At 74.1% G+C, this 112,223-nt stretch carries 114 protein-coding genes and 1 pseudogene (1 of these 115 running past the window's edge); 45 read left to right on the top strand and 70 right to left on the bottom strand.

Annotated features, from left to right (window positions below):
- From PGN05_RS12885 to PGN05_RS12875, 3 genes are all read right to left on the bottom strand, one after another.
- Positions 1 to 6: the 5' portion of an SCO6880 family protein gene (locus tag PGN05_RS12885; protein ID WP_419752945.1), read on the bottom strand. 1,518 nt of this gene lie to the left of the window's left edge; 6 of the gene's 1,524 nt are visible here — the first part of the coding sequence; it begins with the start codon at positions 4 to 6; its stop codon lies off the left edge, out of view.
- Positions 3 to 1,991, bottom strand: a complete 1,989-nt coding sequence (locus tag PGN05_RS12880) for a hypothetical protein (protein ID WP_419752944.1) — start codon at positions 1,989 to 1,991, stop codon at positions 3 to 5. Before PGN05_RS12880 ends, PGN05_RS12885 begins: the two co-directional genes overlap by 4 nt.
- Before the next feature lie 96 nt (positions 1,992 to 2,087).
- On the bottom strand, positions 2,088 to 2,357 hold the full coding sequence (locus PGN05_RS12875; RefSeq protein ID WP_419752943.1) for a hypothetical protein: 270 nt from the start codon (positions 2,355 to 2,357) through the stop codon (positions 2,088 to 2,090).
- 164 nt (positions 2,358 to 2,521) lie between these two features.
- Here PGN05_RS12875 and PGN05_RS12870 point away from each other — a divergent pair, with 164 nt between their 5' ends.
- The 4 genes from PGN05_RS12870 to PGN05_RS12855 all read left to right on the top strand — a co-directional run bounded on the left by PGN05_RS12870 (position 2,522) and on the right by PGN05_RS12855 (position 7,207).
- Entirely contained in the window at positions 2,522 to 3,238 is a 717-nt protein-coding gene (locus tag PGN05_RS12870; protein WP_419752942.1) for a hypothetical protein, read from the top strand.
- On the top strand, positions 3,235 to 4,272 hold the full coding sequence (locus tag PGN05_RS12865) for a M23 family metallopeptidase (protein ID WP_419752941.1): 1,038 nt from the start codon (positions 3,235 to 3,237) through the stop codon (positions 4,270 to 4,272). The genes PGN05_RS12870 and PGN05_RS12865 overlap by 4 nt, the downstream gene beginning before the upstream one ends.
- A 64-nt stretch (positions 4,273 to 4,336) precedes the next feature.
- Positions 4,337 to 5,434, top strand: coding sequence for a spore photoproduct lyase family protein (locus PGN05_RS12860; RefSeq protein ID WP_419752940.1), 1,098 nt, complete (start codon positions 4,337 to 4,339; stop codon positions 5,432 to 5,434).
- A 75-nt stretch (positions 5,435 to 5,509) separates the two neighbouring features.
- Positions 5,510 to 7,207, top strand: a complete 1,698-nt coding sequence (locus PGN05_RS12855; protein WP_419752939.1) for a SpoIIE family protein phosphatase — start codon at positions 5,510 to 5,512, stop codon at positions 7,205 to 7,207.
- A gap of 30 nt (positions 7,208 to 7,237) precedes the next feature.
- Here PGN05_RS12855 and PGN05_RS12850 read toward each other — a convergent pair whose 3' ends face one another.
- On the bottom strand, positions 7,238 to 7,348 hold the full coding sequence (locus tag PGN05_RS12850) for a DUF6766 family protein (protein WP_419752938.1): 111 nt from the start codon (positions 7,346 to 7,348) through the stop codon (positions 7,238 to 7,240).
- A 47-nt stretch (positions 7,349 to 7,395) separates the two neighbouring features.
- On the opposite strand from PGN05_RS12850, the gene PGN05_RS12845 reads away from it, so the two are divergent.
- Positions 7,396 to 8,898, top strand: coding sequence for a phytoene desaturase family protein (locus PGN05_RS12845; RefSeq protein WP_419752937.1), 1,503 nt, complete (start codon positions 7,396 to 7,398; stop codon positions 8,896 to 8,898).
- Position 8,899: 1 nt separating this feature from the next.
- Here the strand turns inward: PGN05_RS12845 and PGN05_RS12840 are convergent, their stop codons facing one another.
- The 7 genes from PGN05_RS12840 to PGN05_RS12810 all read right to left on the bottom strand — a co-directional run bounded on the left by PGN05_RS12840 (position 8,900) and on the right by PGN05_RS12810 (position 16,510).
- Positions 8,900 to 9,982 (bottom strand): MBL fold metallo-hydrolase, encoded by a 1,083-nt coding sequence (locus tag PGN05_RS12840; RefSeq protein WP_419752936.1) that lies wholly within the window; start codon positions 9,980 to 9,982, stop codon positions 8,900 to 8,902.
- A 93-nt stretch (positions 9,983 to 10,075) separates the two neighbouring features.
- A complete protein-coding gene (locus PGN05_RS12835; RefSeq protein ID WP_419752935.1) occupies positions 10,076 to 11,533 on the bottom strand; it encodes a hypothetical protein in 1,458 nt (485 codons plus the stop codon).
- The gene (locus PGN05_RS12830) at positions 11,533 to 12,948 is read right to left on the bottom strand and encodes a leucyl aminopeptidase family protein (RefSeq protein ID WP_419752934.1); all 1,416 of its coding nucleotides are present in this window, start codon (positions 12,946 to 12,948) and stop codon (positions 11,533 to 11,535) included. Before PGN05_RS12830 ends, PGN05_RS12835 begins: the two co-directional genes overlap by 1 nt.
- Before the next feature lie 135 nt (positions 12,949 to 13,083).
- Positions 13,084 to 13,251: a DUF3117 domain-containing protein gene (locus tag PGN05_RS12825; RefSeq protein WP_012947303.1), complete on the bottom strand. Its 168-nt coding sequence runs from the start codon at positions 13,249 to 13,251 to the stop codon at positions 13,084 to 13,086.
- Positions 13,252 to 13,437: 186 nt separating this feature from the next.
- Positions 13,438 to 14,001, bottom strand: coding sequence for a DNA-3-methyladenine glycosylase I (locus PGN05_RS12820; protein ID WP_419752933.1), 564 nt, complete (start codon positions 13,999 to 14,001; stop codon positions 13,438 to 13,440).
- A 54-nt stretch (positions 14,002 to 14,055) separates the two neighbouring features.
- On the bottom strand, positions 14,056 to 15,588 hold the full coding sequence (locus PGN05_RS12815) for a carboxylesterase/lipase family protein (RefSeq protein ID WP_419752932.1): 1,533 nt from the start codon (positions 15,586 to 15,588) through the stop codon (positions 14,056 to 14,058).
- A 16-nt stretch (positions 15,589 to 15,604) separates the two neighbouring features.
- On the bottom strand, positions 15,605 to 16,510 hold the full coding sequence (locus PGN05_RS12810) for a DMT family transporter (RefSeq protein WP_419752931.1): 906 nt from the start codon (positions 16,508 to 16,510) through the stop codon (positions 15,605 to 15,607).
- A gap of 76 nt (positions 16,511 to 16,586) precedes the next feature.
- Here PGN05_RS12810 and PGN05_RS12805 point away from each other — a divergent pair, with 76 nt between their 5' ends.
- From PGN05_RS12805 to PGN05_RS12795, 3 genes are read left to right on the top strand one after another with little or no spacing between them, the layout of a single operon-like run.
- The gene (locus tag PGN05_RS12805) at positions 16,587 to 17,207 is read left to right on the top strand and encodes a LysE family translocator (protein ID WP_419752930.1); all 621 of its coding nucleotides are present in this window, start codon (positions 16,587 to 16,589) and stop codon (positions 17,205 to 17,207) included.
- Between the two features lie 38 nt (positions 17,208 to 17,245).
- Positions 17,246 to 17,698 (top strand): DUF2243 domain-containing protein, encoded by a 453-nt coding sequence (locus PGN05_RS12800; protein WP_419752929.1) that lies wholly within the window; start codon positions 17,246 to 17,248, stop codon positions 17,696 to 17,698.
- Complete coding sequence (locus tag PGN05_RS12795) at positions 17,695 to 18,471, top strand: cytochrome c oxidase assembly protein (protein WP_419752928.1); 777 nt, start codon at positions 17,695 to 17,697, stop codon at positions 18,469 to 18,471. Before PGN05_RS12800 ends, PGN05_RS12795 begins: the two co-directional genes overlap by 4 nt.
- Here the strand turns inward: PGN05_RS12795 and PGN05_RS12790 are convergent.
- From PGN05_RS12790 to dapE, 7 genes are read right to left on the bottom strand one after another with little or no spacing between them, the layout of a single operon-like run.
- Positions 18,405 to 19,232 (bottom strand): MerR family transcriptional regulator, encoded by an 828-nt coding sequence (locus PGN05_RS12790; RefSeq protein ID WP_419752927.1) that lies wholly within the window; start codon positions 19,230 to 19,232, stop codon positions 18,405 to 18,407. The genes PGN05_RS12795 and PGN05_RS12790 overlap by 67 nt on opposite strands.
- Positions 19,233 to 19,265: 33 nt before the next feature.
- Positions 19,266 to 19,985, bottom strand: coding sequence for a DNA alkylation repair protein (locus PGN05_RS12785; RefSeq protein ID WP_419752926.1), 720 nt, complete (start codon positions 19,983 to 19,985; stop codon positions 19,266 to 19,268).
- Positions 19,982 to 20,149: a hypothetical protein gene (locus PGN05_RS12780; RefSeq protein ID WP_419752925.1), complete on the bottom strand. Its 168-nt coding sequence runs from the start codon at positions 20,147 to 20,149 to the stop codon at positions 19,982 to 19,984. The genes PGN05_RS12785 and PGN05_RS12780 overlap by 4 nt, the downstream gene beginning before the upstream one ends.
- Positions 20,150 to 20,193: 44 nt before the next feature.
- Positions 20,194 to 20,652, bottom strand: coding sequence for an SRPBCC family protein (locus PGN05_RS12775; protein WP_419752924.1), 459 nt, complete (start codon positions 20,650 to 20,652; stop codon positions 20,194 to 20,196).
- A complete protein-coding gene (locus tag PGN05_RS12770) occupies positions 20,645 to 21,001 on the bottom strand; it encodes a DivIVA domain-containing protein (RefSeq protein WP_419752923.1) in 357 nt (118 codons plus the stop codon). Before PGN05_RS12770 ends, PGN05_RS12775 begins: the two co-directional genes overlap by 8 nt.
- Position 21,002: 1 nt before the next feature.
- A complete protein-coding gene (locus PGN05_RS12765) occupies positions 21,003 to 21,839 on the bottom strand; it encodes a TIGR00730 family Rossman fold protein (protein WP_419752922.1) in 837 nt (278 codons plus the stop codon).
- Entirely contained in the window at positions 21,836 to 22,948 is a 1,113-nt protein-coding gene (gene dapE, locus PGN05_RS12760; protein WP_419752921.1) for a succinyl-diaminopimelate desuccinylase, read from the bottom strand. Before dapE ends, PGN05_RS12765 begins: the two co-directional genes overlap by 4 nt.
- A 128-nt stretch (positions 22,949 to 23,076) precedes the next feature.
- On the opposite strand from dapE, the gene dapD reads away from it, so the two are divergent.
- Together dapD and PGN05_RS12750 are read left to right on the top strand one after the other, a co-directional pair.
- The gene (dapD, locus tag PGN05_RS12755) at positions 23,077 to 24,051 is read left to right on the top strand and encodes a 2,3,4,5-tetrahydropyridine-2,6-dicarboxylate N-succinyltransferase (protein WP_419752920.1); all 975 of its coding nucleotides are present in this window, start codon (positions 23,077 to 23,079) and stop codon (positions 24,049 to 24,051) included.
- 125 nt (positions 24,052 to 24,176) lie between these two features.
- Positions 24,177 to 25,550: a TrpB-like pyridoxal phosphate-dependent enzyme gene (locus PGN05_RS12750; protein WP_419752919.1), complete on the top strand. Its 1,374-nt coding sequence runs from the start codon at positions 24,177 to 24,179 to the stop codon at positions 25,548 to 25,550.
- A gap of 77 nt (positions 25,551 to 25,627) precedes the next feature.
- On the opposite strand, the gene PGN05_RS12745 is transcribed toward PGN05_RS12750, so the two are convergent.
- Positions 25,628 to 26,761 carry an alpha/beta fold hydrolase gene (locus PGN05_RS12745; RefSeq protein WP_419752918.1) on the bottom strand — a complete coding sequence of 378 codons (1,134 nt, stop codon included), beginning with the start codon at positions 26,759 to 26,761 and terminating at the stop codon, positions 25,628 to 25,630.
- A 96-nt stretch (positions 26,762 to 26,857) separates the two neighbouring features.
- Here PGN05_RS12745 and PGN05_RS12740 point away from each other — a divergent pair, with 96 nt between their 5' ends.
- Positions 26,858 to 27,523, top strand: coding sequence for a hypothetical protein (locus PGN05_RS12740; protein WP_419752917.1), 666 nt, complete (start codon positions 26,858 to 26,860; stop codon positions 27,521 to 27,523).
- Positions 27,524 to 27,604: 81 nt separating this feature from the next.
- On the opposite strand, the gene dapC is transcribed toward PGN05_RS12740, so the two are convergent.
- Both dapC and fdxA read right to left on the bottom strand, forming a co-directional pair.
- Positions 27,605 to 28,693, bottom strand: a complete 1,089-nt coding sequence (gene dapC, locus PGN05_RS12735) for a succinyldiaminopimelate transaminase (RefSeq protein ID WP_419752916.1) — start codon at positions 28,691 to 28,693, stop codon at positions 27,605 to 27,607.
- A 29-nt stretch (positions 28,694 to 28,722) separates the two neighbouring features.
- A complete protein-coding gene (gene fdxA, locus PGN05_RS12730; RefSeq protein ID WP_419752915.1) occupies positions 28,723 to 29,049 on the bottom strand; it encodes a ferredoxin in 327 nt (108 codons plus the stop codon).
- 176 nt (positions 29,050 to 29,225) lie between these two features.
- Here fdxA and PGN05_RS12725 point away from each other — a divergent pair, with 176 nt between their 5' ends.
- Positions 29,226 to 29,981: a GNAT family N-acetyltransferase gene (locus tag PGN05_RS12725; protein ID WP_419752914.1), complete on the top strand. Its 756-nt coding sequence runs from the start codon at positions 29,226 to 29,228 to the stop codon at positions 29,979 to 29,981.
- Here PGN05_RS12725 and PGN05_RS12720 read toward each other — a convergent pair.
- The 7 genes from PGN05_RS12720 to PGN05_RS12690 form a co-directional block, all read right to left on the bottom strand.
- Positions 29,938 to 30,354, bottom strand: a complete 417-nt coding sequence (locus PGN05_RS12720; protein ID WP_419752913.1) for a hypothetical protein — start codon at positions 30,352 to 30,354, stop codon at positions 29,938 to 29,940. The two genes, PGN05_RS12725 and PGN05_RS12720, sit on opposite strands and share 44 nt — an antisense overlap.
- The gene (gene mshB, locus PGN05_RS12715; RefSeq protein WP_419752912.1) at positions 30,351 to 31,247 is read right to left on the bottom strand and encodes an N-acetyl-1-D-myo-inositol-2-amino-2-deoxy-alpha-D-glucopyranoside deacetylase; all 897 of its coding nucleotides are present in this window, start codon (positions 31,245 to 31,247) and stop codon (positions 30,351 to 30,353) included. Before mshB ends, PGN05_RS12720 begins: the two co-directional genes overlap by 4 nt.
- Before the next feature lie 92 nt (positions 31,248 to 31,339).
- On the bottom strand, positions 31,340 to 32,338 hold the full coding sequence (locus tag PGN05_RS12710) for an ABC transporter ATP-binding protein (RefSeq protein ID WP_419752952.1): 999 nt from the start codon (positions 32,336 to 32,338) through the stop codon (positions 31,340 to 31,342).
- A gap of 130 nt (positions 32,339 to 32,468) precedes the next feature.
- The gene (locus tag PGN05_RS12705; protein ID WP_419752911.1) at positions 32,469 to 33,521 is read right to left on the bottom strand and encodes an ABC transporter ATP-binding protein; all 1,053 of its coding nucleotides are present in this window, start codon (positions 33,519 to 33,521) and stop codon (positions 32,469 to 32,471) included.
- Complete coding sequence (locus PGN05_RS12700) at positions 33,518 to 34,468, bottom strand: ABC transporter permease (RefSeq protein ID WP_419752910.1); 951 nt, start codon at positions 34,466 to 34,468, stop codon at positions 33,518 to 33,520. Before PGN05_RS12700 ends, PGN05_RS12705 begins: the two co-directional genes overlap by 4 nt.
- Positions 34,461 to 35,384, bottom strand: coding sequence for an ABC transporter permease (locus tag PGN05_RS12695; RefSeq protein WP_419752909.1), 924 nt, complete (start codon positions 35,382 to 35,384; stop codon positions 34,461 to 34,463). The genes PGN05_RS12700 and PGN05_RS12695 overlap by 8 nt, the downstream gene beginning before the upstream one ends.
- Before the next feature lie 139 nt (positions 35,385 to 35,523).
- Positions 35,524 to 37,164 (bottom strand): peptide ABC transporter substrate-binding protein, encoded by a 1,641-nt coding sequence (locus PGN05_RS12690; RefSeq protein ID WP_419752908.1) that lies wholly within the window; start codon positions 37,162 to 37,164, stop codon positions 35,524 to 35,526.
- 342 nt (positions 37,165 to 37,506) lie between these two features.
- Between PGN05_RS12690 and PGN05_RS12685 the strand changes: the two genes are divergently transcribed.
- Entirely contained in the window at positions 37,507 to 37,677 is a 171-nt protein-coding gene (locus PGN05_RS12685) for a CsbD family protein (protein WP_419752907.1), read from the top strand.
- Between the two features lie 93 nt (positions 37,678 to 37,770).
- Here the strand turns inward: PGN05_RS12685 and PGN05_RS12680 are convergent, their stop codons facing one another.
- Complete coding sequence (locus PGN05_RS12680) at positions 37,771 to 38,655, bottom strand: endonuclease domain-containing protein (protein ID WP_419752906.1); 885 nt, start codon at positions 38,653 to 38,655, stop codon at positions 37,771 to 37,773.
- A 214-nt stretch (positions 38,656 to 38,869) separates the two neighbouring features.
- On the bottom strand, positions 38,870 to 39,631 hold the full coding sequence (locus PGN05_RS12675) for a (deoxy)nucleoside triphosphate pyrophosphohydrolase (protein ID WP_419752905.1): 762 nt from the start codon (positions 39,629 to 39,631) through the stop codon (positions 38,870 to 38,872).
- Positions 39,632 to 39,677: 46 nt separating this feature from the next.
- On the opposite strand from PGN05_RS12675, the gene PGN05_RS12670 reads away from it, so the two are divergent.
- The 6 genes from PGN05_RS12670 to PGN05_RS12645 all read left to right on the top strand — a co-directional run bounded on the left by PGN05_RS12670 (position 39,678) and on the right by PGN05_RS12645 (position 43,951).
- Positions 39,678 to 40,160 (top strand): RrF2 family transcriptional regulator, encoded by a 483-nt coding sequence (locus PGN05_RS12670; protein ID WP_419752904.1) that lies wholly within the window; start codon positions 39,678 to 39,680, stop codon positions 40,158 to 40,160.
- Between the two features lie 31 nt (positions 40,161 to 40,191).
- Positions 40,192 to 40,743, top strand: coding sequence for an adenylyl-sulfate kinase (gene cysC, locus PGN05_RS12665; protein ID WP_419752903.1), 552 nt, complete (start codon positions 40,192 to 40,194; stop codon positions 40,741 to 40,743).
- A gap of 65 nt (positions 40,744 to 40,808) precedes the next feature.
- The gene (locus PGN05_RS12660; protein WP_419752951.1) at positions 40,809 to 40,895 is read left to right on the top strand and encodes a putative leader peptide; all 87 of its coding nucleotides are present in this window, start codon (positions 40,809 to 40,811) and stop codon (positions 40,893 to 40,895) included.
- Positions 40,896 to 40,995: 100 nt separating this feature from the next.
- Entirely contained in the window at positions 40,996 to 42,669 is a 1,674-nt protein-coding gene (locus PGN05_RS12655) for a nitrite/sulfite reductase (RefSeq protein WP_419752902.1), read from the top strand.
- A 168-nt stretch (positions 42,670 to 42,837) separates the two neighbouring features.
- Positions 42,838 to 43,548, top strand: coding sequence for a phosphoadenylyl-sulfate reductase (locus PGN05_RS12650; RefSeq protein ID WP_419752901.1), 711 nt, complete (start codon positions 42,838 to 42,840; stop codon positions 43,546 to 43,548).
- Positions 43,549 to 43,657: 109 nt separating this feature from the next.
- Positions 43,658 to 43,951 carry a 4a-hydroxytetrahydrobiopterin dehydratase gene (locus PGN05_RS12645; RefSeq protein ID WP_419752900.1) on the top strand — a complete coding sequence of 98 codons (294 nt, stop codon included), beginning with the start codon at positions 43,658 to 43,660 and terminating at the stop codon, positions 43,949 to 43,951.
- Positions 43,952 to 43,966: 15 nt separating this feature from the next.
- Here PGN05_RS12645 and PGN05_RS12640 read toward each other — a convergent pair whose 3' ends face one another.
- Entirely contained in the window at positions 43,967 to 44,359 is a 393-nt protein-coding gene (locus PGN05_RS12640) for a DUF3037 domain-containing protein (protein WP_419752899.1), read from the bottom strand.
- Positions 44,356 to 45,207, bottom strand: a complete 852-nt coding sequence (locus PGN05_RS12635) for a HipA family kinase (RefSeq protein WP_419752898.1) — start codon at positions 45,205 to 45,207, stop codon at positions 44,356 to 44,358. Before PGN05_RS12635 ends, PGN05_RS12640 begins: the two co-directional genes overlap by 4 nt.
- A gap of 45 nt (positions 45,208 to 45,252) precedes the next feature.
- Here PGN05_RS12635 and PGN05_RS12630 point away from each other — a divergent pair, with 45 nt between their 5' ends.
- Positions 45,253 to 45,798: a DUF1990 family protein gene (locus tag PGN05_RS12630; RefSeq protein WP_419752897.1), complete on the top strand. Its 546-nt coding sequence runs from the start codon at positions 45,253 to 45,255 to the stop codon at positions 45,796 to 45,798.
- Here PGN05_RS12630 and PGN05_RS12625 read toward each other — a convergent pair.
- Genes PGN05_RS12625 through PGN05_RS12615 form a run of 3 tightly spaced genes read right to left on the bottom strand, consistent with a single transcriptional unit; the run spans position 45,795 to position 48,307 of the window.
- On the bottom strand, positions 45,795 to 46,544 hold the full coding sequence (locus PGN05_RS12625; protein ID WP_419752896.1) for a hypothetical protein: 750 nt from the start codon (positions 46,542 to 46,544) through the stop codon (positions 45,795 to 45,797). The two genes, PGN05_RS12630 and PGN05_RS12625, sit on opposite strands and share 4 nt — an antisense overlap.
- Positions 46,541 to 47,443 carry an ABC transporter ATP-binding protein gene (locus tag PGN05_RS12620; protein WP_419752895.1) on the bottom strand — a complete coding sequence of 301 codons (903 nt, stop codon included), beginning with the start codon at positions 47,441 to 47,443 and terminating at the stop codon, positions 46,541 to 46,543. Before PGN05_RS12620 ends, PGN05_RS12625 begins: the two co-directional genes overlap by 4 nt.
- Before the next feature lie 51 nt (positions 47,444 to 47,494).
- Positions 47,495 to 48,307, bottom strand: coding sequence for a formate/nitrite transporter family protein (locus PGN05_RS12615; RefSeq protein ID WP_419752894.1), 813 nt, complete (start codon positions 48,305 to 48,307; stop codon positions 47,495 to 47,497).
- 95 nt (positions 48,308 to 48,402) lie between these two features.
- Here PGN05_RS12615 and PGN05_RS12610 point away from each other — a divergent pair, with 95 nt between their 5' ends.
- Positions 48,403 to 49,101, top strand: coding sequence for a monooxygenase (locus PGN05_RS12610; protein WP_419752893.1), 699 nt, complete (start codon positions 48,403 to 48,405; stop codon positions 49,099 to 49,101).
- 3 nt (positions 49,102 to 49,104) lie between these two features.
- Here the strand turns inward: PGN05_RS12610 and PGN05_RS12605 are convergent, their stop codons facing one another.
- On the bottom strand, positions 49,105 to 49,620 hold the full coding sequence (locus tag PGN05_RS12605) for an N-acetyltransferase family protein (RefSeq protein WP_419752892.1): 516 nt from the start codon (positions 49,618 to 49,620) through the stop codon (positions 49,105 to 49,107).
- Between the two features lie 233 nt (positions 49,621 to 49,853).
- Here PGN05_RS12605 and PGN05_RS12600 point away from each other — a divergent pair, with 233 nt between their 5' ends.
- Entirely contained in the window at positions 49,854 to 51,308 is a 1,455-nt protein-coding gene (locus PGN05_RS12600; RefSeq protein ID WP_419752891.1) for a M1 family metallopeptidase, read from the top strand.
- Between the two features lie 235 nt (positions 51,309 to 51,543).
- On the top strand, positions 51,544 to 52,830 hold the full coding sequence (locus tag PGN05_RS12595) for a DUF4872 domain-containing protein (RefSeq protein WP_419752890.1): 1,287 nt from the start codon (positions 51,544 to 51,546) through the stop codon (positions 52,828 to 52,830).
- A 69-nt stretch (positions 52,831 to 52,899) separates the two neighbouring features.
- Here the strand turns inward: PGN05_RS12595 and PGN05_RS12590 are convergent, their stop codons facing one another.
- Together PGN05_RS12590 and PGN05_RS12585 are read right to left on the bottom strand one after the other, a co-directional pair.
- Positions 52,900 to 53,559 carry an FAD-binding oxidoreductase gene (locus tag PGN05_RS12590; protein ID WP_419752889.1) on the bottom strand — a complete coding sequence of 220 codons (660 nt, stop codon included), beginning with the start codon at positions 53,557 to 53,559 and terminating at the stop codon, positions 52,900 to 52,902.
- A gap of 106 nt (positions 53,560 to 53,665) precedes the next feature.
- Positions 53,666 to 54,274 (bottom strand): sulfite oxidase-like oxidoreductase, encoded by a 609-nt coding sequence (locus PGN05_RS12585; RefSeq protein ID WP_419752888.1) that lies wholly within the window; start codon positions 54,272 to 54,274, stop codon positions 53,666 to 53,668.
- A 144-nt stretch (positions 54,275 to 54,418) separates the two neighbouring features.
- Between PGN05_RS12585 and PGN05_RS12580 the strand changes: the two genes are divergently transcribed.
- The 4 genes from PGN05_RS12580 (at position 54,419) to PGN05_RS12565 (ending at position 58,607) form a co-directional block, all read left to right on the top strand.
- Positions 54,419 to 55,123 (top strand): succinate dehydrogenase cytochrome b subunit, encoded by a 705-nt coding sequence (locus PGN05_RS12580; RefSeq protein ID WP_419752887.1) that lies wholly within the window; start codon positions 54,419 to 54,421, stop codon positions 55,121 to 55,123.
- Positions 55,124 to 55,135: 12 nt separating this feature from the next.
- Positions 55,136 to 57,082 (top strand): fumarate reductase/succinate dehydrogenase flavoprotein subunit, encoded by a 1,947-nt coding sequence (locus PGN05_RS12575; protein WP_419752886.1) that lies wholly within the window; start codon positions 55,136 to 55,138, stop codon positions 57,080 to 57,082.
- A gap of 65 nt (positions 57,083 to 57,147) precedes the next feature.
- A complete protein-coding gene (locus PGN05_RS12570) occupies positions 57,148 to 57,915 on the top strand; it encodes a succinate dehydrogenase/fumarate reductase iron-sulfur subunit (protein WP_419752950.1) in 768 nt (255 codons plus the stop codon).
- A gap of 152 nt (positions 57,916 to 58,067) precedes the next feature.
- Positions 58,068 to 58,607, top strand: a complete 540-nt coding sequence (locus PGN05_RS12565; RefSeq protein ID WP_419752885.1) for a PaaI family thioesterase — start codon at positions 58,068 to 58,070, stop codon at positions 58,605 to 58,607.
- Between the two features lie 18 nt (positions 58,608 to 58,625).
- On the opposite strand, the gene PGN05_RS12560 is transcribed toward PGN05_RS12565, so the two are convergent.
- Entirely contained in the window at positions 58,626 to 60,923 is a 2,298-nt protein-coding gene (locus PGN05_RS12560) for a putative bifunctional diguanylate cyclase/phosphodiesterase (protein WP_419752884.1), read from the bottom strand.
- Between the two features lie 188 nt (positions 60,924 to 61,111).
- Between PGN05_RS12560 and PGN05_RS12555 the strand changes: the two genes are divergently transcribed.
- Together PGN05_RS12555 and PGN05_RS12550 are read left to right on the top strand one after the other, a co-directional pair.
- Positions 61,112 to 63,409 carry a putative bifunctional diguanylate cyclase/phosphodiesterase gene (locus tag PGN05_RS12555; protein WP_419752883.1) on the top strand — a complete coding sequence of 766 codons (2,298 nt, stop codon included), beginning with the start codon at positions 61,112 to 61,114 and terminating at the stop codon, positions 63,407 to 63,409.
- Positions 63,410 to 63,471: 62 nt separating this feature from the next.
- Complete coding sequence (locus tag PGN05_RS12550) at positions 63,472 to 64,362, top strand: acetoacetate decarboxylase family protein (protein ID WP_419752882.1); 891 nt, start codon at positions 63,472 to 63,474, stop codon at positions 64,360 to 64,362.
- A 6-nt stretch (positions 64,363 to 64,368) separates the two neighbouring features.
- Here the strand turns inward: PGN05_RS12550 and PGN05_RS12545 are convergent, their stop codons facing one another.
- The 3 genes from PGN05_RS12545 to PGN05_RS12535 all read right to left on the bottom strand — a co-directional run bounded on the left by PGN05_RS12545 (position 64,369) and on the right by PGN05_RS12535 (position 67,723).
- Entirely contained in the window at positions 64,369 to 65,811 is a 1,443-nt protein-coding gene (locus PGN05_RS12545) for a M1 family aminopeptidase (RefSeq protein WP_419752881.1), read from the bottom strand.
- Between the two features lie 143 nt (positions 65,812 to 65,954).
- Positions 65,955 to 66,965 (bottom strand): ABC transporter substrate-binding protein, encoded by a 1,011-nt coding sequence (locus tag PGN05_RS12540; protein WP_419752880.1) that lies wholly within the window; start codon positions 66,963 to 66,965, stop codon positions 65,955 to 65,957.
- Between the two features lie 128 nt (positions 66,966 to 67,093).
- Positions 67,094 to 67,723: a hypothetical protein gene (locus PGN05_RS12535; RefSeq protein WP_419752949.1), complete on the bottom strand. Its 630-nt coding sequence runs from the start codon at positions 67,721 to 67,723 to the stop codon at positions 67,094 to 67,096.
- A gap of 179 nt (positions 67,724 to 67,902) precedes the next feature.
- Here PGN05_RS12535 and PGN05_RS12530 point away from each other — a divergent pair, with 179 nt between their 5' ends.
- Positions 67,903 to 69,168 (top strand): multidrug effflux MFS transporter, encoded by a 1,266-nt coding sequence (locus PGN05_RS12530; RefSeq protein ID WP_419752879.1) that lies wholly within the window; start codon positions 67,903 to 67,905, stop codon positions 69,166 to 69,168.
- A gap of 20 nt (positions 69,169 to 69,188) precedes the next feature.
- Here PGN05_RS12530 and PGN05_RS12525 read toward each other — a convergent pair whose 3' ends face one another.
- The 7 genes from PGN05_RS12525 to PGN05_RS12495 form a co-directional block, all read right to left on the bottom strand.
- Positions 69,189 to 69,980, bottom strand: a complete 792-nt coding sequence (locus PGN05_RS12525; protein WP_419752878.1) for a DivIVA domain-containing protein — start codon at positions 69,978 to 69,980, stop codon at positions 69,189 to 69,191.
- The gene (locus PGN05_RS12520; RefSeq protein WP_419752877.1) at positions 69,977 to 71,116 is read right to left on the bottom strand and encodes a globin domain-containing protein; all 1,140 of its coding nucleotides are present in this window, start codon (positions 71,114 to 71,116) and stop codon (positions 69,977 to 69,979) included. The genes PGN05_RS12525 and PGN05_RS12520 overlap by 4 nt, the downstream gene beginning before the upstream one ends.
- 119 nt (positions 71,117 to 71,235) lie before the next feature.
- The gene (locus PGN05_RS12515; protein WP_419752876.1) at positions 71,236 to 72,096 is read right to left on the bottom strand and encodes an alpha/beta hydrolase; all 861 of its coding nucleotides are present in this window, start codon (positions 72,094 to 72,096) and stop codon (positions 71,236 to 71,238) included.
- Positions 72,097 to 72,172: 76 nt separating this feature from the next.
- Positions 72,173 to 73,180, bottom strand: a complete 1,008-nt coding sequence (locus tag PGN05_RS12510; protein WP_419752875.1) for an ABC transporter substrate-binding protein — start codon at positions 73,178 to 73,180, stop codon at positions 72,173 to 72,175.
- A 117-nt stretch (positions 73,181 to 73,297) separates the two neighbouring features.
- A complete protein-coding gene (locus PGN05_RS12505) occupies positions 73,298 to 74,476 on the bottom strand; it encodes an acyl-CoA dehydrogenase family protein (protein WP_419752874.1) in 1,179 nt (392 codons plus the stop codon).
- A gap of 182 nt (positions 74,477 to 74,658) precedes the next feature.
- On the bottom strand, positions 74,659 to 75,552 hold the full coding sequence (locus PGN05_RS12500) for a LysR substrate-binding domain-containing protein (RefSeq protein ID WP_419752873.1): 894 nt from the start codon (positions 75,550 to 75,552) through the stop codon (positions 74,659 to 74,661).
- 42 nt (positions 75,553 to 75,594) lie between these two features.
- Positions 75,595 to 76,005, bottom strand: coding sequence for a nuclear transport factor 2 family protein (locus PGN05_RS12495; protein ID WP_419752872.1), 411 nt, complete (start codon positions 76,003 to 76,005; stop codon positions 75,595 to 75,597).
- A gap of 185 nt (positions 76,006 to 76,190) precedes the next feature.
- On the opposite strand from PGN05_RS12495, the gene PGN05_RS12490 reads away from it, so the two are divergent.
- On the top strand, positions 76,191 to 77,543 hold the full coding sequence (locus PGN05_RS12490; RefSeq protein ID WP_419752871.1) for a GmrSD restriction endonuclease domain-containing protein: 1,353 nt from the start codon (positions 76,191 to 76,193) through the stop codon (positions 77,541 to 77,543).
- Between the two features lie 3 nt (positions 77,544 to 77,546).
- Here PGN05_RS12490 and PGN05_RS12485 read toward each other — a convergent pair whose 3' ends face one another.
- Positions 77,547 to 78,176: a maleylpyruvate isomerase family mycothiol-dependent enzyme gene (locus PGN05_RS12485; protein ID WP_419752870.1), complete on the bottom strand. Its 630-nt coding sequence runs from the start codon at positions 78,174 to 78,176 to the stop codon at positions 77,547 to 77,549.
- A 277-nt stretch (positions 78,177 to 78,453) separates the two neighbouring features.
- Between PGN05_RS12485 and PGN05_RS12480 the strand changes: the two genes are divergently transcribed.
- Positions 78,454 to 78,684, top strand: coding sequence for a hypothetical protein (locus tag PGN05_RS12480; RefSeq protein ID WP_419752869.1), 231 nt, complete (start codon positions 78,454 to 78,456; stop codon positions 78,682 to 78,684).
- A gap of 354 nt (positions 78,685 to 79,038) precedes the next feature.
- Here PGN05_RS12480 and PGN05_RS12475 read toward each other — a convergent pair whose 3' ends face one another.
- Entirely contained in the window at positions 79,039 to 80,439 is a 1,401-nt protein-coding gene (locus PGN05_RS12475; protein ID WP_419752868.1) for a TonB-dependent receptor, read from the bottom strand.
- Positions 80,440 to 80,554: 115 nt separating this feature from the next.
- Between PGN05_RS12475 and PGN05_RS12470 the strand changes: the two genes are divergently transcribed.
- Positions 80,555 to 80,992 (top strand): DUF1761 domain-containing protein, encoded by a 438-nt coding sequence (locus PGN05_RS12470; RefSeq protein ID WP_419752867.1) that lies wholly within the window; start codon positions 80,555 to 80,557, stop codon positions 80,990 to 80,992.
- Here the strand turns inward: PGN05_RS12470 and ppk2 are convergent.
- The 5 genes from ppk2 to PGN05_RS12445 all read right to left on the bottom strand — a co-directional run bounded on the left by ppk2 (position 80,938) and on the right by PGN05_RS12445 (position 84,832).
- Positions 80,938 to 81,774: a polyphosphate kinase 2 gene (ppk2, locus tag PGN05_RS12465; RefSeq protein ID WP_419752866.1), complete on the bottom strand. Its 837-nt coding sequence runs from the start codon at positions 81,772 to 81,774 to the stop codon at positions 80,938 to 80,940. The two genes, PGN05_RS12470 and ppk2, sit on opposite strands and share 55 nt — an antisense overlap.
- Before the next feature lie 71 nt (positions 81,775 to 81,845).
- Positions 81,846 to 82,139 (bottom strand): hypothetical protein, encoded by a 294-nt coding sequence (locus PGN05_RS12460; RefSeq protein WP_419752865.1) that lies wholly within the window; start codon positions 82,137 to 82,139, stop codon positions 81,846 to 81,848.
- Positions 82,140 to 82,186: 47 nt separating this feature from the next.
- A complete protein-coding gene (locus PGN05_RS12455; RefSeq protein ID WP_419752864.1) occupies positions 82,187 to 82,519 on the bottom strand; it encodes a hypothetical protein in 333 nt (110 codons plus the stop codon).
- Between the two features lie 413 nt (positions 82,520 to 82,932).
- Positions 82,933 to 83,952 (bottom strand): lysophospholipid acyltransferase family protein, encoded by a 1,020-nt coding sequence (locus PGN05_RS12450; RefSeq protein ID WP_419752863.1) that lies wholly within the window; start codon positions 83,950 to 83,952, stop codon positions 82,933 to 82,935.
- A 1-nt stretch (position 83,953) separates the two neighbouring features.
- Positions 83,954 to 84,832 (bottom strand): patatin-like phospholipase family protein, encoded by an 879-nt coding sequence (locus PGN05_RS12445; protein ID WP_419752862.1) that lies wholly within the window; start codon positions 84,830 to 84,832, stop codon positions 83,954 to 83,956.
- Between the two features lie 178 nt (positions 84,833 to 85,010).
- On the opposite strand from PGN05_RS12445, the gene PGN05_RS12440 reads away from it, so the two are divergent.
- Positions 85,011 to 86,189 carry an NAD(P)/FAD-dependent oxidoreductase gene (locus PGN05_RS12440; protein ID WP_419752861.1) on the top strand — a complete coding sequence of 393 codons (1,179 nt, stop codon included), beginning with the start codon at positions 85,011 to 85,013 and terminating at the stop codon, positions 86,187 to 86,189.
- 162 nt (positions 86,190 to 86,351) lie between these two features.
- On the opposite strand, the gene PGN05_RS12435 is transcribed toward PGN05_RS12440, so the two are convergent.
- Together PGN05_RS12435 and PGN05_RS12430 are read right to left on the bottom strand one after the other, a co-directional pair.
- Positions 86,352 to 86,918: a dihydrofolate reductase family protein gene (locus tag PGN05_RS12435; RefSeq protein ID WP_419752860.1), complete on the bottom strand. Its 567-nt coding sequence runs from the start codon at positions 86,916 to 86,918 to the stop codon at positions 86,352 to 86,354.
- Between the two features lie 172 nt (positions 86,919 to 87,090).
- Positions 87,091 to 87,447, bottom strand: coding sequence for an iron chaperone (locus tag PGN05_RS12430; RefSeq protein WP_419752859.1), 357 nt, complete (start codon positions 87,445 to 87,447; stop codon positions 87,091 to 87,093).
- Between the two features lie 332 nt (positions 87,448 to 87,779).
- On the opposite strand from PGN05_RS12430, the gene PGN05_RS12425 reads away from it, so the two are divergent.
- Positions 87,780 to 90,050: an AAA family ATPase gene (locus tag PGN05_RS12425; protein ID WP_419752858.1), complete on the top strand. Its 2,271-nt coding sequence runs from the start codon at positions 87,780 to 87,782 to the stop codon at positions 90,048 to 90,050.
- Positions 90,031 to 91,250: pseudogene (locus tag PGN05_RS12420) on the top strand (McrC family protein). Before PGN05_RS12425 ends, PGN05_RS12420 begins: the two are co-directional and overlap by 20 nt.
- A 310-nt stretch (positions 91,251 to 91,560) precedes the next feature.
- Here PGN05_RS12420 and PGN05_RS12415 read toward each other — a convergent pair.
- On the bottom strand, positions 91,561 to 93,516 hold the full coding sequence (locus PGN05_RS12415; RefSeq protein ID WP_419752857.1) for a hypothetical protein: 1,956 nt from the start codon (positions 93,514 to 93,516) through the stop codon (positions 91,561 to 91,563).
- A gap of 270 nt (positions 93,517 to 93,786) precedes the next feature.
- The gene (locus PGN05_RS12410; protein ID WP_419752856.1) at positions 93,787 to 94,644 is read right to left on the bottom strand and encodes a hypothetical protein; all 858 of its coding nucleotides are present in this window, start codon (positions 94,642 to 94,644) and stop codon (positions 93,787 to 93,789) included.
- Positions 94,645 to 95,424: 780 nt separating this feature from the next.
- On the opposite strand from PGN05_RS12410, the gene PGN05_RS12405 reads away from it, so the two are divergent.
- From PGN05_RS12405 to PGN05_RS12395, 3 genes are all read left to right on the top strand, one after another.
- On the top strand, positions 95,425 to 95,607 hold the full coding sequence (locus PGN05_RS12405) for a hypothetical protein (protein WP_419752855.1): 183 nt from the start codon (positions 95,425 to 95,427) through the stop codon (positions 95,605 to 95,607).
- Between the two features lie 205 nt (positions 95,608 to 95,812).
- Positions 95,813 to 96,022 carry a helix-turn-helix transcriptional regulator gene (locus PGN05_RS12400; RefSeq protein ID WP_419752854.1) on the top strand — a complete coding sequence of 70 codons (210 nt, stop codon included), beginning with the start codon at positions 95,813 to 95,815 and terminating at the stop codon, positions 96,020 to 96,022.
- A gap of 736 nt (positions 96,023 to 96,758) precedes the next feature.
- Positions 96,759 to 97,574: a tyrosine-type recombinase/integrase gene (locus tag PGN05_RS12395; protein ID WP_419752853.1), complete on the top strand. Its 816-nt coding sequence runs from the start codon at positions 96,759 to 96,761 to the stop codon at positions 97,572 to 97,574.
- Between the two features lie 51 nt (positions 97,575 to 97,625).
- Here the strand turns inward: PGN05_RS12395 and PGN05_RS12390 are convergent, their stop codons facing one another.
- From PGN05_RS12390 to PGN05_RS12345, 10 genes are all read right to left on the bottom strand, one after another.
- Entirely contained in the window at positions 97,626 to 98,567 is a 942-nt protein-coding gene (locus PGN05_RS12390; RefSeq protein WP_419752852.1) for a hypothetical protein, read from the bottom strand.
- A gap of 82 nt (positions 98,568 to 98,649) precedes the next feature.
- Positions 98,650 to 99,432: a hypothetical protein gene (locus PGN05_RS12385; RefSeq protein WP_419752851.1), complete on the bottom strand. Its 783-nt coding sequence runs from the start codon at positions 99,430 to 99,432 to the stop codon at positions 98,650 to 98,652.
- 365 nt (positions 99,433 to 99,797) lie between these two features.
- On the bottom strand, positions 99,798 to 100,871 hold the full coding sequence (ychF, locus tag PGN05_RS12380) for a redox-regulated ATPase YchF (RefSeq protein ID WP_419752850.1): 1,074 nt from the start codon (positions 100,869 to 100,871) through the stop codon (positions 99,798 to 99,800).
- A gap of 28 nt (positions 100,872 to 100,899) precedes the next feature.
- The gene (locus tag PGN05_RS12375) at positions 100,900 to 101,388 is read right to left on the bottom strand and encodes a GNAT family N-acetyltransferase (protein WP_419752849.1); all 489 of its coding nucleotides are present in this window, start codon (positions 101,386 to 101,388) and stop codon (positions 100,900 to 100,902) included.
- A 44-nt stretch (positions 101,389 to 101,432) separates the two neighbouring features.
- Positions 101,433 to 102,065 carry a response regulator gene (locus PGN05_RS12370; RefSeq protein WP_419752848.1) on the bottom strand — a complete coding sequence of 211 codons (633 nt, stop codon included), beginning with the start codon at positions 102,063 to 102,065 and terminating at the stop codon, positions 101,433 to 101,435.
- Between the two features lie 82 nt (positions 102,066 to 102,147).
- Positions 102,148 to 103,383, bottom strand: coding sequence for a sensor histidine kinase (locus PGN05_RS12365; RefSeq protein ID WP_419752847.1), 1,236 nt, complete (start codon positions 103,381 to 103,383; stop codon positions 102,148 to 102,150).
- Entirely contained in the window at positions 103,380 to 104,213 is an 834-nt protein-coding gene (locus tag PGN05_RS12360; RefSeq protein ID WP_419752846.1) for an ABC transporter permease, read from the bottom strand. Before PGN05_RS12360 ends, PGN05_RS12365 begins: the two co-directional genes overlap by 4 nt.
- Positions 104,210 to 105,127 (bottom strand): ABC transporter ATP-binding protein, encoded by a 918-nt coding sequence (locus tag PGN05_RS12355; protein ID WP_419752845.1) that lies wholly within the window; start codon positions 105,125 to 105,127, stop codon positions 104,210 to 104,212. Before PGN05_RS12355 ends, PGN05_RS12360 begins: the two co-directional genes overlap by 4 nt.
- 122 nt (positions 105,128 to 105,249) lie before the next feature.
- Positions 105,250 to 106,071 carry an ABC transporter permease gene (locus PGN05_RS12350; protein WP_419752844.1) on the bottom strand — a complete coding sequence of 274 codons (822 nt, stop codon included), beginning with the start codon at positions 106,069 to 106,071 and terminating at the stop codon, positions 105,250 to 105,252.
- Positions 106,068 to 107,021: an ABC transporter ATP-binding protein gene (locus PGN05_RS12345; RefSeq protein ID WP_419752843.1), complete on the bottom strand. Its 954-nt coding sequence runs from the start codon at positions 107,019 to 107,021 to the stop codon at positions 106,068 to 106,070. The genes PGN05_RS12350 and PGN05_RS12345 overlap by 4 nt, the downstream gene beginning before the upstream one ends.
- Before the next feature lie 94 nt (positions 107,022 to 107,115).
- Between PGN05_RS12345 and PGN05_RS12340 the strand changes: the two genes are divergently transcribed.
- From PGN05_RS12340 to PGN05_RS12315, 6 genes are all read left to right on the top strand, one after another.
- Complete coding sequence (locus tag PGN05_RS12340) at positions 107,116 to 107,907, top strand: TetR/AcrR family transcriptional regulator (protein ID WP_419752842.1); 792 nt, start codon at positions 107,116 to 107,118, stop codon at positions 107,905 to 107,907.
- Between the two features lie 10 nt (positions 107,908 to 107,917).
- A complete protein-coding gene (locus PGN05_RS12335; RefSeq protein WP_419752841.1) occupies positions 107,918 to 108,220 on the top strand; it encodes a hypothetical protein in 303 nt (100 codons plus the stop codon).
- A gap of 61 nt (positions 108,221 to 108,281) precedes the next feature.
- Positions 108,282 to 109,775, top strand: a complete 1,494-nt coding sequence (locus PGN05_RS12330; RefSeq protein ID WP_419752840.1) for an AlkA N-terminal domain-containing protein — start codon at positions 108,282 to 108,284, stop codon at positions 109,773 to 109,775.
- Positions 109,772 to 110,320, top strand: coding sequence for a methylated-DNA--[protein]-cysteine S-methyltransferase (locus tag PGN05_RS12325; RefSeq protein WP_419752839.1), 549 nt, complete (start codon positions 109,772 to 109,774; stop codon positions 110,318 to 110,320). Before PGN05_RS12330 ends, PGN05_RS12325 begins: the two co-directional genes overlap by 4 nt.
- Positions 110,321 to 110,428: 108 nt before the next feature.
- Positions 110,429 to 111,511 (top strand): DNA recombination protein RmuC, encoded by a 1,083-nt coding sequence (locus PGN05_RS12320; protein WP_419752838.1) that lies wholly within the window; start codon positions 110,429 to 110,431, stop codon positions 111,509 to 111,511.
- A gap of 208 nt (positions 111,512 to 111,719) precedes the next feature.
- A complete protein-coding gene (locus tag PGN05_RS12315) occupies positions 111,720 to 112,202 on the top strand; it encodes a hypothetical protein (RefSeq protein WP_419752837.1) in 483 nt (160 codons plus the stop codon).
- Positions 112,203 to 112,223: the final 21 nt, after the last annotated feature.

The following is a 112,223-nucleotide window of genomic DNA, read 5'->3' as shown; positions in this document are numbered from 1 at the left end:
GGTCACGCGAGGGGGTCCTCTCCGTCGGGACGCGGGCCGGGGATGGCGGCGGTCTCGGTCGCCGGCCCGGCGGCGGCGCGGGCGCGGATGGCCTCGCGCTCGGGCCGGCGGCCCAGGCCGGGGAAGGCGTCGACGACCGGGCCGGCCACGCCCAGCCGGGCGGCACCGGTGCGCGGGTCGCGCGGCAGCGTGCCGGCCGCGTGGCGGGGAGCGGCGCCGCGGGCCGAGGGCACCCGCACCGAGGAGGACCCGCCGCTGGGGCCGGCGGCGACGGTGACCGGGGCGACCGGCCGGGCGCCGGTCGGCAGGCCGGCCGAGGCGGTGGCGCGCACCCGGCTGGTGGCGGCGACGGTCCGCACCATCGGCTTCAGCACCCGGAGCATCACCGGCAGGGCCGCGATGGCCAGCAGGAGGAACGTCGTGCCGGTGAGCGCCGCCACCAGCGGCGACTCCTCGGGCAGCGGGGTGAGGAACGCGGCGGCGTAGACCAGCGCCGCGGCCGGCTGGTAGAGCGAGAAGGCGACGGTCCAGGTCAGGGTCCGGACGAAGACGGCCCGGCCGGTGTCGGTGTTGGTCGCCGAGGCGGTCAACGGCAGCACCCCGGCGAGGACGACGAGCACCACGCCCCGCGCCACCAGGAGCACGACCTGCACCACGGCGGCCAGCAGGGTGGCCGTGCCGACCAGCACGGTGAGGACGACGGACAGCTCATCGGTGCTCTGGAGGGCCAGCAGGTCGGTCAGCCCGGCCTCGACGTCCCCGGTGGCCTGTTCGAGGATCCAGCCGGAGAACGCGTCGGAGGCGCTCACCAGGAGGATCACGCCGGTCAGTCCGGCGCCGGAGACCAGCACCAGCGTGCCCAGCCCGCGGATCAGCTCGGCCAGCGGAGCGGTGCGGCGCTGCCACACCATGCGCCCGGCCGCGATCAGCACCGCCAGGACGGCGATGGCGCCGGTGTACCAGGCCAGCGACCCGGTCAGCAGCCCCGTCGCCTCGGACGGCGTCGCGATGCCGTCGGAGCCGATGACGCCCAGTCCAGGGGACGGCGGGTCCGCCCACAGCCGCGCCACGGCAGCCAGCGCGTCGCCGGCCGCCTCGACGATCTCCCGCGCCAAGTCGCCCAACGGGTCACTCCCTCCGCTCTGGTCCGCCACACCGACGCCCGCGGCCGGGATGGCCGGGTCGAGGAACGCCTCGCCGATGTCGGTGGCGGTGGGGTCGGTACTGCTGATGTCGGCGCTCCCGGAGAGGGAGTCGCCGAGGTCGAGGGCCCCGAGGCCCGAGTCGTCGAGATCCGAGCCGTCGAGACCCGAGCCGTCGAGAGCCGAGCCGTCGAGGCCCGAGCCGTCCGGGCCGGGTCCGTCGAGACCTCCGCCGTCGGGTCCGCCGCCGAACGAGCCGCCGCCCGAGCGGCCGTCGTCCGGACCGGGCGCCGGGGGCACCACGGCGGCGGGGATGCGGTCCACCTCGACCGCGGTCTCCTGCGGCGTCGGCGCCGCGTCCACGACCGCGGCGGGGATCCGGTCCACCTCCACCGCCGTCTCCTGCGGCGTCGGCGGAGCAGGCGGGTCCGGCGTCGTCGGGTCCGTGGTGGGGTCCGGCGTCGTCGTCGGGTCCGTGGTCGGGTCCGGCGTCGTCGTCGGGTCCGTGGTCGGGTCCGGCGTCGTCGTGGGATCCGTGGTGGGGTCCGGCGTCGTCGTGGGATCCGTGGTGGGGTCCGGCGTCGTCGTGGGATCCGTGGTGGGGTCCGGCGTCGTCGTCGGGTCCGTGGTCGGGTCCGGCGTCGTCGTCGGGTCCGTGGTCGGCTCCGGCGTCGTCGTCGGGTCCGTGGTCGGCTCCGGCGTCGTGGTCGGTTCCGGCGTCGGCGTGGGCTCCGGAGTGGGCACGGGTGCCGGGTCCGGCGTCGGCTCGGGCTCCGGCGCGACGCTCGGCGTCGTCGGCTCGGGAGCCGCCGGAACCGTCGGCTGGGCGGCGGTCGTGGTCGCCGGCACGGCCGGTGTCGTCGGCGCAGCCTCGGAGGTGGCCGTAGCCGTCGCCTCCGTGGTCGTCGTCTCCACCGCCATGCCGGCCCCCGCCCCCGCGCGCCGTCAGACCAGGGCCGCGATCAGGCCGGACGCCGAGCCGACCAGCACCGCACCACCCAGGACGTAGGCCAGGCTCACCGCGTGCTCGGCGCCCTCGCCGCGCCGGTGGGCCAGCGCCATGCGGCCGCCGACCATCAGGACGCCGACGACGCAGACGGCCAGCACGATCCAGGCGACCCACTGGACGATCGTGACGATGCCCTCGGAGCCGGGCGGGGCGATGCCCTGGCCGGGGTCGACCACGGCCTGCGCGAGAGGTGCCAGCGTGCTCATCGGTTCCGTCCTGGTCGGTCGGGTGTGACCAGTACACGGTGCGTTCTGCCCGGGACCTGCGGCAATGCCCGACATTGGGGGTCCCGTCAAGTCCCCTGACCGGCTGTACTCCTTGTGCACCGGTGTGGCGGGGGTCCCGCCGGGCGAAGGGGAGGGTCACGGGCATGTCCAGCTCGCGACGGCGCTTCGCAGGAGCTGCCGCGCTGGCCGCGGCGCTCCTGTTGAGCAGCTGCGGCGGCGCGCCGGACCGTGCCGCCTCCCGCCCCGAGCCGACGGCCGCCGCGGTGGCGGCGGAGGAGGAGCCGGGGGACGCCGACGCCCACCTGCCGGCCGCACCCCCCTCCCCCACCGACGACGCCGACTCCCAGCAGGCTGCCTTGGACACGGCCGAGGCGGCGATGACCGCCTTCGCGCAGCCCCACCTCGCGGCCGCGGACTGGTGGGCCGGGCTGTCGCCCCTGCTCAGCCCGACCGCGACGACCGCCTACGAGGCCACCGACCCCGCGCTGGTGCCGGCGTCCACGGTGACCGGTGCTCCCCTGCCGACCCCGGCGGTCAGCTCCTACCTGTCCACCGTGCTCGTCCCCACCGACGCGGGTGAGTACGCCGTGCTGCTCGTGCGCGAGGGGGCCGGCGCGCCCTGGCTGGTCGAGCGGATCACGCCGGTCGAGTCCGCGACCCCCTCGGCTCCCGGTGCGGAGCCGCTCGACGAGGCGCCCGCACCGAGCGATGCGGAGCCGCTGGACGACGTCCCCGCGCCGGGCGATGCCGGGCCGCTGGACGACGCGCCCGCGCCGGGCGATGCCGGGCCGCTGGACGAGGTGCCCGCGGCGGACGATGCCGGGCCGCTGGACGAGGTCCCCGCGGAGCCGGCGCCGTGAGGCGGCTGCTGCTCGTGGCCGCCGCGCTGGCGCCGGTCGTCGTCGCCGGCGGGCTGGTCACCGCGGCCCTGGTCACCGCCGAGGACGACCCGCAGGCCGGGGCGTGCTCGCCCGTCGGGACGTCGGTCAGCGTGGCCGGCATGCCCGACGGCCCGGTCGCCGGCTGGTCGGGCGAGCACCTGGTGAACGCGGCGCTGATCATGGAGGCCGGCGAGGACCTGGGCATCAGCGCGCGCGGCCAGGTCATCGGCGTCATGACCGCGATGGGCGAGTCCTCCCTGACCGTCGTCGACCACGGCGACGCCGTCGGCCCCGACAGCCGCGGGCTGTTCCAGCAGCGCGCCAACGGGGCGTGGGGCAGCTACGAGGACCGCATGGACCCGACCACCTCGGCGACCAACTTCTACCGGGCGCTGCTCGACGTCGAGGGCTGGGAGTCCCTGCCGCCGACGCTGGCCGCCCACCGCACGCAGCGCAACGCCGACCCCTACCACTACGCCCGCTGGTGGGACGACGCCCTCGAGGTGACCGCGGCGCTCTCCGGAGCCACCGTCACCGGCCTCGCACCGGGCACCGGCTCGACGGCCTGCACCGGCGCCAGCCCGGTCCTGCGCGCCGTGACCGGCGACTGGACCACCCCCACCGACGGCCCCCTGACCAGCGGGTTCGGCCCCCGGAACAGCCCGACCGGCGGCGGGGTGCGGCTGCACGCCGGGCTGGACCTCGCGCCCGGGTGCGACGCCCCGATCCTCGCCGCGTCGTCCGGGGTCGTCGTCCGCGCCGGTGCGTCGTCGGGCTACGGCAACCTCGTGGTCGTCGATCACGGCGGCGGCCTGGTCACCCGGTACGCGCACATGGAGGACGACGACCTGCTCGTCGTCGTCGGCCAGCCGGTGGTCCCCGGCCAGCAGATCGCCCGCGTCGGGACGAAGGGCGACTCGACCGGCTGCCACCTGCACTTCGAGGTGTACCAGGACGGCGCCCCCGTCGACCCGCTGCCCTTCCTCACCGACCGGGGCCTGGACGTGCGCTGACGGGTGTGGCGCGCGGCGCAGGGACCAGCGGAATCCCGGCTCGCGGCGGGCTGCTGTACCCCGTGTGGAGGCCGTCCCCTCGCCGTCCCCCGTCCACCCCGACCTCTCCCGGCTGCTGCAGGTCCGCGAGATCCACGCCGAACCGGCCGCCCTCGCCTCCCCGCGGGGCCGCCAGGTCCTGGCCCGCTTCCCCGACGCCGAGGTGGTCGAGGTCGACTCGCACTGGCGCATCCCCGAGCTGCACGGCAACGCCGGCAACGTCGAGCGCTGGGTCCGGGTCAAGACCGAGACCCTGGTGCTCGGCGTGAAGAAGTCGCTGTCGGCCCGGCCCAACGGCCGCTCGGCCGACTGGATCGCCCCGTCGACGGCGAACGGCTGCGCGATGGCCTGCGCCTACTGCTACGTCCCGAGGCAGAAGGGCTACGCCAACCCGATCACCGTCTTCACCAACATCGAGCAGATCACCGGCTACCTGCGCCGGCACGTCGCCCGCCAGGGCCCCAAGACCGAGCCCGACCAGTGCGACCCGGTCAGCTGGGTGTACGACATCGGCGAGAACAGCGACTGCTCGGTCGACGCGCTGGTCAGCGACAACGTCGCCGACCTCGTCGCCACGTTCCGCGAGCTGCCGACCGCCAAGGCCTCCTTCGCGACCAAGTACGTCAACCGGCAGCTGCTCGACCTCGATCCGCGCGGGCGCACGCGGATCCGGTTCTCGCTCATGCCGGAGGCCGACGCGCGCGTGCTGGACGTGCGCACCAGCCGCGTGCCCGAGCGGATCGCGGCGGTCGACGACTTCGTGGCGGCCGGGTACGAGGTGCACCTCAACCTCTCCCCCGTCGTGCTGCGCGAGGGGTGGGAGGCCGACTGGGCGCAGCTGCTGCGCCGGCTGGACGACGAGCTCTCCCCCCCGGCCAAGGCGCAGGCCGCCGCGGAGGTCATCCTGCTGACCCACAACCGGGACCTGCACGAGGTGAACCTCGGCTGGCACCCGAGGGCCGAGGAGCTGCTCTGGCGCCCGGACCTCCAGCAGCCCAAGCGCAGCCAGAACGGCCAGTGGAACGTGCGCTACCGCAACGACGTCAAGCGGGCCGGCGTCACGCGGCTGCAGGAGCTGATCGCGGCGCACGCGCCGTGGCTGCGGGTGCGCTACGCCTTCTAGGTCGTTGTGTCGACATGGCCACATGTCGACGGTGCGTGCCCGGGAGCTGACCGTAGGTGTGCGACCCTGGACGTCGTGAGCACTGCGGAGAGGATGGCGTCCGAGTTCGACTCGGCCCTGGCTGCCCCGCTGCTGCTCGCGGCTCTCCCGGACACGGTGGTCGTCGCCGACGCCGACGGGCGCATCGCCTACGTCAGCCCGGCGGTTCGGGAGCTGCTCGGGCACGATCCCGCTGGCCTGCTCGGCCGGCCGTTGACCGTTCTCATGCCGGAGCGGCTCCGCCACGCCCACGGCGAGGGCTTCGCCCGGTTCCGCCGGACCGGCCAGGGGAAGCTGGTCGGCGCGACCACCCAGGTGCCGGCCCTCCACACGGCCGGGCACGAGGTCGCGGTCGACCTCACCCTCTCCCGGCTCGCTGCGGAGCCCGACGCCGCCGCGGACGGCGCGCTCGTCGTGGCCGTTCTCCGCGACGCGAGCACGACGATCCTCCTGGAGCGGCAGTTCCAGGTGAGCCGCTACCTGGCCGCGACGCTGCGGGTCACCGCGGCGCTCACCGAGGCGGCCGACGCCGACGTCGCCTTCCGCGACCTGCTGCCCACCCTGTGCACCGAGCTGGACTGGGACGCCGCGACGCTGTGGGAGCCCGACGCCGCGAGCCGCCGCCTGCACCACGTCGGCACCTGGACCACCCCGGGATCGGAGTCGCCGGCGCTGCACGAGGCGTCCCACGCGCACCGGTTGGGGCGCGGGGAGCCGTTGCCGGGGTTGGCGTGGTCGCGCCGGGCACCGGTCGTGATCGAGGATCTCTGGGCCGAGCCGCGCCTCGCCCGGCTCTCCGCCGCGCGCACCGACGGGCTGCGGACCGGCATCGCCTTCCCCGTCCTGCGCGGCGACGACGTGCTGGCCGTCTGCGAGCTGTTCTCCCGCGAGCAGCGGCCCGTTCCGCCCGAGCTGCAGGACGTGCTCGCCCACGCCGGCCGGCAGATCGGGCAGTTCCTCGGCCGGCTGCGCGCCGAGTCCGAGGTCCGGCAGCTCGCCGACACCCTCCAGCGCAGCCTGCTGCCCTCCCACCTGCCGGTCATCCCGGGCGTGGAGCTGGCCGCGCGCTACCGGCCCGGCGGCGGCAGCGCGCTGGTCGGAGGCGACACCTACGACGTCATGCCGCTGCCCGACGGCCGGTGGATGGTGCTCATCGCCGACGTGTGCGGCACCGGCGCCGAGGCCGCCGCGGTCACGGCGCTGGCCCGGCACACCGCCCGGGCGGCGGCGAGCTCGACGGCCGGCGGGCCCTGCGACCCCGCCGAGGTCCTCCGCGCGGTCAACGCCGCGCTGCTGCACGAGCAGGGCGACGGGCCGCTGCGGTTCGTCACCGCCTGCTGCCTCGTCCTCTCCCCGTGCCCGGACGGCGTGCAGGCCGCCGCGGCCGTGGCCGGCCACCCGCTGCCCCTGCTGCGGACGGCGGGCGCGGTGCGGGAGGTCGGCGCGGTGGGCCGCCCGCTCGGCATCACCGAGGACCTCGAGCTCCCGGTCGTCACGGTGGAGCTCCCGCCGGGCGCGACGCTGGTGCTGTACACCGACGGCGTCACCGAGGCACGGGACGACGCGAACGGGCAGTTCGGCGAGGAGGGGCTGGCCCGGGTGCTCGCGGCCGCGCCCTGCCGGGCGGAGGACACCGTCGCCGCCGTCACCGCCGCGGTCGAGGAGCAGCTGCGGAACTCGCGGTACGACGCCGACGACCTCGCCGTCCTCGCGCTGACCGTCCCCGCCGGCTGACCGACCCCCTGCCACCCGGTAGGGGGAGCATCACCCGGTCTGACCGGTGTTCGCGTGCGAGGCGCCGACGGGCTCGGACTCCGGCGAGCCGCGCTGCCGCAGGTGGACGGCGACGATCGCCATCGACCCGACCGCCAGCATCTCCGACTGCCCGGACTCGCCCCGCGCGCCGGGATACCGTGGCCGACGTGGCGCGGGTGGCGGTGATCGGCGCCGGGTTGGGCGGGCTCGCCGCGGCCGCCCGCCTGGCCGCCCTGGGCCACGAGGTCACCGTGCTGGAACAGGCACCCCAGATCGGCGGCAAGCTCGGCTGGTACTCCCGCGACGGGCACGGCTTCGACACCGGCCCGAGCCTGGTGACCCTGCCGCAGGTCCACCGGGACCTGTTCGCCGCGACCGGCGGACCGCTGGAGGACGCCGTCGACCTGGTGCGACTGGACCCCGCGGTGGCCTACCGGTTCGCCGACGGCACCCCCCTGGTCCTGCCCGGGAGCCGCGCCGCGGTGCCCGCGGCCGTGGACGCCGCGCTGGGCCCGGGCACCGGCGCGCAGTGGGCCGCCCTGCTCGAGCGCGCCGAGGCCATGTGGCGGGTCACCGAGCAGCCGTTCCTGCGTTCGCCCCTGGCCGGGGTGGCCACCCTGGCACGGCTGGCCCGCAACGCCTCGGACGTCGCCACGGTCGCCCCCTGGCGGACCCTGCGCGGGCTGGGCGCCGACACCCTGCGGCATCCCGCGCTGCGCACCCTGCTGGACCGCTACGCCACCTACTCCGGCTCCGACCCGCGGCGGGCGCCGGCCGTGCTGGCCACGGTGCCCTACGTGGAGCAGGAGTTCGGCTCCTGGTACGTGCGCGGCGGGCTGCGGCAGCTGGCGACCGCGGTCGCCGAGCGGGCGGTCGAGCGCGGGGCGGTCGTGCGCACCGGGTCCGCGGTCGAACGGGTGCTCGTGGACGGCGGACGGACGACGGGGGTCCGGCTGGCCGGTGGCGAGGTGTTGCGGGCCGACGTCGTCGTCTCGGGTGCCGACGCGGCCGCGCTGTACGCCGACCTGCTGCCGCCCTCGCGGCCGACCCGCCGGGTGCGGCGGGACCTCGCCCGCAGCACGCCGTCGCTGTCGGGGTTCGTGCTGCTGCTCGCCCTGCGCGGCCGGACGCCGGGGCTGGCCCACCACACCGTGCTCTTCCCCGCCGACTACGACGCCGAGTTCGACGCGGTCTTCGGCACCGGCCGGCACCGGGGGGCGCCGCAGCCGGTCGCCGACCCCACCGTCTACGTCAGCGCCCCCGACGACCCGGCGACCCGCCCCGACGACGACAGCGAGTCCTGGTTCGTGCTGGTCAACGCGCCGCGCCACGACCCCGCCCGTGGGGTGGACTGGACCGCGCCCGGGCTGGCCGACCGCTACGCGGCCCGGGTGCTCGAGGTGCTGGCGCAGCGGGGGCTCGACGTCCGCGACCGGCTGCGCTGGTGCGTCGTCCGGACGCCGGCCGACCTGGAGCGCGACACCCGCAGCGTCGGGGGCGCCATCTACGGCACGTCCAGCAACGGCGCCCGCGCGGCCTTCCTCCGGCCCGGCAACGCCGCTCCGGTGCGGGGGTTGTTCCTCGTCGGCGGCTCCGCGCACCCCGGCGGCGGCCTGCCGCTGGTGGCGCTGTCGGCGGAGATCGTGGCCGGTCTCGTGGGCCCCGCCTGAGTCACGCCCCGACCGCGAACACCTGGCCGTCGGCGGCCACGGTCACCGGGCCGCCGAAGACAGCGCGGGTCGGGGCCGCGTCCGCGTCGTCCTGGATGCCGCCGAGGTGGCTGAGCACGAGGTGGCCCACGCCTGCATCCCGGGCCACCCGCCCCACGGCCTGCAGATCGGTGTGGCTCTCGAGGATGTGCTCCAGCTGCGCCGCCGGCAGGTTCTGCGCCCGGTAGAAGGCCGGGTCGATCGCCTCGTGGACGAGGACGTCGGCGCCGGTGGCCAGCCGGACGACGTTGGGGTGCTCGGTCGTGTCCCCGGAGACGACGACCGAGCCGCCCGCCGACTCGAACCGGAAGGCGAACGCCGGGAACACCGGCGGGTGGTTGACCAGCGTCGCGAGCACGCGGACGGACTCGTCCGCGTACACCTCGAACGGCTCCATCTCCGGGCAGGGGTTGCGGTCCGGATCCGCGCCGACCTCCTGCGGGAGCCGGATGTCCTCCGGCCGCACGAGGTCGTCCAGGGGTGCCCGGCCCTCGTCGTAAACCCGGATGTTGATGTCGTAGGCGTAGGCCTGCAGCAGGTCGCGGACGAACCGCTCGGTGCCGGCCTCGGGCGGCGGGACGTGGACCTCGGCGCCCGAGGGCAGCCGCGCCGGCCCGGGCCCCACGATGCGGACCGGATCGACGATGCCGTTCACACCCGGGCCCCAGTTGTAGAGCAGCAGGCCGGGCAGCTCGCTGGTGTGGTCGGAGTGCAGGTGGGTGAGGAACAGGGCGCGCAGGCGGTCCATGGTCAGGCCCGCAGCGGCCGCCTGACGCACCATGCCGAGGCCGCAGTCGACGAGGTACAGGTGGCCGTCGACCACGATCGCGGTCGAGATGCCGATCCGCGGACCGCGGATGGCGGGGCCGGCGGCCGTGCCGAGCGTGACCAGGTGCGTTCCGGTGCTGGGCACCGGCGTCGACTCGCCGGTGGTCCGGGCGGCGGCGGTGGCTCCGACCCCCAGGAGACCCGAGGCCAGGACGGCACCACCGGAGAGGGTGAAGAGCCGCCGCCGGGACAGTCCGTCGTGGGACGGAGGGGTCATGAGCGTTCCCCTTGGTGCAGCGGGCCGCCGTCGGCCTCGGCCTCCACACGGGCTCGGTGGGTGACCCCGGTCACACTACCGGCCGCGACGCGGTCAGCCGCGGGCGGCGCCGTAGCCCAGCAGCGCGGCCAGCCCGAGCGCGCTGCGCGGCGCGTAGGGGCCGCGCCACAGCCCGCCGTGCGCGGCGGCGTGCGCCTCGTCCTGCCAGGGGTGCTCGTGCGCCGGGCCGCCGCCGGTGTGCAGGTCGTGCACGAGCAGCGCGGCCATCAGCACGTTGGACGTCGCCGGCTCGAAGACCTCGACACCGAAGCGGTGCGCGCCCGCGTAGGCCGCCGCCAGCGCCCGGTTGCGCACCACCGAGCGGGTGCGGGTCGGCGGCGCGACGTTCATCGAGACCGTGGTGCCGGCGGCCCGGGCCGACGCGGCGCGCCACCGCTGCAGCCGCTTGGCCAGCGCGTAGTTGGGTCCCTGCTGGGCGACCAGGCTGTCGGCGATGCCGGGCGCGGTGCCCGGCACGTAGGCCCGCTGCAGCAGCCGGCCGGCCGAGAGGGTCCGCAGCGGGCGGCCGAGCAGCTTGCCCACCCGCGAGCGGCCGGCGTAGGCGCGCACCGACTGCTCGACCGCCTCGGCCGGGACGGCGAACACGTCGGTGGGCGTGGCCAGGAAGGCCAGCGCCAGGTCGGGGTGGGCCGCGGCCAGCCGGGCGGTGAGCGCGTCGACCGCCACCGAGACCCGCACGTTGGCCGCGCCGTCGGCGTAGACGTAGTTGCCCAGCACCGGCCGCCCGGGCAGCGCGGACACCCAGTCGGCGACGGCCGGGACCTCGGAGACCAGGTCCGCCCCGGCCCGGCTCGCGTCGGGGCCCTCCCCCGCCACCGGGAACAGCAGCGTGCCCGCGCCGCGGCGGGCGGTGTCCAGCACCCGCTCCCACAGCTGCGGGCGGGGCAGGTCCACCCCGGCCACCCTGGCGCCCCAGCGCAGCAGCGCGGTCAGCGGCCCCATCTCGGCACCGGCTCCGAGGACCACCACGGTGGTGTCCGGCAGTGCCAGCCACTCGGGGTGGGCGGCCACCGTCCGCACCGCCTCCGCGCACGACGGCTCGACCACGCCGGCCTCCACCCACGCGTCCAGCCGGCGCAGCAGGGCGTCCCCGCGCAGCCGCGTGCCGCGGAACGGGACCGACAGCTCCCGCTCCGGCTCGGCACCGCCGCGCACCTCGGCCGTGCCCGGGGTGCGGCCGGCCGGAGCGGCGGCGAGCGCCTCGAGCCCGGTCTCGCCGGCCGGTCCGGCCACCCGCATCCGCCGGTGCAGGGAGGCCAGGCCCGCGTCGGCGATCGACAGCGCGGCCGCACGGGAGGGCAGCCCCGCCTCGACCAGCCGGCGGAAGTGCGGCAGGTAGCCCGCCCGCCAGGTGGTCTCCCGCTCCGCCGCGGCCGCGCCGGTCGGGTCCACCGGGCGCAGGGCGTCGGCGACGACCGCCCGGCCGAGCGCGGCGGTGCTGCGCCGCCCGTCCGGACCGGCCGGGAAGACGACCCCGGTGTCGTCGGCCATCAGTCCACCGTCATGGGCGCGTCCGCCGGGGCCCCGGCCTCCAGCCACCGCAGCAGCGTGCGGGCGCCGTAGCCGGTTCCGCCCTTGACGACCTCCGCGTCGTCGGAGCCGGCGCGCGCCGGACCCGCCACATCGAGGTGCGCCCACGGCAGGTCGCCGGCGAAGGGACGGAGGAACAGCGCGGCGGTCGTCCCGCCCGGGTTGCCGGGCGCGTTGTTGGCGTCGGCGACCGCGCTCTCCAGCAGGTCCAGGTGCTCCTCGGCCAGCGGCATCCGCCACACCGGCTCGCCGGCGTGCGCGGCGGCGGTGCGCAGCGCGTCGGCCAGCCCGTCGGTGGTGGCGTAGAGCCCCGCGGTGCGGGTGCCCAGCGCGACCTTCATCGCGCCGGTCAGGGTGGCGACGTCCACCAGCACGGTCGCGCCCAGGTGCAGCCGCCCGTGCGCCAGCCCGTCGGCCAGCACCATCCGGCCCTCGGCGTCGGTGTTGAGCACCTCCGTCGTCCGGCCGCCGACGTGCCGGACGACGTCGGCCGGGCGGTAGGAGGAACCGGAGACGGCGTTCTCCGCGGCCGGGACGACGGCGGTCACCGCGACCGGCAGCCGCAGCCGCGCGGCGGCGTCCACCGCGGCGAGGACGGCGGCGCCACCGGCCATGTCGGTCTTCATCTCACGCATGCCGGCGGTGGGCTTGATCGAGATGCCGCCGGTGTCGAACGTGATGCCCTTGCCGACGAGGACCGGGTGCCCGGGCCGCGCCGTCGGCGGCCGGTAGGCCGCCACCACCAGCCGCGGCGGGCTGGCCGAGCCGCCGCCGACGGCGAGGACGCCGCCGAAGCCGCCGGCCCGCAGCTCCTCGGGGCCCAGCACGGTGACGGTGACGTGCGGCAGGCCGCCCAGCCGGGCGAGGGCCTGGTCGGCCAGCCAGGCGGGGTCCTTGGTGTTGCTCGGCGTGTTGACCAGGTCGCGGGCCCAGGCGACCGCGCGGCCGGTGACGTCACCCGCGCGGGCGGCCGCGGTGACGGCGGGATCGGCGGCGTCGGCGGCCACGACGGTGACGGTGGCCAGCCGCGGCGGGTGCGGCCGGGACGTCTCCCGGAACCGGTAGCCGGCCAGGAGCGCGGCCTCGACGGCGGCGCGGACCTCCTCGGCGCCGGCCGGGGCGGCGGCGTCGTCCACCGGGAGGACGAGCCGGCGGGCCCCGTGCTCGGCGAGGGTCTGGGCGCGGCGGACCGCGGCGCCGACGAAGGCCCGCAGGTCGGGCAGCGTGGTTTCGCCGACGCCCACCGCGACCACGCTGCGCGGGCGCCGGCCGGGGATCGGGACGTTGGTGACCGTGCCGGGCCGGCCGCGGTTGCCGGTGTCGCGCAGGGCGCCGGCGAGCAGCGCGCCGTCGACCGGCGCGTCCGGGCCGTCCAACCAGCCGGGCAGCGTCGCGCCGGAGCCGACCGGGACGGCGAGGACGTCGTCCTCCCCGAGCGTCGGCAGGGTGGACAGGACCTCGACCCGCGTCGTCCTGCGCGGGGCTGCCCGGGGGCAGCTGCGCTGCGGTGTTCAGCTGGTCGCGCCCTTCAGTGCCTCGGAGAGGGCCGCGGCCTCGTCGGGCGACAGCTCGACGACCAGGCGACCACCGCCCTCGAGCGGTACCCGCATGACCAGGCCGCGCCCCTCCTTGGTGACCTCCAGGGGACCTTCACCAGTGCGCGGCTTCATGGCCGCCATGCGTGCCTCCTTCATCGGCCGCCCCGAGCGGTGAGCTGCGGTGCGGCGTCTCGTCGATGCTGTGAGCTCCGGTCCCCATGATCCCAGTTCCGGTGCGGAGGACCAACACGAGGTCCAGGACCCCCCTGCCCCCCACCCCTCGCTGGCGCTCGCGGCGGGTCCCTGCAGGGGGGCCGTTCCAGCACGTCACCGTGCCCGGAAGCACTCGACCACGTGGTCGTCGACCATGCCCGTGGCCTGCATCAGCGCGTAGGCGGTGGTCGGGCCGACGAAGACGAAGCCGCGCCGCTTCAGCTCCTCGGCCATCGCCGTCGACTCGGCGGTGGTGGCCGGGACGTCGGCCAGCGTGGCCGGCCGGGGCCGCGGAGCGGTCGGCGCGAACGACCACAGCAGGGCGTCGAGCCCCTCCGGGACCCGCTGCGCCGCGCGGGCGTTGGTGACCGCCGCCCGCACCTTGGCCCGGTTGCGGACGATGCCCGCGTCCGCCATCAACCGGGCCTCGTCCTCCTCGGTGAACGCGGCCACCGCGTCGATCGAGAACCCGGCGAAGGCGGCGCGGAACGCGGGGCGCTTGCGCAGGATCGTGATCCAGGACAGCCCCGACTGGAACGCCTCGAGGCAGAGCCGCTCGAACAGGGCGTCGTCCCCGTGCAGCGGGGTGCCCCACTCCTCGTCGTGGTAGGCCACGTACTCGGGGGCGCTGTCGCCCCACGCACATCTGACCAGCGCGGCGCGGCGGAGAGGGTCCACGGCGCGGAACGCTAGCCGCGGGCACCGACAGCCTCCTGGCCGGCCGAGTGGGGCTCAGCCGACCAGGTCGAGCACCCCGACCGGCCGGTCGGCCCACAGCCGTCGCGAGGCCTGCTCCGGATAGGCCCGGACCCCGCCGCGCTCCCCGACGTCGAACAGCCGGGTGAGCTGCCGGTCCTCGTCGTGCGCCGGCCAGCCCGGGTCGCCGTCGCGGGCGAACGCCGTCCACGCCGTCTGCAGCTGCGCGGAGACGTCGACCGCCTCGGCCGGGGGCGGAGTGCCCAGCAGCATCGGCGCCAGCCCCTGGTCGAGCACGCCGAAGACCAGGGGGACGTCGAGGGCGTGGCAGGCGCCCAGCACCCCGCCGGCGGCCGGGGCCGGCCAGGTCAGCTCGTACAGGTGGCTCCGCCCGCCGCCGGCGGTGTGCGCGGTCGCCAGGTGGAGGCTGGGCACCCGGAACATCCGGTCCGAGCGGGCCAGGACGTACCGCTCCTCGGCGTCCGCCTCCGGGAAGGCCGCCCGGACCCGCGCCCCGGCGTCCGGGCCGGGCCCGAAGACGGCCGCCGACTCGGCGGCCATCTCCTCGGTGACCCGGCCGGCCAGCCCGTCGAGGGTGAGGAACAGCCGCCACTCGTCCCGGTTGTGGCCGACGACGAGCGGGACGTCGCGGGCGGCCCCGGCGGCCAGCGCGGTCCACGGGTCCCGGGGCAGCACCTCCCCGTCGACCACGGGCGAGAAGGGCGTGGGGGTGTGCGCGACCAGGCCCCAGCGCGCCAGGGTGGCCATCCGCCGGTCGAGCTGCGCCAGCGCCGCCAGGAGGTCCGCCGGCGGCACGTCGGCCAGCGCCGCGGCCGACGGCGCCCGCCCCAGCGGCGCGACGAGCTCGGCGCTGACGTCCCGGGCCAGCGCGGGCGTGAAGAAGGTCCCGGGCACGCTCTGCGCCACGGCCTGGGCGAACAGCCCCGCCGCGGCGGGCATCGCCAGGAGCGAGGCGATGGCCCCGGCCCCGGCGGACTCCCCGAAGACGGTCACCCGCGCGGGGTCACCGCCGAACGCGGCGATCTCCTCCTGCACCCAGCGGAGGGTGGCGACGAGGTCGAGGAGCGCCCGGTTGGCCGGCGCGCCCTCGAGCTCGGCGTAGCCCTCGATGCCGACCCGGTGGTTGGCGGTCACCACGACCGCGCCCGAGCGGGCCAGGGCCGACCCGTCGTAGCCCGGCTCCGCCGCCGAGCCCATCCGGTAGGCGCCGCCGTACACCCAGACCAGCACCGGCAGCCCGCCGGCGCCGGGGTCCGGCGTCCACACGTTCACCGTCAGCCAGTCCGACGCGTCGTGACGGACCGGGAGCCCGGCCGCGGCTCCCGGCGGAGGAGGCCCCATCCACGCCTGGGGCGGCGGCGGCCCGAACACGTCGGCCTCGCGGACGCCCTCCCACGGCGGGGCCGGGCGGGGCGCCTGGAACCGCAGCGCGCCGACCGGTGGCGCGGCGAACGGGATGCCGCGGAACACCGACGTCCCGTGCTCCGTCCGCCCCCGGACGGCGCCGGCCCGGAGGCGGACGACGGGGGACGGGGTCTGCTCACTCATGCGGGGTTCCTCCCGATCAGGGGACGGCGGCGTCGACGCCCGCCGACGGCAGGCGGTCGGTGCGGACGGGGCCGCGCCGGGTGGCGAGCGCGCACCCCAGCACGATGACCGGCAGGCCGACGGCGAGGCCCAGGGTGAACGGCTCGTCGAGCAGCAGCACGCCGAGCAGCACCGCCACGGCCGGGTTGAGGAAGGTGATCACCAGCGCGCGCTGCGGGCCCACCTCGCGGATCAGGGCGAAGAAGAGGGCGAGGGCCACCGCGGTGCACAGCACGCCGAGCACGACGACCGACAGCAGCGCGTCGGCCGGCGCGCGGGCCGCCGTCCCCAGCTGCGGAACGGCGAACGGCGCGTAGACGACCGCGGTCACCGTGAGCGCCACCGCGCTGGCGGCCACCCCGGGGACGTCGGGCAGCGCGCGGCTGACGATCAGCGGCGCCGTGGCGTAGCCGACCACCACCAGGGCCACCGCGAGCAGCGGCAGCAGCGCCAGCCCCTCGACGTCCAGGCCCAGCAGGACGGCGATGCCCGCGACCCCCAGCCCCATGCCGGCCAGCCGCACCGGGGTCAGCCGCTCCTCCTCCCCCGCCACCCGGGCGGCCAGGGCGGCGACGAAGGGCACCCCGGCGACCAGCAGCCCGGTCAGTGAGCTGGACAGCGTCTGCTCGGCGTAGGACAGCAGCAGCCAGGGGCCGGTCATCTCCAGCACGGTGAACAGCAGCAGCGGGCGCCAGTGCCGCAGCGCCGGGCGCAGCTGGCCGCGGGCCACCGTCCACGGCAGCAGCAGCGCCGCTCCGAGGACGCAGCGCCCGAACACGACGACCACCGGCGACAGGTCTCCGACGGCCACCTTGATGAGCAGGTACGGCACGCCCCAGATGACCGACATCGCCAGGAACAGCGCCCAGCCCCGGCGGCTCACCGCTCCCGACCCGTGGCGCTGCCCGACCTCACGGCGCTCATCCTGCCCGACCCCTCCGACGTGCCAAGGTGGTGCCGTGTCGCAGTACTGGACCTTCGTCGTCTTCGCCGCGGTGCTCGTCCTCGTCCCGGGGGCGGACTTCGCGGTGGTCGTCAAGAACACCCTCGGCGGCGGACGGCGACGGGGCGCGTGGTCGGCCGCGGGCGTCACCGCCTCCAACGTCGTGCAGGGCGCCGCCGCCGCGACCGGGCTGGGCGCGCTGGTCGTCCGGGTGGGGCCGCTGTTCCAGGCGATCCGCTGGATCGGGGTGGCCTACCTGGTCTGGCTGGGCCTGCAGGCGCTGCGCTCCGCCGTCCGCGGCCGCTACCGGGCGTACCCCGCGGGCGAGCGGCTCCCGGGGCAGGCGCTGACCGGCTTCCGGCAGGGCTTCGTCTCCAACATCACCAACCCGAAGGTGCTGGCCTTCTACCTCGCCGTGCTGCCCCAGTTCCTCGGTCCGGCGACCCCGGTGCCGGTGCTGGCCGCGTACGCCCTCACCCACGCCGTCCTGGGGCTGGGCTGGCTGCTGCTGCTCGTCGCCGGGCTGGACCGTGCCCGGGCCGTCCTGGCCCGGCGGCCGGTCCGTCGCGCGCTGGACGCCCTGACCGGTGTCGCGCTGCTCGGCTTCGGCGCCCGGCTGGCCGCCGAGCGGGCCTGACCCGATTACCCCGCCGGGCGCGCGGGCACGGGACGGCGGTGCCCCCCGATGCCCGGATCGCGCCCGGCCGGCGGCTGCTGGTCTCCGGACTGCTGGTCGGCGCCGGCCTGATGGGCGCGGTCGACGAGATCGTGTTCCACCAGCTGCTGCACTGGCACCACTTCTACGACCGCGCGAGCGGGGCGGCCGGCCTGGTGTCCGACGGCGTGCTGCACGCGGCCACCCTGTCGGCGGTCGTGGCCGGTCTGGCCCTGCTGGCCGACCTCCGGCGCCGCGGCGCCCTCGACCGGCCGCGCTGGTGGGCGGCGGTGCTGCTGGGCGCCGGCGGCTTCCAGCTGTGGGACGGCGTCGTCGACCACAAGGTGCTGCGGGTGCACCAGGTCCGCTACGGCGTCGACGTCACCGGGTACGACCTCGCGTGGGTCGGCGCCGCGGTCGTGCTGCTGGCCGCCGGCGCGCTGCTGCTGTACCGCACCCGCCGGCGGCCGTGACCGCGGCCGCGGTCCCGCTGCTCGCCGCCGCCCTCTACGTGGCGGCGACGTGGCGCTGCCGCGTGCCCTGGCCCCTGGCGCGGACGGCGACGTGGCTGGCCGGCCTCGCAGCGGTCGCCGCAGGCTGGGTGCTGGCCGGCGCGCACTCCGACCTGCGGCAGCACATGGCCGGGCACCTGCTGCTGGGCATGCTCGGCCCCCTGCTGCTCGTGCTGGCCGCGCCGGTCACGCTGGCGCTGCGCGCGCTGCCGGTCGGCGCCGCCCGCCGGCTCGCCCGGGCGCTGCGCACGCGGCCGGCGCGGTGGCTGACCGATCCGCTGGTCGCCGTTCCGCTCAACGCCGCCGGGTTGTGGCTGCTCTACGGCACCGGCCTGCACACCGCGCTCGTGCACCGGCCGGCGCTGGGCGCCCTCGTCTCCGTGCACGTGCTGGTCAGCGGCTACCTCGCCACCGCCGCGGTGCTCGCCGTCGACCCCGCACCCCACCGCCGCGGCGTCGGCGTCCGGGCGGGCGCCCTGGCCGCCGGGATGGCGGCGCACGACGTCCTGGCCAAGTGGCTGTACGCCGCCCCGCCGGCCGGCCTGACCTCGGTCGAGGAGGGCGCCCGGCTGGTGTACGACGGCGGCACGGTCGTGTCGCTGCTGACCGCCGCGGTGCTGTGGCGGCGGTGGTACGTCAGCCGCGCCGCCGTCCGCCCGGAACGAGGTCAGCCGACCGGCCAGGCGACCTCCAGGTGCACCGTCGCCGGCTCGACGTCCCGGCCGGTGAGGTAGACCTCCGCCGGGCTGCCGGTCCGCTCCAGGCCCGCCGCGTCGCACCAGCGGGCGACCGCGTCGTAGGCGTCGAGGATGCGGGGGAACTCCGCCTGGTCACGGGTCAGCGCGGTGACCGCCTCCCGCCCGGCGGGCTGCAGCCGCACGCGGAGGTCGGCGACCGGCTCCACCGACCCGGTGAACGGGACCGCGACCTCGACCGGTCCGTCGCTGTCCTCGGTGACCATGCCGTGGTAGACGACCCGCAGGGCGCCGGCGCGGGCCGCACCGGAGGCGGTCAGGTGCTCCTCGATCGCCTGCCGCGCGGTGGTGATGAAGCCGTCGAGCTCCTCGACGGTCAGCCGCCGCTCGGCGGTCAGCAGCTTGTGCTCGCCGGTGGTGCGCAGCGCGACGTGGGGCACGGGGTCCTCCGGGGATGGGTCGGTCCCGCCGGGAGCCCGGCGGAGCAGGTGGGTGACCAGCAGTCGCCGGCGGGCCAGGTCGTCCTCGACCCCGGCCCACCAGCGCTCGACGGCGGCGGTCCGGTCGGCCGCGGGGAGGTCCACCACCGCGCGCACCCGGGCCAGCGGCATGCCGGCCCGGCGGAGCAGCCCGATCAGGCGGGCCCGCTCCACCTGGGCCGGGGCGTACCAGCGGTAGCCGGTCCGCCCGTCGACGCGGACGGGAGCCAGCAGCCCCTGGGCGCCGTAGAGCCGCAGCGCCTTGGCCGACAGCCGGGTGCGGCGCAGGAACTCACCGACCCGGAGCAGGTGCTCGTCCACCCCCGCAGCCTGCGGCCGGCCCCAGGGGCCGGGTCAAGCCGGCGCCCGGACCTCGCCGGCGAGGTAGGCGCGGCGCCGCTCCGTCGGGAACCGCTCGATGGCGTACCGCAGCGCCGTCCGCGGCATCCGCCCGTAGCGGGGGCCGAGGAACTCCTCGGCGACCGCGCGGTCGCGGTTGCCGACCTCGCGCAGCATCCAGCCCACCGCCTTCTGCACCAGGTCGGCGGGGTCGGTCAGCAGCCGGTCGGCCAGGTGCAGGGTGGGCCCGAACCGGCCGGCGCGGACGAAGGCGAACGTGGCCATGACCGCGATCCGGCGGTCCCAGACCGACGGCGACGCGGCCAGCTCGTCCAGCACGGCGTGGTCCCGGTCGAGGAGCCAGGGCCCGAGCAGGTAGGGCGCCGAGGCGTCCACCAGGTCCCAGTTGGACACGCACTCCCGGCGGCGCAGGTACAGCTGCACGATCCGCTGCCGCTCGGCGTCGTCGGCCCGCTCGAACCGCTGCACCAGCACGAACAGCGCGGTCAGCCGATCCTCGTGCAGCGGGCTGGTCAGCAGCTCCTCGACGTCGCCCAGCGGGGTCGTGAGCGCGTGCCGCCGGGCGATCCGGCGCTGCTCGGGGACGCCGATGCCGAGGAAACGGTCACCCTCGCCGTAGCCACCGGGCCGCGCCTGGAAGTACCGGGCCATCCCGGCGGCCCGCTCCGGATCGGCGGCCGCGGCGAGGTCGGCCCGGATGGCCGCGGCGCTCACTCGCCGTCGCAGTCCTCCGCCGGCGCTCCCCCGCCCCCGGACGCGAGCCACGGCACCGGAGCCGCCCCCACGGGCTCCCGGGCGGGGACCTGCTCCGTCCGCGCGTCCTCCGGAACCCGGACCAGCCGCTCGAACTGCTCGAGGGAGATGGCGTACTCGCTCATGGGCCCAGTGTGGGGTCGCCGAGCCGCACCTGACCAGCGGGAACTCAGCCGGGGTGGGCAGCCGCGAAGGCGGCGAACCGGCGCAGCGACCGGCGGATCCCGACGACGACGAACGGCCGGACCAGGGGCCAGCCCGCCCGGCCGAGCAGGCCCAGGGGCAGGTACAGCCGCTCGGTCCACTCCAGCGTCGCGGCCGTGCCGCGCGGCGTCACCACGAAGATCCCCGGCCCGCGCACGACCCGGCCGGTGTGCTGGACGACCACGCGCCGTGGCGGGTCCCACTCGGTGACCACCATCGTGTCCAGCACGCCCACGTGCCGGCCGCGCCGCCACGGGAGACCGGTGCGCGCGGCCAGCCGGGCGCCGACGCCCTGCGTCGTCGCACCGACGACCTCGACGTCGGTGAGCAGCATCCACTCCCCCTGCCGGGTCCAGTCGGTCAGCGCGGCCCACACCCGCTCGGGCGGCGCGGCGACGTCGACGGTCTCGACCAGCTCAGGCACCGGCGGCAGCTCCGTTCGTCCCGGGACCGGCCGGGGCGTCGTCGCGGGGGACGGCGTCCAGGCGGGCGCGCAGCGCGGTCAGCTCGCCGTCCCGCTCCTCGATGGTCCGGGCCAGCTGCTCGAGCAGCCAGTCGACCTCGGTCATCCGGTACCCGCGCGCGGTCACCGAGAGGCGCAGCCCGCGGACGTCGTCCGCGGTGACCGGGCGGTCGTCGGGCAGCTCCACCGGCGAGCGGTCGGGGTCGGCCGGCGGCTGCGACTCCCCTCGGCCGAGCAGCACGGCCCCCGCGAGGAAGACCAGCCCCCCGACCACGAGGACGGTCACGACGAAGACGACGGCGGCGAGCACGTCACGCGTCGCTGGGACCGTCGGCGGGCGCGGCCCGCATCCCGCCACCGTTGTCGCCGGCCTGCCGGGCCGCCTCGGCCTCCTGGATGACGCGGATCACCTCGTCGACGTCGTCGGTGACGGTGATCAGGTCCAGGTCGTTCGGGCCGATCGTGCCGGCGGCCGCCATCGTCTCCCGGATCCAGGTCAGCAGCCCCGACCAGTACTCGGTCCCGACGAGGACCACCGGGAAGCGGGTGACCTTGCGGGTCTGCACGAGGGTCAGCGCCTCGAACAGCTCGTCGAGAGTGCCGAAGCCCCCGGGGAGGATGACGAAGGCCTGCGCGTACTTCACGAACATCGTCTTGCGGACGAAGAAGTAGCGGAAGGCGATGCCGACGTCGACCCACTCGTTGAGCTCCTGCTCGAACGGCAGCTCGATGCCCAGCCCGACCGACAGCCCGCCGGCCTCCGACGCCCCCCGGTTGGCCGCCTCCATCGCGCCGGGCCCGCCGCCGGTGATGACGGCGTACCCGGCGTCGACCAGCGCGGCGCCGATCCGCACGCCGGCGTCGTAGTGCGGGTGGTCGCGCGGCGTGCGGGCGCTGCCGAAGACGCTCACCGCCCGCGGCAGCTCGGCCAGCAGGCCGAAGCCCTCGACGAACTCGCTCTGGATGCGGAGCACGCGCCACGGGTCGGTGTGCACCCAGTCGGTGGGCCCGCGCCGGTCGAGCAGCCGGGCGTCGGTCGTCGTCCCCTGCGTGCGCGGGTCCGGCTCGCCGCCGCGCAGCATGATCGGGCCGCGGTGGCGGGTCGGCCGCGGCTTGCGGCCGGTGGCGGGCTCGGGGGTGGTGGTCATCCGGGCTCCTCGGTGGGGGGAGTCGACAGGTAGGCGACGAGCGCGTCCTCGGCCGGCTGCAGCCGGTCGACGGCGACGTGCTCCTCACGGGTGTGGGCCAGCTGGGGGTCGCCCGGCCCGTAGTTGACGGCCGGGATGCCGAAGGCGGCGAAGCGGGCGACGTCGGTCCAGCCGAGCTTGGCCCGGGCGGGGCGGCCCACGGCGGCGACGAAGGCGGCCGCCGCCGGCTCGCTCAGCCCCGGCAGCGCTCCCCCGGCGTTGTCCACGACGGTGAGCGTCGCGCCGGCCGCGACGGCCGCGGCGAAGACCTCGCGGACGTGGGCCTCGGCGGCGTCCTCGTCCCGGTCGGGCGCGTAGCGGAAGTTCACCGTCACCGCGCACGCGTCGGGGATCACGTTGCCCGCGACCCCGCCCTCGATCCGGACGGCGTTGAGCCCCTCCCGGTAGGTGCAGCCGTCGATCTCCACCTCGCGCGCGGCGTAGCCGGCCAGCGTCGCGAGGATCCCGGCGGCCCCGTGGATCGCGTTGTCCCCCAGCCAGCTGCGCGCGCTGTGCGCCCGCCGTCCCGGCACCTCGAGCACCGCCCGCAGCGTGCCCTGGCAGCCCGCCTCGATCTCGCCGTCGGTCGGCTCGAGCAGGATCGCGAGGTCGCCGTAGAGCCAGCCGCGGCGCTCCCGCGCCACCCGGCCGAGACCGTTCTTGACCGCCTCGACCTCCTCGTTGTCGTAGAAGACGAAGGTGAGGTCGTGCGCCGGCTCCGCCCCGGGGACGCCGAACCGCCCGGCCAACCGCAGCATGACCGCGTCGCCGGACTTCATGTCGCTGGTGCCGCAGCCGTAGAGCCGCCCGTCCTCGACCCGGCTGGGGACGTTGTCGGCGATCGGCACGGTGTCCAGGTGCCCGGCGAGGACCACCCGGGTCGGCCGGCCGAGGCCGGTCCGGGCCAGGACGGCGTCGCCGACCCGCTCCACCTCCAGCCCGCCGAGCCCGCGCAGCGCCGCCTCGACCGCGTCGGCCAGCGGCTCCTCGGTGCCCGACACCGACGGGGTGTCGACCAGCGCGCGGGTCAGGGTCAGGACGTCGGCGGACAGGTCGAGCGCGGCACTCACGACACCCGAGCCTACGGGCGCCCCCGTCGCCGGGTCGCCGCAGCGCGCCAGGGCACCGGCCCGTCGCCCGGCGTTCACCGCCCGGACCTCGGGCACGCCCGCAGGCCGCGCTCGGTAGCGTCCTCGCCGTGACCGATCCCGCCCCGCGCTCCGCCGTCGCCGCCGGCCTGGCCACCGTGACCCCGTCGGGCACGGTGCTCGACACCTGGTACCCCGAGCCCCGCCTCGGTGCGCCCGCGGGCGCACCGGCCGGCACCACCCGGCTGGGTGCGCTGGAGCTCTCCGGCGAGCTGGGCCCGGACTACGGCGGCCTGGTCCGCAGCGACGAGGCCCGCGGCGTCGAGGTGATCGCCGTCCGCACCGTCATCCCGGACCTCGCGGCGCCCCCGGTGGACACCCACGACGTCTGGCTGCGGCTGCACCTGCTCTCGTCCCGGCTGATCCGCCCCCACGGCGCGGACATGACCGGCGTCTTCGGACTGCTCACCAACGTGGCGTGGACCAGCGCCGGGCCGGTGGAGGCGGCGACGTTCAACGTCCACCGGCTGCGGGCGGCGCTGGGCCACGTGACCGTGTTCGGGGTCGACAAGTTCCCCCGGATGGTCGACTACGTCATCCCCTCCGGCGTCCGCATCGCCGACGGCGACCGGGTGCGGCTGGGCGCCCACCTCGCCGAGGGCACGACGGTCATGCACGAGGGCTTCGTGAACTTCAACGCCGGCACGCTGGGTCCCTCGATGGTCGAGGGCCGGATCAGCGCCGGGGTCGTCGTCGGGGCCGACAGCGACGTCGGCGGCGGCGCCTCGATCATGGGCACCCTCTCCGGCGGCGGCAAGCAGGTCATCTCCATCGGCTCGGGCTGCCTGCTGGGCGCCAACGCCGGCGTCGGCATCTCCCTCGGCGACCGGTGCGTCGTGGAGGCCGGCTGCTACGTGACCGCGGGCTCGCGGGTCACCCTGCCCGACGGGTCGGTGGTCAAGGCCGCCGAGCTCTCCGGCCGCGACGGGCTGCTGTTCCGGCGCAACAGCGTCAGCGGCGCGCTGGAGGCCCTGCCGCGCGACGGCGACTGGGGCGCCCTGAACGCCGAGCTGCACAGGAACTGAAGGCAACCGGACTCTGCGCGCCGAGAGTCCGGGTTGACCGAACCCCGTCGGTTTCCGCGGAAACCGACGGCCTCCGGCACTACGCTCCCCGCACTCAAGCGTGGAGTGAGCCGGAGGAGACGACGGTGGCCGACCAGCGGACCAAGATCCTGCTCGACGAGTCCCAGCTGCCGACGCAGTGGTACAACGTCGTGCCCGACCTGCCCAGCCCTCCCCCGCCGCCGCTGCACCCGGGGACGCTGCAGCCGGTGGGACCCGACGACCTCGCCCCGCTCTTCCCGCCGGACCTCATCGCCCAGGAGGTCACCGCCGAGCGCTTCGTCGACATCCCCGGTGAGGTGCTCGACGTCTACCGGCTGTGGCGGCCCTCGCCGCTGTACCGCGCGCACCGGCTGGAGAAGGCCCTCGGCACCCCCGCCCGCATCTACTACAAGTACGAGGGCGTCTCGCCGGCCGGCTCGCACAAGCCGAACACCGCCGTCCCCCAGGCCTTCTACAACGCCGAGGCCGGCGTCCGGAAGCTGACCACCGAGACCGGCGCGGGCCAGTGGGGCACGGCACTGGCGTTCGCCAGCGCCCTGTTCGACCTCGAGTGCGAGGTGTGGATGGTCGGCGCCTCCTACGACCAGAAGCCCTACCGGCGGACCATGATGGAGACCTTCGGCGCCACGGTGCACCGCTCGCCGTCCGAGCTCACCGCGGCCGGCCGGGCGATCCGCGCCGAGGACCCGCAGCACCCCGGGTCGCTCGGCATCGCGATCAGCGAGGCGGTGGAGGTCGCGGCGGCGGACCCGGACACCCGGTACGCGCTCGGCAGCGTCCTCAACCACGTGCTGCTGCACCAGACGGTGATCGGCGAGGAGGCGCTCCTGCAGCTGGCCGCCGTCGGCGACACCCCCGACGTGGTCGTCGGCTGCACCGGCGGTGGCTCCAACTTCGGCGGGCTGGTGTTCCCGTTCCTCCGGGAGAAGCTCGCCGGCCGGATGTCCCCGGTCATCCGCGCCGTCGAGCCGGCGTCCTGCCCGTCACTGACCCGCGGCGTGTACGCCTACGACTTCGGTGACACCGCCGGCATGACCCCGCTGCTGAAGATGCACACCCTCGGTCACCGGTTCATCCCCGACCCCATCCACGCCGGTGGGCTGCGCTACCACGGGATGTCGCCGCTGCTGTCGCACGTCTACGAGCTGGGCCTGGTGGAGGCGCTCGCCCTGCCGCAGACCGAGTGCTTCGCGGCGGCCGTGCGCTTCGCCCGGACCGAGGGCATCGTCCCGGCGCCCGAGCCCTCCCACGCGCTGGCCGCCTGCATCCGCGAGGCGCTGGCCTGCCGCGAGTCCGGCGAGGAGCGGGTGATACTCACCGCGCTGTGCGGGCACGGCCACTTCGACCTCGCCGCCTACGAGGCCTACCTCTCCGGCCGGATGACCGACGAGGCGGTGACCGACGAGCGCCTCGCGCCGGGCCTCGCCGAGCTGCCCACGGTCCCCGCCGGCGCCTGAGCCGGGTCCCCCCAGGTATAGGAAGCTCTCCCCCCGTCCGGCGCGCCGCGCACGGGGGGAGAGCTTCCTATACCTCGTCAGTCGAGGTCGCCAGGACCGGGGGTCTCCGGGGTGTTGGACGGCGCGGCGGCGGGGACGTCGAGGTGCTCCAGCAGCGCCACCACGAACTCCTGCGGGCGCTCCACGTGCGGGGAGTGCCCGACGCCGGGCAGCACGACCTCCCGGTAGGCGCCGCCCGAGGCCGCGTACCGGTCGAGCACCGCCCGCGTCTGCGTGACCATCGGCTGCGGCGGGCACACCTCCTGGCCCGGCCAGCCGGGCACCGCCCCGAGCGCGCCGAGCTGCGCCAGGTCGAACACCGACGCGTCGGAGACGATCGCGTCGGCGTCCCCGCGGATCCACAGCACCGGGGGCTTGTCGGCCAGGTCGACGATCCCGCTGAGGTCGAAGACCGTCGGCGCCATCGTGTTGAGCACCCCGCGGCTGCCCGGGGCCACGCCCGGCCAGGTGGCGCTCGTGGCCGGGTCGCCGGGGTAGTGCTCCTCGCCGGTGCGGGTGCTCAGCATCGAGGCGACGAACACGTCCTCCAGCTGCGGGTCCAGCGGCAGGGACCCCGGCGCCACGTAGAAGGCCCGCAGGATCGACCGGGGGCTGGTCGGCTCGTCGGCGCCGGTGTCCCCCGCGGCGATGGCGGCGACGAACGCGGGGTTGGCCGCGCCCGCGCCCGCGCCGGCGCCGTCCTCGGCCAGCCGCCGTCCCTCCGGCCCGGCGGTGCCGCCGAAGCCGTACGGCGAGATGGGGGCGACCAGGACGACGGACGCCACCCGCTGCGGGGCGTCGAGCAGGTACTGCAGCACCACGCCGGCACCCATGCTCCAGCCGACGAGGTGCACCCGCTGCAGGCCGAGCGTCTCCACCAGGGCGGCGAGGTCGTCGGCCCAGTCGCGCACGCCGCGCCGGGCGTCGATGGGCAGCGGGTCGGTGTCGCCGTAGCCGCGCAGGTCGACGGCGAACGGCCGCACCCGCCCGGTCTCGGCGAGGGCCAGCAGCGGCTGCTGCCAGAACAACCCGCTGCTGACGTTCCCGTGCACGAACAGCACCGCCTCGCCGGGGCCGGCGGGGTCCACGCCGTCGGGGTGCAGCACGTGCTGCGTCAGGCGCGGGGTGGGGACCCGGGTGCTGGTGATGCCGGGCAGCAGGACGTCGCTCATCGGTCTCCTCGAGGTGGCGGGCGCAGGCACCCTAGCGACGGACACCTCTCCGCGGCACCACGGAACTCCCAGCCCGCGCCCTTACAGTCGACGGCGATGCCCAGCGGACGGAGTGCGACCACGGCCCGCCCGGTCCGCAGGACGACGTCGGCGCGCCGCCGCCCGAGCAGCAACCGCCGTCCCGCGCGCCGTCCGTCGCCGACCCGCCGCCCCCCGGCCGGCCGCCGGCAGACGGTGGCCTCGTGGGGCTGGCTGGCCGTGGTCGTCGCCGTCGTCCTGCTCGTGGCGCTGACGCTCTCCGACGGCCCCGACCCGGAGGACGTCCCGCTGACGACCGCGGAGTGCACCCTGCCGGCCACCCGCGTCGCGCTGACCGGCGAGCAGATCGGCAACGCCCGGACGATCGCGCAGGTCGCCCGCGACCGCGGCCTCCCCGAGCGGGCGGTCGTCATCGCGCTGGCCACGGCGATGCAGGAGTCGGGCCTGCGCAACCTCGACTACGGCGACCGCGACTCCCTCGGCCTGTTCCAGCAGCGCCCGTCGCAGGGCTGGGGCACGCCGGAGCAGGTGCAGGACCCCGTCTACGCGGCCGGGAAGTTCTACGACGGCCTGGTCCGGGTGCCCAACTGGCAGACCGGGGAGCTGACCCTCGTGGCGGACGCCGTGCAGCGCAGCGCGTTCCCGCTCGCCTACGGCAAGTGGGCGTCCCTGGCCGAAGAACTCACCATGGCGACGGCGAGCGATGACCTGAACTGCTACTGAACCGCCGCCGTATCCAGGGCCGGGTGCTCCCGCTCGCGTCGGAAACCGTGCCCACCCGGGCCAGGCGGGACGACGGGACGCTCAGGCGCCGAGGCGCTCCACGGCGGTGGCGACCCGCTCGTCGGCGGCGGTGAGCGCCAGGCGGACGTGCCGGGTGCCGGCCGGGCCGTAGAAGGAACCCGGAGCGGCGACGATGCCCAGCCCGGCGAGCCAGTCGATCGTCGTCCAGCAGTCCTCGTCGCGGGTGACCCACAGGTAGAGGCCGGCCTCGGAGTGGTCGATGCGGGCACCGGCCGCCCGGACCGCCGGGGCCAGCGCCGCCCGCCGGGCCCCGTACCGCTCCCGCTGCGCCTCGACGTGCGCGTCGTCGGCCAGGCCGGCGACCATCGCGGCCTGCACCGGCCCGGGTACCAGCAGGCCGAGGTGGCGGCGCACCTCCCAGACCTGGCGGACCAGCTCCGGGTCACCCGAGAGCAGGCCGGCCCGGTACCCCGCGGCCGTGGACTGCTTGGACAGCGAGTGCACGGCCAGCAGGCCGGCGTGGTCCTCGCCGGCGATCGCCGGGTGCAGGATCGAGCGGGGCGTCACGTCCCAGCCCAGGGTCACGTAGCACTCGTCGGCCACGACCGGGACGCCGTGCGCCCGGCCCCAGGCCACCCACGCCCGCAGCTGGTCGTCGGAGAGCACCCGGCCGTGCGGGTTGCCCGGGGAGTTGAGCCAGGCGAGCACGACGCCGGTGGCGTCGGCCGGCGGCGTGTCGGTGCGCCGCACGCCGAGCCCGGCCAGCACGGCCCCCACCTCGTAGGTGGGGTAGGCGACCTCGGGGACGACGACGGTGCCGCCGCCGCGCAGCCCCAGCATCGTGGGCAGCAGCGCGACCAGCTCCTTGGAGCCAATCGTGGGGATCACCGACGGAGCAGTGCCCAGCGGGTCGGCCAGCCGGACGCCGAGCCGCCGCTGCAGCCAGCCGGCCGCGGCGGTGCGCAGGTCGGCGGTGCCCAGCGCCGTCGGGTAGCCGGGGGCGTTGCCGGCCGCGGCGAGGGCGTGCACCAGCACCTCGGGGGTGTCGTCGACGGGCGTCCCGATGGAGAGGTCGACGACGCCCCCGGGGTGCCGGGCCGCCTTCGCTCGCGCGCCGGCCAGGGAGTCCCAGGGGAAGTCGGGCAGCACCCCGGCGGCCGCCCCGCTGACGGTCGTCGTCAGTGCCCTTCCGCCTGCGGCGGCAGCGCGGCGACCAGCGGGTGGTCCCTGCCGATCTTGCCGGTCTTCGCCGCACCACCCGGGCTGCCGAGGTCGGTGAAGAACTCCACGTTGGCGTTGTAGAAGTCCTTCCACTTGTCCGGGACGTCGTCCTCGTAGTAGATGGCCTCCACCGGGCACACCGGCTCGCAGGCGCCGCAGTCCACACACTCGTCGGGGTGGATGTACAGCATCCGGTCGCCCTCGTAGATGCAGTCCACCGGGCACTCGTCGATGCACGCCTTGTCCAGGACGTCGACGCAGGCCTGGGTGATGACGTAGGTCACTCTGGTTCCCTCCTGGGGACGCGCGGCCTCGGGCACTGGTGTCCGGACCAGGCCGGTCCTCACCGTGCTCGGTCTTCTCCGGTGCTCAGTATGGCGCGTCGTCCGTGCCCGGGGCGCGACGGGTCGCCCCGGGACCCGCGCGGGCACCGCCGGGCGACACCCCGCAGGATCGCGACATGGGACAGAGCCGCGCACCCCTGGACGTCGCCGACCTGGAACGGCTCGCCGCACGGGGCTGGCGCGGCTCCGAGGAGGCGCCGCTCGGGGACTGGCTGCTGCGGGCCGGCGGGGGGTTCACCGGGCGGGCCAACTCCGCCCTCGTGGTGGGCGACCCGGGGGTCCCGCTGGACGAGGCGGTGGGCGCCGTCGCGGACTGGTACCGCGACCGGGGCCTGCGCCCGTGCGCCCAGCTGCCCGGGCGCCAGGCGCGCACCGCCGACGCCGCGTTCGCCGCCGCCGGCTGGGAGCGCGACGAGGACGTCCTCGTCCTCACCGCCCCGCTGGCCGCGCCCGCACCCGACGGCGCGGTCCCGGTGGAGCTCGCGGCCGAGCCGGACGACGCATGGCTGGCCGGCTACCACCACCGCGGCCGCCCGCTGCCCCCCACCGCCCGCGATGTGCTGACCAACGCCGAGGACGTCGTCTTCGCCTCGGTGCGGCTGGAGCCGGAGCCCGCGCCGCTGGCCGCCGTCGCGCGCGGCGTGGTCACCGGCGACTGGCTCGGGGTCGCCGCGGTCACCGTCGTCGAGGCCCACCGCCGGACCGGCCTGGCGACCGCCGTCATGGCCGCGGTGCAGCGCTGGGGTGCCGACCGCGGGGCGCGGTGGGTGTACCTGCAGGTGACGTCGTCGAACGAGCCGGCCCGGGCGCTCTACCGCCGCGCCGGGTTCATCGAGCACCACCGCTACCACTACCGGTACGCGGCCGGCTGACCGGCGCGGCCATCACCCGGCCCACGGCGAAGGCGGCGGCGACCACCCCGCACAGCAGGAAGGCCAGGCTGACGAACCCGGAGGCACCGCCGCCGGTGACGACCAGGTCCCCCTCCGGGCGGCGGATGCTGCCCCCGACGGCGATCACCAGCCAGACCAGCGCCGGCAGCGCCGCCGCGATCCGCGACCCGGTGAGCCGGGCGGCCAGCGACACCAGCAGCAGGTTGCCCACCACCGCCGCGGCCACCGAGACCGGGACGAGGACGCCGAACACCCGCAGCGGCAGCCAGAACACCTCGACCAGCGCCAGCTCCACCGCTGCCACGACGACCAGCAGCCCCGCCCCGGCCCGCGCCCAGGGGCTGCGGGTCATCCGGCCAGGCCGGCGAAGAGGTCGTCCTCCCAGCCGTTGGGCGCGGCACCGGCCGGCCCGCGCTCGCCCCGGACCAGGCGGTAGTACTCGATCCCGAGCACCTCCAGGCCGAGGTTGTTCGAGAGCGCGAAGAACGGCCCGTCGACGGTGATCTGCGTGCTGTGCGCGCGCATGGCGGCGTCCTTGCGGCCGGCGTGCGCCCGGCCGTCGACCGCGGCGGTCACCAGCTCGTCGGGGACGGCGAACGACACCTCCTCGACGTCGCCCAGCCCCTCGAACGGGGAGTCCTCCCCCAGGGCGGCCATCGCCTCGATGCCCTCCCGCAGGACCGAGCGGGGCATGCAGCACCAGTACACCTTGGCGACGTCCCAGGCCGGCCCGAGGTCGGGGCGGTAGCCCGGGTCGGCGGCGCGCTCGACGGCGGCCATCGCCACCCGGTGGGCCTGGATGTGGTCGGGGTGGCCGTAGCCGCCGTTCTCGTCGTAGGTGACGACGACCTGCGGCCGGACCTCGCGGACGACGGCGACCGCGTGCGCCACCGCCTCGTCCAGGTCGGCGTTCCAGAAGGCGCGCGGCTTGGCGTTGGCCGGGGTGCCCATCATCCCGGAGTCCCGGTAGCGGCCGGGGCCGCCCAGGAAGCGCCAGTCGGCGACCCCGAGGGCGTCCATGGCCCCCTGCAGCTCACCGATCCGGTAGCCACCGAGCTGGTCGGCGGCGTCGGCGGCGAGCAGCTCCAGCTCGGGCACGAGGACCTCGCCCTCCTCGCCCAGCGTGCAGGTGAGCAGGGTGACCGACGCCCCCTCGGCGGCGTAGCGCGCCATCGTCGCGCCGTTGTTGATCGTCTCGTCGTCGGGGTGGGCGTGCACGAGCAGCAGGCGTCGGTCGGCGGTCACGGGGGCATTCTCTCCGGGGGCTCTGACAGGGCAGCGGGCACGGCACCGGGACCGCTGCGGGCGGCCCCGGCGCCGTGCCCGCCGGGCTGGCTCTACTCGGCGTCGACGGGGACGACCATGCGGGCCTCGGCGAAGTGACACGCCGACGGGTGGCCCTGGCCGCGGTCGACCAGCGCCGGGGCCTCCTCGGCGCAGATGTCCTGCGCCTTCCAGCAGCGGGTGCGGAACCGGCAGCCCGAGGGCGGGTTCGCCGGGCTGGGCACGTCGCCCTGCAGGAGGATGCGGTCCTTCTGACCCCGCAGCGCCGGCTCGTGCAGCGGCACCGACGACAGCAGCGCCTGGGTGTAGGGGTGCGACGGCGCGGTGTAGACCTGCTCGTCGGTGCCCTGCTCCACGACGCTGCCCAGGTACATCACGGCGACCCGGTCGGAGATGTGCCGCACCACCGACAGGTCGTGGGCGATGAACAGGTAGGCCAGCCCGAATTCGTCCTGCAGGTCCTCCAGCAGGTTGACCACCTGCGCCTGCACCGAGACGTCGAGGGCCGACACCGGCTCGTCGCAGATGATGACCTCGGGCCGCAGCGCCAGGGCCCGCGCGATCCCGATGCGCTGCCGCTGGCCGCCGGAGAACTGGTGCGGGTAGCGGTTGACGTAGTCGGGGTTGAGGCCGACGCGGTCGAGCAGCTCCTGGGTGCGCTGCAGCCGGCCCTTCTTGGGGGCGACGTCGGCGTGCACCGCCCAGCCCTCGGCGACGATGTCGCCGACGGTCATCCGCGGGTTCAGCGACGAGTACGGGTCCTGGAAGATGATCTGGACCTCGCGCCGGTACTCCTTGAGCTCGCGGCTGCCCATCCGGGACACGTCGCGGCCCTTGTAGAGGATCGACCCCGACGTCGGCTTCTCGAGCGCGACGAGCAGCTTCGACACCGTGGACTTGCCGCAGCCGGACTCGCCGACCAGGCCCAGGGTCTCCCCGCGGCGCATGGTCAGGTTGACGCCGTCCACGGCGCGGACGTGCCCGACGGTGCGCTTGAAGACGACGCCCTGGGTGAGCGGGAAGTGCTTCTTCAGGTCGCGGATCTCGAGCAGGGTCTCGCCGGTCGTGTCGTGCGGGACCGCCGTGGCCCCGGCCGGGTCGTCGGACCGCCTCCTCTGGCCTGCCTCCGCGCCCCGGTCCGCTCCTCGCTCGTTCCTCGCTGCGATGCTCCCGGAGCTGTCCTCAGACACCCAGCACCTCCTCGCTGTAGTGGCAGGCCGCCTCGCGCCCGGGCACGACCAGGCGCAGCGGCGGGACGTCGGTCGCGCACTCCCGGCCCGGTGCGGCCGCGGCCCCCAGCCGCCGGCGTGAGCAGCGCGGGTGGAAGGGGCAGCCGCTGGGGATGGCGGCCAGGTTCGGCGGCTGCCCGACGATGGGCTGCAGTCGCCCGCCCTTGGCCTCCACCTGCGGAACGGAGCTCATGAGCCCGTCGGTGTAGGGGTGCGCCGGGTTGCCGAAGACGTCGTCCACGGTGCCGCGCTCGACGATCCGGCCGGCGTACATGACCGCGACGTTGTCGGCGACCTCGTTGACGACGCCGAGGTCGTGGGTGATGAGGATGAGCCCCATCCCGGTGTCGCGCTGCAGGTCCTTGAGCAGGTCCATGACCTGCGCCTGCACGGTGACGTCGAGGGCGGTGGTGGGCTCGTCGGCGATGAGCACCCGCGGGTCCAGCGCGATCGCCATCGCGATCATGACGCGCTGGCGCATGCCGCCGGAGAACTGGTGCGGGTAGTCGTTGACCCGCGCGGCCGCGCCCGGGATGCGCACCCGGTCCATCAGCTCGACGGCCTTCTGCTTGGCCTCCTTGCGGGAGGTGCCGCGGTGCGCGCGGAACATCTCGCCGATCTGGAAGCCGACGCTGTAGACGGGGTTCAGCGACGACAGCGCGTCCTGGAAGATCATCGAGATCCCCGGACCGCGGACCTTCCGCTGCTCCTCCTCCGGCTGCTCCAGCAGGTTGCGGCCCTCGAAGAAGATGCCGCCGCCGGTGATCACCGCTGGCGGGCTGTCGAGGATGCCCATGATCGCCTGGGCGGAGACCGACTTGCCGGAGCCGGACTCCCCCAGGATCGCGAGCGTCTCCCCCTCGGCCAGCGTGTAGCTCACGCCGTTGACGGCGTTCACCACGCCCGACCGGGTGCGGAACTCCACGTGCAGGTCGTCGACCTCGAGGACCGGGGTGCCGGCGCCCGGCGCCGGGCGGGTGGCCTTGGACAGGTCGGGACGGGTCATGCGCGCTGCCTCGGGTCGAGGGCGTCCCGGAGGGCGTCGCCCATCATGATGAAGGCCATCACGGTCAGGGTCAGGATGATGCTGGGGAACAGCACGAGGTGCGGCGCGCTGCGCAGCAGCGACTGACCGGACTCGATCTGCAGGCCCCACGAGATCGCCGGGCGCTGCAGCCCGACCCCGAGGAAGGTCAGCGTCGCCTCGGCGGCGATGAGGACGCCGATCGTGATGGTCGTGTAGACCAGCACCGGCGCGACCGCGTTGGGCAGGATGTGCCGGACCAGGATGCGCCCGCTGGAGGCGCCCATCGCCCGCGCCGAGGCCACGTAGTCCGAGCTCTTCACCGCGATCACCTGCGACCGCACCAGCCGCATCGCGGTCATCCAGCCGAAGGCGGCCAGGGCGATGGCCACCGCGACCACCCCGCGGCCGAGGACCCCGCTGCGGAGCACGACGAGGGCACCCAGCACCAGCGGCAGCGCGTAGAAGATGTCGGTGATCCGGGACAGCAGGCTGTCGGTGAGCCCGCCGAAGAAGCCGGAGACCGCCCCGACGACCACGCCCATCACCAGGATCACCAGCACCGCCAGCACGCCGATGACCAGCGAGTTCCGCGCTCCGTAGACGACGTTCGCCAGGTAGTCGCAGCCCTGCTGGTCGAAGCCGAACCAGTGCTCGGCCGACGGCTTCTGGTTGCTGTTGGACAGGCTGCAGGACCGCGGGTCGGCGCCCCGCGCGAACAGCTGCGGGAAGATCGCCATCAGCAGGAACAGCAGCCCGAGGACGGCGCCGATCCAGAACAGCGGGTTGCGCTTGAGCTCGCCCCAGGCGTCGCTCCACAGGCTGTTCTGCCGGGCCTCCGTGACGTCGACCGAGGGGCTGGCGAGCCCCGTCGTCGTCCCGGCCTCGACCTCGTCGTGGCGCAGGTCGGCCTGCTGCTGGTCAGTCATAGCGGATCCTCGGGTCGAGGACGGCGTAGAGCACGTCGACCACCAGGTTGAAGAAGATGAAGAAGAACACCATCAGCGTCACGATCCCGACGACGACCGCGCCCTCCTGCTGCCGGACGGCGTCGAAGATCGCCCGCCCGATCCCGGGCAGGTTGAACACCGACTCGGTGACGATCGCGCCGCCCATGAGGCTGCCGATGTCGGCGCCGATGAAGGTGATCACGGGGATCAGGCTGTTGCGCAGCGTGTGCCGCACGATGATCGTGCGCCGGGGCAGGCCCTTGGCCTTCGCCGTCCGCACGTAGTCGGCGCGCATGTTCTCCGCGACGCTGGTGCGGGTCAGGCGGGCGACGTAGGCCAGCGAGCCCGCGGCGAGCACCAGGCCCGGCAGCAGGAAGCTGTACCAGCCCTCGCCGATGCCGGAGATGGGGAACCAGCCGAACTGGAGCCCGAAGAGGAACTGCGCCACGAAGGCGAGCACCAGGATCGGCACGGACACCACGAGGGTGCTGGAGACCAGCACCAGGTTGTCCAGGAAGCCGTTGCGCCGGATCCCGGCGAGGACGCCGGCGATGATGCCGATGACGGCCTCGATGGCGATGGCCACGACGGTCAGCCGCACGGTGACCGGCAGCCGCTGCTGGATGGTGTCGAGAACCTCGCGACCGCGGAAGTCGGTGCCGAAGTCGCCCTGGAAGAGGTCACCGACGTACTTGGCGTACTGGATCACGAGGGGGTCGTCGAGGTTGTAGTCGTCGCGCAGCTGCGCCACGACGGCGGGGGCGAGCGGGCGGTCCCCGCCCAGGGCCCGGATGGGGTCGCCCGGCAGGGCGTACACCATCGCGAAGATCAGGAAGGACGCGCCGATCAGGACCGGGATGGTGAGCAACAACCGGCGCGCGACGTAGCGGCCCATGTCCCCCCTCGATTGTGTGCGCCGCCGCGCTCGGGCGGCGCCGGTCTCATCGTGCCCGGTGCGGGGCACGCGCGCCGCCGGGGGCGACCGTCCTCATCGGACGGGCGCCCCCGGCGGGTGGTGCGGGTCCTTGCTGGGATCAGCCGACGACGGTGACGGCGGCGGTGTCGACGCGGTTGAAGGCGTCGATGACCACGTTGTCGACGTTCTCGGAGTGCCCGGCCTGGTTGACCCGGTAGAACAGCGGCGTGGACGGCATGTCCCGGATCAGGATGTCCTCCGCTGCCTGGTACGCGGCGATCGCGTCCTCGTTGTTCGCGGCGGAGTTGCCCTGCGCCAGGAGCGCGTCGAACTCGGGGTTGTTGTAGAAGGTGTAGTTCGACCCGGCCGGGGGCGTGGCCGCCGTGGAGTACAGCGGGCCGAGGAAGTTCTCGGCCACGGGGTAGTCCATGATCCACGCGTCGCGGAACGGACCGGTCATGCCCTTGGCGTCCTTCAGCGGGAGGAACTCGGACTGCTGCAGCTCGCCGCGCAGCGTGTACTCGATCCCGAGGTTCTCGCGGAACTGGTTGCCGATGGCCTCCACCCAGGCGTCGTGCCCGGCACCGGCGTTGAACCACAGGTCCACCGGCTGGCTCCGGTCGAAGCCGGCCGCGTCGAGCAGGCGGTTGGCCTCCTCGACGTTCAGCTCGCACACGTCGCAGGCGTCCTCGCGGTACCCGTCGACGACCGGGCTGATGAACGACTTGGCCGGGGTCCGGGTGTTCTGGAAGATCGCCTCGGTGATCGCCGCCCGGTCGATGGCCATCGAGAAGGCCCGGCGGACGTTCGGGTCGGCGAACCGCTGGTCGTAGGTCGGGAAGCTGAGCGAGGTGATGTCACCCTGCTCGGTCTCGATGAGCCGGTCACCGAACTCGTCCGCTGCCGACGCCAGGGCGTCCGGCGGGAGCTCGTCGATGATGTCGAGGTTGCCGCCCTGCAGGTCGGTGTAGGCGGTGTCCTGCTCGGCGTAGACCCGGTACTCGACCGAGTCCGCGTTCGCCGGCTGGTCGCCGCCGTACTCGTCGTAGCGCGTGAGCGTGATGCCCTGGCCGGGGACGAAGGGCTCGTCGGCCCGGAACGGGCCGTTGCCGATCGGCTGCTCGCCGAAGCCCTCGGGGTCGTCGAAGAAGGCCTCGGGCAACGGGTAGAAGGCGCTGTAGCCGAGGGTGGTCGGCCACTGGGCGTAGGGCGAGCTCAGGGTGACCTCGAAGGTCAGGTCGTCGACGACGCGCAGACCGCTCATCTCGGTGGCCGCCGGCTGACCGCCGGCCTCGGGGGCCTGCAGGTCGTCGTAGCCGGCGATGTTGGCGAAGAAGTACGAGTTGCCCTGCGCGTTGGGGCTGTACGCCGTGTAGTTCCACGCGTCGACGAAGGACTGCGCGTTGACCGGGGTGCCGTCGTGGAAGGTCCAGCCGTCCCTGAGCGTCACGGTCCAGGTCGTCTGGTCCGGGGACTCGACGGACTCCGCGACACCGGTGAAGGTGGCCTCGCTGGTCTCCGGGTCGTACTGGACCAGTCCGGTGAACAGCGAGTAGAGGACCTGACCGCCCTCGGTCTCGTTGGTGTTCCCGGGGACCAGCGGGTTCTCCGGCTCACCGATGTACATGCTGAAGGTGCCGCCGTCGCCGCCGCTCCCCCCGGAGCCTCCGTCGTCGTCGCCACCGCCACAGGCGGACAGCAGCATCGCGCCGGCCAGGCCGGTCGCGATGAGCGCAGCAGAGCGCTTGCTCAACCTCACGTGCAATGCCTCCCTCGACCCGCGATGCGGGGGGAATGTCGGTTCACCCAGCAGCCAGTGCACCGTCGGCCGGGCAGCTGGGGTCGTGCGGACAGGTACCGGAGTCTGTCGGTACGACGGGCGACCCTAGGCGCGCTCCGCGAAGAGCGTCCACGACCGTCACCGACTTGTGACCTCGGCTCAGGATCTCACGATGTGGAATCACGGTTGCGCCCGGGGTGCCCGGTTCGGCCCGGACGGCTTGCGGCGGGAAGCCGCTCTCGCCGCAACTGTTGCGGCCGGGTGTCGGGGTCGACCGGCCGGGGTACGGAACCCCCTCGCCACCGAGGAGAGGAGCCCGACATGAGCGGCATGGACAAGATGAAGAACAAGGCCGAGGAGCTGTCCGGCAGGGGTAAGGAGGCCGTCGGGGACGCGACGAACGACCCGGACCTCAAGGCCGAGGGCCAGGCCGACCAGGCGTCGGGCAACCTCAAGCAGGCCGGCGAGAAGGTCAAGGACATCTTCAAGTAGTCCGGTCGACTCGTCAGTGCGGACGCTGTCCCCCACGGGACGGCGTCCGCACCCGTTCCCGGTCGTTTGTCACGGAAACCGACGGTTCGGGAGTCAACGGCGGGTGGTCGACACGCCCAGCGCCTCGCCGATCCGGCGGACGACGGCGTCCATGGAGCGCAGGTCCGCCGCCGACAACCGGATGACCGTCCACCCGGCTGCGACGAGTCGACCGAGCCGGGCGTCGTCCTTCACGATCTGCAGGTCGTCGAAGTGGTGCTCCCCGTCGTACTCGACGATCACGCGGTGCGCCGGCCAGGCGAGGTCGACCCGGCCGAGCCACCTGCCGTCGTGCACCACCTCGTACTGGGGCACGGGTGCGGGGAGCCCGGCCTGGGCGCAGGCGACCCGCACCCACGACTCCGGCGGGCTCTCGCTGCGGCCGTCCACGTGGTCGAGTGCGCGCCGCACCCGTCGCAGCCCCCACCGCCCCGCGCTGCGATCCAGGACCTGCCGCAACTGCTCGGCGGTCACGACCCGGGTGGAGAGCATCGCATCCAGCACACCGACCGCCGTGGGCAACGTCTCGAGGACCGCGAGATCCCACGCCGTCCGCAGTGGCGATGTGACGGGCAGGTCGTCGACCGCGAGTCCGACCTCGTGGTCCTGCAGGTCCGTCCGGTGCACGCGCACGCCCGCCGGTCCGGCCCACCGCAGCGGACCCGGGACGACGACGGTGACCGGATCCCCGTAGGAGGGCGCCGGCGCGCCCAGGAGGGCGGCCGCCGACCTCCCGCCCAAGGCCGCTCCGCCCGGCATCAGCAGGGCCGCGGCGCGGCAGCGCAGGAGGTGGTCCCGCGGGAGCGACGGGTCGGCGTACACGCCGTGCAGGACACGGACGTAGGGACCCTCCCGGAGCTGCCGGATCGTCAGTGCGCCCTCCGCGATGGCGTGGGAGCCGACGAACACGCCGTGGAGACCCGTCGATCGCAGCAGCATGCGCGGATGCTGGCCGACGATCGCCGTGGGGAACGCAGTTGTCCACAGCCGCCGTCGGCTCGGCGAGGGCGCCGGGGAGAGCGAGGCGTCGGTTCTCGCGACAACCGACAGACCACGGCGTCGGTTCTCGCGACAACCGACACACCACGGCGTCGGTTGTCGTGACAACCGACAGACCACGGCGTCGGTTGTCACGGAAACCGACAGGGGCGGGTCAGAGGCGGGCGAGGAGGGCGCGGACGGCGGGCAGCAGGGGGCGGTCGGCGGGGATCCAGTCCAGCGCCGCCAGCTCGTCGGCGGTCAGCCAGCGCAGCTCGGCGTGCTCGTGGGCGGTGATCTGCCCGCCGTCGACGACCCGCGCCCACCACACCCGCAGCGTCGAGGCACCGGGCAGCCCGCCGGCGACCACGCCGTCCAGCACCACCTCGCCGAGGAACGCCTGCGGGGCGACGGTCACGCCCAGCTCCTCGCCGATCTCCCGCACGAGCGCGTCGAGGTCGTCCTCCCCGGGCTCGACCTTGCCCCCGGGGAACTCCCAGCAGCCGTCGTAGGGCCCGCCCGACCGCTGCGCGACGAGCACCCGGTCGCCCTCGACCAGCGCCGCGCCCACCACCTGGACGACGTCGAGCGCGCGGCGGGCGGCCGCGGCCGCGTAGGCGTCCAGGTGCGCCCGCATGGCACGCAGGATGCGGCGGCGCAGCAGCCGGTCGAGTCCCCAGCGGAGCGGCGCGGGCAGGGACGTCGACCAGTCGACCTGCTCGTCGACGAGGGTGCCGGCGCCGGTGGGGGTGAACCGGCGGGAGTGGGTGAGCCAGCGCCACCCGCGGCCGGGCCCGATCGCGTAGACGTCCCGCGCCGGCCGCACCGACACGACCTCCTCCAGCGGCGTCGGCCAGGGTCGGCCGAGGGCGCGCGCGACGTCGAACGCCACGGTCAGCGGCGCCTCGACCAGCGTGGTGAAACGCAGCTGCGACACCCGATCAGGGTCCCAGACCAGGAGCTCCGGCCCATCCCACGGCAGGATGACCCTCGTGCGCATCACCGCCCGGGTCGACTACGCCGTCCGTGCCGCCGTCGAGCTGGCCGCGGCGGCGCCGGACGCGCTCACCTGCGACCGGATCGCGACCGCCCAGGGCATCCCCTCCCGCTTCCTGCAGTCGATCCTCGGCGACCTGCAGCACGCCCGGCTGGTGACCAGCCAGCGCGGCCGCGAGGGCGGCTACCGGCTGGCCCTGCCCCCGGAGGAGGTCTCGATCGCCCGGGTGATGCGGATCGAGCAGGGGTTCCTCGCCGAGGTGCACGGCCAGCGCCCGGAGGACGTCGAGTACCCCGGGGCCGCCGGGTCGCTGGCCGACGTGTGGGTCGCCGCCCGGGCGTCCTACCGGCGGGTGCTGGAGGAGGTCACCCTCGCCGACGTCGTCGCGGGCAAGCTCCCCGCCGCCGTGGCCGAGCTGACCGCGCTCGAGGAGGCGTGGCGCTCGTTCGGGGACGACCCGGCCCAGTGACGCCCCCGGGTCCTGGGCGAGACTGGCGGACATGACAGGCACGCAGCGACCGGGTGTCACCGTGTTCCTCACGGGGCTGTCCGGCGCGGGGAAGTCCACGATCGCCGACGCCCTGGTGGCCTCGCTGGAGGCCGAGGGCCGGCCGGTCACGGTGCTGGACGGCGACGTCGTGCGCACCCACCTCTCCAGCGAGCTGTCCTTCACGCGCGAGCACCGCGACCTCAACATCCGCCGGATCGGGTTCGTCGCCGGCGAGGTGGTCAAGCACGGCGGCACGGTGGTCGTCGCGGCCATCGCCCCCTACGAGGCCGCCCGCGAGGAGGCCCGCGCCCTGGTGGAGAGGAACGGCCGGTTCCTGCTCGTGCACCTGTCCACCCCGCTGGAGGTCTGCGAGGACCGCGACGTCAAGGGTCTCTACGCCCGCGCCCGGGCCGGCGAGATCCCCGGGTTCACCGGCATCGACGACCCGTACGAGCCGCCCGCCCGCGCCGAGCTGGTCATCGACACCTCGGTCACCCCGCTGGCCGACTCCGTCGCCCGCATCCGCGCGGCCATCGACGAGGAGTCCGCCGCCGTCGCCTGACCGGTGGCGACCGAGTTGTCTGGGTCACAGCACCAGATCGGTGGACTTATGGGAGACTGGATCCCGTGACCGACCGCGGGCAGTTCCTCGTCGCGCGGCGCCACATCGACCTGGCGCGCGTGAGCAGCGCCGTCTGTCGCCCCGCGCGCTGACTCCCGGTCCCGCGCAGCGCCGCTGCGCCCTCCGATCTCGCAGCGCCCTCCCGTACCCGGCCGCGGTGCCGTGCGGACAGGCGCAGAAGGAAGTGCCCTCGTGACCTCCTCCACCCGCACGAGCAGCCGGCCTCAGCGTGGTCAGGGCCAGTGGGCTCTGGGCTACCGGGAGCCGCTGAACCCGAACGAGCGGATGAAGAAGGACTCCGACGGCCTCGACGTCCGTCAGCGCGTCCTCGACATCTACGCGCACACCGGTTTCGGCGGCATCGACCCCGGGGACCTGCGCGGCCGGATGCGCTGGATGGGCCTCTACACCCAGCGGGCCCAGGGCATCCCCGGCGGCAAGACCGCCGTCCTGGAGCCCGAGGAGCTCGAGGACTCGTACTTCATGATGCGGGTCCGCACCGACGGCGGGGCCCTGACCAGCGCCCAGCTGCGGGCCATCGGCGGCATCAGCACCGACTTCGGCCGCGACGTCGCCGACGTCACCGACCGGCAGAACATCCAGTACCACTGGATCCGCATCGAGGACGTCCCGGAGATCTGGCGGCGGCTCGAGGCGGTCGGCCTCACCACGACCGAGGCCTGCGGCGACACCCCGCGCGGCATGCTCAACTGCCCGCTGGCCGGCGTCCTCGAGGACGAGGTGCTCGACGCCAGCGACGTGATGGCGCAGACGGTCGCGAAGTACGTCGGCAGCCCGGAGTTCAGCAATCTGCCGCGCAAGTGGAAGACGTCGATGTCCGGGTGCGTCGACCACTGCACCGAGCCCGAGATCGACGACGTCTCCTTCGTCGGCGTGCGCAACGAGGCGGGCGAGGCCGGCTACGACCTCTGGATCGGTGGCGGGTTGTCGACCAACCCGATGTTCGCCCAGCGGGTCGGCGTCTTCGTCCGTCCCGACCAGGTGACCGAGGTGTGGGCCGCCTGCACCTCCGTCTTCCGCGACTACGGCTACCGCCGGCAGCGCACCCGCGCCCGCATCAAGTTCCTCATGGCCGACTGGGGCCCGGAGAAGTTCCGGCAGGTCCTAGAGGAGGAGTACCTCCACTCCCCGCTGCCCGACGGCCCGGCCGCCGCACCGCCCAAGCACGACCAGCGCGACCACGTCGGCGTCGCCAAGCAGAAGGACGGCGCCAACGCCGTCGGCTTCGCGCTGCGCACCGGCCGGATCAGCGGCTCCCTGCTCACCCGGATCGCCGACCTCGCCGACGAGTACGGGCAGGGGCGGACCCGGACGACGACGCAGCAGAAGATGGTCATCCTCGACGTCCCGGACGAGCGGGTCGAGGAGCTGGTCACCGCGCTGTCCCGGCACGACCTGCTGGTGCGCCCGAGCGCGTTCCGCCGCGGCACGATGGCCTGCACCGGCCTGGAGTTCTGCAAGCTCGCGATCGTCGAGACCAAGCAGCACGCGCAGGACCTCTACGCCGAGCTGGAGAAGCGGCTGCCGGACTTCGACGTGCCGATCGGGATCAACGTCAACGGCTGCCCGAACAGCTGCGCCCGGTTCCAGACCGCCGACATCGGTCTCAAGGGCTCGATGGTGCGCGACGACTCCGGCGAGATGGTCGAGGGCTTCCAGGTGCACCTGGGCGGTCACCTCGGCGTCGAGGCGTCCTTCGGGCGCAAGTTCCGGGGGCACAAGGTCACCAAGGCCGAGAGCGCCGACTACTGCGAGCGGGTGCTGCGCGGGTACCTCCAGCGGCGCGAGCCGGGCGAGGGCTTCGCCGCCTACGTCGCCCGCGCCGAGGAAGCCTGGCTGCTCTGACATGGACGAGGAGCCGACGGGCCGATCGAGCCGGCAGCTGCCGGTCTTCTGCTGCCCGTACTGCGGCGACGAGGAACTGACACCCCACGGGGACGGAGGTGAGTGGCACTGCGCCGCCTGCCTGCGGACCTTCACCGTGCGACTCACCGGGACTGGAGTGCAGCACCCATGACGATCGCCCTGCGTCCGACACCGCTGCTGGCGAAGGCGGCCGACGGCTGGTTCGCCGACATCGCCGACCCGGTGGAGCAGGCCCTCGCGGTGCTGCGCTGGGCCGGGGACACCTTCGGCGAGGACTTCGCGATCACGTCGTCCATGGCCGACGGTCTGCTCGCGCACCTGGCGAGCGAGGCCGTGCCCGGCGTCAAGGTGGTCTTCCTCGACACCGGCTACCACTTCGCCGAGACCATCGGCACCCGCGACTGGATCACTTCGGTGCTGCCGATCACCTTGGTGAACGTCACGCCGCCGCAGACCGTCGCCGAGCAGGACGCCCGGTACGGCGCGGAGCTGCACCAGCGCGACCCGGACCTGTGCTGCTCGCTGCGCAAGGTCCAGCCGCTGGCGGAGGTGCTGTCGGGCCTGGTCGCGTGGGGGTCGGGCGTGCGCCGCGACGAGTCGCCGACCCGCGCCGGGACGCGCGTCGTCGAGTGGGACGCGAAGCGGGAGATGGTGAAGGTCAACCCGCTCGCCGCGTGGACGCAGGACGACGTCGACACCTACATCGCCGAGCACCAGGTGCCGGTCAACCCGCTGCAGGAGATCGGCTACGCCTCCATCGGCTGTGCGCCCTGCACCCGGCCGGTGGCCCCGGGCGAGGACCCGCGCGCCGGGCGCTGGGCCGGCCGCGGCAAGACCGAGTGCGGCCTGCACCTCTGAGGAAGGACCCCGTCCTCCCCACCCTTCGCGAGCTCAGGGCGAGCCTCGGGACGGGGCCGACGCCGCGGGGCCCTGGAACGAGGCCGTCCAGCGCGGCAGACTGACGGCCGTGCCCCGACCGCCGCGCCTGTCCCCCGACGAGATCGCCGCTGCGCTGTCCGGCCTGCCGCTGTGGTCGGGGGACGGCGACGGGCTGCGCCGCAGCGTCGAGCTGCCCGGCTTCCCGGACGCCGTCGCCGCGCTGGTCCGCATCGGCTTCGTCGCCGAGGAGCTCGACCACCACCCGGACGTCGACCTGCGCTGGCGGACCCTGCACCTGACGCTGGCCAGCCACTCCGCCGGCGGGGTCACCGACCTCGACGTCCAGCTCGCCCGCCGGATCGACGCCCTCCTCCCCGGCTGAGGCGGCGGTCCCCTCTCAGGGCTGGACCGGCAGCACCAGGAGACGGAGCAGCCGGTCGGCCTCGGCGTCCGGGTCGTCGGTGAGCCCGGTGTGCACCGGCCCCGGCTGGACGACGGTGCTGCGCGGGGCCGTGAGCCAGCGGAAGCGCGACCCCAGCGCCTCGCGACCGGCCGCGCCCGACGCCGGGTCGGCCGCGCAGACGTCGGCGGCCACCTGCAGCGCCCGCCGGATGGCCTCGGCGTCGGCGGTCGGGTCCAGCGCGTGCAGCCGGGCCACGTCGAGGTGCACCCGCGAGCCCAGGTAGTCGCGCTGCCGGCAGTAGACGAGGACTCCGGCGTTCAGCGACTCCCCGCGGTCCACCCGCGGCACCACGCGGAGCACGGCGTACTCGAAGGTCTCGCGCTTCACTGCTGGCTCATCCCCTCGGGCGGCGGGCCCAGCCAGGCCGGCCGGTTCTCCCCGCGCGGCGCCCGGCGGCGCGACCCGCCCGCGGCGGCCGCGGCCACCAGCGGGGGCAGCCACGCGTCGCGGGCGGCCAGCCGGGACAGCAGCTGGTCGGCGTAGCGGGCGCGGACGGCGTCCGGCTCGTCGTCCGGCGAGGGGCCCTCCAGCCAGTCGTCGGGGACCTGCGCCAGCACCCCCGCGAGCAGGTCGGCGGTGACCCGGGGCGCCAGGGCGGCGTCGGCGGCCCGCACGTGCGGCTCGCAGTCGATCAGCGCGTGCTGCGCGGCGTCGTAGGGCCGGGCCACCGCGGCGGCGGCGCCGGGCCAGTTGTGGTGGAACGTCAGCGCGGCCCCGTGGTCGATCAGCTGCAGCCGGCCGTGCCAGAACAGCATGTTCGGGTTCCGCCAGGAGCGGTCGACGTTGCCGATCAACGCGTCGAGCCACAGCACCCGGCCGGCCAGCTCCGGCTCCACCGTCGCGACGCCGGCCTCGAAGTCGAGGGCGCCGGGCAGGTAGTCCAGGCCGAGGTTGCGGCCGGCGGAGCGCTGCAGCAGCTCCTGCACCTCGACGTCGGGCTCCCCGACCGCGAGCTCGGGCGCCACGTCGACGGTGACCAGGGCGGGCACCGGCAGCGACAGCGCGCGGGCCAGCTCGCCGCACACGACCTCGGCGACGAGGACCTTCACGCCCTGCCCCGCGGCCCGCCACTTGACCACGTAGGTGCCCAGGTCGTCGGCCTCCATGAGCCCCGGCAGCGAGCCACCCTCGCGCAGCGGGGTGACGTAGCGGGTGGCGGTGACGGCGGGCAGCACAGTGGCCGCGACCCTACCGGCGGGCCCGCCGGGGAGACTGCGGGTGTGGGCCTCCTCCGTGCGACCTCCCCCGCCGACCTCGCCGCCGCGCCGTTCACCTACGCCGAGGTCGGCGGCACGCGGGACGCCGAGCTGCCGGCCGGCTACGACCACGTCGAGCGCTCGGTGGTGGTGGGGCGCGGCGAGGCGGTGTTCGAGCGGGCCGTCGCGGCGGTCTTCGACTGGCGGGCGCAGCGCGGCGTCGGGCTGCGGGTGCGGGCGACCGGGCCGGCGTCCGAGCCCGGGACCGTCGTCGTCCTCACCGCCGGGCTGCCCCGGCCGGGCTACGACATCCCCTGCCGGGTGGTGTGGGCGCAGACGGAGGGCGCCGAGCGCGGCTTCGCCTACGGCACGCTGCCCGGCCACCCGGAGAGCGGCGAGGAGGCGTTCCTGGTGCGCCTGGAGCCCGGCGGCGACGTCGTCTTCCGGCTGCGGGTCTTCGCCCGGCTGGCCTCGCCGCTGGCCCGCCTGGGTGGGCCGGTCAGCACGCTGGTACAGCGCCTGGCGACGGCGCGGTACCTGTCGGCGATCCGGTCCGCCGCGCGCGGCTAGACGTCCCGGCGCTCCAGCAGCACGGCGCCGATCGCCCAGGCACCCAGCGCCCACGTCGCGCACACGACCAGCCCGACCGACCAGGAGGCGGCCCCGACCAGGAAGGCGTCCTCGCCCACCCGCAGCGCGGGCATGGCCTCCCCCAGCCGCTCGCTCCACTCGGCGCCGTCGGCGGCCAGGATCACCGGCACGACCAGGACCAGCGCCAGGCACAGGCCCACCCCGCCGGCGGTCGACCGGAGCATCGTCCCGGCGGCCACCCCGAGCACGGCGAGGGCGACCGCGCTCAGCACCTGCAGGCCGAGGGGCCGCAGCACCGACGGGTCGGCGAGGTCCACCCCGCCGGGCACGGCCGTCTGCAGCCGGGCGGCGAGGGCGCAGCCGACGGCCAGGACGGCGGTCAGCACCGCGACCAGCACCCCGACGACGACCGTCCGGGCCACCTGCAGCCGGGTGCGCCGCGGAACCGCCGCGTACGAGGCGACCGCCATGCCGGTGGTGTGCTCCCCCGCCCCGACGAGGACGCCCAGGACGACGACCACGACCTGCCCGAAGCCGAATCCGGTGAGCGCCGTGGCGACGGCGACCCCGGCCGTCGGTGCCCGGTCCGCGACCGACGCCGCCAGCCAGCTGAACGCCTGCACGACCACCACGTAGACGGCGCTGCACCACCACGTCGAGCGCACCGTGCGCAGCTTGGTCCACTCGCCGCGCAGCACCGCGGAGAACGGGACCCCGCGGCTCACCGGGCCACCGCGCGGTACTCGACGTCGTCGCCGGTCAGCGCGAGGTAGGCCGCCTCCAGCGAGACCGTGACCGGGGCGAGCTCGTGCACCCGCACCCCTGCGGTGAAGGCGACGTCGCCGACCGCGGCGGTGTCCACGCCCTCGACCCGCAGCGCGCCGTCGACCTCCAGGGACACCCTCGCCCCCGCCTCCCGCAGCGCGGCCGACAGGAGCGGCGCCTGCGGGCTGCGCACCCGCACCGCCGCGTGCCGGCCCAGCAGGTCCGGAACGGACACGTCGGCCAGCAGCCGCCCCCGGCCGAGGACGACGAGGTGGTCGGCGGTGTCCTCCATCTCGCTCATCAGGTGGCTGGACACCAGCACGGTGCGGCCCTCGTCGGCCAGCCCGCGCAGCAGCTGGCGCACCCAGCGGATGCCCTCGGGGTCCAGTCCGTTCACCGGCTCGTCGAGCAGCAGCACCTCCGGGTCGCCCAGCAGCGCCGCGGCGATGCCCAGGCGCTGCCCCATCCCGAGGGAGAAGCCCCGGACCCGCTCGTAGGCGACGCTGCCGAGGCCGACCAGCTCGATCACCTCGTCCACCCGCCAGCGGGGCAGCGCGTTGCTCTGGGCGAGGGCGAGCAGGTGGGCGTGCGCCGTCCGGCCGGGGTGGCGCGCGGAGGCGTCGATGAGCGCGCCGACCCGCCGCATCGGGTGGTCGAGCTGCCGGTAGGGCACGCCGAGCACGGTCGCCGCCCCGGCGGTGGGACGGGTCAGGCCGAGGACGCAGCGCATCGTCGTCGTCTTGCCCGAGCCGTTGGGGCCGAGGAAGCCGGTGACCCGGCCGGGCTCGATGCGGACGGTGAGGTCGTCGACGGCCACCCGGTCCCGGTACTCCTTGGTGAGGCCGTCGAGCTCGATCACGGCGCCCAGCATGGCGACCGTCAGGCCGCCCGTGCGGGAGGCACGGCCGGGTCAGGCCCCGGCGGCCGCCCGCTCCCGCTCGATGAGCTCCTTGCTGCGCACCAGACGCAGGAAGGTGACCACCACCAGGCCGCCGACGACGTTGAGCAGCGTCGTGTACCAGAACCAGGCCAGCCAGTCGCCGTAGCCGTAGGGCGCCCCGGCGTGGATGGCGCCGAAGAGGATCAGCGAGTCGAGGATCGAGTGGAACAGCACCAGCCCGGCCAGGAGGAACGCCCCCGCGACGGACGCGGCGAGCTTGCCGGCCTCCGAGGTCGCGCCGTGCTGCATCCGGGTCATCAGCGTGATGAAGGCGCCGGCCAGCAGCGCCAGGCACACCGCCGTGAGGTCCAGCGGGGCGTCGACGAAGGTGCGCCCCGACTCGATCGCGGTCGCGCCGAGCGGCGGCAGCGCGTGCACGACCAGCCACATCACCAGCCATCCGCCGACCAGGTTGGCCACCAGCGTCCCCGCCCACAGCTTGGCCAGCTGCCCCGCGCTCGCCCGGCCGGCGACCACCGCGGTCACCGGCACCAGGAAGCCCTCGGTGAACAGCTCGCTCTTGGCCAGCATCAACGCGACGAACCCGATGCTGAACGCCAGGCCGGCCAGCAGGTGGCTGCCGGTCTCGGCGTAGACGGCGAGCATCGCCACCACGCCGGTGGCCACCTCCAGCCCGCCGGCCAGCCCGGTGGTGAGCACCTCCCGCCAGGACCGGTGCAGCCGCTGGGCGCCCTCGTCGACGATCCGGTCGAAGGCCTCCACCACCTGGTCCTCGGCGGGCGCGTCGGTCTGGCCCAGCTCCTCGCGTACGGACTGCGCCACGGCGCTCCCTCCTGGACAGACCCCCTGCGGGACCGGCGGGGGGCCTCTACCCGGCGCCGGGCCGCCGCACGCCGGTCCCGGGGAGGATGGGCGGCATGACCACGCGACGGCTGGCGACGCTGCACGTCTGGGGGGTGCCGACCCGGTCGGTGCCGGCCGCGCTGCTCCGGATGGCCGCCGACCGGCGGCCGCTGCGGCGCGCCCCGGGGCTGCGGTTCGCCAAGTTGCTGGGCACCGGCAGCGGGCGGACGTTCACCGTGCGGGACGCCGACCCCCGCCGGTGGGCGCTGCTGGCGGTCTGGGACGACGCCTCCGCCGCCGCGGAGTTCGAGCGCGGGGACGTCGTCCGCCGGTGGCAGCGGATCGCCGACGAGCAGTGGACCGCCCGCCTGCGGCCCCTGTCGGCCCGCGGCCGCTGGTCGCGGGAGGAGCCGTTCGGCCGGCCCTGGCCGCAGCGGTGGGACGGCCCGGTCGTCGCGGTCACCCGCGCCCGGCTGGTCCCGCGCAAGGCGCTGGCGTTCTGGCGCGCCGTCCCCCCGGTGTCGGCCGACCTGAACACCAGCCCGGGGCTGCGGCTGGCGCTCGGCATCGGGGAGGCGCCGATCGGCCTGCAGGGCACCGTCAGCGTCTGGGACTCCGCGGCGGCACTGAACGCCTTCGCCTACGACCGCGCGGCGCACGTCGAGGTGGTCCGGCGGACCGCCCAGGAGGGCTGGTACGCCGAGGAGCTGTTCGCCCGCCTGGGCCTGCTGGCAGCCGAGGGGACGGTGGACGGCCGCGATCCGCTGACCTGAGGGTCAGAGCCGACAGGTCAGGTGGATCTCCTCGCGGTCGTCCCCCGGCGCCACCCGGATGGCCCCCGGCATGCGGCCGAACTCGCGGTAGCCGAGCCCCTCGTAGAACGCCTCGATGCCGGTGCCACCGCGCACGGTCAGGTGCAGGAACTCCAGGCCGCGCTCGCGCGCGATGTCGTGGACGCCGGTCATCAGCACCCGGCCCAGCCCCTGGCCCTGCCGGTCGGGGTGCACCTGCACCCGCAGCACGGTGGCCCAGTGCGTCCGCAGCGGGCTCATCGGCAGGGACAGGACGGCGAACCCGGCGACCGCGCCGTCCACCCGCAGCAGCGCGATCAGCTCCCGACCCCGGTGCACCCGCTCGACCACCGCGTCCAGGTGCGGCGCGAGGTCCGCCGTCGTCACCGGGGGGACGAAGCCGACGGCCCCGCCGGCGTTGCTGACGTCGGTCCAGCAGGCCAGCAACCGCGAGCGGAGCTCCTCGTCCACGGCCACGATCGGCGAGACCTCGGTGTGCATGGCGACGATTCTCCCGGCCGACGCCGCCGGCCCGGGACGCGGGCAGGTCCCGTCTGGCCGGTGGATGTGACGTGGCTCACAGCCGCAGCCTCGGCGCACACGGTGACGAAACGCCCCGGTACCGGATCGTCCGGTCGCCGCGCCTCATCCCCCGCGGCTAGCGTCCGGCTGTCCGGGGGGAGATGCACGACGCAGCGCCGGGAGTGGCGATGGCCCGCAGGGCAGCAGCAGTGGTGACCACGACGGTCCTCGTGGGACTGGTGCCGGGCACGGCGGTCGCCGACGACCGCGGGGACCTCGGCGGCGAGCCCACGCCGGGGGCGCCCGGGATCGGGGACCCCTACTTCCCGTTGGACGGCAACGGCGGCTACGACGTCGAGGAGTACGACCTCGACCTGCGCTACGACCCGGCCACCGACGTCCTGTCGGGGACGGCGACGGTCGAGGCGGTGGCCACCCAGGCGCTGTCGGCCTTCAACCTCGACTTCGCCGGCCTGGAGATCTCCGCGCTGGAGGTCGACGGTCGGACGGCCGCGTACACCCGCGCGGAGGGCGAGCTCACCGTCACGCCCGAGCGCCCCCTGCGCGAGGGCGACGAGTTCGCCGTCACCGTCAGCTACTCCGGGGTGCCCGCGACGATCCAGGACCCCCTGATCGGGCCGTCGGGGTTCATCCACACCGACGACGGCGCGCTGGTCGTGGGCCAGCCGGACGTCGCGGCCACGTGGTTCCCGGCCAACGACCACCCGCGCGACGCCGCCTCCCTCACGGTCGCGATCGCCGTCCCGGAGGGACTGGAGGGCATCTCCAACGGGCGACTGGAGGACACCCGGACCCGCGACGGCTGGACCACCTGGACCTGGCGGGCCCGCGAGCCGATGGCCCCCTACCTGGCCACGCTGGCGGTCGGCGAGTTCGAGATCGCCGCCTACGAGGCCGACGGGATCCGGTTCTGGGACGCGATCGACCTCGACGCCGCCGCCGTTCCCTTCCCGGACCCGAACGCTCCCCCGCCGGCGGAGGCGCCGGCGGCGGTACCGGTCGTCGACCAGGTCCGGGCGTCGTTCGCGCGGCAGCCGGAGATCCTCGAGTTCCTGTCCGGCTCCTTCGGGCCGTACCCCTTCCGCACCTCGGGCGGGATCGTCGACGCGGTGCCCGACCTGCTGTTCGCGCTGGAGACCCAGACCCGGCCGGTCTACTCGCCGGGCTTCTTCCTGGACCCGGTGTTCGGCGACGTCGTCGTGGTCCACGAGCTGGCGCACCAGTGGTACGGGGACTCCGTCCGGCTGGCCGCCTGGCAGCACATCTGGCTGAACGAGGGCTTCGCGTCCTACGCCGAGTGGTTGTGGCTGGAGCACCAGGGCATCGCCACGGCGCAGCAGCAGTTCGACGCGCTCTACAACGACGCGCCCCCGGAGTTCTGGCAGGTGGCCATCGGCGATCCGGGCACGGCCGCGCTCTTCGACGCCGCCGTGTACAACCGCGGGGCGATGACGCTGCACAGCCTGCGCCAGGTGGTGGGCGACACGACCTTCTCCCAGATCCTCGAGGAGTGGGCCACGTCCCGGGCGGGCGAGGCGGTCACCACCGACGAGTTCATCGCGCTGGCGGAGGAGCTCTCCGGGCGGCAGCTCGACGACCTGTTCCAGGCCTGGCTGTTCACCCCGGAGCGACCGGCGCTCGGCTGAGCAGCGGCCGGCCCCGGCGCCTCCTTCCGCGCGGGGGCCGGGGCCCGGTAGCGTCAGGGGCTCGGCGTACCCCACGCCGGACCCTCTGACCGGGAGCCCACGCCTCCGGCCGTGCGAGGGCAGAGGGGATCAGGTCCTCGGGGCACCCGAACTGCGGCAGACGAGCCCTCTCCGCTGCGGCCGGGTCCGGCGACGCGTGGGGTCGGACGGACCCACGCCGCCGAGGGAGCTCCCGATGACCCGCCACAAGCACCTCAAGGCTGCCGTCCGTGCCCGCATGGCCCGGACCGGCGAGCCCTACACGACCGCGCACCGGCACCTGACCGCGTCGCTGCAGCCGCCCGCCGAACCCGCCGTCGGCGGCGCCCGCCACCACGACAGCGCCCTGCTCACCCACGTGCTGGCCGCGGCCGGCGTCGTCGCCGACACCGACGGCCGGCCGCTGTCCGAGGAGGTCGTCGCGGGCCTGGCCGGGGGCATCGGCTTCATGTACTTCTCGTTCTCCTACGCCGACTCGCTGCCGACGATGACGATCGTGCCGCGCGCCCACCCGCGGCCGTTCCTCCCGGGCGCCCTGGAGCGGGCGGGGGTCGCCCACCGGGTCGTCGAGACCACCAGCGCGGCGAAGGCGGCCCGCGAGCTCGACGCCGCACTGGCCGCCGGGCGCACGCCGATCTGCACGGTCGACCGCGCGCTGCTCCCCCACCAGGTCTGGGCCGACGACCTCCCGGGTGCGGCGCCGCACGACGTGGGCCTGCTCGGGCGCGCGGAGGGCACCGTGCTGCTCGACGACGACTGCCTCGCGCCGATCCCGCTGCCCGAGGGCGTGTTCGCCGCGGCCCGTTCGGGTCACCGGCCGAGCAAGCAGCGGATGCTCGTGGTCGAGCCGGACGACACCCCGGTCGCGCTGGCCCCGGCGGTGCGGTCCGCCCTGGCGGGCACCGTCCACGACCTCACCGAGGACGTCATGGCCGGCAACTTCGCGGGCAACTTCGGCCTGCGCGGCCTGGCGAAGTGGGCCGACGCCGTGGCCGACCGGCGCGGGAGGTCCGGCTGGGCGCGGCTGTTCGGCAGCGGCCCCGCCTTCGGGACGGCGATGCGCCGGCTGCACGACTGCCTCACCACCGACCACTCCTCCCCCGGGGCGATGCGGCCGCTCTACGCCGACTTCCTCGACGAGGCGGGGGCCGTCCTCGACGCCCCGGCGGCTGCCGCGTGCGCCCGGCTGTACCGCCGATCCGGGGAGCTGTGGACGCGGATCGCCGACGAGGCCGCCGGCGGGGTCATGGCGCCCTACCGCGAGCTGGCCGAGCGGCGACTGGAGCTGCTGCTCGACCAGGGCAGTGCGGCCGCTCCCGAGATCCAGGACCTCGCGCGCCGGGCGCGGGCCCTGACCGAGCAGCTCGACGTCGCCGAGGCCGACCGGCTCGCCCAGCTGGACCGCCTCGCCGGCCTGGCCGCCGAGGTGCTGGCCGTGGAGCGCGAGGCCTGCGCCGCCCTGGCGGTGCTGGCCGCCGGGTGAGCCGGCGTCCCGGCGGCGCTGGCCGCCGGGTGCGGCACGGCCCCGGAGGGCGGTGCCGCACCCGGCCGCTCAGCCGCTGGGGCCGAAGCGCTCCACGCGGATGTCCTCGGCCGGGACGCCCGTGCCGACCAGCAGCTGGCTGGCCGCCTCGGCGAAGGGCGCCGACCCGCACACGTAGGCCGTCTGCCCCGGCTCCCACAGCGGCACGAGGTCGGCGGCGGTGAGCCGGCCGGCCGGGCGGATGCCGTGCGGCTCGCGGGTCGTGACCACCAGTGCGCCGGCCGCCACCAGCTCCTCGGCGTAGGGCAGCCCGGCCAGGGTGCGGGTGGACACGGCGATCCGCAGGAGGTCGGTCCGGCCGAGCGCCCGGGCGGTGCGGAGCATGGCGACGAACGGCACCACCCCCGTGCCGCCGCCGATCAGCAGCGCCGGCCCGTCGCCCTCCCACACGAACCAGCCGCCGATCGGGCCGCGCACCGCCAGCTCGTCGCCCGGCTCGACGACGTCGGCCAGGAAGGTGGAGACCTCGCCGTCCTCCAGCCGCTCGACGAACAGCTCGACCAGCGGGTCGCCCGGCGCGGAGGCCACCGAGTAGGAGCGCTGGGCGGTGTAGCCGTCCGGCGCGGTCAGCCGGACCACGTAGTGCTGCCCGGCCAGGTGGTCGACCCGGTCGGCGACGTCCAGGCGCAGCCGCACGCCGCGCTCGACCGGGTGGTCGACGCCGGCCACGGTCGCGGTCCGCCAGCCGCCGGTCGGCGCGTGAGGGTGGTCTGACGGCCTCGGCGCAGGGTCCCGCCGCGAGCTCGCGAGCGGCGGGGGGCGGCGAGGTCCTTCGTCAGTCACCCTGGTAGCGCTGCTCGCGCCACGGGTCGCCCCGGTCGTGGTAGCCGTTCTGCTCCCAGAACCCCGGCTGGTCCCGCTCCATCAGCGTCAGCCGGGTGACCCACTTGGCGCTCTTCCAGAAGTAGAGGTGCGGCACCAGCAAGCGCACCGGCCCACCGTGCTCGACGGGCAGCGGCCCGCCGTCGTACTCCCAGACGACCCACGCCTTGCCGCCGGTGACGTCCTCGAGCGGGAGGTTGGTGGTGTAGCCGGTCTTCGACGTCGCCATGACGAAGTGCGCCTCGGCGGTGGGCCGGGCCGCCTCCAGCAGGGTGTCGACGCTGACCCCGGCGAACCAGGTGTCGAACTTCGACCACGTGGTCACGCAGTGGATGGCCCCGCGGTACTCCGAGCGGGGCAGCCCGTGGGCCTCGTCCCAGCTCCACGTGGTGGGTGACTCCACCCGGCCGTCGACGGTCATGGTCCACGTCTCGGGCGCGATCCGCGGGGTGGGCTCGGCGGTCAGCACCGGCCAGGTGGGCCCGGTGTCGTACTGCCCCGGCGGGAGACGGGGATCGCGCTGGTGCCGGCGGCCCAGGAAGCCGCGGGTGGGTCCGGTCATTGGACGGTTCCTCCCGTTGGGGGCCCGGTCGAGGCGCCGCGCGGCGACCTCGGCGCAGGGTAGCGAGTTAGGGCGGCCTTACGAGAGCTGATTCACCTGCCGTTAACGTGGCCGCGGACACGGTACGGACTTAGCTTTGTGCCCGTGGTGACGGTGACGCAGTCGGGCCAGCGCAGGACGCCGAAGGCCGCGAAGACCAGCTCGGTCTTCAAGAAGGTGGTGATGGCGGTCAGCGGCATCATCCTGGTGCTCTACCTGATCGCGCACATGATCGGGAACCTCAAGGCCTTCGGCGGTCGTGAGTCCTTCAACCACTACTCCGAGTGGATCCGCACCATCGGCGAGCCCGCCGTCCCGGCACAGACGACGCTGTGGATCATCCGGGTGGTGCTGCTGGTGGCCGTGGTCGCGCACTTCGTGGCGGCCGTCCTCCTGTGGCGGCAGGCCAAGCGCGCCCGCCCGAACGGGTACGTCACCAAGAAGGCGGTGGCGCAGAGCTACGCCTCGCGCACCATGCGCTGGGGCGGTGTGATCGTCCTGGCCTTCGTCATCTACCACATCCTCGACCTGACGCTGGGCGTGGCGAACCCCGACGGGACCGGCACCACGCCCTACGACCGGCTCGTCGCCGGGTTCAGCAACCCGCTCGTCGTCGCCTTCTACGCCATCTCCCTGATCCTGCTGGGCATGCACCTGCGCCATGGCATCTGGAGCGCTACGCAGACGCTGGGGCAGAGCAACAAGCGACGGGAGCGCACGGTCAGCCTCTTCGCGCTCGCGTTCTCGATCGTCCTGATCGGCGGCTTCCTGCTCGTGCCCTTCTCGGTCCTCTTCGGGCTCATCGACTAAGGAGCTCCTGCGATGCCCCTCGACCTCTTCACCGTCGGCGACCCGATCGCCGACACCAAGGCACCGATGGACGTGCCGATCGGCGAGCGCTGGAGCACCCGCCGCTTCCGCGGCCGGCTGGTCAACCCGGCCAACCGCCGGAAGATGACCGTCATCGTCGTCGGCACCGGCCTGGCCGGCGGCTCGGCCGCCGCGACGCTCGGCGAGGCCGGCTACAAGGTCAAGTCCTTCTGGTACCAGGACAGCCCGCGCCGCGCGCACAGCGTCGCAGCGCAGGGCGGCATCAACGCCGCGAAGAACTACCGCAACGACGGCGACAGCGTGCACCGGCTGTTCTACGACACCGTGAAGGGCGGCGACTTCCGCTCCCGCGAGAACAACGTCCACCGGCTGTCCGAGGTCAGCGTCAACATCATCGACCAGTGCGTGGCCCAGGGCGTCCCCTTCGCCCGCGAGTACGGCGGCCTGCTGGACAACCGCTCGTTCGGTGGCGCGCAGGTGTCGCGGACCTTCTACGCCCGCGGCCAGACGGGCCAGCAGCTGCTCTACGGCGCCTACCAGGCGCTGGAGCGGCAGATGGCGGCCGGCAACGTCGAGCAGTTCGCACGGCACGAGATGCTGGACCTGATCGTGGTCGACGGCCGGGCCCGCGGCATCGTCGCCCGCAACCTGGTCACCGGCGAGGTCAGCACGCACATGGCCGACGCCGTCGTCCTGGCCACCGGCGGGTACGGCAACGTCTTCTACCTGTCCACGAACGCCAAGGGCTCCAACGCCACGGCGATCTGGCGGGCGCACAAGCGGGGCGCCTACTTCGCCAACCCCTGCTACACGCAGATCCACCCGACCTGCATCCCGGTCAAGGGCGACTACCAGTCCAAGCTCACGCTGATGAGCGAGTCGCTGCGCAACGACGGCCGCGTGTGGGTGCCCAAGGAGCGCGGCGACACCCGCGACCCGCGGGAGATCCCCGAGGGCGACCGCGACTACTACCTCGAGCGCATCTACCCCGCGTTCGGCAACCTGGTGCCCCGCGACATCGCCTCCCGCCAGGCCAAGAACGTGTGCGACGAGGGCCGCGGCGTGGGCCCCGGCGGCCTGGGCGTGTACCTGGACTTCTCCGACGCCATGCAGCGGCTCGGCCGCCCGGCGATCGAGGCCAAGTACGGCAACCTCTTCGACATGTACGCCCAGATCACGGGCGAGGACCCCTACGAGACGCCCATGCGGATCTACCCCGCCGTGCACTACACGATGGGCGGCCTGTGGGTCGACTACGACCTGCAGTCGACGATCCCCGGCATGTTCGTGATCGGTGAGGCGAACTTCTCCGACCACGGCGCCAACCGGCTCGGCGCCAGCGCGCTGATGCAGGGCCTGGCCGACGGCTACTTCGTGCTACCGGCGACCATCACCGACTACCTGGCCGACGCCCCGTTCGAGAAGATCGACGACAGCCACCCGGCCGCGGCCGAGGCGCTGCGCGGGGTCCAGGATCAGGTGCAGCGGATGCTCGACATCAACGGCAACCGCACCCCGGCGTCCTTCCACCGGGAGCTCGGCCGGCTGATGTGGGACCTCTGCGGCATGGAGCGGTCCGAGGAGAGCCTGCGCAAGGCGCTGGACCGGATCCCCGAGATCCGCCAGGAGTTCTGGACGAACCTCAAGGTCTCCGGCGACTGGACCTCGATCAACCCGACCCTCGAGCACGCCGGCCGGGTCGCCGACTTCATCGAGCTCGCCGAGCTCATGTGCGTCGACGCCCTGCACCGCAACGAGAGCTGCGGCGGGCACTTCCGCGCCGAGAGCCAGACCCCCGAGGGCGAGGCCCTGCGCGACGACGACAACTTCGCCTACGTCGCCGCCTGGGAGTGGACCCCTCAGGGCACCCCCCCGGTCCTCCACCGCGAGGACCTCGAGTACGAGTACGTCCACCTCGCCCAGCGGAGCTACAAGTGACAGTCACCCACGAGGGCGCCCACTCCACCGTCGGCGCCACCGACGCGACCGGCGAGAAGCGCGGCATGACCCTGACCCTGCGGATCTGGCGCCAGAAGGGCCCCACGGTCAAGGGCAGGATGGTGACCTACAAGGTCACCGACATCTCGCCGGACATGTCGTTCCTGGAGATGCTCGACGTCCTCAACGAGCAGCTCATCCTCTCCGGCGACGAGCCGGTGGTCTTCGACCACGACTGCCGCGAGGGCATCTGCGGCAGCTGCGGCCTGATGATCAACGGGACGGCGCACGGCCGTGGCATCTCCGGTGGTCCCACGACCACCTGCCAGCTGCACATGCGCAAGTTCTCCGACGGCGACGTCATCGACATCGAGCCGTGGCGGGCCACCGCCTTCCCGGTGATCAAGGACCTCGCCGTCGACCGGAGCGCGCTCGACCGGATCATCCAGTCCGGCGGCTACGTCAGCGCCCCGACCGGCACCGCGCCCGAGGCCCACTCGATCCTCGTCCCGAAGAAGGACTCGGACGCGGCGTTCGACGCGGCCACCTGCATCGGCTGCGGCGCGTGCGTGGCGGCCTGCCCCAACGCGTCCTCGATGCTGTTCACCTCGGCGAAGGTGGCCCACCTCGGCCTCCTGCCGCAGGGGCAGCCCGAGCGCAACGACCGCGTGGTCAACATGGTCGCCCAGCAGGACCGTGAGGGCTTCGGCGGCTGCACCAACATCGGCGAGTGCTCGGCGGCCTGCCCCAAGGGCATCTCGATGGAGAACATCTCCCGGCTCAACCACGACCTGCTCGGCGCCCTGCGCGCCGGGGCGCGGCCGAAGAGCTGAGAGAGGGCCCTTCTGCCCCCCACCGCTCGCGAGCTCGCGGCGGGGCCCCTGCAGAAGGGCCGAGCGGGCGGGGATCCCCAGGGGGGTCCCCGCCCGCTGCCGTCCCCGGTCCCGGGTGGACCCTGCTGAGTTCGGTGTGCGAACCTAGCGGGGTGACCACCGAGCAGACCGCCGTCCCGACCACGCCGGCCGAGTGGGGCGAGCCGCGCTCGCGCACCGTGACCTGGTACGACCCGATGATCGCCGCGGCCGGCGGGCTGGAGCGCTCCGGCCTGGAGACCCTGCAGGCCCTGCGGGACGGCGTCCTGCCCCCGCCGCCGATCGTGCCCCTCATGCAGATGGACCTGGTCGCGGTCGAGGAGGGGCGGGTCGAGTTCAGCTGCGCGGTCGACGAGTCGGTCTACAACCCGATCGGCGTCGTGCACGGCGGGCTGGTCTGCACGCTGCTGGACACCGTGGCCGGGTGCGCGGTGCACTCCACGCTCCCCCGCGGCCTGGCCTACACCTCGATCGAGCTCAAGGTGAGCTACCTGCGCGCGGTCCACGCCGACCGGGGGCCGCTCACCGCGGTGGGCCGGGTGGTGAAGCCCGGACGACGGGTCGCCTTCGCCGAGGGCGAGGTCCGCGACGCGTCCGGCGCCACCGTGGCCACCGCGTCCAGCTCCCTGCTGGTCTTCCCGATCCCGGTCTGACGGCCGGGGTCGGCCCGGTCAGCCGACGAGGTCGCGGGCGGAGTCCCGGGCGGCCAGCCACTCGGTCAGCAGCCCGGGCGGCAGCGGACGGCTCAGGTGGTGACCCTGGACGACGTCGCAGCCGAGCCGGGCGAGCGCGTCGACGGTGGCCCGGTCCTCGGCCCCCTCGGCGACCAGGGTCAGGCCGAGGGCGTGGGCCAGCTGCAGGGTGGAGGTGACGATGGCCGCCGAGCGCGGGCTGCTGGTCATCGGGCCGACGAAGGCGCGGTCCAGCTTGAGCTCGGTCACCGGGAGCGCCGCGAGGTAGGCCAGGCTCGAGTAGCCGGTGCCGTAGTCGTCGATGGCCACGCCGACGCCGCCCGCGCGCAGCCGCGCCAGCACCCGCGCGGCGCGCTCCCGGTCCGCCATGAGCAGGCTCTCGGTCACCTCGAGCGTCAGCGTCTCCGCCGGGACGCCGTGCCGCTCCAGGAGCTCGGCCACCTCGTCGGGGAAGTCCTCGTCGACCAGGTTGGACGGGCTGACGTTGACCGCGACCGACAGCTCACGGCCGTCGTCCGCCCACGCCCGGCACTGCGCCAGCGCGCGGTCGAGGACCGCGGTCGTCAGGTCGCCCATGAGCCCGGCGGACTCGGCCAGGTCGATGAACGCGTCGGGGTACACCAGGCCGTCGGTGGGGTGCCGCCACCGCACCAGGGCCTCGACGCCCTCCACCCGGCCGGTCGCGAGCGTGAGCTTGGGCTGGTAGTGCAGGACCAGCTCGCCGCGGCCGATGGCCTGGCGCAGCTGCTCCACGGCCTCGATCCGGTGCCGGCCGGAGCCGTCGCGCGCCTCGTCGTAGACCGCGGCGCCGTGGCGGCCGGCCTTGGCCGAGTACATCGCGAGGTCGGCCATCTGGAGCAGCTCCTCGGCGACGCGCGAGTGCTCCGGTCCCAGCGCGATGCCGATGCTGGCGTCCATGCTCAGCGACATCCCGGACAGCGGGAAGGGCCGCTGCAGCGCGCCGCACAGCCGGTCGGCCAGGGCGAGGGCGCCGGCCTCGTCGAGGTCGGCGGCCAGCACGACGAACTCGTCGCCGCCGAGCCGGGCCAGCAGGTCCCCGCCGCGCAGCTGCGCCGCCAGCCGCGGCCCGACCTGGCGCAGCAGCGCGTCGCCGACGTCGTGCCCGAGGGAGTCGTTGATCTCCTTGAAGCGGTCCAGGTCGATGACGAGGAGGGCGGTGGCTGCGCCCCGGGCGAGCCGGGTGTCGGCCGCGGCCAGCGCCTCGAAGACGTGCCGCCGGTTGGGCAGGCCGGTGAGGTCGTCGGTGCGGGCCTGCCGGCGGCTGTCGGCCAGCGCCCGCGCGTCGCGGAAGGTGAGGGCGGTGCGGGCCAGGGCGGCCAGGACGGCGAGCAGCGCGAGGACGCCGGCCAGCGGGTCGTCGTCGTCGTCCATGTAGCCGGCGAACAGCAGCAGCAGGGCGCTGAGCGCGCAGACGACGGGGACGACGAGCGCGCCGAGCCCCTCCAGCCGGCTGGTGCCCCCGGACCGCGGCCGCTGGCAGGCGGCGAGGCCGAAGCAGGTGAACGCGAGTCCCCAGCCGAGGTCGAGCGCCCCGCCGGGGGCGAAGGTGCCGTGCACGACCTGGGCGGCGTAGACGGTGTCGGTGACGACGAACAGCGCCATGCCGCCGGTCAGCCACCACCACACCCCGCCGGCCCCGCGGCCGATGACGGTGAGCGCGCCGGCGATGAGCACGAGCAGGAGCAGGTCGGCCACCGGGTAGGCCGCCGCGGTGACCACGGTGGCGGCCGGGCCGTCGGCCGCGCGGAGCAGTGCCCCGAGGGCCAGCGCGGAGCCGAGCGCAGCGGCGGTGAGCCCGCTGACCACGCCGTCGAGCCACATGCTGGAGGTGAGCCGGCGGATCCGCCCGCGCAGCAGCAGGAAGAGCCCTCCGTAGGCCAGCGGGTAGAAGCCCATCCAGCCCAGGTCGGCCCAGGAGGGCCGCGGCACGTCGGGGTGGCCGCCGGCCAGCGCCTCGTGCGCGACGGCGCCGGCCAGGTAGGACAGGACCGCGCCGGCGAAGCACAGCCAGGCGCCGCGGTCGGCGGTGGGGACCACAGCGCGACTGGCCAGGAGCCCGGCCACCCCGGCGAGGAACAGCAGCTTGCCGCTGCCGGCCAGCACCGCGAGCGGACCGGTCGCGCCCACGCCCAGGGCCAGGACCGATCCGGCGTAGGTCGCCCCCAGGGCCGCGGCGGCGATCCGCACCCGGCCCAGCGACCGGTCGGTCCGCTGCCGGGTCCGCGCCCGCCGCCGGACGCCGCGCTCCTGGTCCACGTCCAAGGCATCGGCCGCCGCCCGGCGGCCCTCAACCCCAGCCGCCGGGCGGACCGGGCGGTTCCCCCCGAGGGGGGACCCGGCCGGGCGCACCGGTCCAGCGGGCCCCGGACCCTGCCGAAGGCCTGGGTGGGCCGCCCCCGTCCCCGAGACGCCGGGTGAACCTCCCACCCGACCCGAGGACGGCGATGAGCAGGACCGCAGCACGCGCACTGTGGCGTCGGATCCGCCGCCACGTCCTCCGCCAGCAGGACCTGGTGGAGCGGACCCGCGGCCTGTTCTACCTCCTCGCCACGGCGTCCCTGCTGCTGACCGCGGCCGGCGTCCTCGTCGGCGCCGATCCGCTGAGCCGGGCCCTGGTCGCCGCCTCCTGCTCCGCCCTCGTGGCCTCGTGGACCTGCTGCTACCGCTCCCGGCGGGCACCGCTGGTGCTCGACCTCGTCGACGCCCTCGCCGTGACGCTGTTCGCGCTGGCCTGCCCCGTCCCGGCGGCCGCGCTGAGCACGGTGTTCCCGGCGCTGTGGTTCCGGAGTGTCTACGGCGCCGCGGGCCGCGTGGTGGCCTACGCGGCCGGACTCGGCGCGGCGCTCGTGGCCTCGACCGAGCTGTGGCACGTCGTCCCCGGGCGCGCCGGGACGACCGACTCGGGGATCCTGCTGCTGACCCTCCCCATGCTGGTCATCACCGTGATCGGCGCCCGGCACCTCGCGCAGGGCATCTTCGCCCGCGAGCAGACGCGGGAGCGGGACGCGGCGCTCGCGGCGCTGGGCACCAGCCTGCTCGGCGTCGTGGACGTCGCCGAGGTCCGTCGCCGGGCCTGGCAGGCCATCGACACGATGTGCCGCATGACACCGGGGCTGCGGGCCCTGGTCATCGCGGACGAGGGCGAGGACGTGCCGCTGCGGGTGGCGGCCCAGGGCGGCCGGCTCGCCGTGCGCCTCCCCTCGCTGCCCCGCGAGCTCCTCCCTCCCGGCGACGAGCCCAACGAGGTCTACCCGGTCCCCGCGCCGCCCGCGCTGGTCGCGGCAGCCGGCGGCGGCGTCGGCTGGCTGTGCATGCCGCTGCCCGCGTCGCCGGGCCGGCACATGCTGCTCGGGTCGCCGGGCGGCGTGCCCGAGGAGGTCGTCACCGCGATCCGGTCGATGAACAACCAGGTCGCCCTGGCCCTGCGGGCCGCCGAGGCGCACGGCGACCTGGCCGTGCAGGCCCGCACCGACGCGCTGACCGGCCTGGGCAACCGCGCGGCGTTCACCGACGCCCTGGACGACGCCGTCCGGAACGGCGCCGGCAACACCTGGCTGCTGTTCCTCGACCTCGACGACTTCAAGGTCGTCAACGACGCCCTGGGGCACGCGGCCGGCGACCGGCTGCTGCGGCACGTCGCCGCCCGGATCTCCGGCGCCCTGCGCGGCGGGGACCTGTGTGCGCGGCTCGGCGGGGACGAGTTCGCGGTGCTGCTGCGCGGAGCCGGCGAGGGCGTGGTCCGGCAGATCAGCGCCCGGTTGGTGGACCTGGTGTCCGCACCGCAGCGGCTGGACGGGCAACTGGTGCAGGTCGGCGTCAGCATCGGCATGGCCGAGCTCGGCGTCGGGGTCACCGGGACGGAGGTCGTGCAGCGGGCCGACATCGCCATGTACGCGGCCAAGGCGGCCGGCAAGAACCGGGTGCAGGCCTTCTCCCCCGATCTGCTGGACGCCCCCGCCGCGTCGGCGCTGGAGTCGGAGCTGCGGCGGGCGGTGGCCGAGGAGCAGTTCGTCGTCCACTACCAGCCGATCCTCGCCACCGCCGACGGCCGGTGCACCGCGGTCGAGGCGCTGGTGCGCTGGGCGCACCCGACCCGCGGACTGCTCGGGCCCGACACGTTCCTCGAGGCCGCCGAGCGCACCGGCACGATCCTCCCGCTCGGCGAGCAGGTGCTGCGGCGGGCCTGCGCCGACGCCGCCGCCTGGCAGGACGGCGGCCGCCCGGTGGCGCTGCACGTGAACGCCGCGCCCTCCCAGTTGGCGCACCCGCACTTCCTCACGGTCGTCCGGGAGTGCCTCGGCCCGCACGGCCTGGCCCCAGAGCTGCTGGTCGTCGAGATCACCGAGTCGACCCTGCTCGACGCACCCGCCGTCCAGACCACGCTCGACGACCTCGCGGGGATGGGTGTCGGCATCGCCGTCGACGACTTCGGCACCGGGTACTCGGCGCTGACCACGCTGCGCACCCTCCCGGTGGGCGTCGTGAAGATCGACCGGAGCTTCGTCGCCGGCGCGGCCACGCAGGTGGCCGACCAGGCGGTGCTCGAGGCGATCGCCCAGATGGCCGCCCGGCTGGGGCTGGAGACCGTCGCCGAGGGCGTGGAGGACGCCGAGCAGCAGCGGTTCGTCGAGCAGGCGGGCATCACCGCGGTGCAGGGCTTCCTGCACCAGCGCCCCCTCCCGGCCGGCGAGCTGGCCGCGTGGCTGGAGCACCGGCGGTCGCTCTCCGCCGTCCGGGGCTGAGACCCCTTCCCCCGCCGCGCCCGGGCCGGGGACCCTGGACCCAGCCGGGCGAGGAGGCCGCCGTGACCCACCGGGACGACCCCGACCGCTGGACCGGCCCGACCTCCTCGGTCCGGGTCGGCGACCGGGCGCTGCGCCTGCCGCTGCGCTATCCGGACTCCGCCTGCTTCGCGGCGGTGCACCCGGCGTCCCACGACGCCGTGGCCGCCGCGCTGCCGGGGACGGCGCTGCGGCCGGTCCGCTGGGTGGACGGGCGGGCGCTGGTCTCCGTGGCCGCCTTCCGCTACCGCGCGGTGACCACCGCCGACACCCCGGCCGGCCGGCTCGCGCCGTACGGGGAGGTGTCGGTGGCCGCCGTGGTCACCCGGGGGCCGGCGCCGCGGCTCCTGCCGGTGCTGCGCCGCCGGCTGTCGCTGTTCGTGCTGCACCTGCCGGTGACCACCCGGGAGGCGCGGGACGCCGGGGTCGCGCTGTGGGGCTTCCCCAAGTTCGTGGCCGACATGGACTTCGCCGAGGAGCGGCCGGTCCGCCGGGTCACCCTCGCGGAGGGCGGGACGACGGTGTTCGAGCTGGCGGTCCGCGGGCGTGGGCCGGTGCTCGCCGACCGGCGGCCGGCGGTCATGTACACGACCCTCGGCGGGCAGCTGGTGGAGACGGTCGTGCCCATGGCCGGCCGGCTGCGGGTGGCCTTCGGCGCCGGCGCCGGCGAGCTCCGGCTGGGCGACCACCCGGTGGCCGACTCCCTGCGCGCGCTGGGCGTCGCCCCGCACCCGCTGGCCGTCTTCGACTACCTGGACCACCGCAGCGTGCTCCCGGCGGGCCGCCCGGTCGGGCCGGCTCCCGCCTACGCCGGGCACCGCGGTCAGGATCGGGACGCAGGCCGGTTCACCGTCCGCTATCCGCACACCCCGCCGTTGGACCTGTCCGGGCCGCTGGTCCCCGCTCCGGCCTGAGCGCGGTCACTCGGCGGCGGCCTCGACGTCCCGCGGGCGCAGCGCACCGGCCTCGACCAGCACGTCGACGGCCGGCTCGAGGTCGGCCAGGGCGCGCGCGAGGTCCTCCGGCCGGGCGATCGTCCAGGCCTGGGTCTCCACGTAGCAGCGGACCGCGTCGTCGAAGACCTCCGACCCGGCCGCCTCCCGGGCGGCGTGCAGGGCGGCGGCGCCCTTGCTGTAGACGCGGCGCTCGTAGTCGTCCTGGTCGGCGAACTCGGCCATCGTGCCGGCGACCGGGCCGCCCCGGTCCAGGTCGTCGTCGTCGCCGTGGTCGTCGGCGACGCTCTCCGCGTAGGTGGCGAACGCCTCGTCCAGCCACGGGTCCCGGAACTGGGAGTTGCCCACCATCCCGTAGAACCACATGTGCGCGACCTCGTGGACGACGAGTGAGAAGTCCGCCGACCCCAGCAGGATCGACGAGGGGTACTCCTCCCCGCCGCCGTCCCGGCCGTCCGACACCAGCGGCACGGTCAGCGTCGGGTACGGGAACGGGCCGAACCGCTCCTCGAGCAGCGCGATGGCGGTGGCGGTGTCCTCGGCCAGCTCGTCGGCGGAGGTGTCGGCTCCGGGGAGGACGCCCGCGGTCACCGTCGTGTCGCCCGCCTGCACCTGCGCCGTCTCGAACTCCCCCACCGCCACGCTGGCGTCGCGGGCGACCGGCTCGTGCGACTCCCACACCCGGCGACCGCTCTCGGCCGCCTGCGCCTGCTGCTGGTCCCCGGTCATGAGGACGGTGAGCTCCTCGGGCGCCGAGACCCGGATCGTCGTGTCGGCCACCGTCGCCGCCGTCGTCTCCCCGCTGATCTCGCTGAACGGGTCCTGCGCCCAGCCGTGCCCCGGCTCCCAGGTCAGCAGGGGGAACCCACCGGCCCACCAGGTGACGTCGTCGCGGGCGCCGAGCCGGTCGAACCCCGCCGGGGTGCGCCCGGTGGACAGGCGCAGCGTGAAGTCCAGCTCGACCGAGACGGTCTCCCCCGCCGCGACCGGCGCCCGCAGGTCGACCCGGTACAGCCCGCCGGGGGTGCCGGGCTCGGCGTCGGCGTCCACGTGCCGCCCGCCGGCCACGGCCTCCCCCCGGACCGCGTCGACCCGGAGCGCGTTCCCGGCCGACTGGGGCGCGTTGGGGATCAGCCGGAACCACAGCTCCTCGACCGGCAGGTCGGGCGTGAAGGCGAGGGTCTCCGTGCCGGTCACCGTGCGCCGGTCGTCGTCCAGCCGGAAGTCGAGGGTGACCACCGGCCGGTCGGGGTCGGGCGCGGCCCGTTCCGCCGTCGGGCACCCGGCTGCCGTCCCCGCCTCCGCAGCCCGCTCCTCCGGGGAGGACGTGCAGGCGGCGAGGAGGAGAGCGGCGCCGCAGCCGGCGGCCCACCGGCGTCCCGCTGCCCTGCGGTCGGTCGCGTCGAGCATGGTCTCTGCCCACCCGCGGGTGCGGACGGGCCCGCGCTCGACGGGTCTGCTCGCGGCCGCCCCCGACTGGGGCGCAATCTAGGGGGTGGCGGCGGCGGCGCGGCACCCCTCGCGGCGCGGGAGCTCACATCGTCGAGTACCGGTCAGTTGCCGGGCTCCCAGAAGAACTCGTCCATCGGCGGCACCTCGTCGAGGATCCCGTACTCGACAGCCTTCTGCGGCGCGGCCAGGAACTCCTCCTCGGTGTAGTCGGACTTGAACAGCGGCATGGTCAGCCGCTCCACCAGGGCGGGGTCGATCTCGGTGTACTCGGGGATCTGCGCCCGCCACTCGTCGGGGTGCTCCCGGGAGTAGTCCAGCGACTCGAAGATGGCCGCCTGGATGTCCTCGAAGAGCTCGGGGTCCTCCTCGATCTGAGTGGTCGTCGTGAAGTAGACGCCCGACATGCCGATGCCGTCGGGGACCAGGTCGAGCCAGTCGTCGGCGATCACCCGCGCCCCGGCGTCCTGGGCCAGCGTGCAGAACGGCTCGCCGCAGACGAACGACTGGACCTGCCCGCTGCCCAGCGCGGTCACCGCGTCGGGCAGGCTCATCTCGACGAAGTTGACGTTGTCCGGGTTGCCGCCGGCGGCCTCGATGGAGTTGCGGGCGAGGGTCTCGACCTGGCTGTTGAGGATGTTCAGCGCGACGGTCCGCCCCTCGAGGTCGCCGGCGTCCTGGATCGCGGGGTCGCTGGCCATGAGGGCGTTGATGTGCTGGCCCTCCTCGCCGTTGCTCCACGACGTCGGCGCGATCGCGGTGACCGGGAGGCCCTCCCCGCGGGCCTGCAGGATCGACACGATCCCGCTGAACCCGAACTGGTACTCCCCCGTCACGACCGCCGGCACCAGCGCCGCGCCGCCCTGGCCGAGGTTGAACTCCAGCTCGATGCCGCGGTCGCGGAAGAAGCCCTGGTCCTGACCGAGGTGCAGGATCGCGACGTCGCTGACCGGGATGATCCCGACCTGGACGGTGCGGACCTCCTCCGCCGCACTCCCGCCGCCGCCGCTCCCACCGCTGTCGCCCCCCTCGTCGGAGTCGCCGCCGCAGGCGCTGAGCAGCAGCGCCAGCGCGGCGACGACAGAGGTGGTGCGGGCGGCGGCGAGAGTGCGCAACGGTCCTCCAGGAGGGACACCGGTGGGGCGACAAGTGTGCGGCATCCGTACGCGGGTGCGGTTACCGGACGCCGGAACGCTAGGTGATGACCGTCACAGGGTCAACGCCCGGAGACCGCTTCGTGACCTCAGCGGCTCTGGAGCGCGTCGAGGGCCACCGCCATGGACGCCGCCACCCGGAAGTCCAGGCGCGGGTCGGGGACGGTCACGGTGTAGCGGTCGCGGATGGCCTTCTGCCGCTCGCTCACCAGGACCGTGGCCCCGGTCGCGGCGTCGACGAAGTCGAAGTGGAAGACGAAGGGCACCCAGACGTCCCCGATGAAGGGGATGAAGTCCCAGACCCGGCGCAGGACGGCGATGACTGGGCGCCGCTCGCGGCCCACGGCGGCGATCCCGGGTGCCTCGAGGTTCCAGGTCGACCGCACCAGGCTGGCGCCGAACTGCTTGCTGAACGTGCCCAGCGGCTGCCCGTACTCGTCGAAGACGTCGTGCTCGGCGTGGACGTCGAGCCGCTGGCGGGCCTTGAAGGAGAACACCCGGCGGCTCTTCGCGGCGTCGGAGAAGAAGACGACCTCCTCCTTGAGCTTCATCCGCTTCTGCTCGGCGAAGGCGAGCAGGTGCCCCTCGGATCCGTCGGGGTTGGCCGCGATCACCTCGTAGCGGTTGACCATGACGGTGATCCGCTGCTTGACGAAGAACTGCGGCACGACCATCGCGGCCGGGGGCTGGGCTCCTGGGGGCATGGGGCCGGGGGGCATCGTCACGGCGGGACTCCTCGGGTCGTCGGGTCGGGCGGTGGCCCATCGTGGCGCATCCCGGGGTGGCGACACCCCGACGTCCGCCGCGCTGGAATGAACGACCGGCGCCCCGACTTGGCTCCCACGTACGCGTGGCCGACCAGGGCCTCGGAAGACACCGCAGCACAGCCGGGGGACCCGTGAGCGCCGCCACCACCGCACCACCCACCGTCATCCCCCCACCTCCCCTGACCGGCCGGCGCCAGGCGCTGTTCACGCTGGTCCTGGGCACCTTCGTCGCCATCGGCCCACTGACGATCGACATGTACCTGCCGGCCCTCCCGACGATCACGACCGACCTGGCGACGACGTCGGCGACCATCCAGCTGACGCTGACCGGCACGCTCCTGGGCCTGGCCCTCGGCCAGCTGGTGCTCGGGCCGCTGTCGGACGCGCTGGGCCGCCGCCGTCCCCTGCTGGCCGGCACCGCGCTGTACGTGGTGGCCTCGCTGCTGGTGCTGGTCGCGCCGAACGTCGCGGTCCTGGGTGCGCTGCGCGTCCTGCAGGGCATGGGCAGCGCGGCCGGTGCGGTGATCGCGATGGCCGTCGTCCGGGACCTGCTCACCGGCCGGGCCGCGGCGACGATGATCTCCCGGCTGTTCCTCGTGCTGGGGGCCGCGCCGGTGCTCGCCCCGACCATCGGCGGGGAGATCCTGCGGTTCACCTCGTGGCGCGGCATCTTCGTGCTGCTGGCCGCCTACGCTGCGCTGCTGCTCGTGGTCGGCGGGCTGGTCCTGCGCGAGACGCTCCCGCCCGAGCGGCGCAGCACCACCGGCGTCCGCGGCACGCTGCGCACCTACCGCGGCCTGCTGCGCGACCGCACCTACGTCGGGCTGGTGCTGGTCGCCGGGCTGACCATGGCCGGGCTGTTCAGCTACGTGTCCGGCTCGTCGTTCGTCTTCCAGCGGGAGTTCGGGCTCGACGAGCAGCAGTTCGGCCTGCTGTTCGGCGCGGGCGCGTTCTGGCTGATCGCCGCCACGCAGCTCAACCCGATCGCGCTGCGGCGCTGGTCACCGGCCCAGGTGCTGTTCGGGGGCGTGCTGGCCGGGACCGCCGCCGGCGCCGTCCTGCTCGTCCTCGCCGTCACCGGCACCGGCGGGCTGGCCGGCGTGGTCGTGCCGCTGTGGGCGGTCCTCTTCGCCGGCGGTCTGGCGCTGCCCAACGCCCCGGCTCTCGCCCTCGCCCGCCACGGCGAGGCGGCCGGCGCGGCCGCGGCGCTGCTGGGCGCCGTCCAGTTCGGCGTCGGCGCCTCCGTCGCCCCGCTCGTCGGCGTGCTCGGCAACGACGCCGCCGCGATGGGCACCGTGATCGTCGGCTCCCTGCTGGTGGCGATCGCCGTGCTCGTGACCGTCGTCCGCCCGTGGCAGCTCACCGAGACCGGGGAGCAGCCGGCCCCGGTCGGCTGAGCCCCGGGACCGGCCGCGGGTCAGGCGCGGCGCTGGCCGGAGGCGGTGGCGCCCTCGGAGCCGCTCACCCGCGACTGCTCGCTCGTGCTGTCGTCCAGCGGCACCTCGCGGGCGACGTTGCGCCCGGCGGCCGGTTGCACCTCGGCCCGGTGCGACGGCGTCCGCAGCGGCAGCTGCTGCAGGGACGCCGGGTCGGCCCGGCCCCACTCGCTCTCGACGTCGGTGAGCAGGGCCTCCAGGTAGGCGCGCAGCTGCACCCGGCAGGCCTGGGCGAACGCCTTGAGGTAGGCGACCTGCTCCTCGAGCTCCTGGGTGGTGCTGGCGCCGGTCCCGGCCCCGACCCCGGCCTCCGCCGACGCCGCCGCGGGCTGGGTCCCGCCGACCATCTTGGCCGCGGCCTCCTGCGCCGCCTGGATGATCGCGCCGGCGTTCTCGCGGGCCCGGCGCAGCTGCTCCTCGTACTGCGCCCGGGCGTCGGCGGTCATCTGCCGGCTGAAGTCCTCGGCCTCGGCGACGTAGCTGTCGGCGGTCTGCTGGGCGCTGGCCAGGATGCGCACCGCCTGGTCGCTGGGCGGCTCGACGACGGAGGCACCGGCGGCCTGCTCGCGCAGCGCGTGGACCTCGTCGCGCAGCTCGGCCTTCTCGGCGTGCAGCTGCGCCATCTCCTCGGCCATGCGGTCGAGGAAGCGGTCCACCTCGACCTCGGCGTACCCCGGCCGCATCATCGTGCCCCGGGTGAACTGCACGCTGCGGATGTCGCCCGGCGTCATCCGCCGCTCCACCCGCGGCTGCGCGTACTCGTGGGCGCTCATTCGGTCACCTCTCCGTCAAGGCTGGGTCCCAGCCGGCTCGGGGCGAACACCTCGCTGCGGATGCGCTCCGGTCGGACGCCGTCCTTGACCAGTCGCGTCGTCGTGTCCTCGACCATGGCGGCCGGCCCGGCCACGTAGACGTCCCGGCTCGTCCAGGGGCCGTGCCGCACGACCACCTCCCCGACGTCGCCCTGCTCCAGGGGGGACAGGTCGTCGCCGGAGACGGCGAAGGTCACGGTGAGCCACGGGTGCTCGGCGTCCAGGCGCTCGAGGTCGGCGCGGTCGTAGATCCGCTCCTCGGTGCGGGAGCCGACGAAGAGGTCGACCCGCCGCGGCGGCCCGTGGCGGGCCACCTGGTCGACCACGGCCTTGAGCGGTGCCAGGCCGGTGCCGCCGGCGACCAGCAGGAGGTCGCGGTCGGAGTCCTGGTCGAAGTGGATGTGCCCCAGCGGCGGCCCGAGGTGGAGGACGTCGCCCTGGCCGACCCGGCGGACCAGCGCGGTGCTGACCGGGCCCCCGTCGTAGGCGCGGACGTGGATCTCCAACAGCCCGTCGGGGCGCGGCGCGTTGGCCGGCGAGTAGTACCGCCACAGCTTGGGCCGCACGTCGCTCTCCAGCGAGATCGACTCACCGGCCCGGTAGGGGAACTCCGGCGTGGGGCGCAGCCACATGACCGCGGTGTCGACCGTGCGCCGCTCGTGGGACACCACCTCGGCGTCCCACCACGGCGGCTCGTCCGTCGCCGCCTCCGCCGCCTCGATCATCACCTGTGCCACGACCCCGTAGGCGTCGGCCCAGGTCTGCTCGAGCGCCGGGTTCCACTCGTCGTCGAAGTGCTTGAGCGTGGCGATCAGGCTGGCGCCGACGGCCGGGTAGTGCTCGGCGACGGTCCCGAACTTGCGGTGGTCGCGGCCCAGCGCCTGGAGGATGGGCACCAGCCGGTCCAGGTCGTCGACGTAGGCCACGACGTCCCCCAGCGCCTGGAACAGCCGGTCGCGCTGGTGCGCCATCGAGATGGGGAAGAGCTTCCGCGTCGCCGGGTGGCTGAGGAACAGGTGGGAGTAGAAGTAGAGGGGCGCCTCGTCGCCGGCGGCGGCCGCCTTGGCGAAGCTCGCCCGCATCGCAGGGATGTCCACCAGCACCTCCGTTCCCCCGTGCTGTCGGCCGGCGACTCCCGCCCCGCACGTCGGACCGGGCGTGTTCGCCGCAACCCACCGTAGCGAGACGACGGCGTGCTGGCGATCTCAGGTGCCGGTCAGACCCGCTCCTCCACGAACCGCGCGATCTCCCGGGCGAGGCCCGCCTCGGCGCCGCCGTACTCGTGGCCGGCACCGGGCACCTCGGCCGACACCCGGTCGGCGACGGTCATGCGGTCGAACAGCTCCCGCCACGCCGGGACCCGGGTCTCCGCTCCGCCCCAGGCCAGCAGCAGCGGGCTGGACGAGGCGTTGACCCCGTCGAGCCAGCGGTCGGGACGCTCGGCGAGGCGCTCGAGGAAGGACGCCGCGGAGATGGCGAAGTACCACGCCGGGACCGGCAGCAGGAGGTGGCCCTGCCCGGCGTCGACCAGCGCCTGGGCGTGCGCGTGCGCCTCCTCCAGGGCCGCGTCGTCGGCGTACCAGGCCGTCAGCGGGAAGCGGACCGACGTGAGGGGCGAGAGGAAGACGCGCGCGGCGATCCCGTCGGCACCCGGACCCCAGTCACCGAGGAAGTAGCCGCCGGCGGAGTGGCCGACGACCACCACCGGCAGCCCGGTCCGCTCCCGCAGCCAGGCCACACCCGCGGCGATGTCGGCCGGGCCCTCGTCCAGCCGCTCCCACATCCCGCCGTACGCGGCCTCGGGGCCGGTCGCGATGCCGGGGGCGTCCCCGAGCCGGCTGTAGGCGAGGTCGTGACAGCGCAGGTTCAGCGACAGGTGCAGGAACCGGTCGGGCGCCAGGTGGGGCGGCAGGGTCCGCGGCGGGCCGGAGTAGAAGTTGCCGCCCTTGCCGTGCACGTGCAGCAGCGCGGCGCGCGGCCGGTCCGGGGGCGGGAGGAGCAGGCCCTGCAGCAGGGTGCCGTCCTCGGCGGGGACGTCGACCAGCTGCGGGCCGCCGGTGGGCAGGCCGCTCGTCACGGGGCTCTCCTCGTCGTGGGACGGCGCTCCCCGGTGCGGCGGCGTCGCCGCACCGGGGAGCCGGGGCCGGTGTCGCTCAGTCGTCGAGGATGAGCTCGTCGTAGTCGATGTCCGCCTCGAGCAGCCCGTACTCGGTCATCATCTCGCCGGTCGTCTCGATGGACTCGCGGTCGTTCTGACCGCGCCACTGGATGAGGTTGACCGACGCCGCGAGCTCCGGGGCGAAGTTCTCGATGAGCTGCGGCATCGCGGCGCGGAAGGCCTCCGGGTCCTGCTGGATGTCCTCGGCGGTGGCCTGGACGGCCCGGCCGAAGGCGGCCACGACGTCCTCCCCCACCCGGGCGACGGTCTCGTCGGTCATCGTCATGACGCCGATCTGCAGCCCCGGCTGGATGGCGACCCACGGCCGGTCGACGACCCGCAGCCCCTGGTTCTGGCCGATGGTCGCGAACGGCTCGATGACGATCCCGGCGTCGACGTCACCGCGGGCGAGCCCGGCCAGGATCTCCGGGAACGGCAGCTCGACCGGGCTGATCGCGTCCTGCGGCTTGCCCAGCTCCTCGAGGGTGCTGCGGATGTAGAGCTCGTTGACGTTGCGCAGCGCGTTGACGCCCATCCGGACGCCGTCGAGGTCCTCCGGGCCCTGGATCGGGCTGTCGGCGGGCACGAGCACCGCCGCGAAGTCGCCGTCGGGCTCCTCCGAGGTGGCACTGCCGGCGGCGACGAACTTGATCGGCAGGTCGGCGCCGACGCTGGTGAGCGCCGACACGAGGTCCAGGCCCAGGACGTCCATGTCGCCCTGCAGCAGGGCCGGCACGGTGGAGGTGCCACCGCCGGGGTTCACCCGGGCCTGCAGGTCGATCCCCTCGTCCTCGAAGTGCCCGCGCTGCACGCCGTAGCTCACGAAGGCGAACGGGGCGCCGGGGGTCTCGGCCATGGTGAGCGTGGTCGGGCCGCTGTCGGCGCCGCCGCTCGTCGTGGCGGCGGCCTCGGTCGAGCCGCCGTCGTCCGACCCGCCGCAGGCGGTGCTCGCCATGAGCACCGCGGCGGTGACCACGGCCCAGGTGGCCTTCGAGCGCTTCATCCGGTGTCTCCTCGAGAAGTCAGTGCTGGGCGCCGCCCGAGAGGGGGCGCCGTAACGTACGTCACGCTTCTGCACAGCGCAACAGCAGCGGGGTTTCCTTCCGCTGTGTCGAACGCGTCACTTCAGGAAGAAGTGCACCCAGCGCTTCCCCTCGGCGAGCCCGGCGAGCTCCTGACCGGCCGCCTGCATGATCAGCGGCGAGGACGAGACGTGCTGCGTGCCACCGTGCACGTCGCGGAACAGGCGCTGGATGGTGCCGCGCCGCAGGGCGTCCGTGCCGGCCGACGTGTAGACGAACTGGGCGATCTCGGCGACGGAGAACGTGGCGTTGTGCAGGGCCACCCGGTTGAGCGTGTGCAGCCGCAGCGGGATCTCCTCGCCCCGCGCGAGCACCTGCTCGATCTCCTCCCAGACCTCGTACAGCAGCGCCTTGGCCGCGCGCAGCTTCACCTCGGCCTGGGCGAAGTGCTCGGAGAAGGCGACGGTGTCGGTCTGCGCACCGGGCCGACCCGCCTTGGCGCGGACGACCGCGGCGAGCTCGTCGAGCAGCCGCCGGCCCACGCCGAGCACCCAGCCCCCGTGGTTGATGCTGGCGAAGTTGCCGATGCCGATGCGGTAGAGGTCGCCCCCGGTCACCGGCTCGGTGGTCAGCGAGGGGTAGCTGTGCTCGATCGGGACGAAGCAGTCCTCGAGCGTGTAGTCGATGCTGCCGGTGCCGCGCAGGCCGAGGACGTCCCAGTTCTCGATGAAGGTGACCTGCTCGACCGGGACGATGAAGAACCGCGTCTCGCCGGTCTCGGTGTCCTGCGCCGCGGTGTGCAGGTGGGTGCAGTGCTTGATGCCGGAGGCGAAGGACCAGTCGCCGGAGATGCGGTGGCCGCCGTCCACCGGGACGGCGCGGCCGGGCTTCGTGCCCTGCCCGGCGATGCCCAGCCGCGGGGTGGCGAACAGCTCGCGTGCGGCGTCCTTGCCGAAGAACGCACCGGCCAGTCCGGTCGACAGGCCCATGGCCATGGCGACCCAGCCGGTCGAGGGGTCGGCGTAGGAGAGGGTGCGGAAGAGGTCCATCGCCTGGCGCGGGGTCATCTCGGCGCCGCCGAGTTCGCGCGGGGTGATGACCCCGATCGCGCCGATCCGGTAGAGCGCCTCGATGACCGGCTCGGCGATGCGGCCCTCGCGGTCGTTCTCCTCGGCGTGGCTGTCGATGAGCTCGAACAGTCCCTCGGCCTGCCGGATGACCTCGGCCGGCTCCGGCGACGCCTCTCGGGTGGCCTGCGTCCCCTGCACCGTCGTCATGCCGTTCCTCCGTCGTGGCCGGTCCCGTTCCGGGAGGCGACTGTAGGCAGAGGGGAACGCGCGGGACGACGATCCGCTGATAGGGAGTGGGGGTCCGCTGATTCCCGTTGGGAATCAGCATCCGACCTGGCAACTCCTGGCCCGGCGCGGGGTCCGGGAGCCGCGGTGATGACTCGCGGGTGTCAGCGGGGGGCGCCGTCCTCCCACGGACGCAGGGCGAGGAAGTTCGCCAGGGCGGCCGGCTGCGGGCCGGCGCGCCACATCGCGCCCATGGTCAGCGTCAGGCCGGCGTCCTCCAGCGGCACGTGGGCCACCGTCGGCTGGGCGGCGAACCGCGCCGACGCCGGGACGAAGGCGATGCCGAGCCCGCCCGCGACCAGGCCGATCGCGATCGACGTGCTGCTGACCTCGTGCGCCACCCGGGGGCTGAAGCCGGCGCGGTTGCAGGCGGTCACGTAGTAGTCGTGCAGCATCGGCTCCACCGAGCGGTCCAGGAGCACCAGTTCCTCGTCCGCGATCTCCTCCAGGCGGACCGACGGGCGCCCGGCGAACCGGTGCCCGCGGGGGACGACGAGCTGCACCGGCTCCTCGCTGACCAGCTCGGTCCGCAGGTCCGGCCGCGGCGTGATGGGCAGCCGGACGAAGGCCAGGTGGATGCTGCGGTCGGCGACGCCCTCGAGCGCGGTCCGGGTGGTGGTCTCGCTCAGGGTGAGGACGACGCCCGGGTAGTGCCGGCGGAACACCCGCAGCGAGCGCGGCAGCAGGTCGGCCAGGGCGGGCTGGATGAAGCCGATCGCCAGCCGGCCCACCTCGCCGCGCACCACCGCACGGGCGCGGTCCACCGCGTTCCCGGCCCGGGCGAGCACCTCGACCGCCTCGGCGAGGAAGACCCGCCCGGCCTCGGTGAGCGTGACGCCGCGGCGGTCCCGCTCGAGCAGCCGGACCCCGAGCTCGTGCTCCAGCGCGCTGACCTGCTTGCTCAGCGCGGGCTGGGCGATGTGCAGCTTCTCCGCGGCCCGCCGGAAGTGGAGCTCCTCCGCGACGGCGACGAAGTAGCGCAGGTGCCGCAGTTCCACCGGCGGAGCATCCCCCACGGGCGGGGCCGCCGTCCGCCGGTGTCACCCGGGCGGTGGTGCCTCCGCGTGCGCCGGCGCGGCCCGCCAGCGGGCGCGCCACTCCGGCGCCTCCCACGCCTCGCCCCCGTAGATCGTCTCGCGGGCGACCTTGCCGTCCCGGAACTCCAGGACGTCGACGCCGTACATCCACGGCCCGCCGTCGTAGCGCAGGCGCAGCTCGGCGACCCAGACGTCGCCCGCTCCCCGCACCCGGTCCAGCTCGTAGTCGATGGAGGTCGCCGGGTAGTCCTTCCGCCACGGGAGGAAGTTGGCGACGCCCTCGAACCGCTCCCCCGACTGCGGGAACTCCAGGACGGCGTCGGGGTGGTAGATCGAGCTCGCGCCCTCCTCGTCGTCGGCCGCGCTGTGCTCCAGGTAGTGCTGCACCGCCGCCCGTGCGGACGCCTCGTCCATGGCCACTCCTCGGCACCGGTCCCCGCGCGACGACTGTCCTCCGCCGGGCAGGTGCCGTCGAGGGGTTGCCGTGGCGCTCGGGACGGGCGGGACGCGGCTGGCGGGTCGCACCGGTCAGGTCCCCCAGGCGGCGCGCGGGCCCGCCTAGCGTCCGGACTCCGCAGTTCCGTCCCAGGGGGCAGTCCGTGACCAGTCCATCCACCCGGCCCGCGCGAGCGGTGCTCGCCGTCGTCTCGGCCGTCGTGCTGCTCCTCGTCGTCGCGGCGGTCGCGACGACCGGCGTCTCCGGCGGCCTCGTGATGACCGGCCTCGCGGCCCTGCTCCTGGGCGCCGGCGCGGCGATCGCCGGCCGCGCCCGGTGGGCGTTCATCGCCGGCCGCAAGGCGGCGGGGATCGTCGCGGCGGCCGGCGTGGTCGCGCTCGTGGCCGGCGCGGCGAGCGCGCCGCCCACGGTCCCGACGGCCGCCGCCTCGAGGGCGAGCACGCCGACGACGCCGTCGTCCGCGCCGGCTCCCCCGACGCCGGACGAGGACGCCATCGCGGCCGCCGAGCGGGCGCTGGCCGACGCTGAGACGAACGAGGCCGCGGCGTCTGCCGGCGCGAGCGCACCGGCCGGCCTGCTGGGCGACGCCGCCGCGCAGGCCGCCGTCTCGGGCGCCGAGCGGACCTCGGCCCTGGCCGCGCTGGCCGCCGTCGAGGTGCGGGGCCGGGCACCGCGCACCGGCTACGACCGGGACCTGTTCGGCTCCGGCTGGGTGGACACCGACCGCAACGGCTGCGACACCCGCAACGACGTCCTCGCCCGGGACCTGACCGGCGAGACGGTCGAGCCCGGCACCCGCAACTGCGTCGTGCTCACCGGCTCGCTGGCCGACCCGTACTCGAACCGCGCGATCGCCTTCCAGCGCGGGCAGGGCACCAGCGAGGCGGTGCAGATCGACCACGTGGTCGCGCTGTCCGACGCGTGGCAGAAGGGCGCCCAGGGCTGGGATCCCGGCCGGCGCACCGCCTTCGCCAACGACCCGCTCAACCTCCTGGCCGTCGACGGCCCGCTCAACATGCAGAAGGGGGACGGCGACGCGGCCACCTGGCTGCCGCCCAACCGCGGTTACCGCTGCGCGTACGTGGCGCGGCAGGTCGCGGTGAAGGTCGGCTACGGGCTCTGGATGACCCAGGCGGAGAAGAACGCCAGCGCCACCGTGCTGAGCACCTGCCCCGGCGAGCCGCTGCCCGGTGGCGTGGTGGCACAGCTGCCCGCGCCGGCCCCGACCCCGGCTCCCGCCCCGGCCCCGGCTCCCGCCCCGGCTCCGGCTCCCGCCCCCCGTCCGGCCCCTGCGCCGGCGCCCGCGCCGCGGGCACCCGTGGTCGTGCCGGCACCGCTCCCCGCGCCGGTTCCTGCTCCCGCCCCCGCCCCTGCGGCGCCGTTCTACAAGAACTGCGACGCGGTGCGTGCCGCCGGCGCCGCCCCCATCCGTCCCGGTGACCCGGGCTGGCAGCAGAAGTTCGACGCCAACAAGGACGGGGTCGGCTGCGAGTGAGCGCTACGCGGGGGTGAACCGCGGCGCGGCCGGGCCGGTCAGCCGCCCGGCGGGGACCTGCCGGCCGCACACGAGCAGCAGGAGGTCCCGGGCCCGTCCGGAGAGGGGCTCCCCGGTGCCGTACGTCCAGTCGGCGTCGGTCGCCCGGAGCTGGACCCCGTCGAGGTCGACGCCGAAGTAGCGCAGCTGCTTGGGCTGCAGCCCGCCGAGCACCGCGAGGACGCGCTCGGTCGAGGAGTGCTCCTCGTCCCGGCCGAGGGCCACCGAGACGTCGAGGCCGTGGATGACCTCGTGCGAGAGCGCACCCAGCGGCCCGCCGCCGGGCGGGGTCCAGGGGTGGTCGACGTTGTCGCGGAGGCTGGCCAGCAGTTGCGCGTCGGTCAGCCGCTCGGTGTCGCGGTGCGCGGCGCGGTCGGCCATGCGGGAGAAGCTGCCGCCGGCTCGCAGCATGCCGGCCAGCACCTGCCGCAGCGAGTACCGGTAGGCCATGGTCGTGTGCGCGAGGACCTCCCGCACCCGCCAGCCGCGGCACAGGCTCGGCGCGGCCCACTCCGCCTCCGACAGCGCGGAGTACAGCTCCACCTGCTGGCGTCGCTCGGCGCGCACGGCCGCCCTGATGTCGTCGTCCGACACGTGACCTCCTCGGGGTTCTGGCAGGGAGACGCCGCGGCGGGGGCGAACTCATCGGTCCCACCGCCGCATGGGCTCCCGGGCCGCGGCCGGGTCCTCGCCCTCTGCGCCCGAAGGCCCAGGATCGGGCGGTACCGACTACACGCAGTTCCGCACCGTTCCGTTCCGTTGTGACACGGCGGCGCCACGCCCGAGGCCGATTGACGATCTGCCGCCCGGCCGGATTGGGTGCTGCGGTCGGGTGTCGAGCAGCGGCGCCTCGAACCGGGGGGAGCACTGGATGCCGATCTGGACAGTGGAGGTCACGGGGGGCCGCGACGAGCGCGTGGAGGCGGGGTTGCTGGCCACGGAGGCCGGCGCCCTGGTCGCCATCTCCGAGGAGGGCGTCATGGTGCGGGCCTGGGCGCCCGGCCACTGGTCCACCGTGCGGCACCTCGGCGGGACGGACGGGTACCGCCTGGACGGGGCCAGGGAGCGGGACGACGTCCTGATCGGTCTGCCGCGCGCCTGAGCGGGCTCAGCCGTTCCGCTGGGCCGCGAAGGCGTCCTCGAAGAGAGCGGTGAAGGCGGCCTGGTCGAGCGCCGCAGAGGGTGCCCCCGTCTGCTGGAGCGCCGCCCTCGACGTCCTCGCCCTCGGCGAGCACCTCCACCGTGACCCCGGTGGGCGTGCTCGCCGACTGCGCCACGATGGCCCCGAAGTCCTCGGGGGTGACCTGGGTGGCACCGACGTCCTGCCCGCACTCGGGCGGGGTGACCGACCCGCCCAGCGGCAGCCCGCCCGCGCCGGACGTGGCCAGCTGCCGGACGTCGAGGGTGACGACCTGCGCGTCCGGGCCGAAGGCCTCGGCCGGGAGCGGCGCGGCGCTCAGCGGTCGCGCTGGTAGCCGAAGAACCCGCGCTTCCGGATCACCTCGCACACCTCCGGCGGCACCATCGACGTCCACGTGTCGTCGTCGGTGGGGATCCGCTTGAGCACGTCGCGGCTGAGGATCGGCAGGTAGTCGGGCTTGTAGTTGTCCAGGCCGACGAAGCTCCCGCGCCGGTAGAGGTAGTCGTAGAGCGGTCGCAGCTCCTCGTCGACGCCGAGGGTGTCGACGGTGACGACCTCGCCGTTGCGCAGCATCGGGTAGACGAAGAGCTTGAGGTCGTTCTTGAACAGCCGTCCGAAGCTCTCCAGGATGCCGCCGGGCAGCGTGGCGTGGTCCTCCTCGTGGAACAGGTCCGCGAGGCTCGGGACCCCCATGACCATGCCGATGCGGCCGTCGGTGCGCCAGGCCAGGTAGGCGGCCAGCCGGTGGTAGGCGACGTAGTCGGAGATGAGCACGGTCAGGCCGCAGGCGGCCAGCAGGTCGGCGCGGGCCAGGAAGTCCCGCCGGTCGACGACGTCGCTGCCGGCGCGCAGGTTGGCCATCGTCAGCTCGGTGAGCAGGAGTACCTCGCGGCCGGCGACCGCCGGATCGGCCGAGAACTTCTCGCGGGCCGCCTCGAGCATGTCGATGTTGACCACCGTGGGCGGCCGGAAGCTGCCGCGCTCGACGAGGATCGCCTTCTTCCGCAGCACCTCGCTGGGCTGCAGCACCCGCCGGTCGGGCCCGAACATCGCCGCGCCGCTGAGCCCGAGCTGGACGAGCCTGAGCGCCATCAGCCGGTTGTCGACGGCGCGGAACTCGATCCCCGTCAGCTCGATCATGTCGACCTCGATCCGGCCGGTGGTCAGCCGGTCGAGCAGGCTCTCGACCAGGTCCTCCGGCCGGTGGTGCTGGAAGAACGCCGCGTGCAGGAGGTTCACGCCGACGATGCCCAGCGCCTCCTGCTGCAGCGCGGCCTCGTCGTCGAGCATCCGCACGTGGACGACGACCTGGCTGGGCTCGTCCCGCGGGTGGGACTGGAACCGCACGCCCATCCACCCGTGGCACTCGTTCCCGCCGCGGTAGCTGCGCGCCACGACCGTGTCGGCGAACGCGAAGAAGGCGGTCTCGTTGCCCCGGTCGTCGCCGAGCCGGTCGATGTTGAGCTGGAGCTCGTGGTCGAGCATGGCCTGCAGCCGGCCCTTGGAGACGTACCGGTCGGCCTTGCCGTACACCGCGTCGCTGACCGCCATGTCGTAGGCCGACATGGTCTTCGCGACGGTGCCGGCCGCGCCGCCCGCCCGGAAGAACCAGCGGGCCACCTCCTGGCCCGCGCCGATCTCGGCGATCGTGCCGTACCAGCGGGGGTCGAGGTTGATCTGCAGCGCCTTCTGCAGGGTGTCCGCGCCGGCGTCCATGAACGTCCCCCTACGGTGCGGCCAGGGCGGCGAGCGTAGCCCCGTTCCGCCACGACCGATGACTCGTCGGGCCCGGCGCCGTCTCAGGTGCATGGACGCACGCCGACAGGGCCCAGTGGACCTCCGGAGGACCGGTGTCGCCGCCGGCGCGGCCGTGGTCGCCAGCGGAGCGTGGTACGCCGCCTTCGGCGGTCGGCTGGCCGAGCTCGACGACGCCTACGCGGACCCGTCGACCCCGCCCTGGCTGCTGCCGGTCGAGTTCGCCCGCAGCGCCACGGTGGCGACGGCCGTGGCGGCGCTCGCCTCCCGGTCCGGGGCCGAGGGGCCGGCCGACGCCGTCCGGCTCGGCCTGGGTCTGTGGGCCGCCTTCCCGGCCGTGCTGCTCACCGGCTCGGTCGTGCACGAGAAGGTGCCCTGGCAGCAGGCGGCCATCCACGCCGGCGACTGGCTGGTCAAGCTGCTGCTCATCGCCGCGATCACCGGACCGCGGCGCTCGGCTCAGGGGACGACGTCGGGGACGAGGCGCTGGGTGTCCTTCGGCGGCCGCACGTAGTCGTCGTCGATCGGCGGCCGCGGGGGCAGCGGCGGCGGTTCCGGGGTCAGGTCCTCGTACGGGATCTGGCCCAGCAGGTGGGTGATGACGTTGAGCCGGGCGCGCTTCTTGACGTCGGCGTCGACCACCCACCAGGGCGCCTCGGGGATGTCCGTGGCGGCGAACATCGCGTCCTTGGCGCGGGAGAAGTCGACCCAGCGGTTGCGCGCCTCGAGGTCCATCGGGCTCAGCTTCCAGCGTCGCGTCGGGTCCTTGAGCCGCGCCTGGAAGCGCTTCTCCTGCTCGGTGTCGCTGACGGAGAACCAGTACTTGAGGACGGTGATCCCGCTGCGGACCAGCATCCGCTCGAACTCGGGGCAGGAGCGGAGGAACTCCTCGTACTCCTCGTCGTTGCAGAAGCCCATCACCCGCTCGACGCCGGCGCGGTTGTACCAGGACCGGTCGAACAGGACCATCTCGCCGCGGGCGGGCAGGTGGGCGACGTAGCGCTGGAAGTACCACTGCCCCTGCTCGCGCTCGGTCGGCGCCGCCAGCGCCACCACCCGGGCGGCCCGGGGGTTGAGCGTCTCGGTGATGCGCTGGATGGCCCCGCCCTTCCCGGCGGCGTCACGGCCCTCGAAGACGACCACGACCCGCAGCCCCCGGGCGCGGATGTACTCCTGCTGCTTGACGAGCTCGACCTGCAGCCGGGCGAGCTCCTTCTCGTAGTACGCGTTGTCGACCTTGCGGGTCGACTGGGACGCCTCCTCGACGGACGGCGCGGCTCCTGGGGCGACGGCCATGCGGCGGAGCATCGTCCGCGCAGGTCGGGGCGGCAACCGGAGGCGGCGCCGGGTTCGGTGCCGGCCTCGGCTCAGCTGTCGAACTCCGGGCCGCCGAAGCCGAAGGGCGGCTGCTCCGAGGGCTCGCCGGGCAGCCGCCGCACCCCGAAGGCGACCACCTGGTCGACGCGGATCATCCGCCAGGCGTCGACCAGCAACCACGGCTGCCCCGACTCCCGCACCCGCTCGATCCCGTCGCGCACCCACTGGGCGACCTCGCCGGGGGGCATCGTCTCGAGGTGGTAGACGCGGCTGAACGTTGTGGTCGGCGCCCAGGCCACCGTGTAGTCGATCGAGACCCAGATGCCGTCGCCGCTGTCGCCCACGGCCGCACGCTAGTGCGCCGCGAGCTGACCGGCTCCCCGGACCCCGGTCAGGCCTGGGCGCGGCACCAGTCCTGCAGGTCCTCCCGGGCGTCGCGCCACCGGTCGGCGTCGCTCTCGTCGAGGGTGGCCCGGGTGGCGAGCCCGTCGTGCAGCACCGTGACGGCGGCCATGGCGGGTGCGGCCGCGGCCGGCAGTCCAGCGCCTCCCCGGGCCGCGGCGGCCTCGGCCTGCCGCCACGCCGTCCGCATCCGTGCGGCGCTGGCGCTGCGGTCGCCGCCGCCACCGCCCTCGGCCAGCGCAGCCACCTCGTAGGCGGCCACGGCGTCGGTGAGCGCCTGCACGAGGTCGGCGCAGGCCGCCCTCATCGGGGACACGGTCACGGTGGCCGCCTCCTCGGGTGCCGGCTGTTCCCGACCCTGCGGGAGCGGAGCCGCCGGGTCGGGAGCTGCGGGGTCGGGAGCTGCGGGGTCGGGGGCTGCGGGGTCCGGGGCGGCCGGCGCGGGGTCGGGCTCCGCCGGGGGGCGCGGCACCGCCCCGCTCGCCACGGTGACCCGTCCGGCGACCGGCTCCACGGTCCAGCCCGGACCGCTGCACCCGGACAGGACCAGGACGGCGACGACCGCCGCGGCCCGCACGGGTCCCCGGACGCGCATGCCCGACCGTGACACCCCCGCTGCGACGGCGCAGGGCGCGAACGGCTCCACGGGCAGGTCGCCGCCGCGCCGTCACACACCGGCAGGGCCTCCTGCCGCGGGAGGTGCCATCCCGTCGCGGCCGAGGATCGCCGGTCGGCCTACGCCGACTCCTGCTGCCGCGTGGTGGTGATCCAGTCGTCGATGGTCTCCCACCACTGGTAGAGCCAGTCGGTCAGCTCCGCCTCGTCGCGCGGCACCTCGTCAGCCGGGAGGAACCACCAGCGCAGGTGCAGGGTCTTGTCCATGGGCAGGCCCCGCCACACGTCCCGGACCGTGCTCAGGTGCTCCAGGCCGGTGTGCGCGACGAAGACGACGTCGGCGTGCGGAGCCGCCCGCAGGGCCGCCGTCACGCCGGCCGGCCGCGGGGGCAGCACGTGCCGCAGCGCCTCGGCGCGGCGCACCGCGGACACCAGCCCCCGCTCGCGGAGCCGCTGGATCGCCCGGAACCGCCGCCGCGGGGTGAAGTTCGCGCCCTCGGGGAAGATCAGCAGCGCGTCCTCCTCGCCGAGGTCGCGGGCCAGGGCGCCGATCGCCGCCGGGCCGTCGACGCCGGCCGAGACGAAGTGGTTGGGCAGCCGGTTGAGGTAGACGTCGATCAGCGGGTCCAACTGCAGCACGTCCTTGAGCACGATCCGCGGCTGCCGCAGGTGGTCCCGGTTCATCAGCGTGTGCACGAGCAGGAACGAGTCCCCCGGGCCGGCGTGGCGAGAGAGCACGACCATCGCGTTGGTCGAACCGGGCACCCCGTCGTCCAGCGGTGACCACGACTCCCCGTCGGTCACCAACCGCAGCGCGAACAGCCGCTGCGCCATCCGCATCAGCGCGTCCAGCAGGAGGCGCAGCACCGTGTAGTGGGCGGCCCGGGACGCCGGGGAGTCCAGCCGGCGTCCGAAGCCGCTGAGCACCCACAGCACCCCGGCGGCCACCAGGCCGGCGACCTGCAGCGCCAGGTACGTCATCCCGAAGGCCAGCAGCCGCAGCCCGCGCCAGCGTCCGGGCAGCCAGATCGAGACGACGACCGCGACGACGACGAGCACGGGGAGCAGGACGACGCCGGCGACCAGCGCACCGATGAGCAACGGACCGGTGAGCCGGCGCACGCGGCGGGGTGGCAGCACCTCAGGCTCCTCCGCCCTCGGGCGTGTCGCAGCGGTCCAGGTGGTCGCGGGCCGCGGCGTGCGCCCGCTCGATGCGGTCCGGCACGCCGGAGAAGTCGCGGTAGCGCAGGTTCCTCAGGTCCCCGGCCCCGGGCGGCCCCTCGTCGCCGGAGGGCAGCACGTGCAGCGTGACGTCGGGCGGCAGCGCGGCCAGGTCGGCGGCGAAGCGGTGCCGCCGGGCGATCTCGAAGGCGACCAGGGCGACCTCCCACGGCCGGGTCGGCGGCTGCAGCGGACGGTCGATCCGCCCGACGTGCAGCACGTAGATCGTCTCGGCGCCGAGGGCGACCGCACGGCCGACCGGGATGCTGTGCACCAGGCCGCCGTCCAGGTAGTGCTCGCCGCCCAGCTCGACCGGCGGCAGCAGCCCGGGGACGGCGCAGGAGGCGAGCACCGCGTCGAGGAGCGGCCCCTCGGCGAACCACTGCTCGGCAGCCCGCTCGATGCTGGCCGCGACGCACTGGAAGGGGACCCGCAGCTCCGCGAAGCTCTGTACCGGCAGGTGCGCCGCGAGCAGGTCCCGCAGCGGCTCGCGCGGGTGCAGGTGGGTGCGGGTCCGCACCAGGGTGCCCACGCGGGCCAGCACGGAGCCGGCGAAGATCCGCTGGGAGGCCAGCTCCTCCCACACCGCGCGCAGCCGGTCCACCGCGCTGGGCGTCGGGTCGGCGGCGATCAGCGCGCCGTTGATCGCGCCGACCGACGTGCCGACGACGAGGTCCGGCCGGATCCCGCGCTCGAACAGGGCCTGGAGCATCCCCACCTCGGCCGCGCCGAGCACTCCCCCGCCACCGAGGACGAACGCCGTGCCACCTGGCGGGGCCGGCACCCGCGTCGATGCCATGGCCGCATCGTGTCATCCGCGTCCGGGCACCACGAGCGAGGTCCGCCGTTCACGACCCCGCCGCGGTTGGTTGCCTGCAACCACATGATGCGCAGCCCCTGCGCGCTGGGCAGGCTGGCCCCAGTGCCCGAGCCGCGGCGGGAACGGAGGTCCGTGGCCAGTCCCGGAGGAGTGACGTGTGGAACACCACGAGGTACTGATCGTCGGGGGCGGCAACGCCGGCATCTCCCTGGGGGCGCGGCTGCTCCGCGACGGCATCCGGGACGTCACCATCGTGGCCCCGCAGCCGGTGCACCGGTACAAGCCGCTGCTCAACTACGTGGGCGGCGGGCAGGCGACGATGGCCGACCTGGAGCGCCCGATGCGGGACGTCGTCCCCGAGGGGTGCGGATGGGTCCGCGACGCCGTCGAGACGGTCGATCCGGCGGCCATGACCGTGCGCACGCGCGGAGGACCCCTGCTGCACTGCTCGACCCTCGTCCTCTGCCCCGGACTGGAGGAGGACTGGGCGGCCACGCCGGGGTTGCAACGGGCGTACGCCGACGGGTGGGCCGCCTCCACGTACGTCCCGGGGAGTGCACCGCAGGTCTGGCCGAGGCTGACGTCGCTGACCAGCGGCTCCGTGGTCTTCACCGTGCCACCGGAGCCGGCGTCCTGCGGTCCGACCGCGCTCAAGCCGCTGTTCATGGCGTGCGACCACTGGCGGCGCACCGGGGTCCTACCGGATCTCGACGTGTGCCTCCTGCTCCCCGAGCCGACCGCCACAGGCGTACCGGCGGCCGACGAGGTCCTGGAGCGCGCCTTCGCGGACTTCGGCGTCGAGGTGCTGCGCGAGGCCCGCATGGAGCGCGTGGACTGGGACGTCCACGCGCTCACGGTGGCGACGCCCACCGGCCGGCGCGTCCTCGAGGACGTCGCCTTCGCCCACGCCGTCCCGCACTACCGGGCCCCGAACTGGATCGCCGACGCCGGTCTCGCGGATCCAGCGGGCCTGGTCGGCATCGACCCGCACACGCTGCGCTCCCGCCGGCACGAGTCGATCTGGGCGATCGGCGATGCCGCGGCCGTGGCCACCCGTCCCTCGGGCGGCGGGCTGCGGCGCCAGGTCGACGTCTTGGCCCAGAACATCCCGGCTGCCCGCGACGGGAGGCCCCTGCAGCGGTACGACGGCTACACGGTCATGCCGATCACGGTGAGCAGACGGGAGTTGATGCTCGTCGAGGTCGACCGCGACGGCCGGCCCACGCCGTCGGTGCCCCTCGTCGATCTGGTCGAGCCCCGCCGGGCGACCTGGTTCGCCGACCGCTACGTCCTGCCGCGCATCTACTGGCGGCGGCTCCTGCGGGGCAGGGTCTGAGCCACGGGGTCGGGCCAGCCACACCGCGCGCCCGGCGCCGGCCGGTCCTCGCCGTCGTGCCGCGCTGCCGGCCGCACCGGGCGTGTGCGCCGAGGCCCCGTTCGCCGCGCCGGAACCGGGCCGCAGCGCACCCACTCGACGCTCGCCTGCGCACCCGGTCTCCTAGGGCCGTCGAACCGCGTAGCGCAGCAGGACGACCCCGTTGCCGAACCGCCGGTTCTCCACCAGCTCCAGGTCGGTCCGGGTGTCGGCGGTCTCGAACAGCCGTCGCCCGCGGCCGATGACGACCGGGTTGACGTAGAGCCGGTACTCGTCGACCAGGTCCAGCCGGCGGAAGGTCTCGACCAGGTCGACCCCGCCGAGCGTCATGTCCCCGCCGGGCTGTTGCTCCAGTGCGCGGATCTCGTCGGGGTCCACCTCTGCCCGCAGCGAGGCGTTGGGGCCGACCTCGCCCAGCGTGCGGGAGAACACGATCTTCGGCACCGCCCGCCAGATGCCGGCGAACTCGGCCATGGTCGGCGGGGCGTCCGGATCCTGGTCGGCGGTCGGCCAGACCGCCTCCATGAGCTCGTAGGTGACCCGGCCCTCGAGGAACGCGCTGTTGGTCGCGAGCTGATCGTTGAAGTGCGCGTGCAGCTCCTCGTCGACGAGGTGCCAGCTCAGGTCGCGGTCCGGCCCCTCGAAGTAGCCGTCCAGCGACAGCATCATCTGCACGACGATCTTCCGCATGCGTCCTCCTGATCCGCGACCCGGTCCGGGAGCTCGGACCGGCGGGCGCCGACGATCTCATCGGTCGCGGCGGTCCTCGCCCAGCGCGGCCGACCAGGATGCGCCGAACAGCGGTCCTGCACGCTGAGGACGTTCCGCCCCGACGTCTGACTACCGCCGCCTCCGGCAGCCGTCAGGCCCCGGCGTCCTCTCGCGACGCCCGCGCCAGCCGTTCGACGAGGTCGTCCGGGATCGGTGTGCGCGGCGAGAAGGTGATGCCGGTCTTGGTCGCTTTCAGGCCGGCGGCCGCGATCTCTCCGGCGTGTCCGGAGATGGCGCCTGGAAGGAGGTACAGCCCGCACTGCTTGCTGAACGCCGCACAGCTCGCGACGACCGAGCCGCCGATCCGGAATCCCGGCATGTCGTACGCCACGATCTCCTCCGCTTCCGGCAGGGCGCGAGCCAGGACCGCGCGCAACCGTTGCAGCGCGGGCTGGAAGGGCTCGGGCGCCGCGGCGATGTAGGCGTCGTGGTCGGCGACCGTCGTCATGGCTGCGTCTCCCTCGACCGGCGGCTTTCCGCCGGATCAGACGTTGAAGCGGAACGACATTGGGGGGTTCGGACGTCGTTGACAGCCGACGATCCGGACCGCTGAGCAGCTCTTATGCCGTTTGGTGACGTTGGCGGGCATTGGTCGGAATTGACCGTCTTGCGGACTGCGTGCGGACTGGGAGCTCCCACCGATCCGGCCTCCCAGGTTCGCGTACGTCCCAGGGACGGGCTGCCCTGTGCAGCTCGTCCGTCCCTCCCTGCCGCGCTGCGCGAGCTCTTCGGGCAGGCAAGACTCGGGCCACCGCGCGGGACGGAGACGGGGAGGGGCATGTGGCCGGACAATGCATCGGCGAACGACCACGGCGGGAGCACGGCACCCGGAACCAGCGTGGTGAGGAGAAGGTTCAGTCGGCCGCGGCCATCGTGCTGCGGCGCGGCCTCGTCGAGGGTGATTCCGCTTTCACCCCGGGATCGCCCGTGTGGACCGCGCCGGCCGCTGCCGAACTCGAACGTGCGTTCGTGGACAATCCTGACCTCGGCCCCGGGAGCTTCCTCGAGAAGCTGCGGGGTCAACTGGCCGGTTGCTCCCCGACGGCACTCCAGCTCGCGGCAGAGCTGCAGTACCTGTCAGTCCTGCCGCTGAGCGATTTGAAGGTAGAGACCAAGCGGGAGCGCATCCGTCGTCCGCTCTCGTCGATGGCCGAGCCCGTCGCGGTGCCCCCCGAACTCGACTCCGCGCTCAGCGGCGGCGTGTTCAACGGCGGCATGGGCTACAAGGTCCAGGTCTGGAACCAGTTCGGGGTCTTCATCTCCTTCGTCCGCACCTGGACGGAGCTCCCCGCAGCGGAGCGCCAGCGACTGATCTGTGATCCCTGGGTGTTCCGGGACCTCCTCCACTCGACACCCGGCTCCAATCCGGCCGGGCAGCGCCACGCCCTCGCCTACCTCGCGTTTCCCGACGTCTTCGAGCCGATCATCAGCGACCAGCACAAGCGGAAGATCAGGTCGGCGTTCGCGGACGTCGTCGCTCCGACCGGCGACTTGGACCGGGACCTGCTGGCGCTGCGTGACCACTTCGAGCAGGCGACCGGCGAGCCGTTTGACTGGTACCAGCCGCCCTACCGTGACAAGTGGCTGCCCCCGCCGCAGAGCCTGGGCGCCAAGGCAGCGGCCCCCTCCCGGAGAGCGTGGCTGGTCCGAGGGGCGAGCGTGCAGGGCACCAGCCTCGTCCCGTCATGGCTGGCGGAGGGCTGGATCAGCCTGGCCGCCACCCACCTGCCTCCGGTCGAGGGCGGGACGGGTCACGAGGAGCTGAGGCATCTCGTCGACGAGAACTACGGGCACGTCTCGTACAGCCAGCGCGATCAGAAGCTCGACGAGTTCCACGCGTTCCTCACGCGTATGCAGACCGCCGACCTCGTGGCCACCACCGATAAGGGTGCCCTCTACGTCGGTGAGGTCGACGGAGACGTCGAGTACCGATCCGCGGAGGCGCTGTCCCGGCTCCGCCGGCCCGTCAAGTGGGACAACCCCGGGGACGGCGTCGACTTCGCCGACCTGCCCGCCACGCTCGCCGCGAAGCTGCAGAGCCCGCACGAGCTGCTCGACCTCACGGCCCAACTGCCCGAGCTTGAGGAGCTCGTCGACCGTAACGAGGCAGTTCCCCCCGTGGCGATATTCGCCCTGCCCGACGTGACCGACGACCTGGCCGACGAGCTGTTGATGCCGCGTACCTGGCTGCAAGAGTGCGTGGAGCTTCTGCGCGATCGACCACAGCTGGTCTTGTACGGCCCGCCCGGAACGGGCAAGACCTACCTGGCGCAGAAGCTGGCCCGCCACCTCGCCGGCCCCGAAGGCACGACGCTCGTGCAGTTCCACCCCGCCTACAGCTACGAGGACTTCTTCGAGGGCTACCGCCCCGTGGCGGGAGAAGGTGGGACGGTCGCGTTCAAGCTGCGGCCCGGGCCGTTGCGGCGAGTGGTCGACCAGGCGCTCCAGCACCCCGAGCAGCCGTTCATCCTCATCATCGACGAGTTGAACCGGGGCAACCTCGCGCGCATCTTCGGCGAGCTCTACTTCCTCCTCGAGTACCGGGACGAGGCGATCGAGCTGCTGTACGCCTCGGGGGACGACAAGGCCTTCACGCTTCCTCCGAACGTGCTTGTCATCGGGACGATGAACACCGCCGACCGGTCCATCGCCCTGGTCGACGCAGCGATGCGTAGGCGTTTCAACTTCGTCTCCCTGCACCCGGAAGAGGAGCCGACACGCGGCCTGCTCGGCCGCTGGCTGGAGCGCGAGGGCAGGCAGGACGAGCCGGCGCGACTGCTGGCCGAACTGAACCGCCGTATCGACGACTCGGATTTCAAGGTCGGCCCCTCGTACCTCATGCGACCAGCGACGCACCAGGGCGATGGACTTGAGCGGGTGTGGCGGACGGCGATCCTGCCGCTGCTGGAGGAGCACCACTACGGTGAAGCCGTCAACGTGCGTCGTCGGTACGGGTTGCCGGCCCTCCGCGCCTCGCTTGCGGGTGGGAGCGACACCCGGGACGCGGAGAGCGCGGCGCCGCCGGAGCCGGATGATGCCGTTGCTCCCTGAACGCATAGAGCTCATCGAGTTGGGGTCAGGTGAGGCGGTTCAGCTGACCGGCGCCGCCGCGGACGCTCTGGCCGCATCTCGGGTGGTGGCGGTGGAGCGACTGCTGCAGGGGGACGCCTATCTGGTTAGACCTGGCAGGTTCGTCGGCGTTGCCGTGGTGGCCGGCATCGAGGTTTGGATCCGGCCCAAGGTCGCCATCGACCGGCTGATGTTCCTCCTCGGGTATGCCTTGTCCCCCAAGGGGTGGCAGGACACGGACGTCCCGATGGCCGAACAGCCAGACCTCCTGACCGCAGTCGCCGCTGCTTTCGCGCGCCAGGCGGACAGGGCGCTCCAAGAGGGTGTGATTCACGGCTACCACGAGGTGGAGGCGAGTCTGTCAGTGCTTTGCGGCCGGATCCGTGAATCCGACCAGCTCGGCCGACGGTTCGGTCTGCCCATCCCGTTGGAGGTGCTTACGACGAGTACAGCGTGGACACGGCCGAGAACCAGCTACTCCTGTCCGCCGCACGGCGGCTGCAACGGCTGCCCCGGCTGACGCGCACTGTCCGGGCCGCCCTCGGTCGCCTCGTGGGTCGCCTCGACGGGGTGTCGACCATCGTGCCCGGTCACCCGCTCCCGTCCTGGCAGCCGTCCCGGCTCAACACCCGCTATCACGTCGCTGTCCGCCTAGCCGAGATGATCCTGCGCGCCACCTCCATCGACCCGGCACCGGGCGTGCGCCGCGCCAGCGGGTTCCTCGTGGAAATGCACCGGATCTTCGAGGACTTCGTAGCCGTTGCGCTCAGTGAGGCGATGGAACGGCACGGCGGCCGGGCGTTGCGACAGGTTCCGACCCCGTTGGACGAGGCCGGGACGGTGAGGATGCGGCCGGACTTCATCTGGGCCGCGTCGACTGACGCTCCGGTCGCTGTCCTCGATGCGAAGTACAAGGCGGAGAAGCCGGAGGGCTTCCCGGAGGCCGACCTCTACCAACTGCTGGCCTACTGCACCGCGCTGGAGCTTCCGGTCGGGCACCTGGTGTACGCGAAGGGCTTCGGCGAAACGGAACGGCGGCATGTGATCCGGGGCAACGGCGTGGAGCTCGTGCAGCACGTCCTTGATCTGACACTTCCGCCCAACGGCCTCCTACGGCAGATCCAGCGGATCGCTGAAGCGGTGGCCGGGCCGCCAAGCCCCCACGCTCGCCCTAGCCAGTGACCTAAGCCTGGTCCGGACGCGGTCGACTGAAGCGTAAGCGCCGCCGAGCGGAGGTCAGCCATGGACGAGGGACGAGTCGCCGCCTGTACGCCGGGAACCGTGACGGCCGATTCGAGCATCGTTGTTGAACGTTGGACACGGCGCTTGAGCAGCGGCTATACCGCTGATGGCATACGGCCGCCAAAGGCGGTTCACGGCCGAGTTGCAGACTCTGTGCGGACTGTGGAGCCGCCGGCGGGCGGTCGATGGCTGCCCGCCGCCGTCCCTGAGGGCGGCCAATGAGACACCCGCTCGGAGATCGTCTCGAATATCAGGGGCTACCCTTGAACCTGCGTTCGTCCGCCCTCAGCCAAAAGTCGTCATTCATCTTTATGAGGAGCGCGACAAGTAGCTTCAGGGCGGTGATGTATGTCCGAAAGTGCTCGTCCTCGTCGCGCGGATCGACGTGTGAGCCGTGGGAGTACCGGTTGCGTAAGTTGGGACCATTACTGAACTCAAGATGATTGAGGCAAAAATTGAAATAGCTGGCCTCGGCTTCCGTCAGCAAGGACGACCGCCGCTCCAGCCAGCCCTTAGCGACCATGGCGTCGATGCTGGCGCGCCCCTCGGCCGGGTGGTGGAAGTAACTCGTGGCCTCACATTCAAAGAGGTCCTTCAAGACATGAAACTGGTGGACGTCCGCGAAGCGGACGCGCTCCCCCGTATTCACCAGCACGCCGTGCTGGATCAGATAGTCGACCTGGCGGTGCTGATAGTTCTCAAAGTCGTCATACGCAACGTGGTTGCCGATCAGCAGGCGGGCGGCATTGTCGGCACGCAGCCCCTCATTGATGTACGCCAACCCAGATTGATCCGAGAACAGAAGGTGAAGGATCTGCTGGATGTCAGGGGCACTGGTCGCGTAGACGTACTTTCCGTCCAGCAAGCTGGGAATCACCCTGAAGCGGGCCTGGTCGGAGCCCATGGCCAGCAGTTCGGGGTCGAGTTCTCCGTTCTCGACGTAGAGGGAAAACTGCTTGACCACGCTCTCCATCTCGGCGAATAAGTGCCGACACTTCTCCAGGTAGCTTGCGGCCCGACTGGAGGGCACAAAGCGGAAACCTGTCGCGCCGAACTCGTCCTTGAGGTAGTCCGCGAAGAACCAGGCAATCACCGACTCCAACTCGATGTTTTTATCCCGCAGGAAGTGGTCATAGATCACCGTCTGCAGTAGTGAAGCCTGCTCCTTGAAGCGGAAGGCGGCTCCCAGAGGATAGTCAGCGCGGCCGGCCACCCCCATGAAGCGCTCAAAGACGCCGCGCTGCGCCTCAAAAGACGGCAGCGTCAGCAGCATACGCCGGTCGGCGAATTCGAACAGGTAGAGAAAGTTGTTGAGGATGGTCGGGTAGTCCAGATTGTCCTCAAGCCAGCCTCGGCCGTAGGAAAACTTAGTAACCAGACCCTCATTCGAAGCCTCGACCGGCTCCGCCTGGTCGCCGGCGATGGTCACCTCGACACCCGTTTTGATACCGCTGTTCCCCTTGAAGAAGTCCTCAGTCCAGCGGTCGTGCTTGCGCTTCGCCTTGAGCTTCAGCTTGGCGTCTAGGCCGAGTTCCCTGGTGAGGGGTGCGGTGGCAATCAGTTCCACGAAGTTCGGATTGGCCCCATCGCTGTCTAGATAAGCGTCGAGCAGTTGCCGGGCATCGACGGACGTTAGACTCGCGGGCAGAAAGACATCACGCCGGACATCCTTCTCCAAATGCTTGCGGATCAGCAGCTCGGCGTTCGCAGGGTTGCCCAGCAGCCGCTCACGCAATTCCTGGCCATAGGCGCGGACAAGCCCCTGATTGGAAAGCATCTCACCCAGGTTGATTCGGCTGTTGTCGAGCACCGCCAGGACCGCGCTCGCTCCACAGCGGTCGTAAACCTTATAGCGGGCGAACAACACCAGAAGGTCATCGTGGTAGTGGTAGGGAAAATCTCCTACCAGACTGGGGAGGGTTGTATCGGTTAGACCATTGAAGAATCTGCCAATAATTCCGGCCATTTGCGGGACGAGCGCGCTATGAGCCTTGCGCTCCTCATCACTGAAGGAGGAGGGTAGGAAACCCTGCTCGATATACTGCTGAGCGTTGTAGAGTTCGATGATGTCGACGACGGTCCAATGTCCGCTCGCTAAATCAAGCCCCGCTAGGAAGCTCCCGACCTGCTGCATTTGAAAATACGTCCCATAGTCGTTGGAACCATAGAACTTCAGCCGACGACCTGGCGCGCCCTCGTTGGCCATTGCTCACATATTACCTGTTCTGCTGATTTCGTCCGTCCGCCGTGCCGACTCAAGCCATCAACGGCGGCCAGTGGCTGCCAAGACTTCTTCGATCAACTTGGTGGCGCCCCCGACGATCGTGGAGTCGATGTTCATGTGGCTGCGCATGCACCAGGACCGGTTCTGGTGCATGCGCGGTGGGGACAGGCCCCCTCGCCAGGTCGCCGGCCTCGTCCTCGGTCTTCGGTCGGCGCAGCAAGGCCCGCACGCGATCGATGCTGCCCGCTTGGGCTACGCCTCCGTCGCGGGGTCGGGGAACGCCGGCGGCAACGTCCTCAGGTGCTTCATGAGCCGGCCTGACCCGGCCCGCAGGCTCGCATAGGTGAGGCTCCCGGACACGATGCCACCGACCAGCGGCACGACCTTGGTCACCGTCCTGGCGAAGATCTGCTTGTTGATCTGCACGCCGACCCGCTTCAGCGTCTGCTTGACCAGCGGGTAATAGGCGGTTCTTGTGAGTGCCTTGCCCGCCATCTGCTTCTGCAGCGCCGGGCGGGCGACGTTGTTGGCGAAGCCGGTCAGTGCCGTACTGGCACCGGCGACACCCAACATCACACCCAGGAACGCGCCCAGTTCACCCAGCGTCTCGTCGTCCACCTCGAGGCAGTCGTCGAGGAACGAGTGCCACCCGTAGAGGTAGGCGAGCTTTTGCATGACGCGGAACGCGTGGACGTAGTACTGGGCTATGTCGGCTGGCACGGTGCCGACGAGGGCGAAGCCTCCGGGCAGTCCCGCGGCGAACGCCATCGTCGCTGACTTCTTCGTCTCGAAGGCGATCGAGTGGCGGGCTATGTCGTCGAGGGTCTCGGCTGCCACGCCGGCAGCGGCGGGGCGGTCGGTGACGGCTCGCGCGATGACGTCCTCCGCCACGCGCCTCCTGCGCAGCTCGGCGGTGAGGAAGTGCTCCCGGTCGATGCGCACGCCGCGCAGCCGCAGGAGCTTGCCCATGAAGGCCAGGGCGAAAGCCTCCGCATCGTCATCCTGCGGACGGATCGTCGCGCCGGTCCCCCCAGCCGCCGGGACAAGTTCACCCGGATCCCCACCTGAGCGGACGATCGCCGCGCTCTCGCCCCCGCCGTCTCCGCTCACTCGCGCGCCGTCCCCTCCGATGCGGCCCGCCGACGGACCTCCGGTTCCGGAGGCCAGTATCAGGACCGCGTCACCAACCCCCCTCCCGCCACTCCGGCAGGTGCGGTTTCCGCGCCGAGCGCGGTGTCCCGGCCGAGACCGGGATAGACCGACGCCAAGTCCGGCAGCGAGCCGAACAACCGCTGGTCCACGGCGTCGACCAGGCTCGCGAAGCGGGCGGCGTGGTCCTTGGTGCTACCCGCCTCCCGAGGAAGCCGGGCTTACCCGAGCGCCAGTGAACTTCCGGCTGTCCCTATGGCCGCCCCCTGAAGGAAGCTTTCCCCTCAGAGCACGAGAGCTCGCGGGTCGGCCCGGAGCCGGACGACCGACTACACGGTGTCACAAGATGCCGCCTGCTCTTACTGGGGACCCACAAGATCAAGAGGGACACACCTTATGCACCGTCGGGTCTCGCAAACCGTGGTGACGAGTAACTGGAGGCTCGTCAGGACCCTCAGCGGCATGGGCAGCAAGGGGACGGCGGACTACCGAAGACGACGGGCAGAGGCAGAGCGAAGCCGGCGCCAGAAGGTCGAGCGGGCGCAGAGCGAGCCGAAGCGATCCGGGACAGCTGACCGCAAGGAGCGCTCTCCCGGACAACGAGACGCGGCCACCGACTGCGCCTGGTGCGGCGGCCCCATCACCCGACGCAGCCGTGGGCCGATCCCCAAGTGGTGCTCGGCCACCTGCCGGCACCGCGCCTGGGAGCAGACCCGGGCCGCAGCGTCAGGCCGGTCCGCCGTGGAGGTCGTCGAGCGACGCGTCGAGGTCCCCGTCCCCGCCACACCGGCACGCCGCGACTGGCCCGGCCTGCTCGACGAACTCGCCCGCCAGGTCGACGACGGCCGCATCTACGACCGCGACCTGCTGGACCTGTCCGATGCGCTCGGCACCGTCCTCGAGGCATACCGCCGCCGGGCCTAGGTGCGCAGCGGATCCATCGAGTACCAGCGCCAGGCGCGCGCCCGGCAACAAGCCCGGAAGGGCCGGATCGGCTGAGGATCGACCGCGCTGCCGGAACTGCAGGTCAACTGGATAAGCGCTCACATGCTGGACCGCAGCTGTTTCCCATTGACCGGCGTTGGACGCCGTCACCGGCGACTCCTCGCACCGCCTTTGGAGGACCCAGATGCCGCACGTCGACGAGCCTCGCTCCGGGAACGACCTCATGACGCTCGCGGAGACTGCGGCATACCTGCGCACCCCGGTCGCCACTCTGCGCTACTGGCGACATCTCGACGTCGGACCGGCCGGCTTCCGGCTCGGCCGGCGGGTCATCTACCGGCGCGGCGACGTCGACCGCTGGCTCTCCGAGCGACAGGCCGCCGAGCTCCGCTGACGCATCGCTCCTGACCATCCGACCGTCGCGCTGGCGTCAGGCCTGCCTCGACCCCGCAGACGTCTGCCGTTCCCCCGTCCACAGCGGCGGCCCGTCCACAGATTGCTGTCGGGGCCACCGAGAAGGTGCCTGGCGCGCTATGCCCAATCGTCCGGCGCTGAAGCCGGGCTCTCGAGGACGAAGGCAGCGCTCATGGCCAGCATCTCCAGACTGCCCAACGGCAAGTACCGGCCCCGGTACCGGGACGAGCACGGCAAGGAGCACGCCCGGCACTTCGACCGGAAGGTCGACGCCCAGCGCTGGCTGAACGAGGTCACCGCCGCCATGGTCACCGGCACCTACGTCGACCCGAGCGCCGGCGGGCAGACCTTCGCCGAGTTCTACGCCGAGTGGTCGGCCCGGCAGGTGTGGGCGCCGGGCACCGACGCCGCGATGGGTTTGGCGGCCCGGTCGACCACGTTCGCCGACGTCCGGATGCGCGCGCTGCGGCGCTCGCACGTCGAGCAGTGGATCAAGGCCATGGTCACCCGCGGCCTGGCGCCGGGCACCATGCACACCCGGGCCAACAACGTCCGCGCCGTGCTCCGCGGAGCCGTCGCGGACCGGGTTATCCCCCGCGACCCCAGCGAGGGCGTCGCACTCCCCCGCCGTCGCCGCGCAGCCGCCGCCATGACCCTGCCGACGCCGGCCCAGGTCGGCGCACTCCTCCAGTCCGCCGACGACTCGTTCCGCGCCTTTGTCGGGCTGTGCGCTTTTGCCGGCCTCCGACTCGGCGAGGCGGCCGCCGTCCGCGTCAGCGACATCGACTTCCTCCGCCGCACGCTCACCGTCGCCCGCCAGGTGCAGCGAACCACCGGCGGCGGGATCGACATCCGCGCACCCAAGTACGGCAGCGAGCGGGGAGGTCTACCTCGCCCCCTCACTGGTCGACCTCCTCGCCCAACACGTCGCCGGGCACTGCCCGAAGGGGTACTGGATCTTCACTGGAGAAACCGGGGAGCCGCCACACCAGAACTCGATCGGCTACCGCTGGCGCACGACGCTGACGGCAGCGGGACTCACCGGCGTGAAGCTGCACGACCTCCGGCACTTCTACGCCTCGGGACTGATTGCCTCCGGCTGCGACGTCGTCACCGTCCAGCGGTCTCTCGGGCATGCCGCGGCGACCACGACGCTGAACACCTACAGCCACCTCTGGCCCACCGCGGAGGACCGGACGAGGCGTGCCGCGGAGCAACTGTTTGCGGACAGTTGCGCGCCTGCGGGACTCATCCAACCCGGGAGCCGCAAACCGCGTTGGCCGGTGAATCGCGGCTCAGGCAGCCAGGTTGTGAGCAGGGGATGTGAGGCGCTGAACGCATCGGGCCCCAGCGCTCGGTGCTCGACGGAAGTCCATCCGGTCTGCGTTGACCGCTCGACCGCCCAGGGCCCGCCCAGGCGTCCACCGCCCAGCGCTTACACAGTCACGGACGCCAACTCGGCGAGGTGTGGATGGCTGGCTATGACACGAGAACCCGAGATTCTTGCTACTCCGCCTGAAGCTCATCCCTAACGGACAAGGCCGGAGCCACCCCAGGATTGGTGGCGGATTCGAGGTGCTCCGTCAGAGAGTGACCACAACAACCCCGGCGAGGCGGTCGACCAAGTCGAGCGGTGCCGGACGGCCGACCTGAACGTCAACGACGTAACTCGGTGGGCGCACTCTCAGTCCCCGCAAGATGTGTGGAAAGTAGGGGCCGGGAAAGTGCCCGGTGTCGCTGGGCAGATTCTCGAAGATTGGCTCGTCAGCCAGGATGGTCCGTTCAGCGAGCGCGGCTGCGAAAGCGCCCCTGCGGTGTTTAGCCACGCTGGAGAAGATGCGTTTGGCGACCTCGCGTGGCCCGTGCTGATCCTTGACAAGGAAGTCACGAAGGTCACCCGGCCCCAGCTTGGAGAGATTGAGGTCCCACACAACGCCAGCGGGAAGGCTGGGGTCAACGAGATCCTCGAGCGGCACGGCTTCGGTCAAGACCAGTTCGGCCGTGTCAACCGGCGATACGAAAGACGACAACTGGTACGCGGTGATCATTGAGATAGCCATGCGCCGGCAGCGAACGCAGTCAGGCGACGCGCGATGAGAACATAATAGGGCCTCTCGGAATACTAGTCCTCCAGTGTATACGCCGTACAATGCAGGCACCTGGAATTGATCGGCCGTGGCTAGTAGGTCGCGGTACTGGCTCCCGTTCCGATGTCGAATATCTACCTGCCAGGAATCACCGCGGCGGTGCAGGCGCTTGGCCTGCACCAACATCCCGAAGCACTCGTCGGAGGTATGATCGAGCCACCACCACAAGTAGTCGGCGCCGACTCCCCGTCCTTCCTGTTGGCGGTTGAACTCGACGACCTTGATGGCGGGCGCCCCCTTATGGACCGCGACCGCGGTGACCGCCTCTTCGGTCCAGCCGAGTTCAGCTTCGTCGCGCTCATTCATGTAGCTTTCAGCAGTGGCCCGCACCCGTGCGAATGCAGCAAGTAGCCGGTCCGTATTCTGAGGAATAGTCATTGCTCTTCCGGGATGTTGGGGTAGCGGAGCGGGTCGACGAACGAGCCGGCACCTTTTTATCCATCTTGATAGGATCCCAGTCTCAATCGCGGTCCGCGACCAGAATCTCGTCGTCAGGCCATGCCCAATCGGGCCTCCACCACCCAAGGTCCGGGAACCAAGCAACGGCACCTTGCGATGTGAAGCTTCCAACAACCCATACGTGTGTCACGCCGGATGGAAGCTGAGGAGAAGCTTCTGGGAGAGGCTGATCGCGAAACTCAAGCTGAAACTGGATCCCGTAGTCCGTCCCAATAGTTGTCCAGATGAAGGCGTGCTTCTGGTCGGCGGGGTGTGCCAAGAGCTTCAAGGCCACATCTGGGGCTCTTGCCAAGATGCGCTCGACATAGTGACTCATGGTCTCGCTGGACGCGGACCCGCTCCAGCCTTCGGCGTGTAGATTGACATATCCCGAGCGTTGATCATCGTCCAGAGGGTAAAGTGCCTTGATGCCAAGCCGGCTGAACTCCTCCGGAAGGTCATGCGGCCTTCGTACCTGCTCGAGCTTGCCCTGCATCTGCAGCATCAACGACGACAGCACGCTAGTGACGTCCTTTACTCTCGCGCGCCGCGCGAGCTGCGCCGACCACACGCGCTGCAGCCCCGGAACGTTCACTCGGTGGCTCACCCGCTCTAAGGCGTCCCACTGTACATTGAAGCCCTCTTCATGGTCCGCGACGATCTCCAGAGCCGCTTCACCTTCTTGACCATGAATGAGCGCGTCTACTTGCGAATTCGCAGTGCCGTCCTCGTAGCGCGTCACTGGTACACCGAGAGCTGTCGAGACGACATGCCTCGCTATGCGCTCGTTCGCCTTCTCGGCCATCCCCAGACATTAATCGGTTGACTGCGAGCAGCGTTGGGACTGCGGGCAACCTGCCGCACACAGTCCCCCCCAGCGACGGCTGGGCGAACCACCATCGTGGCGGCCGGGCCAGAGAGCGCGAAGCTGCACGCCCCTCCGGCACTCCTACGCCGCCGGGCTGATCGCCTTCGGCTGCGACGTCGTCACCGTCCAGCGGCCTCTCGGGCACGCCAGTACGACCACGACCCTGAACACGTACAGCCACCTCTGGCCGACCGCGGAGGACCGGACGAGGCGTGCTGCGGAGCAACTGTTTGCGGACAGTTGCGGACTCTGTGCGGACTCGGACGCCCCCACAAGCCGCTGACCTGGGGAAACGTCCCCAGTCAGACGTTGAAGCGGAACTCCACGACGTCGCCGTCCTGCATGACGTAGTCCTTGCCCTCCATGCGCACCCAGCCGCGGGACTTCGCCTCCTGCATCGACCCGGCCTCGATCAGCTGGTCGTAGGAGACGATCTCGGCCTTGATGAAGCCGCGCTGGAAGTCGGTGTGGATGACGCCGGCCGCCTGGGGCGCCGTCGCGCCGATCGGGATCGTCCAGGCGCGGGCCTCCTTGGGCCCGGCGGTCAGATAGGTTTGCAGCCCCAGCGTGCCGAAGCCGACGCGGGCCAGCTGGTGCAGCCCGGGCTCATCCTGGCCGATGCCGGCGAGCAGCTCGGCGGCCTCCTCCTCGGGCAGCTCGGCGAGCTCGGCCTCGATCTTGGCGTCCATGAGGATCGCCTCGGCCGGCGCGACCATGGCCCGGAGCTCCGCGATGAGCGACTCGTTGGCCAGCTCCTCCTCGTCCACGTTGAACACGTAGAGAAACGGCTTGGTGGTCAGCAGGGTCAGCTCGCGCAGCGGCTCGGGGTCGACCCCGGCGGCGAACAGCGTCCGCCCCTCGTTCAGCACCTCCTGCGCGGCGAGGGCGACCGACAGCAGCGCGGCGCGCTCCTTGTCCTTCTTCGCCTCCTTCTCCAGCCGCGGGATCGCCTTCTCCAGCGTCTGCATGTCGGCGAGGACGAGCTCGGTGTTGATGGTCTCGATGTCGTCGGCCGGGCTCACCTTGCCCTCGACGTGGACGACGTCCGGGTCGGTGAACACCCGGATCACCTGGCAGATGGCGTCGCTCTCGCGGATGTTGGCCAGGAACTTGTTGCCCAGGCCGGCCCCCTCCGAGGCACCGCGCACGATGCCGGCGATGTCCACGAACGACACCGTCGCCGGGATGACCTTCTGCGAGCCGAAGACCTCGGCCAGCCGCCCCAGCCGGGGGTCGGGCACGCCCACCACGCCGACGTTGGGCTCGATGGTGGCGAACGGGTAGTTCGCGGCCAGGACGTCGTTCTTGGTCAACGCGTTGAACAGCGTCGACTTGCCGACGTTGGGCAGCCCGACGATGCCGATGGTGAGACTCACGGGAACCGAGGGTACGGGCCGCCCCGCGTCACCCCAGCGGCTTCTCCATCCGCGCCCGCGTCAGCGTCTCGCCGTCCACCGCCACGGTCTCCACCGCCACCTGCAGGTAGCCCATCCGCTCGAACACCGGCGCCGCCCGCCACGACGCGTGCGTCGTCAGCGAGGCCAGCCCGGCCGCGCGGGCGGCGGACTCCACCGCGGTCAGCAGCGCCCGCGCCACCCCTCGCCCCGCGGCGGACGGCGCCACGAACAGCTGGTCCACCTCGCCGGGGACCAGCCCGCCCACCGCGGTCAGCGCGACCGACGCGAACCCGGCCACCGCGCCGTCCAGCTCGGCCACCAGCACGGTCGTCGTCGCGAGGTACCGGGCGTGCGCCTCCTCCGACCGCCGCGCGGCCCACGCCGCGAGCTGCGTCGGCGAGTAGTGCCCCGCGGCCGACTGCTCGATCGCCGCCCGGCTCAGCGCGGCCAGCGCGGCGGCGTCCGCCGCCCGGCCGGCCCGGACCACGAGGGTCACGAGCGGCGACCGTAGCCCCCGCCCCGGCCGCGGTCGACCGGGTCTCAGCCGCCCGGCCGGGGCAGGAGCCCGCGCTCCACGGCGACCATCACCGCGCGGGTGCGGTCGTCGACGCCGAGCTTGGCGAACACCCGCAGCAGGTGCGTCTTCACCGTGGCCTCGCCGATGAACAGCTCCCGGCCGATGTCGGCGTTGGTCAGCCCGCGCGCCACCCCGGCCAGCACCTCGAGCTCCCGGGCGGTCGGCGCCTCCACCGCCGGCGCCCGCAGGTGCGAGACCAGCCGCGCGGCGACCGGCGGCGCCAGCACCGTCTCCCCGCGCGCGGCGGCCCGGACGGCGTCGGCCAGCTGCGGCAGCGGCGCGTCCTTGAGCAGGTAGCCGGTCGCCCCGGCCGCGACGGCCCGCACGATGTCGGCGTCGGTGTCGTAGGTGGTCAGTACCAGCACCCGGACGCCGGGGTGTGCCGCGCCGATCCGCTCCGTCGCGGTCACGCCGTCCATCCGCGGCATCCGCAGGTCCATGAGGACGACGTCCGGCGCCTCGGCCGCCACCAGGGCCAGCGCCTCGAGCCCGTCGCCGGCCTCCCCCACCACCGTGAGGTCCTCCTGCGCGTCGAGCCACCCCACCAGTCCCCCGCGCACGACGGGGTGGTCGTCCACCACCAGCACCCGGATCATGGCTCGACTCCGGTCTCGTTCGGCTCGGCGCTCGCCGGCGCTCGCTGCGATGCTCGCTCGACCGTCGTCTTCGGGGCGATGGTCACGAGCCCGGCACCCGCACGGTCACCCGCGTCCCGGCACCCGGCGACGACGCGACGTCCACCGAGCCGCCGACCGCGGCCACCCGGCCGCGCAGCCCCTCCAGCCCGGCGCCGCCCGGCGAGTCCGGGTCGAAGCCGACGCCGTCGTCCTCCACGTGCACCGAGACCTGCCCGGCCACCCGCGACAGCCGGATCACGACCGCCGTCGCCGCGGCGTGCCGGCGCACGTTGGTCAGCGCCTCCTGCGCCCCGCGCAGCAGCACCACCTCCTCGTCCCGCCGCAGCTCCGGCCCCGACCCCAGCGCGGACGTGTCCACCCGCACCGCCAGGCCGGTCTCGCGGGCGAACCGCGCCGCCAGCCGCTCCAGCGCCTCCACCAGCGTCGAGTCCTCCAGGCCGGCCGGGCGGAACGCGGCCACCACCGCGCGCGCCTCGGCCAGGTTGTCGCGGGCGACGTCCTCGATGACCGCCAGCCGCTCGCGGGCCGCGGCGGGGTCGGTGTCGAGCTGCGCCGCCGCCGTCTGGGCGAGGACGACGATGCTCGTGTAGCCCTGCGCGAGGGTGTCGTGCACCTCGCGGGCCAGCCGCTCCCGCTCCGCCAGCACCCCCCGCTCGTGCTGGGCCGCGGCCAGCGACGCCCGCGTGCGCTCCAGCTCCCGGATCAGCAGCGCCCGCTGCCGGCTCTGCTCCAGCACGCGGAACACCCAGAGCCCCATCGCGAGGCTGAAGACCAGGCCGACGAGCGTCTGCGCGGGACCGGAGATCGGCTCGTCCCCGCGCGACCAGGCGACGAACGGGCCGATCGTGCTCGCCGCGGCCAGGGCGAGCGTCCAGGCCATGCCGCGGGGGACCCGCTCGGACAGGAACCACACCTGCGGATAGCCGAGGAACAGCAGGAAGAGCAGCGACGGCTCCTGCCAGGCCAGGACGCCGAACACCAGGACCAGCACCACCAGGTAGGCCGTCGCGCGGCACTGGTCGCGGCTGGTGATCGCCGGGGCGCCGAGCAGCGCGTAGGCGACCGCGAGCACGCCGAGCGCGGCCAGCAGCGCGGGCTTCGAGCCGTCGACCGGCGAGAGGGCGATGGTGACCACCGCGATCGTCAGCATGAGCACGAAGACGACGTGCAGGCCGCGGACGGTGATCCGCCATCCGCGCTCGGACAGCGGCGGGCCGCCGTCGCCCTCCTCACCGAAGGGGTCGACGGCGGCCCGGGGCTCGACGGAGCGGGTCATCCGTCGGCCCGGCGCCAGCGGAACGTGCGCACGCACACCACGGCACCGATGATCACCCATGCGGCCAGCACCAGGGCGATCCGGCCGTGCTCCCAGCTGCCCGCCGCCTCGGCCGCGGCGGCCTGCTCGGGCAGGAACGCCGAGCGCATGCCCTGGGTCATCCACTTCAGCGGGAAGACCGCGGCGACCTGCTGCATCCAGCCCGGCAGCTCGCCGAAGGCGAAGAAGACCCCCGAGAAGAACTGCAGGACGATCGCGAACGCGGAGATGCCGGTGGTCACCGACGTCGCGCTGCCCCGGAGCGCGGAGACCGCGATGCCCAGCACGGTGCCGGCCAGGGCGCCCAGTGCCGCGACCCACGCGAACGTCAGCCAGTGCGCCAGGTCGACCGGCATCGGCACGTCGTAGCCGTACCGGGCCACCGGCAGCAGGAGCGCCAGCTGCGCCGCCGTCGTCACCAGCACCTGACCGGCCTTGCCGCCGAAGTAGGCCACCGGCGGCGTGCCCAGGAGCTGCAGCCGCTCCAGCTGGCCGTTCTCGCGCTCGGTCGCGATCGACGTGCCCACCGCCTGGAAGCTGGTCAGCATGATGCCGGTCGCCGCGATGCCGGCCAGGAAGTACTGCGGGAAGGGGACGTCGCCGGGCAGCACGTCGCCCCCCAGCACCGCGCCGAAGATCACCATCATCACGACCGGGTAGGCGAACGAGAACACCACCTGCTGGCGCTCGCGGGAGAAGAGCCGCAGCTCCAGGCCGATCCGCGCCCAGGTGATGGCCAGGGCCGACGGTGGCGCCGGGCGGACGGTGGTCGGGGTCAGGACGGCGGTCATCGGAGCGACTCCTCTGCACGGGTGGGGACGGCGCCGACGAGCTGGAGGTAGACGTCCTCCAGGCCGGGCCGGGTGACGGTGAGGCCGGGGACCTCGTCGCGGGGGTGCGCGGCCAGCAGGTCGCGCAGCACGGACGACGGGTTCTCCGTGCCGACCTCGCGGCGGACGCCCGCCTCGAGCCAGCTGACGGTGGCCCGGCGGCGCAGCTCGGCGCCGAGCTCGGCCGGCGGGGCGACGTCCACGAGCCGGCCGTCCGCGATCACGCCGACCCGGTCGGCCAGCTCGGCGGCCTCGTCGAGGTAGTGGGTGGTCAGCAGCACCGTGGCGCCCTCGGCCCGCAGCCCGCGCACCAGCTCCCAGAACTGCCGGCGGGCCACCGGGTCCATGCCGGTCGTGGGCTCGTCGAGGAAGACCAGCTCCGGGCGCCCCTGCACCCCGAGGGCGACCGCGAGCCGCCGCCGCTGCCCGCCGGACAGCGCCGAGACCCGGGTACCGGCCTTCTGCTCCAGACCCGTCACGGCGAGCAGGTCGCCGGTCGGTCGCGGGATCGCGTGGTACCGGGCGAAGTGGTCGAGGGCCTCGCGGACGGTGAGGGCCTGCCCGGCGGGCTCGCCCTGGCTCACCACCCCGAGCCGGGCGCGCCAGTCGCGGCGCCCGGTGGCGGGGTCGACGCCGAGCACCGACACGTCGCCCTCGTCGCGGCGCCGGACGCCCTCCAGGATCTCGATCGTCGTCGTCTTGCCCGCGCCGTTGGGCCCGAGCAGCGCGAAGCACTCGCCCTGCCGGACGTCGAGGTCGAGCCCGTCGACGACGGCCGTGCCGCCGTAGCGCTTGGTGAGGCCGCGCACCCGCACGGCCGGCTGGTGCCCGGTCGCCGTCCCGCTGCGGGAGGGCGCCTGCTCGATCGCTGTCATGGCATGAGCCTGTCCGCGGCGCCGTCCCCGGGGGACCGCCGAACCGGTGGTCCGCCGTCCACCGGTCGGTGGACGGCGGAGGTCAGCCGATCCGCGGCGACCCCCGCCTGCCTCCCCGTGGGTCAGCGGCTCAGGCCCTGCCACCGCCGCACGCTGAGCACCGCGAAGACCACGGTCAGCACCACCGGCCAGCCGAGGGCGAGCGCGAGCGCGTGCTCGGTGGCCCAGCCGACCCCCGCGTCCACCGGCTGCCCCAGCAGCTCCCGCACGGCGGTGACCGTGGTCGACAGCGGGTTCCACTCGGCGACCGTCGCCAGCCACCCGGGCATCGTCGAGGCCGGCACGAAGGCGCCCGACAGGAAGCCGAACGGCCACACGAGGATCTGCACCGCGGTCACGGTGGCCGGGTCGCGGGTGAGCAGGCCCAGGTAGATGCCCATCCAGAGGAAGGCCACCCGGAGCAGCAGGAGCAGCCCGACGGCGGCCAGCACCTCGACCGGTCCGCCGGGGCGCCAGCCGATGGCGAACGCGGCCGCCACGAGCACGGCCAGCCCGAGCACCGAGGAGGCCAGGTCGGCCAGGCAGCGGCCGGCGACGACCGCCGAGGGCGCCATCGGCAGCGACCGGAACCGGTCGGTGATCCCCCGGTTGGCGTCGGTGACCACCGCGGTCATGGTCGCCTCGAGGCCGAACACCATGGCCAGCCCGAGCATCCCGGGCACGAGGAAGTCCCGGTAGTCGCCGCCGCCGGGCACGACCATCGCGCCGCCGAAGAGGTACACGAACATCAGCAGGATCAGCACGGGGAACAGCGCCCCGACCAGCACCGCGGCCGGCTGCCGCCGCCAGTGGGCAACGTCCCGGCCGGCGACGGCGACCGCGTCGGCCACCGCCCACCGCAGCCGCTCGGCGCGGGTCTCGGGCGCGAGGACGGCCGCGCTCACGCCGGCACCTCCACCCGCTCCGCGCCGGTGATCCGGAGGTAGGCCTCGTCGAGGGTGGTCGGGCGCAGCACCAGGTCGTCGACCCCGATGCCGGCCTCGTCCAGCGCCCGGACCACGGCACCCACCACTCCCGGGTACCGGTCGACGGCCACCACCACGCGGGTGCCCTCTCCCGGTGTCCGGTCGGCCGGGCCCGCCGCCGCCCGCTCGGCGAGGTGCACCGCCTCCGCCGCCCGCGCCGGGTCGCTGACCACGAGCTCCAGCCGGTCACCGCCGATGGCCGCGGTCAGCTCCCGCGGCGTCCCACGGGCGGCGACCCGGCCGTGGTCGAGGACGCAGACGTCGTCGGCGAGCTGCTCGGCCTCCTCCAGGTACTGGGTGGTCAGCAGCACGGTCGTGCCACCGGCGACCAGCGCCCGCACGGCGTCCCAGACATCACGCCGCCCCGCCGGGTCCAGCCCCGTGGTCGGCTCGTCGAGGAAGAGCACCTGCGGCGCCAGGACCAGCGCCGCGGCGATGTCGAGCCGGCGGCGCATCCCGCCGGAGAACTGCCGCACCGGCCGCTCGTCCACGTCGGCCAGGCCGACCTGGGCGAGCAGCTCGCCGGCCCGCCGGTGCGCCGACCGCCGGTCCAGGTGGTGCAGCCGGGCGAACAGCACCAGGTTGGCCCGCGCGCCGAGGACGTCGTCCACCGCCGGCTGCTGCCCCACCATGCCGATGCGCCGGCGCACCTCGCGCGGCCGCCGCAGGACGTCGACGCCGGCCACCTCCACGGCTCCGCCCTCCGGGCGCAGGAGCGTCGTCATCACCCGGACCGCCGTCGTCTTGCCCGCCCCGTTGGGCCCGAGCAGCGCGCAGACCCGGCCGTCGCCCACCTCCAGGTCGACCTCGTCGAGCACCGCCGTCCCGCCGTACCGCTTCGTCAGCCCGCTCACCCGGATGGCCGCCACCAACCCACCTCCGTACGCTGTACGTAATTCTGGCCGGACGACACCATACGCCGTACGGAGATGGCGCGCCACGGAGCTGGGGGAGGCTGGGGACATGGCGACCGAGTTCACCGGGACGGGCGACCCGGCCCGGAGCATGGCCCTGCTGTGGCGGGCCGGGGGCGACCCCGGTCCGCGCCCGGGGCCCCGGCCGGGCCTGGACGTCGACCGCATCGTCACCGCGGCGGTGCGGCTGGCCGACGCCGAGGGGCTGGCCGCCCTGTCGATGCGCCGGGTCGCGGCCGACCTGGGGGTCGGTGCGATGAGCCTCTACACGCACGTGCCCGGCAAGGGCGAGCTGGTCGACCTCATGCTGGACGCCGTCCTCGCCGAGCTGTACCCGGACGAGGAGGTGGTCCGCGGCGGCGACTGGCGCGCCCGCCTGGCGGCGGTGGCCCGCGCCAACTGGGACCTCTTCCTCCGCCACCCCTGGGCGCTGCACGTGGCCACCGGCCGGCCGCCCCTCGGCCCGGGCCTCATGCGCAAGTACGAGCTGGAGCTGCGGGCCGTCGACGGCCTGGGCCTGCCCGAGGTCGAGATGGACCTGCTGGTCACCCTGGTCACCGGCTTCGTGCGCGGCACCGTCAGCGGAGTGCAGGAGAAGGCCGACGCCGAGCGGCTCACCGGCACCACCGAGGACGAGTGGTGGGCGGCCACCGAGCCCTACGTCGCGCAGGTCTTCGACGCCGAGCGCTTCCCGACCGCCGCGCGGGTCGGCCCGGTCGCCGGCGAGGAGCTGGGCGCCTACGACCCGGAGCGGTCCTTCGAGTTCGGGCTGGCCCGGCTGCTCGACGGGATCGGCGTCCTCGTTCCCGCCGGGGTGCCCGACGACCGGACGGCGTCCTAGCCTTGCGCGGGTGGCATCCGACGAGCTGCGGCGACTGGTGCAGCGGCGCCTGCTGGAACTGGGCGAGACCGTCGAGGGAGCCTCCCGGCGATCCCGCTGGGCGGTCGCCCCGGAGACGATCGCGCGCATCGCGCACGGCCGGCACTCCGGCCTGGTGAGCGAGCGGCTGGCGGCGGCTCTGGCCCTGGCGATCGACGTGCCGGAGAACCGGGTCCGGCGCGCGGTCGGGCTGCCACTGGTCCACGACGTCCGCGCCGACGTGAAGACCGGTCCGCACCTGCGCGTGGTCGGGGACGACGGGCGCCCGCAGTAGCCCCGACGGCGGCGTCCGAAAACCGCCAGTCAGCCCACCGGCCGGCTGCCATGCTCGGTCCGTGACCCGGTCCCTCGACCCCGAGCGCTGCTACCGCGCGGTCGCCAGCCGCGACGCCCGCTTCGACGGCTGGTTCTTCACCGCCGTCGGCACCACCGGCATCTACTGCCGGCCCTCCTGCCCGGCCCGCACGCCACTGGCCCGCAACGTCAGCTTCTTCTCCACCGCAGCCGCCGCCCAGGGCGCCGGCTACCGCGCCTGCCGGCGGTGCCGGCCCGACGCGGTCCCCGGGTCCCCGGAGTGGGACGTGCGCGCCGACGTCGTGGCCCGCGCGATGCGGCTGATCGGCGACGGCGAGGTGGAGCGCACCGGCGTCCCGGGACTGGCCGCGCGACTCGGCTACTCCGAGCGGCAGCTGCACCGGCTGCTCGTCGGCGAGCTCGGGGTCGGCCCGCTCGCCCTGGCCCGGGCCCAGCGGGCGCAGACCGCCCGGCTGCTGATCGAGACCACCGCGCTGCCGATGGCCGACGTCGCCTTCGCCGCCGGCTTCGCCAGCATCCGGCAGTTCAACGACACCGTCCGCGAGGTGTACGCGACGACGCCCACCGGCCTCCGCGGCACCGCACCGGCGGCCCCGTCCGGAGCTCCCGGCGAACTCGTGCTCCGGCTGGCCGCCCGCGCCCCCTACCCGGCCGAGGAGGTGCTGCACTTCCTGGGCGCGCACGCCGTGCCGGGACTCGAGGAGTGGGACGGGACGACGTTCGCCCGCGTCCTCGACCTGCCCCACGGGCCGGCCGTCGTCCGCCTCTCCCCCGCCGCCGACGGGAGCCCCGCGGTGTCCGCCCGGCTGCGCCTCCCCGAGCTGCGCGACCTCGGGGTGGCGGTCGCCCGGTGCCGCCGGATGCTGGACCTGGACGCCGACCCGGCCGCGGTCGACGACGTCCTGTCCACCGATGCTGCCCTGGCCGCGCTCGTGGCCGGCGCCCCCGGCCGCCGGGTGCCCGCCTCCCCCGACGCCGACGAGCTCGCCGTCCGGGCGGTGCTGGGCCAGCAGGTGTCGGTGGCCGGCGCCCGGACGCTCACCGCGCGCCTGCTCACCGCCGCCGGCACGCCGCTGCCCGAGCCGGTCGGCACGCTCACCCACGCCTTCCCCCGGGCGGCCGCGCTGGCCGGCGCCGACCTGACCGCCGTCGGGCTGACCGGCGCCCGCCGGCGGACCGTGCACGCCCTGGCCGCCGCCCTCGCCTGCGGCGCGGTCTGCCTGGACGCCGGCGCCGACCGCGAGGAGGCCACCGGGGCGCTGCGCGCGGTCCCCGGCATCGGCCCCTGGACCGCGGCGCTCGTGGCGCTGCGCGGGCTGGCCGACCCCGACGTGTGGTTGCCCGGTGACCTCGCGTTGCGGCGCTCGCTGGCCCGGCTCGGCAGCTCCGACTCCGATGCGGCCACCCGCTGGCGCCCGTGGCGTTCGTACGCCGTCATGCACCTGTGGGCGATGGCCGTCCCCGACCTCTTCCCCCGCCGCCCGCCGTCCCTCCCCGAACGGAGCGCCTCATGACCGCCCAGCCCGCCCGGTTCGCCACCGTCGACACCCCGCCCGGGCCGTTCACCGTCGTCGTCACCACCGCGCCCGACGGCTCGGACGTCGTCCTCGCCAGCGGCTGGACCGAGGACGTCGCCGAGCTGCTGCCCGTGGTGCACCGCGCCCTGCGCCCCACCTGGGTGGAGCGGGCCGAGCACCTGCCGGTCCTCGACGCGGTGACGGCCTTCGTCGACGGCGACGTCACCGCGATCGACGACGTCCCGGTGCGCCAGCGCTCCGGCCCCTTCCTCGAGGACGCGTGGGAGGTGCTGCGCACCGTGCCGGCCGGCGAGCCGGACACCTACGCCGCCTTCGCCGCCCGCTGCGGCCGCCCGGCGGCGGTGCGGGCCGCGGCCAACGCCTGCGCCCGCAACGCCACGGCGCTGTTCGTGCCCTGCCACCGGGTCCTCGGCTCGGACGGCGGCCTGGGCGGCTTCCGCTGGGGGACGCCGGTCAAGCGCTGGCTGCTCGACCACGAGGCGGCCCACGCGCCCGCCGCCGCGCAACCCCTCGAGGTGTAGGGAGCGCGCCCCGCGTCCACCGGCGACCCCGCGGGAACGGCTCCCGATGCCGACCCACCCCGCGGGGCTCCCCGGAACTGTCGGACCCGTCGGGCAGGCTCCCGCGTCGTGGACGCCGCCTCCCTGCTCATCGGTCTCCTCGTCGGCGCGCTGCTGGCCACCGCGGTCACCCTCGGTGTCGTCGCACTGGTCTCCCGGCGCCGGCCGGGCGAGGAGGGGCTCGAGCCGGTGCACGAGTCCCTGGACCACCTGCACCGGCTGCTCGCCGGCATGGAGCGCGCCCGGGCCACCGCGCACGGGGAGCTGCGCGAGCAGATGGGGACCGTGGGCCAGACGTCCTCCCTGCTGCGGCAGGAGACCGCGGCGCTGGTGACCGCGCTGCGCACCCCGCACGTGCGCGGCCGCTGGGGCGAGGTGCAGCTGCGCCGGGTGGTGGAGGTGGCCGGCCTGCTCGAGCACTGCGACTTCGTCGAGCAGCCCAGCGCCACCAACGACGCGGGCGCCGGCGTCCGGCCCGACCTGGTCGTCACCCTGGCCGACGGGCGCCAGGTGGTCGTGGACGCCAAGGTCCCCTTCACCGGCTACATCGAGGCGGTGCAGGCCGAGGACGTCGCCGTCCGCGCGGAGCGGGTCACCGCCCACGCCCGGCAGCTGCGCGCCCACGTCGACGCGCTCGCCGCCCGCCGTTACCCGACGGCGTTCCGGCCGGCGGCGCCGTTCACCGTCCTGTTCGTCCCCTCCGACGGCTTCCTCATCACGGCGCTGGAGGCCGAGCCCGGGCTGCTCGAGTACGGCTTCGCCCGCGACATCGTCCTGGCCACCCCCAGCACGCTGCTGGCCCTGCTGCGCACCGTCGCCTACTCGTGGCGGCAGGAGCGGCTGGCGCGGGACGCCGACCAGGTGCTGGAGGTCGGCCGGCGGCTGCACGCCCGGCTGACGACCCTCTCGGGTCACCTCACCCGGCTCGGCTCGGCGCTGAGCTCGGCGACGGCCCGCTACAACGAGACGGTCGGCTCCTACGAGAGCTCGGTGCTCGTCGCCGCGCGCCGCTTCGACGACCTCGGGGTGGCCGAGAGCCCCGTGCCGGTCCCCGCCCAGCTGGAGGCGACGGTCCGCCCCCTGCGCCCGGCCGACCAGCCCGCCGTCGGGAGCGCCGGACCGGCGGAGGAGCGCGACGGCACCCACGGCTGACCCGGGCCGCCGGACACCCCAGCCGCCGCGGCAGCAACGGTCCGTCACACCAGTCCCGCCCGCCCCGCCGGGTGCTCGATGCCGGGACTCGTTTTGGCACTTCTGCACATCGCGCGTCGGTGTCGTCGCCTCGTTCCCATCGCTACCGTGATCTCCGACAGCAGGACCTCCTCCGGGGGTCCGCTCCGAGGGGACGGGGAGGTGCGCCATGGCCTCGGCGAGCACGGCCGACACCTGGCGGGAGACCGCAGCACGCCGGGAACGGCGCAGCGCCCCCCGGGCTCCGCGGCCCGAGGTGGCTGCCGACGCCGGCCTGTCCCGGCCGCCGGTCCCGCCGCCGGCACCGCGCATGCGGTCCACGGACATCCCGCCCCTGCCGGAGCACCTGGTCCGCGCCGCGCGCCGGCCGGCCGGTGACGAGCTGTCGTCCACCCGTCCCCCGCGCACGCCCGTGCCGCCGCGCCCGGCGGCCGTCCGGCCCGTCGCCGCCCGTCCTGCCGAGCGGCAGCGCCCGGTCGTCCAGGACGGCCCGCTGGAGCAGGCCCGCCCGGTGGAGCACGCTCGTCCGGTGGAGCACAGTCGACCCGTGGAGTACGACCGCCGGGTCGACCACCCCCTCGATCGCGAGCCCGCCGCCGGCCGTCGCCGAACCGCCCGGCCCGCCGAGGCGCGCGCCGCCGGCCGGCGGTAGCCCGAGCCCGAGCGGGGCAGC

This window comes from Geodermatophilus sp. CPCC 206100 (assembly GCF_048569675.1).
In the GTDB taxonomy this organism is placed as follows: Bacteria; Actinomycetota; Actinomycetes; order Mycobacteriales; family Geodermatophilaceae; genus Geodermatophilus.
This window is presented reverse-complemented; position numbering and strand designations above follow the sequence as displayed.

Excerpts from the sequence above, each read along its gene's own strand:
- PGN05_RS12875 (WP_419752943.1), bottom strand. The coding sequence starts at position 2,357 with ATGAGCACGCTGGCACCTCTCGCGCAGGCCGTGGTCGACCCCGGCCAG.
- PGN05_RS12870 (WP_419752942.1), top strand. The coding sequence starts at position 2,522 with ATGTCCAGCTCGCGACGGCGCTTCGCAGGAGCTGCCGCGCTGGCCGCG.
- PGN05_RS12850 (WP_419752938.1), bottom strand. The coding sequence starts at position 7,348 with ATGCTGGCGGTCGGGTCGATGGCGATCGTCGCCGTCCACCTGCGGCAG.
- PGN05_RS12840 (WP_419752936.1), bottom strand. The coding sequence starts at position 9,982 with ATGACCCCTCCGTCCCACGACGGACTGTCCCGGCGGCGGCTCTTCACC.
- PGN05_RS12835 (WP_419752935.1), bottom strand. The coding sequence starts at position 11,533 with ATGGCCGACGACACCGGGGTCGTCTTCCCGGCCGGTCCGGACGGGCGG.
- PGN05_RS12825 (WP_012947303.1), bottom strand. The coding sequence starts at position 13,251 with ATGGCGGCCATGAAGCCGCGCACTGGTGAAGGTCCCCTGGAGGTCACC.
- PGN05_RS12815 (WP_419752932.1), bottom strand. The coding sequence starts at position 15,588 with ATGAGTGAGCAGACCCCGTCCCCCGTCGTCCGCCTCCGGGCCGGCGCC.
- PGN05_RS12780 (WP_419752925.1), bottom strand. The coding sequence starts at position 20,149 with ATGAGCGAGTACGCCATCTCCCTCGAGCAGTTCGAGCGGCTGGTCCGG.
- PGN05_RS12765 (WP_419752922.1), bottom strand. The coding sequence starts at position 21,839 with ATGACCACCACCCCCGAGCCCGCCACCGGCCGCAAGCCGCGGCCGACC.
- PGN05_RS12745 (WP_419752918.1), bottom strand. The coding sequence starts at position 26,761 with ATGAGCGACGTCCTGCTGCCCGGCATCACCAGCACCCGGGTCCCCACC.
- PGN05_RS12740 (WP_419752917.1), top strand. The coding sequence starts at position 26,858 with ATGCCCAGCGGACGGAGTGCGACCACGGCCCGCCCGGTCCGCAGGACG.
- PGN05_RS12725 (WP_419752914.1), top strand. The coding sequence starts at position 29,226 with ATGGGACAGAGCCGCGCACCCCTGGACGTCGCCGACCTGGAACGGCTC.
- PGN05_RS12720 (WP_419752913.1), bottom strand. The coding sequence starts at position 30,354 with ATGACCCGCAGCCCCTGGGCGCGGGCCGGGGCGGGGCTGCTGGTCGTC.
- PGN05_RS12705 (WP_419752911.1), bottom strand. The coding sequence starts at position 33,521 with ATGACCCGTCCCGACCTGTCCAAGGCCACCCGCCCGGCGCCGGGCGCC.
- PGN05_RS12700 (WP_419752910.1), bottom strand. The coding sequence starts at position 34,468 with ATGACTGACCAGCAGCAGGCCGACCTGCGCCACGACGAGGTCGAGGCC.
- PGN05_RS12695 (WP_419752909.1), bottom strand. The coding sequence starts at position 35,384 with ATGGGCCGCTACGTCGCGCGCCGGTTGTTGCTCACCATCCCGGTCCTG.
- PGN05_RS12685 (WP_419752907.1), top strand. The coding sequence starts at position 37,507 with ATGAGCGGCATGGACAAGATGAAGAACAAGGCCGAGGAGCTGTCCGGC.
- PGN05_RS12680 (WP_419752906.1), bottom strand. The coding sequence starts at position 38,655 with ATGCTGCTGCGATCGACGGGTCTCCACGGCGTGTTCGTCGGCTCCCAC.
- PGN05_RS12670 (WP_419752904.1), top strand. The coding sequence starts at position 39,678 with ATGACCCTCGTGCGCATCACCGCCCGGGTCGACTACGCCGTCCGTGCC.
- cysC (WP_419752903.1), top strand. The coding sequence starts at position 40,192 with ATGACAGGCACGCAGCGACCGGGTGTCACCGTGTTCCTCACGGGGCTG.
- PGN05_RS12650 (WP_419752901.1), top strand. The coding sequence starts at position 42,838 with ATGACGATCGCCCTGCGTCCGACACCGCTGCTGGCGAAGGCGGCCGAC.
- PGN05_RS12610 (WP_419752893.1), top strand. The coding sequence starts at position 48,403 with ATGACCACGCGACGGCTGGCGACGCTGCACGTCTGGGGGGTGCCGACC.
- PGN05_RS12605 (WP_419752892.1), bottom strand. The coding sequence starts at position 49,620 with ATGCACACCGAGGTCTCGCCGATCGTGGCCGTGGACGAGGAGCTCCGC.
- PGN05_RS12595 (WP_419752890.1), top strand. The coding sequence starts at position 51,544 with ATGACCCGCCACAAGCACCTCAAGGCTGCCGTCCGTGCCCGCATGGCC.
- PGN05_RS12585 (WP_419752888.1), bottom strand. The coding sequence starts at position 54,274 with ATGACCGGACCCACCCGCGGCTTCCTGGGCCGCCGGCACCAGCGCGAT.
- PGN05_RS12575 (WP_419752886.1), top strand. The coding sequence starts at position 55,136 with ATGCCCCTCGACCTCTTCACCGTCGGCGACCCGATCGCCGACACCAAG.
- PGN05_RS12570 (WP_419752950.1), top strand. The coding sequence starts at position 57,148 with ATGACCCTGACCCTGCGGATCTGGCGCCAGAAGGGCCCCACGGTCAAG.
- PGN05_RS12555 (WP_419752883.1), top strand. The coding sequence starts at position 61,112 with ATGAGCAGGACCGCAGCACGCGCACTGTGGCGTCGGATCCGCCGCCAC.
- PGN05_RS12545 (WP_419752881.1), bottom strand. The coding sequence starts at position 65,811 with ATGCTCGACGCGACCGACCGCAGGGCAGCGGGACGCCGGTGGGCCGCC.
- PGN05_RS12535 (WP_419752949.1), bottom strand. The coding sequence starts at position 67,723 with ATGCCCCCCGGCCCCATGCCCCCAGGAGCCCAGCCCCCGGCCGCGATG.
- PGN05_RS12525 (WP_419752878.1), bottom strand. The coding sequence starts at position 69,980 with ATGAGCGCCCACGAGTACGCGCAGCCGCGGGTGGAGCGGCGGATGACG.
- PGN05_RS12510 (WP_419752875.1), bottom strand. The coding sequence starts at position 73,180 with ATGAAGCGCTCGAAGGCCACCTGGGCCGTGGTCACCGCCGCGGTGCTC.
- PGN05_RS12505 (WP_419752874.1), bottom strand. The coding sequence starts at position 74,476 with ATGACGACGGTGCAGGGGACGCAGGCCACCCGAGAGGCGTCGCCGGAG.
- PGN05_RS12495 (WP_419752872.1), bottom strand. The coding sequence starts at position 76,005 with ATGGACGAGGCGTCCGCACGGGCGGCGGTGCAGCACTACCTGGAGCAC.
- PGN05_RS12480 (WP_419752869.1), top strand. The coding sequence starts at position 78,454 with ATGCCGATCTGGACAGTGGAGGTCACGGGGGGCCGCGACGAGCGCGTG.
- PGN05_RS12475 (WP_419752868.1), bottom strand. The coding sequence starts at position 80,439 with ATGGACGCCGGCGCGGACACCCTGCAGAAGGCGCTGCAGATCAACCTC.
- ppk2 (WP_419752866.1), bottom strand. The coding sequence starts at position 81,774 with ATGGCCGTCGCCCCAGGAGCCGCGCCGTCCGTCGAGGAGGCGTCCCAG.
- PGN05_RS12445 (WP_419752862.1), bottom strand. The coding sequence starts at position 84,832 with ATGGCATCGACGCGGGTGCCGGCCCCGCCAGGTGGCACGGCGTTCGTC.
- PGN05_RS12435 (WP_419752860.1), bottom strand. The coding sequence starts at position 86,918 with ATGCGGAAGATCGTCGTGCAGATGATGCTGTCGCTGGACGGCTACTTC.
- PGN05_RS12430 (WP_419752859.1), bottom strand. The coding sequence starts at position 87,447 with ATGACGACGGTCGCCGACCACGACGCCTACATCGCCGCGGCGCCCGAG.
- PGN05_RS12415 (WP_419752857.1), bottom strand. The coding sequence starts at position 93,516 with ATGGCCAACGAGGGCGCGCCAGGTCGTCGGCTGAAGTTCTATGGTTCC.
- PGN05_RS12400 (WP_419752854.1), top strand. The coding sequence starts at position 95,813 with ATGCCGCACGTCGACGAGCCTCGCTCCGGGAACGACCTCATGACGCTC.
- PGN05_RS12390 (WP_419752852.1), bottom strand. The coding sequence starts at position 98,567 with ATGACTATTCCTCAGAATACGGACCGGCTACTTGCTGCATTCGCACGG.
- PGN05_RS12385 (WP_419752851.1), bottom strand. The coding sequence starts at position 99,432 with ATGGCCGAGAAGGCGAACGAGCGCATAGCGAGGCATGTCGTCTCGACA.
- PGN05_RS12370 (WP_419752848.1), bottom strand. The coding sequence starts at position 102,065 with ATGATCCGGGTGCTGGTGGTGGACGACCACCCCGTCGTGCGCGGGGGA.
- PGN05_RS12365 (WP_419752847.1), bottom strand. The coding sequence starts at position 103,383 with ATGACCCGCTCCGTCGAGCCCCGGGCCGCCGTCGACCCCTTCGGTGAG.
- PGN05_RS12360 (WP_419752846.1), bottom strand. The coding sequence starts at position 104,213 with ATGACCGCCGTCCTGACCCCGACCACCGTCCGCCCGGCGCCACCGTCG.
- PGN05_RS12355 (WP_419752845.1), bottom strand. The coding sequence starts at position 105,127 with ATGACAGCGATCGAGCAGGCGCCCTCCCGCAGCGGGACGGCGACCGGG.
- PGN05_RS12340 (WP_419752842.1), top strand. The coding sequence starts at position 107,116 with ATGGCGACCGAGTTCACCGGGACGGGCGACCCGGCCCGGAGCATGGCC.
- PGN05_RS12325 (WP_419752839.1), top strand. The coding sequence starts at position 109,772 with ATGACCGCCCAGCCCGCCCGGTTCGCCACCGTCGACACCCCGCCCGGG.
- PGN05_RS12315 (WP_419752837.1), top strand. The coding sequence starts at position 111,720 with ATGGCCTCGGCGAGCACGGCCGACACCTGGCGGGAGACCGCAGCACGC.